At 69.4% G+C, this 115343-nt stretch carries 99 protein-coding genes and 9 pseudogenes (2 of these 108 cut by a window edge); 72 read left to right on the top strand and 36 right to left on the bottom strand.

The genetic code is table 11. The features are described 5' to 3' along the window. From OG505_RS14445 to OG505_RS14435, 3 genes are all read left to right on the top strand, one after another. On the top strand, nucleotides 1–33 hold the final stretch of the coding sequence (locus tag OG505_RS14445; RefSeq protein ID WP_405433823.1) for an alpha/beta fold hydrolase. Its footprint begins 1317 nt before the window's first position; 33 of the gene's 1350 nt are visible here — the last part of the coding sequence; its start codon lies beyond the left edge, outside the window; the stop codon is at nucleotides 31–33. A gap of 523 nt (nucleotides 34–556) precedes the next feature. Beyond that, nucleotides 557–1000 (top strand): GNAT family N-acetyltransferase, encoded by a 444-nt coding sequence (locus OG505_RS14440; protein WP_405433822.1) that lies wholly within the window; start codon nucleotides 557–559, stop codon nucleotides 998–1000. Nucleotides 1001–1034: 34 nt separating this feature from the next. Then, nucleotides 1035–1508: a GNAT family N-acetyltransferase gene (locus OG505_RS14435; protein WP_405433820.1), complete on the top strand. Its 474-nt coding sequence runs from the start codon at nucleotides 1035–1037 to the stop codon at nucleotides 1506–1508. Between the two features lie 312 nt (nucleotides 1509–1820). Here the strand turns inward: OG505_RS14435 and OG505_RS14430 are convergent, their stop codons facing one another. The 4 genes from OG505_RS14430 to OG505_RS14415 all read right to left on the bottom strand — a co-directional run bounded on the left by OG505_RS14430 (nucleotide 1821) and on the right by OG505_RS14415 (nucleotide 5818). Further along, complete coding sequence (locus tag OG505_RS14430) at nucleotides 1821–3599, bottom strand: reverse transcriptase domain-containing protein (protein WP_405433819.1); 1779 nt, start codon at nucleotides 3597–3599, stop codon at nucleotides 1821–1823. Nucleotides 3600–3987: 388 nt separating this feature from the next. After that, entirely contained in the window at nucleotides 3988–5133 is a 1146-nt protein-coding gene (locus OG505_RS14425) for an ISAs1 family transposase (RefSeq protein ID WP_405433817.1), read from the bottom strand. 134 nt (nucleotides 5134–5267) lie between these two features. Further along, a complete protein-coding gene (locus tag OG505_RS14420) occupies nucleotides 5268–5540 on the bottom strand; it encodes a tyrosine-type recombinase/integrase (RefSeq protein WP_405434499.1) in 273 nt (90 codons plus the stop codon). Then, entirely contained in the window at nucleotides 5537–5818 is a 282-nt protein-coding gene (locus OG505_RS14415) for a hypothetical protein (protein WP_405433816.1), read from the bottom strand. Before OG505_RS14415 ends, OG505_RS14420 begins: the two co-directional genes overlap by 4 nt. Nucleotides 5819–6165: 347 nt before the next feature. On the opposite strand from OG505_RS14415, the gene OG505_RS14410 reads away from it, so the two are divergent. From OG505_RS14410 to OG505_RS14340, 15 genes are all read left to right on the top strand, one after another. Then, the gene (locus OG505_RS14410) at nucleotides 6166–6741 is read left to right on the top strand and encodes a TerD family protein (protein WP_405433815.1); all 576 of its coding nucleotides are present in this window, start codon (nucleotides 6166–6168) and stop codon (nucleotides 6739–6741) included. Between the two features lie 63 nt (nucleotides 6742–6804). Continuing rightward, nucleotides 6805–7383, top strand: coding sequence for a TerD family protein (locus tag OG505_RS14405; RefSeq protein ID WP_405433813.1), 579 nt, complete (start codon nucleotides 6805–6807; stop codon nucleotides 7381–7383). Nucleotides 7384–7496: 113 nt separating this feature from the next. Then, complete coding sequence (locus tag OG505_RS14400) at nucleotides 7497–8678, top strand: DUF475 domain-containing protein (RefSeq protein ID WP_405433812.1); 1182 nt, start codon at nucleotides 7497–7499, stop codon at nucleotides 8676–8678. Nucleotides 8679–8740: 62 nt separating this feature from the next. Beyond that, nucleotides 8741–9430, top strand: a complete 690-nt coding sequence (locus tag OG505_RS14395) for a hypothetical protein (protein WP_405433810.1) — start codon at nucleotides 8741–8743, stop codon at nucleotides 9428–9430. A 36-nt stretch (nucleotides 9431–9466) separates the two neighbouring features. Continuing rightward, a complete protein-coding gene (locus tag OG505_RS14390; protein ID WP_405433809.1) occupies nucleotides 9467–10042 on the top strand; it encodes a TerD family protein in 576 nt (191 codons plus the stop codon). A 56-nt stretch (nucleotides 10043–10098) separates the two neighbouring features. Next, the gene (locus tag OG505_RS14385; RefSeq protein WP_405433807.1) at nucleotides 10099–11328 is read left to right on the top strand and encodes a toxic anion resistance protein; all 1230 of its coding nucleotides are present in this window, start codon (nucleotides 10099–10101) and stop codon (nucleotides 11326–11328) included. Nucleotides 11329–11369: 41 nt separating this feature from the next. Further along, entirely contained in the window at nucleotides 11370–11855 is a 486-nt protein-coding gene (locus OG505_RS14380; RefSeq protein WP_405433806.1) for a hypothetical protein, read from the top strand. Beyond that, the gene (locus OG505_RS14375) at nucleotides 11855–12418 is read left to right on the top strand and encodes a TerD family protein (RefSeq protein WP_405433804.1); all 564 of its coding nucleotides are present in this window, start codon (nucleotides 11855–11857) and stop codon (nucleotides 12416–12418) included. The genes OG505_RS14380 and OG505_RS14375 overlap by 1 nt, the downstream gene beginning before the upstream one ends. A 68-nt stretch (nucleotides 12419–12486) precedes the next feature. Further along, nucleotides 12487–13212, top strand: a complete 726-nt coding sequence (locus OG505_RS14370; RefSeq protein ID WP_405433802.1) for a hypothetical protein — start codon at nucleotides 12487–12489, stop codon at nucleotides 13210–13212. Nucleotides 13213–13277: 65 nt separating this feature from the next. Continuing rightward, a complete protein-coding gene (locus OG505_RS14365; RefSeq protein ID WP_405433800.1) occupies nucleotides 13278–14438 on the top strand; it encodes an HpcH/HpaI aldolase/citrate lyase family protein in 1161 nt (386 codons plus the stop codon). Further along, the gene (locus tag OG505_RS14360) at nucleotides 14435–15952 is read left to right on the top strand and encodes a phosphoribosyltransferase family protein (protein WP_405433799.1); all 1518 of its coding nucleotides are present in this window, start codon (nucleotides 14435–14437) and stop codon (nucleotides 15950–15952) included. The genes OG505_RS14365 and OG505_RS14360 overlap by 4 nt, the downstream gene beginning before the upstream one ends. After that, nucleotides 15937–17013 carry a cysteine protease StiP family protein gene (locus OG505_RS14355; RefSeq protein WP_405433798.1) on the top strand — a complete coding sequence of 359 codons (1077 nt, stop codon included), beginning with the start codon at nucleotides 15937–15939 and terminating at the stop codon, nucleotides 17011–17013. Before OG505_RS14360 ends, OG505_RS14355 begins: the two co-directional genes overlap by 16 nt. Nucleotides 17014–17156: 143 nt before the next feature. Further along, complete coding sequence (locus OG505_RS14350) at nucleotides 17157–17882, top strand: hypothetical protein (RefSeq protein WP_405433796.1); 726 nt, start codon at nucleotides 17157–17159, stop codon at nucleotides 17880–17882. Between the two features lie 226 nt (nucleotides 17883–18108). Further along, nucleotides 18109–19134 carry an ISAs1 family transposase gene (locus OG505_RS14345; RefSeq protein ID WP_405433794.1) on the top strand — a complete coding sequence of 342 codons (1026 nt, stop codon included), beginning with the start codon at nucleotides 18109–18111 and terminating at the stop codon, nucleotides 19132–19134. Beyond that, nucleotides 19131–20138 carry an IS3 family transposase gene (locus OG505_RS14340; RefSeq protein WP_405434498.1) on the top strand — a complete coding sequence of 336 codons (1008 nt, stop codon included), beginning with the start codon at nucleotides 19131–19133 and terminating at the stop codon, nucleotides 20136–20138. Before OG505_RS14345 ends, OG505_RS14340 begins: the two co-directional genes overlap by 4 nt. On the opposite strand, the gene OG505_RS14335 is transcribed toward OG505_RS14340, so the two are convergent. Then, on the bottom strand, nucleotides 20098–20766 hold the full coding sequence (locus OG505_RS14335; protein WP_405433793.1) for a transglutaminase domain-containing protein: 669 nt from the start codon (nucleotides 20764–20766) through the stop codon (nucleotides 20098–20100). The genes OG505_RS14340 and OG505_RS14335 overlap by 41 nt on opposite strands. Here OG505_RS14335 and OG505_RS14330 point away from each other — a divergent pair. Next, on the top strand, nucleotides 20765–20947 hold the full coding sequence (locus OG505_RS14330; protein ID WP_405433792.1) for a hypothetical protein: 183 nt from the start codon (nucleotides 20765–20767) through the stop codon (nucleotides 20945–20947). The two genes, OG505_RS14335 and OG505_RS14330, sit on opposite strands and share 2 nt — an antisense overlap. A gap of 261 nt (nucleotides 20948–21208) precedes the next feature. Here OG505_RS14330 and OG505_RS14325 read toward each other — a convergent pair whose 3' ends face one another. The 4 genes from OG505_RS14325 to OG505_RS14310 all read right to left on the bottom strand — a co-directional run bounded on the left by OG505_RS14325 (nucleotide 21209) and on the right by OG505_RS14310 (nucleotide 26196). Then, complete coding sequence (locus OG505_RS14325) at nucleotides 21209–21853, bottom strand: response regulator (RefSeq protein ID WP_405433791.1); 645 nt, start codon at nucleotides 21851–21853, stop codon at nucleotides 21209–21211. Further along, nucleotides 21844–22944 carry a sensor histidine kinase gene (locus OG505_RS14320; RefSeq protein ID WP_405433790.1) on the bottom strand — a complete coding sequence of 367 codons (1101 nt, stop codon included), beginning with the start codon at nucleotides 22942–22944 and terminating at the stop codon, nucleotides 21844–21846. The genes OG505_RS14325 and OG505_RS14320 overlap by 10 nt, the downstream gene beginning before the upstream one ends. 160 nt (nucleotides 22945–23104) lie before the next feature. Beyond that, complete coding sequence (locus tag OG505_RS14315; RefSeq protein ID WP_405433789.1) at nucleotides 23105–25237, bottom strand: MMPL family transporter; 2133 nt, start codon at nucleotides 25235–25237, stop codon at nucleotides 23105–23107. A 131-nt stretch (nucleotides 25238–25368) separates the two neighbouring features. After that, nucleotides 25369–26196 (bottom strand): DedA family protein, encoded by an 828-nt coding sequence (locus OG505_RS14310; RefSeq protein ID WP_405433787.1) that lies wholly within the window; start codon nucleotides 26194–26196, stop codon nucleotides 25369–25371. 35 nt (nucleotides 26197–26231) lie between these two features. On the opposite strand from OG505_RS14310, the gene OG505_RS14305 reads away from it, so the two are divergent. Continuing rightward, complete coding sequence (locus OG505_RS14305; protein ID WP_405433785.1) at nucleotides 26232–27278, top strand: SDR family NAD(P)-dependent oxidoreductase; 1047 nt, start codon at nucleotides 26232–26234, stop codon at nucleotides 27276–27278. Here the strand turns inward: OG505_RS14305 and OG505_RS14300 are convergent. Continuing rightward, nucleotides 27214–28089, bottom strand: coding sequence for a BTAD domain-containing putative transcriptional regulator (locus tag OG505_RS14300; protein ID WP_405433783.1), 876 nt, complete (start codon nucleotides 28087–28089; stop codon nucleotides 27214–27216). The two genes, OG505_RS14305 and OG505_RS14300, sit on opposite strands and share 65 nt — an antisense overlap. A 586-nt stretch (nucleotides 28090–28675) precedes the next feature. Between OG505_RS14300 and OG505_RS14295 the strand changes: the two genes are divergently transcribed. Next, nucleotides 28676–29362: a hemerythrin domain-containing protein gene (locus tag OG505_RS14295; protein ID WP_405433781.1), complete on the top strand. Its 687-nt coding sequence runs from the start codon at nucleotides 28676–28678 to the stop codon at nucleotides 29360–29362. Nucleotides 29363–29387: 25 nt separating this feature from the next. On the opposite strand, the gene OG505_RS14290 is transcribed toward OG505_RS14295, so the two are convergent. Continuing rightward, nucleotides 29388–32729: a BTAD domain-containing putative transcriptional regulator gene (locus tag OG505_RS14290; RefSeq protein ID WP_405433780.1), complete on the bottom strand. Its 3342-nt coding sequence runs from the start codon at nucleotides 32727–32729 to the stop codon at nucleotides 29388–29390. A gap of 246 nt (nucleotides 32730–32975) precedes the next feature. Here OG505_RS14290 and OG505_RS14285 point away from each other — a divergent pair, with 246 nt between their 5' ends. Both OG505_RS14285 and OG505_RS14280 read left to right on the top strand, forming a co-directional pair. Next, complete coding sequence (locus OG505_RS14285; RefSeq protein WP_405433779.1) at nucleotides 32976–36110, top strand: hypothetical protein; 3135 nt, start codon at nucleotides 32976–32978, stop codon at nucleotides 36108–36110. 604 nt (nucleotides 36111–36714) lie between these two features. After that, nucleotides 36715–37809 (top strand): glycoside hydrolase family 19 protein, encoded by a 1095-nt coding sequence (locus OG505_RS14280; protein ID WP_405433778.1) that lies wholly within the window; start codon nucleotides 36715–36717, stop codon nucleotides 37807–37809. On the opposite strand, the gene OG505_RS14275 is transcribed toward OG505_RS14280, so the two are convergent. Next, a complete protein-coding gene (locus tag OG505_RS14275) occupies nucleotides 37752–38423 on the bottom strand; it encodes a transposase (RefSeq protein ID WP_405434496.1) in 672 nt (223 codons plus the stop codon). The two genes, OG505_RS14280 and OG505_RS14275, sit on opposite strands and share 58 nt — an antisense overlap. 26 nt (nucleotides 38424–38449) lie before the next feature. Between OG505_RS14275 and OG505_RS14270 the strand changes: the two are divergent. Continuing rightward, nucleotides 38450–38635 (top strand): annotated as a pseudogene (locus OG505_RS14270) (DUF4158 domain-containing protein); the annotation flags it as partial. Between the two features lie 42 nt (nucleotides 38636–38677). Here OG505_RS14270 and OG505_RS14265 read toward each other — a convergent pair. Beyond that, nucleotides 38678–39670 (bottom strand): MFS transporter, encoded by a 993-nt coding sequence (locus OG505_RS14265; RefSeq protein WP_405433776.1) that lies wholly within the window; start codon nucleotides 39668–39670, stop codon nucleotides 38678–38680. A gap of 288 nt (nucleotides 39671–39958) precedes the next feature. Then, nucleotides 39959–40741: a transposase family protein gene (locus OG505_RS14260; protein WP_405433774.1), complete on the bottom strand. Its 783-nt coding sequence runs from the start codon at nucleotides 40739–40741 to the stop codon at nucleotides 39959–39961. A 136-nt stretch (nucleotides 40742–40877) separates the two neighbouring features. On the opposite strand from OG505_RS14260, the pseudogene OG505_RS14255 reads away from it, so the two are divergent. Next, nucleotides 40878–41075: pseudogene (locus tag OG505_RS14255) on the top strand (hypothetical protein); the annotation flags it as partial. Nucleotides 41076–41873: 798 nt separating this feature from the next. Then, nucleotides 41874–45611: a glycoside hydrolase family 2 TIM barrel-domain containing protein gene (locus OG505_RS14250; protein WP_405433773.1), complete on the top strand. Its 3738-nt coding sequence runs from the start codon at nucleotides 41874–41876 to the stop codon at nucleotides 45609–45611. A 320-nt stretch (nucleotides 45612–45931) separates the two neighbouring features. Here OG505_RS14250 and OG505_RS14245 read toward each other — a convergent pair. Then, nucleotides 45932–46057, bottom strand: a pseudogene (locus OG505_RS14245) (alcohol dehydrogenase); the annotation flags it as partial. Nucleotides 46058–46867: 810 nt separating this feature from the next. On the opposite strand from OG505_RS14245, the gene OG505_RS14240 reads away from it, so the two are divergent. The 6 genes and pseudogenes from OG505_RS14240 (at nucleotide 46868) to OG505_RS14215 (ending at nucleotide 52415) form a co-directional block, all read left to right on the top strand. Further along, complete coding sequence (locus OG505_RS14240) at nucleotides 46868–47125, top strand: hypothetical protein (protein WP_405433772.1); 258 nt, start codon at nucleotides 46868–46870, stop codon at nucleotides 47123–47125. Between the two features lie 161 nt (nucleotides 47126–47286). After that, complete coding sequence (locus OG505_RS14235; protein WP_405433771.1) at nucleotides 47287–47532, top strand: hypothetical protein; 246 nt, start codon at nucleotides 47287–47289, stop codon at nucleotides 47530–47532. A 139-nt stretch (nucleotides 47533–47671) separates the two neighbouring features. After that, nucleotides 47672–48700 (top strand): annotated as a pseudogene (locus tag OG505_RS14230) (ISAs1 family transposase); the annotation flags it as partial. Nucleotides 48701–49341: 641 nt separating this feature from the next. After that, on the top strand, nucleotides 49342–50883 hold the full coding sequence (locus OG505_RS14225; RefSeq protein WP_405433770.1) for a ricin-type beta-trefoil lectin domain protein: 1542 nt from the start codon (nucleotides 49342–49344) through the stop codon (nucleotides 50881–50883). 771 nt (nucleotides 50884–51654) lie between these two features. Next, on the top strand, nucleotides 51655–52077 hold the full coding sequence (locus tag OG505_RS14220; protein ID WP_405433768.1) for a hypothetical protein: 423 nt from the start codon (nucleotides 51655–51657) through the stop codon (nucleotides 52075–52077). Further along, nucleotides 52074–52415, top strand: coding sequence for a winged helix-turn-helix domain-containing protein (locus OG505_RS14215; RefSeq protein WP_405433767.1), 342 nt, complete (start codon nucleotides 52074–52076; stop codon nucleotides 52413–52415). Before OG505_RS14220 ends, OG505_RS14215 begins: the two co-directional genes overlap by 4 nt. A 289-nt stretch (nucleotides 52416–52704) precedes the next feature. Here OG505_RS14215 and OG505_RS14210 read toward each other — a convergent pair. From OG505_RS14210 to tnpC, 4 genes and pseudogenes are all read right to left on the bottom strand, one after another. Beyond that, nucleotides 52705–53274, bottom strand: a pseudogene (locus tag OG505_RS14210) (transposase); the annotation flags it as partial. 21 nt (nucleotides 53275–53295) lie between these two features. After that, on the bottom strand, nucleotides 53296–53670 hold the full coding sequence (locus tag OG505_RS14205) for a hypothetical protein (protein ID WP_405433766.1): 375 nt from the start codon (nucleotides 53668–53670) through the stop codon (nucleotides 53296–53298). 38 nt (nucleotides 53671–53708) lie between these two features. Further along, nucleotides 53709–54152: a hypothetical protein gene (locus tag OG505_RS14200; RefSeq protein WP_405433765.1), complete on the bottom strand. Its 444-nt coding sequence runs from the start codon at nucleotides 54150–54152 to the stop codon at nucleotides 53709–53711. Nucleotides 54153–54642: 490 nt separating this feature from the next. Next, complete coding sequence (tnpC, locus tag OG505_RS14195; RefSeq protein ID WP_405434428.1) at nucleotides 54643–56007, bottom strand: IS66 family transposase; 1365 nt, start codon at nucleotides 56005–56007, stop codon at nucleotides 54643–54645. Nucleotides 56008–56291: 284 nt separating this feature from the next. Here tnpC and OG505_RS14190 point away from each other — a divergent pair, with 284 nt between their 5' ends. Beyond that, nucleotides 56292–57416, top strand: coding sequence for a hypothetical protein (locus OG505_RS14190; RefSeq protein WP_405433763.1), 1125 nt, complete (start codon nucleotides 56292–56294; stop codon nucleotides 57414–57416). Between the two features lie 7 nt (nucleotides 57417–57423). Here the strand turns inward: OG505_RS14190 and OG505_RS14185 are convergent, their stop codons facing one another. Beyond that, the gene (locus OG505_RS14185; protein WP_405433762.1) at nucleotides 57424–57780 is read right to left on the bottom strand and encodes a hypothetical protein; all 357 of its coding nucleotides are present in this window, start codon (nucleotides 57778–57780) and stop codon (nucleotides 57424–57426) included. 59 nt (nucleotides 57781–57839) lie between these two features. Between OG505_RS14185 and OG505_RS14180 the strand changes: the two genes are divergently transcribed. The 3 genes from OG505_RS14180 (at nucleotide 57840) to OG505_RS14170 (ending at nucleotide 59930) form a co-directional block, all read left to right on the top strand. Continuing rightward, nucleotides 57840–59069: a DUF6880 family protein gene (locus OG505_RS14180; protein ID WP_405433761.1), complete on the top strand. Its 1230-nt coding sequence runs from the start codon at nucleotides 57840–57842 to the stop codon at nucleotides 59067–59069. Between the two features lie 97 nt (nucleotides 59070–59166). Beyond that, entirely contained in the window at nucleotides 59167–59622 is a 456-nt protein-coding gene (locus OG505_RS14175) for a hypothetical protein (protein ID WP_405433760.1), read from the top strand. After that, a complete protein-coding gene (locus OG505_RS14170) occupies nucleotides 59610–59930 on the top strand; it encodes a hypothetical protein (RefSeq protein WP_405433759.1) in 321 nt (106 codons plus the stop codon). Before OG505_RS14175 ends, OG505_RS14170 begins: the two co-directional genes overlap by 13 nt. 742 nt (nucleotides 59931–60672) lie before the next feature. Here OG505_RS14170 and OG505_RS14165 read toward each other — a convergent pair. From OG505_RS14165 to OG505_RS14150, 4 genes are read right to left on the bottom strand one after another with little or no spacing between them, the layout of a single operon-like run. Beyond that, a complete protein-coding gene (locus OG505_RS14165; RefSeq protein WP_405433758.1) occupies nucleotides 60673–61941 on the bottom strand; it encodes an FAD-dependent oxidoreductase in 1269 nt (422 codons plus the stop codon). Nucleotides 61942–61954: 13 nt separating this feature from the next. Beyond that, on the bottom strand, nucleotides 61955–62578 hold the full coding sequence (locus OG505_RS14160; protein ID WP_405433757.1) for a maleylpyruvate isomerase family mycothiol-dependent enzyme: 624 nt from the start codon (nucleotides 62576–62578) through the stop codon (nucleotides 61955–61957). Further along, on the bottom strand, nucleotides 62578–63408 hold the full coding sequence (locus OG505_RS14155) for a fumarylacetoacetate hydrolase family protein (protein WP_405433755.1): 831 nt from the start codon (nucleotides 63406–63408) through the stop codon (nucleotides 62578–62580). Before OG505_RS14155 ends, OG505_RS14160 begins: the two co-directional genes overlap by 1 nt. Then, nucleotides 63405–64562: a cupin domain-containing protein gene (locus OG505_RS14150; RefSeq protein ID WP_405433754.1), complete on the bottom strand. Its 1158-nt coding sequence runs from the start codon at nucleotides 64560–64562 to the stop codon at nucleotides 63405–63407. The genes OG505_RS14155 and OG505_RS14150 overlap by 4 nt, the downstream gene beginning before the upstream one ends. A 66-nt stretch (nucleotides 64563–64628) precedes the next feature. Here OG505_RS14150 and OG505_RS14145 point away from each other — a divergent pair, with 66 nt between their 5' ends. From OG505_RS14145 to OG505_RS14125, 5 genes are all read left to right on the top strand, one after another. Beyond that, on the top strand, nucleotides 64629–65399 hold the full coding sequence (locus OG505_RS14145; RefSeq protein WP_405433753.1) for an IclR family transcriptional regulator: 771 nt from the start codon (nucleotides 64629–64631) through the stop codon (nucleotides 65397–65399). A 109-nt stretch (nucleotides 65400–65508) separates the two neighbouring features. Further along, complete coding sequence (locus tag OG505_RS14140; RefSeq protein WP_405433751.1) at nucleotides 65509–66690, top strand: cytochrome P450; 1182 nt, start codon at nucleotides 65509–65511, stop codon at nucleotides 66688–66690. Next, nucleotides 66687–66875: a ferredoxin gene (locus OG505_RS14135; protein WP_405433750.1), complete on the top strand. Its 189-nt coding sequence runs from the start codon at nucleotides 66687–66689 to the stop codon at nucleotides 66873–66875. Before OG505_RS14140 ends, OG505_RS14135 begins: the two co-directional genes overlap by 4 nt. Continuing rightward, nucleotides 66872–68008: an NAD(P)/FAD-dependent oxidoreductase gene (locus OG505_RS14130; protein WP_405433748.1), complete on the top strand. Its 1137-nt coding sequence runs from the start codon at nucleotides 66872–66874 to the stop codon at nucleotides 68006–68008. The genes OG505_RS14135 and OG505_RS14130 overlap by 4 nt, the downstream gene beginning before the upstream one ends. An 11-nt stretch (nucleotides 68009–68019) precedes the next feature. Further along, nucleotides 68020–68940, top strand: coding sequence for a LysR family transcriptional regulator (locus tag OG505_RS14125; protein WP_405433747.1), 921 nt, complete (start codon nucleotides 68020–68022; stop codon nucleotides 68938–68940). Nucleotides 68941–68946: 6 nt separating this feature from the next. On the opposite strand, the gene OG505_RS14120 is transcribed toward OG505_RS14125, so the two are convergent. Beyond that, nucleotides 68947–69717, bottom strand: a complete 771-nt coding sequence (locus tag OG505_RS14120) for an IclR family transcriptional regulator (RefSeq protein ID WP_405433746.1) — start codon at nucleotides 69715–69717, stop codon at nucleotides 68947–68949. A gap of 71 nt (nucleotides 69718–69788) precedes the next feature. On the opposite strand from OG505_RS14120, the gene pcaH reads away from it, so the two are divergent. From pcaH to OG505_RS14095, 5 genes and pseudogenes are all read left to right on the top strand, one after another. Then, nucleotides 69789–70532 carry a protocatechuate 3,4-dioxygenase subunit beta gene (gene pcaH, locus OG505_RS14115; RefSeq protein ID WP_405433744.1) on the top strand — a complete coding sequence of 248 codons (744 nt, stop codon included), beginning with the start codon at nucleotides 69789–69791 and terminating at the stop codon, nucleotides 70530–70532. Between the two features lie 76 nt (nucleotides 70533–70608). Beyond that, nucleotides 70609–71166, top strand: a complete 558-nt coding sequence (gene pcaG / locus OG505_RS14110) for a protocatechuate 3,4-dioxygenase subunit alpha (RefSeq protein WP_405433742.1) — start codon at nucleotides 70609–70611, stop codon at nucleotides 71164–71166. Further along, nucleotides 71166–72401 carry a lyase family protein gene (locus tag OG505_RS14105; RefSeq protein ID WP_405433741.1) on the top strand — a complete coding sequence of 412 codons (1236 nt, stop codon included), beginning with the start codon at nucleotides 71166–71168 and terminating at the stop codon, nucleotides 72399–72401. The genes pcaG and OG505_RS14105 overlap by 1 nt, the downstream gene beginning before the upstream one ends. Next, nucleotides 72334–73065 (top strand): annotated as a pseudogene (locus OG505_RS14100) (alpha/beta fold hydrolase); the annotation flags it as partial. The gene OG505_RS14105 and the pseudogene OG505_RS14100, both read left to right, overlap by 68 nt. A gap of 141 nt (nucleotides 73066–73206) precedes the next feature. After that, nucleotides 73207–73554: a carboxymuconolactone decarboxylase family protein gene (locus tag OG505_RS14095; protein ID WP_405434495.1), complete on the top strand. Its 348-nt coding sequence runs from the start codon at nucleotides 73207–73209 to the stop codon at nucleotides 73552–73554. Nucleotides 73555–73820: 266 nt separating this feature from the next. On the opposite strand, the gene OG505_RS14090 is transcribed toward OG505_RS14095, so the two are convergent. Then, nucleotides 73821–74261: a hypothetical protein gene (locus tag OG505_RS14090; RefSeq protein ID WP_405433740.1), complete on the bottom strand. Its 441-nt coding sequence runs from the start codon at nucleotides 74259–74261 to the stop codon at nucleotides 73821–73823. 267 nt (nucleotides 74262–74528) lie between these two features. Further along, complete coding sequence (locus OG505_RS14085; RefSeq protein ID WP_405433738.1) at nucleotides 74529–75143, bottom strand: TetR/AcrR family transcriptional regulator; 615 nt, start codon at nucleotides 75141–75143, stop codon at nucleotides 74529–74531. Nucleotides 75144–75338: 195 nt separating this feature from the next. On the opposite strand from OG505_RS14085, the gene OG505_RS14080 reads away from it, so the two are divergent. From OG505_RS14080 to OG505_RS14035, 10 genes are all read left to right on the top strand, one after another. Next, complete coding sequence (locus OG505_RS14080) at nucleotides 75339–76949, top strand: MFS transporter (RefSeq protein WP_405433737.1); 1611 nt, start codon at nucleotides 75339–75341, stop codon at nucleotides 76947–76949. 177 nt (nucleotides 76950–77126) lie between these two features. Further along, a complete protein-coding gene (locus tag OG505_RS14075) occupies nucleotides 77127–78122 on the top strand; it encodes a hypothetical protein (protein WP_405433735.1) in 996 nt (331 codons plus the stop codon). A 49-nt stretch (nucleotides 78123–78171) separates the two neighbouring features. Further along, entirely contained in the window at nucleotides 78172–79122 is a 951-nt protein-coding gene (locus OG505_RS14070; RefSeq protein ID WP_405433733.1) for a hypothetical protein, read from the top strand. Nucleotides 79123–79137: 15 nt separating this feature from the next. Further along, a complete protein-coding gene (locus OG505_RS14065; RefSeq protein WP_405433731.1) occupies nucleotides 79138–80256 on the top strand; it encodes an FAD-dependent monooxygenase in 1119 nt (372 codons plus the stop codon). Nucleotides 80257–80260: 4 nt separating this feature from the next. After that, nucleotides 80261–81187, top strand: coding sequence for an alpha/beta hydrolase (locus OG505_RS14060; protein ID WP_405433729.1), 927 nt, complete (start codon nucleotides 80261–80263; stop codon nucleotides 81185–81187). Continuing rightward, nucleotides 81184–82122: an MBL fold metallo-hydrolase gene (locus tag OG505_RS14055; protein WP_405433727.1), complete on the top strand. Its 939-nt coding sequence runs from the start codon at nucleotides 81184–81186 to the stop codon at nucleotides 82120–82122. Before OG505_RS14060 ends, OG505_RS14055 begins: the two co-directional genes overlap by 4 nt. A gap of 24 nt (nucleotides 82123–82146) precedes the next feature. Next, nucleotides 82147–83877, top strand: coding sequence for a CocE/NonD family hydrolase (locus tag OG505_RS14050; protein WP_405433726.1), 1731 nt, complete (start codon nucleotides 82147–82149; stop codon nucleotides 83875–83877). 6 nt (nucleotides 83878–83883) lie between these two features. Beyond that, nucleotides 83884–85071, top strand: a complete 1188-nt coding sequence (locus tag OG505_RS14045) for a thiolase family protein (protein WP_405433724.1) — start codon at nucleotides 83884–83886, stop codon at nucleotides 85069–85071. After that, complete coding sequence (locus tag OG505_RS14040; RefSeq protein ID WP_405433723.1) at nucleotides 85068–85763, top strand: 3-oxoacid CoA-transferase subunit A; 696 nt, start codon at nucleotides 85068–85070, stop codon at nucleotides 85761–85763. The genes OG505_RS14045 and OG505_RS14040 overlap by 4 nt, the downstream gene beginning before the upstream one ends. Next, nucleotides 85763–86437 (top strand): 3-oxoacid CoA-transferase subunit B, encoded by a 675-nt coding sequence (locus OG505_RS14035; RefSeq protein ID WP_405433722.1) that lies wholly within the window; start codon nucleotides 85763–85765, stop codon nucleotides 86435–86437. The genes OG505_RS14040 and OG505_RS14035 overlap by 1 nt, the downstream gene beginning before the upstream one ends. Here the strand turns inward: OG505_RS14035 and OG505_RS14030 are convergent. The 3 genes and pseudogenes from OG505_RS14030 to OG505_RS14020 all read right to left on the bottom strand — a co-directional run. Continuing rightward, nucleotides 86380–86555, bottom strand: a pseudogene (locus tag OG505_RS14030) (IS3 family transposase); the annotation flags it as partial. The gene OG505_RS14035 and the pseudogene OG505_RS14030 overlap by 58 nt on opposite strands. 156 nt (nucleotides 86556–86711) lie before the next feature. Continuing rightward, nucleotides 86712–87830: a cellulose binding domain-containing protein gene (locus OG505_RS14025; RefSeq protein WP_405433720.1), complete on the bottom strand. Its 1119-nt coding sequence runs from the start codon at nucleotides 87828–87830 to the stop codon at nucleotides 86712–86714. A 10-nt stretch (nucleotides 87831–87840) separates the two neighbouring features. Beyond that, nucleotides 87841–89343 (bottom strand): cellulase family glycosylhydrolase, encoded by a 1503-nt coding sequence (locus OG505_RS14020; protein ID WP_405433719.1) that lies wholly within the window; start codon nucleotides 89341–89343, stop codon nucleotides 87841–87843. A 641-nt stretch (nucleotides 89344–89984) separates the two neighbouring features. Here OG505_RS14020 and OG505_RS14015 point away from each other — a divergent pair. Continuing rightward, nucleotides 89985–90833 (top strand): annotated as a pseudogene (locus OG505_RS14015) (molybdopterin-dependent oxidoreductase); the annotation flags it as partial. 35 nt (nucleotides 90834–90868) lie between these two features. Here OG505_RS14015 and OG505_RS14010 read toward each other — a convergent pair. Then, nucleotides 90869–91750, bottom strand: coding sequence for a LysR substrate-binding domain-containing protein (locus OG505_RS14010; protein WP_405433717.1), 882 nt, complete (start codon nucleotides 91748–91750; stop codon nucleotides 90869–90871). A gap of 116 nt (nucleotides 91751–91866) precedes the next feature. Here OG505_RS14010 and kdgD point away from each other — a divergent pair, with 116 nt between their 5' ends. The 8 genes from kdgD to OG505_RS13970 are packed head-to-tail and all read left to right on the top strand — an operon-like array spanning nucleotide 91867 to nucleotide 100333. After that, complete coding sequence (gene kdgD, locus OG505_RS14005) at nucleotides 91867–92781, top strand: 5-dehydro-4-deoxyglucarate dehydratase (RefSeq protein ID WP_405433715.1); 915 nt, start codon at nucleotides 91867–91869, stop codon at nucleotides 92779–92781. Between the two features lie 2 nt (nucleotides 92782–92783). Beyond that, nucleotides 92784–94397, top strand: a complete 1614-nt coding sequence (locus OG505_RS14000; protein WP_405433713.1) for an aldehyde dehydrogenase (NADP(+)) — start codon at nucleotides 92784–92786, stop codon at nucleotides 94395–94397. Between the two features lie 44 nt (nucleotides 94398–94441). Continuing rightward, a complete protein-coding gene (gudD, locus tag OG505_RS13995) occupies nucleotides 94442–95797 on the top strand; it encodes a glucarate dehydratase (RefSeq protein WP_405433711.1) in 1356 nt (451 codons plus the stop codon). Between the two features lie 39 nt (nucleotides 95798–95836). Next, entirely contained in the window at nucleotides 95837–96853 is a 1017-nt protein-coding gene (locus tag OG505_RS13990; RefSeq protein ID WP_405433710.1) for a tripartite tricarboxylate transporter substrate binding protein, read from the top strand. Next, nucleotides 96850–97386, top strand: coding sequence for a tripartite tricarboxylate transporter TctB family protein (locus tag OG505_RS13985; RefSeq protein ID WP_405433708.1), 537 nt, complete (start codon nucleotides 96850–96852; stop codon nucleotides 97384–97386). The genes OG505_RS13990 and OG505_RS13985 overlap by 4 nt, the downstream gene beginning before the upstream one ends. Before the next feature lie 45 nt (nucleotides 97387–97431). Then, a complete protein-coding gene (locus OG505_RS13980; protein WP_405433707.1) occupies nucleotides 97432–98946 on the top strand; it encodes a tripartite tricarboxylate transporter permease in 1515 nt (504 codons plus the stop codon). A gap of 34 nt (nucleotides 98947–98980) precedes the next feature. Continuing rightward, the gene (locus OG505_RS13975) at nucleotides 98981–99373 is read left to right on the top strand and encodes a universal stress protein (RefSeq protein ID WP_405433705.1); all 393 of its coding nucleotides are present in this window, start codon (nucleotides 98981–98983) and stop codon (nucleotides 99371–99373) included. A gap of 36 nt (nucleotides 99374–99409) precedes the next feature. Continuing rightward, on the top strand, nucleotides 99410–100333 hold the full coding sequence (locus OG505_RS13970; protein ID WP_405433703.1) for an AEC family transporter: 924 nt from the start codon (nucleotides 99410–99412) through the stop codon (nucleotides 100331–100333). 37 nt (nucleotides 100334–100370) lie between these two features. Here OG505_RS13970 and OG505_RS13965 read toward each other — a convergent pair whose 3' ends face one another. Both OG505_RS13965 and OG505_RS13960 read right to left on the bottom strand, forming a co-directional pair. After that, nucleotides 100371–100730: an ATP-binding protein gene (locus OG505_RS13965; RefSeq protein ID WP_405433701.1), complete on the bottom strand. Its 360-nt coding sequence runs from the start codon at nucleotides 100728–100730 to the stop codon at nucleotides 100371–100373. A gap of 18 nt (nucleotides 100731–100748) precedes the next feature. Continuing rightward, a complete protein-coding gene (locus tag OG505_RS13960; RefSeq protein ID WP_405433700.1) occupies nucleotides 100749–101042 on the bottom strand; it encodes a low temperature requirement protein A in 294 nt (97 codons plus the stop codon). 107 nt (nucleotides 101043–101149) lie between these two features. Here OG505_RS13960 and OG505_RS13955 point away from each other — a divergent pair, with 107 nt between their 5' ends. The 3 genes and pseudogenes from OG505_RS13955 to OG505_RS13945 all read left to right on the top strand — a co-directional run. Then, entirely contained in the window at nucleotides 101150–101473 is a 324-nt protein-coding gene (locus tag OG505_RS13955) for a hypothetical protein (protein ID WP_405433699.1), read from the top strand. A gap of 447 nt (nucleotides 101474–101920) precedes the next feature. After that, nucleotides 101921–102724, top strand: a complete 804-nt coding sequence (locus tag OG505_RS13950; protein ID WP_405433697.1) for a CPBP family intramembrane glutamic endopeptidase — start codon at nucleotides 101921–101923, stop codon at nucleotides 102722–102724. 233 nt (nucleotides 102725–102957) lie between these two features. Beyond that, nucleotides 102958–104101 (top strand): annotated as a pseudogene (locus OG505_RS13945) (AMP-binding protein); the annotation flags it as partial. 110 nt (nucleotides 104102–104211) lie between these two features. On the opposite strand, the gene OG505_RS13940 reads toward OG505_RS13945, so the two are convergent. Beyond that, complete coding sequence (locus OG505_RS13940) at nucleotides 104212–106551, bottom strand: lysylphosphatidylglycerol synthase domain-containing protein (RefSeq protein WP_405433696.1); 2340 nt, start codon at nucleotides 106549–106551, stop codon at nucleotides 104212–104214. 120 nt (nucleotides 106552–106671) lie between these two features. Between OG505_RS13940 and OG505_RS13935 the strand changes: the two genes are divergently transcribed. Both OG505_RS13935 and mgtA read left to right on the top strand, forming a co-directional pair. Next, nucleotides 106672–107283, top strand: a complete 612-nt coding sequence (locus tag OG505_RS13935) for a DedA family protein (RefSeq protein ID WP_405433694.1) — start codon at nucleotides 106672–106674, stop codon at nucleotides 107281–107283. 82 nt (nucleotides 107284–107365) lie between these two features. Continuing rightward, nucleotides 107366–109924, top strand: coding sequence for a magnesium-translocating P-type ATPase (gene mgtA, locus OG505_RS13930; protein ID WP_405433693.1), 2559 nt, complete (start codon nucleotides 107366–107368; stop codon nucleotides 109922–109924). Nucleotides 109925–110784: 860 nt separating this feature from the next. On the opposite strand, the gene OG505_RS13925 is transcribed toward mgtA, so the two are convergent. Next, nucleotides 110785–111441 carry a response regulator gene (locus tag OG505_RS13925; protein WP_405433692.1) on the bottom strand — a complete coding sequence of 219 codons (657 nt, stop codon included), beginning with the start codon at nucleotides 111439–111441 and terminating at the stop codon, nucleotides 110785–110787. 29 nt (nucleotides 111442–111470) lie between these two features. Continuing rightward, a complete protein-coding gene (locus OG505_RS13920; protein WP_405433690.1) occupies nucleotides 111471–112661 on the bottom strand; it encodes a sensor histidine kinase in 1191 nt (396 codons plus the stop codon). A gap of 206 nt (nucleotides 112662–112867) precedes the next feature. Here OG505_RS13920 and OG505_RS13915 point away from each other — a divergent pair, with 206 nt between their 5' ends. Together OG505_RS13915 and OG505_RS13910 are read left to right on the top strand one after the other, a co-directional pair. Beyond that, a complete protein-coding gene (locus OG505_RS13915) occupies nucleotides 112868–115012 on the top strand; it encodes an MMPL family transporter (protein ID WP_405433689.1) in 2145 nt (714 codons plus the stop codon). Further along, nucleotides 115009–115343: the 5' portion of an ABC transporter ATP-binding protein gene (locus OG505_RS13910; RefSeq protein ID WP_405433687.1), read on the top strand. Its footprint extends 595 nt past the window's final position; the window shows 335 of its 930 coding nt (coding positions 1–335); the start codon lies at nucleotides 115009–115011; its stop codon lies off the right edge, out of view. The genes OG505_RS13915 and OG505_RS13910 overlap by 4 nt, the downstream gene beginning before the upstream one ends.

Raw genomic sequence — 115343 nt, 5'->3', positions numbered from 1 at the left:
GAGGTCCGCGCGGCCTTCAGGTCGCTGCGTTAGGTCAGGTGCCTGGAGCAGCGAAAGCGCCGCTCCAGGCACCACCCCGGCGCAGACCGTGGCCAATCCCGGTGTCGGCCACTGGGTTGGCGAGACGGCTCCCGCACAGATGCTCGCGGCGCTGACCGCGTTCTTGACCCCGTACCGGAACTGGCGGCCGCAGGTGTACGTGCCCCCGCTGCGCGGGGCCGAGTGGCTCGACCTCGGGCCGCAGGGCTGCGGGGCCGTGATCGTCGTGGGCCTCGTCAACTGTGGCCTGCGGTTATCGGAGATCGACCAGCGAAGGATCTGCGTCCATCACCACCTCCGTATGTAGCCACTTCGACCTGAAAAAGTGAGTTTGGCGGGGTGGGCGACGCGTGCGCTACTCGCCTTGGCCAGCCGGGCACGAGAACCTCCCCGCGGGAGCGAGAAGCACGCCGGTGGCTGGCCCTTCACCTTCCGTCGACGACATGCGGCTGGGCAATTACGACCACCGCCACGAACCGGAACTGATCTGATGACTGTCAACGAAGGCGCAATCCCCATGACCGACCCGACCGAGACGACCCGCTACGCCTTCAAGCACCCCGACGAGAAAGGCACGCTCAGCCAGGACCAGGCTGTCCTCGTCGACGAGGTAATCGACGATCCCCACGCCCCTGGCTTCGACTTCCAGGTCGTCAACGACGAGAAACTCGCTATCTACAACGCCGTCGCCGCGGGCCGAGAGGTGGCCGGGCTGACCTACAACGTCGCTCGAGACGACCGGCTCGTGCTGCTAGCCACCTCGGTGATCCCAGAGTTCCGCAAACGGGGCATCGCCACTGCGCTGATCCGACGCGTCCTGGACGACGTACGCATGCAAGGCAAGACGGTCACCATCATGTGCCCGATCGTGTACACCTTCATCGAGCACAACCCCGAGTATGCCGACCTCATCGACCCCGAGCACCCGGGAGTGGCCCAGAGTCGCACCCATCCGTCCTGAACCACCTGTTAGCTCCTCGGCAGAAAGCGTGACAATGACGATCAATCTCGAGGCCGAGGCGGCCACCCGGGAAGAGAACAACGCGGCGCTGATCGCTGCTCTGAACGCGGCAAGTCTCAGCGAGGTGGAATCTAGCTGGGAGCTCGATGTCATCAACGACGCGGAGCGCGGTCGCTGGATCGCCGTCCTCGGTGCCGAAGCGATCGCCGAACTTCCGTACCGGTTCGTGGGCGGCCGTGTCGTGCTGCTAACGACCTGGGTCGACCCCGCCTACCGACACAATCGGGTGGCCACGGAGCTCATCGCGCGCGTGCTGAACGAGATCCGCGAGAGCGGGAAGAAGATCACCGTCATCTGCCCGGTCGTGGGTGAGTTCATTGCCCGCAACCCCGTATACCTCGATCTCATCGACAAGGTCCATCCCGGCGTCGGCGCCTACCCCCAGCACGCACCCGCGGAAGGCGACCACGACGACGAGCTCGCCGCGTTCGAGAAGGACATGACATAGCCGTCCGTCGCTCGAGTCGTCCAGCAGGTCAGGGATGGGCGACTGCCTCCGTTACGTCGTAACGGGGGTAGGCGAGGACTGGTCGCGCCGGTGGTGCGGTGCCAGCCGATCGCGGTGTTACGTAGCGTTGCGATGATGGCGGGTCCGTTGCCTGTCCGGGCTTGGTGGAGGTCTTCACGGAACGTCACGTCGCGTACGTGATGGGTAGGGTCGGCCGCATGGCGAGGTGCCTGTTGGGCAGGTCCTTTTCCGAGCGGCCTCCCTCCGAACCGGACATGATAGTTTCCTGATCATCCGGCTCTCCAGTGACTACTACGTGAGCGTTCGGGTCGACTGCCAGCCCTGGATGCGGTCGTAGCATGAGCCGCAGAGCACGAGGGACTTGCGGCGTCGTCGTGCCATGAGCTGCATCCAGTCGGGCTGTGCGTCTCCGGTTCTGGCGAGGTCAGCGAGTTTTCGGACGTGGTGAACCTGAATGTTGTCCGTCTGCTTGCAGATCTCGCACGTGTCCGCGAGGAGCCTGCTGATCAGCTCCTTGTGCGGGTAACTCACCCGGAGTGGCCGGCGGTCGGAGATGACCGCCGTTTTCTGTCGCTTGAGTGGAATTCCCCCGAACCGTGCTACCAGTGGTTGCCTGCCGTCGCGTTCGATGCGTGCCTCGAAGCAGGTGCGCAACCCGTGCGGTGTCTCGATCTTGGCTTTGTGTCGTGCCGCCATCTTCGACACCGTCGAGTGGTGCTTGCCTGCGAGGGTCTTGAGCATGGAGGTCTTCATGACCCATTCGAGGCGGTGCAGCCGGTGAACATCCCCGGCCAGCAGGTAGTACTGGACGATGCCCCGATACTCGGCCCCGAACGTGGCGATGATCGTGTGATCATCGTCGTGGATCAGGGCACCTCGGTGGGCGGGTTTGTCGCTCGCGAGGTAACGGGAGCACTTGGCGTTGATCACGTCCTTGGGCACACGCAACCCGATCGCCGCGTTCGCCGCACGGCGACCGCGGATGATCCTGCGGCTGTCGTGCTGGACGGTGATGTCGTAGCCGAGGAACCGCGCCGCGTTGGAGCGGGCGTGGGTGATCAGCGTCTTCTCGTGCGACAGTTCCAGCTTGAGTTCGTCTCGCAGGAACGCCGCGAGTCGCTGCTTGACCTCCTCGGCTTCGGCCTTCGGTCCGGTGAACCCGAGTAGGTGATCATCTGCATAGCGGCAGTAGCGCAGCCGCCGGTACTCCGGATCGTCAGGATCGGAGCTGGGCAGGGTGCGCATCCGTTTGAGCAGCGTCCGGGCCTCGGCTCGGTCGCCGCGTCGTCGGGCCTTCGCCAGCAGGCTGGCCACCTCAAGGTAGGCCGGGTTACGCGCCCGGCGTCCCCCTCGGGTGTACTCGGGAATCAGAACCTTCTCGACGAAGACGTCCAGCTTGTGCAGGTAGAGGTTGGACAGGATCGGGCTGGCGACCCCACCCTGCGGCGCGCCGGACAGCGTGGCGCCCCGTCTCCAGTCCTCCAGGTATCCGGCGGTGAGCATGTTGCGCACCAGCCGCAGGAACCGGTTATCGTGGATCTTCTCCGCCAGTATCGAGACCAAGATTTCGTGATCAAGGCTCCCGAAACAGTCGGCGATGTCTCCCTCGATGAACCAGGCCGTCCCGGTCCAAGTGTTGGCCACCTCCCGCAACGCGGTGTGGCAGCCCCGGCCGGGACGAAATCCGTGGGACCGGTCGGAGAACTGGGGCTCGTAGTAGGCCTCCAACAGCAGGCGCACCACTTCGCCGACCAGCTTGTCCGACCAGGTAGGCAGGCCGAGGGGCCTGAGCTTGCCGCCCTTCTTCGAGATCATGACCCGGCGCACCGGATGGAACCGGTAACGCTCATGGCGCATCGCCTCGATGATGCGGCCGATCTTGCCCAGCGACATGCCGTCCACGGTCTCCTGGGTGACCCCGGGCGTCATCGCACCCTTGTTGGCGTAGATACGCCCGTAGGCCAGCAGATACAACTGCGGGTTGAACATCTGTCGATACAGTTCTTCCAGCGGCAGGCCACGCCTGCCGCGCTCACGCAGGACACCCAGCACCGTTTCGGCGCTCTGCATTACGCATACCTCCCAGTTCTGTGGTGTCCGATCACCTGGCCCCCTTCGCCCGTGCAGACGGCTTTCCCGTCCTCCCTGGCCGGTCGTGACTCCGGCGACTACTACGGGGCCTCCGTCGCCATAGGGCTCGCGCCCGTTAGGCGATCCCACGTTCGTCCTCGTCGTACGTGACAGCGTGACGTAGGCGTCCCACTCATCTCCTTAAATGCCCTCGTTGGGCATCGCCCAGCGCCCGGAGGTTGCACCAGCCCATAGATTCATGCCGGTGCAGAGCGCGGCGTCGGCTTCGAGCGTGGTGCCGACGGAGTCGAAATCTGCCTCGCTGGAGATTGGGCTTCAGGCAATCCAGCTTTCGCCATATCACGCGGGTCTCCCACCGCACCGCTCCTCACGCTTGGACACGGCCGATGGTTTGCTGGCATGCTCTGGTCCCCTTCGCCTTTCGGCATCCGGGTAAGCCATCAGACCCAGAGATGTCCCTCCAATCTCTCCCGGCTGAGCCGGGAATACAGACGAGGCGTTGCGTGGCGCACATCTTGTTCTCGGTGTGCCAGTGTCGGCGGATCCAGGTTTGCAGGTCGCGGGGCACGGCTTGGCCTGCGGGTAGTGACACGGTCAGGTAGGCGGTCTCGTGGCTGGTCTTGCCTGTGACGATGCGGGTGCGGGTGATCCGCACGGCTTGCTGGGCGTGTGGGAAGGCGATGCCGCCGGGGGTGGCGAGGGTGACGGCTTTGACGGTGCGGGTTTCGCGGCGGCCGTGGCCGCGGTCGCGGGTCCGGTCACCGACCGGGATCTGTGCCCAGGGCAGCTGTTTGAGCTGCTTGAACAGGGTCGGCTGGTTGGCCTTCACCTGTACGAGCAGGTGCGCTCGGCGGGCGGTGACCTCGTCGGTGTGACCGGTCTGGGTGTGCAGGGCATTGGCGATGAATAGCACCCCGGCCAGGGTGCCGAGCACCTGTTCGACGGCGTCGAGCAGCGGCGCGAACGACGTGATCTCGTTGCTTTTGGTGTCCACGGTGACCTGGGCGAGCACGATCCCGGTGGTGGTGTCCAGGGCGGAGAGCAGATGCACTTGGCGGCCGTCGCCGGTGCGGGCGCCCCGCAGTGTCTTGCCGTCGATGGCGATCACCGTGCGGTACCGCCTCGGCCTGCTCACCTCGACAGGAGTGCGGGTACGCAGCCAGCCGGCCAGAACGGTGCCGAGTAGCGTGTCGTCCAGGCGCGTCAGCAGCCGCCAGACAGTGCTGCCGACCGGCACTCCTGCGGTGAACCCGAGCTGGTCCTGGGCTTGTTTGTCCAGGTCGTGCAGCCAATGCGTGATCGCGGCGAACGACGATGCCCCGGCCATGACGGCGCAGACCGCCACCGCCAGTAGCGCGGTCAGCGGGTAACGCACGCCTCGTGGGTCGCGTGGATCAGGAACAGCGGCGAGCGCGTGCAGCAGCCCACCGTGTTCACCGTCGGTGACTGGCACGGCCTCGGCGATGGAGGCGGGTGCTGCTACGGCCAGTGCGGGGATGAGAGATGATGCCATCGGCGGGTGAGGTCTTCCTCGGAGTCGTGAAGCGTCGCAACTCCATGATCACCGATGCGGCCTCACCCGCTTCTTACGCCTCCATAGACGCCCGAACTCGTCTCGAAACTCCTGGTCAACGGCGCGCCGGCCGACTACGCAATCGCCCTGGGGTGGACGTAGACCCGTTTGGCGAGCGTGCCGCCATCGGCGTGGCCGGCCCAGGCCGCCAGGACGACGTCGGGCACTCTGGCGCCGGCGAGGTAGGTCAGGCAGGCGTGCCGCGCGTCGTAGGGCTGGACCTTGCGGACTCCGACCTTGGCCATCAGCTCGTAGACCCGGCGGCGGAGCCAGTCGGTGCGCTGCGGCTGGCCGAGTTCGTTGACCAGGACGTAGCCGCTGTCGACGTAGGCGTTACCGGCCTTCAGGCGTTCCTTCTTCTGCAGGGTGTGGAACGCCTTGAGCGCCTTGTTGCCGTCGCGGGCATCGGCAGACCGCGTTTGCCAGCCGCCGACTTGGCTTCCTTCTCTTCGATCTCTCCGTCGACGAGCGCCCGGGTGTTATCACCGGCCGCGATCGTGCCGGCCTCGAAGTCGACATCGGACCACCGCAGCCCGCACACCTCGGCCGGTCGAAGGCCCATCAGTGACAGTAGGCAGGCGGCGTAGAGGCGTTCGCCCGTGATGCCGGTCAGGAATGCCTTCACCTCCTCTTGGGTCCAGGGCTTGCGCTCGGCCTGTGCCTCGGCTGCAGCCTTCGCTGACCGACCAGCGTCTGCGCTGACAGAACGGGTAGTTGCCCGAGGCGAAGTATCGACGTTATGGACGATTGATCTTCCAGACGGGGGAGCGGTGATCACCTGATCGGGGGGCCTTGTGTCGGGGACTCCGGGCGGTAGGGTCCAGGGACCGCTGGCGGGGTGCTGGCGGCGGCCGTTGGTCCGGCGGCCTCGGCGTGTTGCGCCCGCCGAATAGCATCGGGCCCGCCACAGACCTTGCGGCGATGGCCGCGTGACGCAGCCGTGTACGCCGGTGAAGAAGATGGGGAGAGTCCATGGGAGTCAGCCTTATCAAGGGCGGGAACGTCTCGCTGACCAAGCAGGCTCCTGGCCTGACCGCTGTGACGATCGGCCTCGGATGGGATGCCCGTACGACGGATGGCCAGGCCTTCGACCTGGACGCCAGCGCCATCGTCTGCGACGGTGGGGGCAAGGTCCTCTCCGACAAGCACTTCGTCTTCTTCAACAACCTCGTGACTCCGGACGGCTCCATCGAGCACACCGGCGACAACCTCACAGGCGAGGGCGTCGGCGACGACGAGCAGATCAAGGTGAACCTTGCCGCTGTGCCGGCCGAGGTCGCGAGGATCGTGTTCCCGGTTTCCATCTACAACGCGGACGCCGCTGGCCAGAGCTTCGGCCAGGTCCGAAATGCCTTCATTCGGGTCGTGAACCAGGCTGACAACTCGGAGATCGCACGCTTCGACCTGTCCGAGGACGCCTCGACGGAGACCGCGATGCTCTTCGGGGAGCTGTACCGGCACGGTGAGGAGTGGAAGTTCCGTGCCGTAGGCCAGGGTTACGCCTCCGGGCTGGCCGGCATCGCGCGCGATTTCGGCGTCAACGTCTGATTCATGTTTCACCGGGGCGACGCGGATCGCCGGCCCAGTAGAGCGAGTTCGGGGAGGATCCACATGGGTGTCAGCCTGACCAAGGGCGGAAATGTCTCTCTCACCAAGCAGGCTCCGGGCTTGACGGCCGTGGTAGCCGGGTTGGGTTGGGACGCCCGTACAACGAGCGGCGCTCCCTTCGATTTGGACGCGAGTGCGCTGATGCTCAACGCCTCCGGCAAGGTTCTTTCGGACCAGCACTTCGTGTTCTTCAACAACCTGGTCAGCCCCGACGGTTGTGTGGAGCACACCGGGGACAACCTGACCGGTGACGGCGACGGCGACGACGAGGCCATCAACGTCGACCTTGCCGGGCTGTCGGCAGATGTCGACAAGGTCGTGATCACGGTGTCGATCTATGACGCCGATAGCCGTGGGCAGTCCTTCGGTCAGGTCCGCAACGCCTACATCCGGATTCTGAACCAGACCGATGGCGTCGAGCTCGCGCGCTACGACCTGTCCGAAGACGCGTCGACGGAGACCGCGATGATCTTCGGCGAGCTCTACCAGCACGGTGGCGACTGGAAGTTCCGGGCGGTCGGTCAGGGCTATGCCTCCGGTCTGGCCGGTATCGCCCGGGACTTCGGCGTCAACGTCGGCTGATCTGACCTGCGGCGGGCAGCGCCACCACGAGAGCTGAATACGCTGCGCCACGTCCGGCGGCGATGCCGGACGTGGCGCAGCCACAAACCCTCAGTCTGGGCAGGGTTTCCTGCGTGCCCGCAATTGTTAGCAACCAATTAAGGAAAGACGTGCTACTGAGAAACTTCGGGGGGTCGTTCGCCCTCACCGCCGTGGGCCTCGCCGTGGCCCTGCTCTACGGTGGTCCCGCCGCCCTGGCGATCGCGGCGATCCTGGCCATCCTGGAGGTCTCGCTGTCCTTCGACAACGCCGTGGTGAACGCGACGGTGCTGGAGAAGATGAGCCCCTTCTGGCAGAAGCTCTTCCTGACCGTCGGCATCGCGATCGCCGTCATCGGCATGCGGATGCTGTTTCCGCTCATCGTCGTCGGCGTCACCGCGAAGCTGGCACCCAACGAGGCGATCAGGCTTGCACTCGAGAAAGGCGATCCGCATACGCCCGGGACGTACGGGTACCTTCTGCACGAGGCCCACCCGGCGATCGCCGCCTTCGGCGGGGTGTTCCTGCTGATGCTGTTCCTCGACTTCGTGTTCGAGGAGCGCGAGATCAAGTGGCTGACCTGGCTGGAGCGCCCGCTTGCCCGCATCGGCAAGCTCGACCAGCTTTCGGTCGTCGTGGCGATGGTCGTGGTCGTGGTGGTCGCATACGCCTTCGCGCCGGCCGGCAAGACGGACACGGTCCTGGTGTCGGGAATCCTCGGCATGGTTACGTACGTCCTCGTCAACGGGCTAGGCGAGCTGTTCGAGGCCGACGAGGACAGCGACGAGGTGCAGAACCTGCCCGGCATTCATGGCGGAGCGGAGCGGATCGAGCAGGCGGCCAAGCGCCGCAGCGTCGGTCAACTCGCCACAAAGGTCGGCAAGGCAGCCTTCTTCTCCTTCCTGTACCTGGAACTGCTCGACGCATCCTTCAGCTTCGACGGTGTCATTGGCGCCTTCGCCATCACGTCCGATCCGATCATCATGGCGATCGGCCTGGGTATCGGCGCGCTCTTCGTCCGTTCACTGACGGTCTACCTGGTACGCCAGGGCACGTTGCGTGAGTACGTTTACCTCGAGCACGGGGCTCAGTGGGCCATCGGCGCACTGGCGGTGATGCTGCTGTGCACGATCAAGCTGGAGGTCCCCGAGGTCGTCACGGGTCTCGTCGGCGTTGCCCTCATCGCCTCGGCCTTCGGATCGTCGATCGTGCGCAACCGCCGTGGCCTGGGCAGTGACGGCGAGGACGCCGAATCGCATGAGCTCACTCCGGCCTGACAGGCCCTTCCTTACCACCCCTCCTTGCCAATGCGCCGGCCCTGAGGAAAGAGTTACCAGTCATGGCGATCGATTACACCAAGCGGCCGAAGAGCGCCTCCACACCCCCGGCGGCAGGCCAGGGGGCACCTGTTTCGCTGCAGAAGGTGACCCTGACCAAGGCCGCCCCGGTGGTCTCCCTGACCAAGCAGGGATCCACCAGCGGCGTATTGAGGATCAACCTGAACTGGAACGCCCGTCCGGGCGGGCAGGGCGGCGGAATCTTCGGGCATCGCAGGGCCGGGATCGATCTGGATCTCGGCTGCCTGTACGAGTTCACCGACGGCTCCAAGGGGGTCGTCCAGGCGCTAGGGAACGCTTTCGCTGCTGGGCCACACGGCGTTCGAGAGCCGGTCATCTGGCTCGACGGCGACGACCGCTCCGGCGCGAACACCGCCGGCGAGAACATGTTCATCAACCTGGCCTACACCGCCCAGATCCGGCGGGTGCTGGTGTTCGCCCTCATCTACGCGGGGGTCCCGAACTGGGCCGCCGCGGACGGTGTGGTGACGCTGTACCCGGCCAACGGCCCGCAGGTCGAGGTGCGCCTGGACGAAACCCGCGACGGGGCCCGGATCTGCGGTATCGCCATGCTCGAGGCGGCCAACGGTGACCTGTCGGTACGCCGGGAGGTCAGGTACGTCGACGGCAACCAGAGCCACCTCGACCGTGCGTACGGGTGGGGCATGAACTGGCGCCTGGGCCGCAAGTAGCGGCCGGGGCTAGCAGCGAGAGGAAGGGGTACGAGCATGACGGTGAGCTTGACCAAGGGGCAGAAGGTTTCCCTGTCCAAGGCCGGTGGTGGCACCCTGACCCGGGTCCGCATGGGCCTGGGTTGGGATGCCGCCCCCAAGAAGGGCCTGTTCGGCATGCGGAAACAGACGATCGATCTCGACGCGTCGTGCCTGCTGTTCAGCGCCGGGGGCGACCTGGTCGACCAGGTCTGGTTCCGGCAGTTGAAGAGCCGCGACGGCGCGGTGCGGCACACGGGAGACAACCTGACCGGCGACGGCGACGGCGACGACGAGTCCATCGAGGTGGACCTCACTCGCCTCTCCGCCGGTGTCAAGACGCTGGTCTTCACCGTGAACTCGTTCACCGGCCAGGACTTCTCCCAGATCGAGAACGCCTTCTGCCGCCTGATCGACGAGTCGACCGGGCGCGAGGTCGCTCGCTACGACCTGACCGGTTCCGGCCGGCACACCGCGCAGATCATGGCGAAGCTGGTTCGCGAAGAACAGGGCTGGTCGATGACGGCGATCGGAGCGCCGGCCTCCGGACGGACCTTCCGTGACCTCCTCCCGGCGATGGCCGCGCATCTCTGAGACATCCATCCAGCACGCTGATCAACTTCCCCACGTACGTCAAAGGAGCATCGGCGATGTCCGAACTCGACCTCGGCACGTCTGCCACGCCGGCCGTTCCAGCTTCTCCGGGTGGCGGCGCCCTGGTCCTCACCCCGCCCGAGCCCGTGGTGGTGGTGCAGAAGGAGCAGGCCGCCGGCGCGGTCGCGGTGGACGACGCCAAGCAGCGGGAGCTGCGCAGCCGGGCGGAGGCGTTCGCCGCGGAGCTGGCCGCCCTGGACACGCGCTCGCCTGCCTTCAGCGACAAGGTGAGCGCCATCACCTCGATGGGCGAGCGGGAGATCCGCGCGTCGGCGAGCGTCTCCAGCCGGATGCTGGAGCGCCCCGCCGCAGCCGTGCGGTCCGGGCGGGGTGGGGGTGGATCGGACGCGCAGACCCGCGTCGCGAACACCCTGGCCGACCTCCGGTCCACGGTCACCGAACTGGACCCGGCCCGGGCCGACCTGACCGGGTCGAAGCGGGTCCTCAAGTTCCTGCCCGGCGGCGACCGCCTCCAGCGATACTTCGCCCGGTACCAGTCCGCGCAGAGTCACCTCAACGCGATCATCAAGGCGCTCGACTCCGGTCAGGACGAGCTGCGCAAGGACAACGCCAGCATCGAGACCGAGAAGGCGAACATGTGGGCCATGATGGCCAAGCTCGCCGAGTACAACGAGCTGGCAACGGCCCTCGACACGGCCGTCGAAGCCAAGGTGGCCGCGCTGGAGGCGGCGGGCAGGAGCGAGGACGCCAACGGCCTGCGATCCGACGCGCTGTTCCCGATCCGGCAGCGCCGGCAGGACATCATGACCCAGATGGCGGTCGCGGTGCAGGGCTACATGGCGCTCGACCTGGTCCGGAAGAACAACATCGAGTTGATCAAGGGGGTTGACCGCGCGCAGACCACCACCGTCGCGGCACTGCGTACCGCGGTCATCGTGGCGCAGGCGCTGGCCCGGCAGAAGCTCGTGCTCGACCAGATCACGGCCCTGAACACGGTGACCTCCGACCTGATCGAGTCCACCTCGGTCCAGCTGCGGACGCAGGGTGCCCAGATCAGCCAGCAGGCGGCGAGCACGACGATCGATATCGGAAAGCTCCAGGCCGCCTTCGACAACATCTTCCAGACGATGGACGCGCTCGACACGTTCCGGAGCCAGGCGCTGGACAGCATGGCCCAGACGGTGAACGCGCTGGAGGGGCAGATCGAGCGCGCCAAGCCGTACCTTGAGCGGACCCGGCGCGGCGAGGGCAACGCGTCCGCCTAGGCGGGCTATCTGAAGAGGCAATTCGGAAGAGTGGGACACGGATGATGAGCTGGTTCCGCCGAGGGCGGGAGGAGGCTCGGACGCCACTGGAAGCGCCGCCGGAGGACAATCCGGCGGCGCTTCGCGAGCAGGTACGCGGGCTCGTCCGCTTCATCAACGAAAGCTCCGGCCGGCTGCCCGGGGAGTCCGTGGTCACCGCCCGCCGGATCACGGACGTGCTGCGGGAGATCATCGACAGCTCCGAGGTACGTGCCCTCGACGTGTACGCGGTCATCTCGGTCAAGGCCACCGTGGCGGACTACCTGCCGACGACGCTGACGCGGTTCCTGGCCATTGACCCCGGTCAGCTCAACTTGCCCCGCGCCGCGGGTACCACCCCGGTCGAATCCCTTCAGGTCCAGCTCGATTCGCTGCTCGATTCCGTCGCGGACCTGCTGACCGCGACGCAAGCGCAGGACGCGGACGCCCTCGAGGCGCAGGGCAGGTTCCTGCACACGAAGTTCTCCCGATCGGACCTGGAAATCTGATGGCAGTGATGAAGCGCGGGGCCAACGTGGCCCTCACCCGCGAGATACCCGACCTGACCGGGATCGTGCTCGGGATCTCCTGGGATGCCGGGTCCGAGGCCGTCCTCGCGGAGAATCTGGTGGCCGCGACCATCCTGTGCGACTCGGCCAGCCGGGCCGTCTCCGACGAGCATTTCGTGTTCTTCAACCAGCTGAGTTCGCCGGACCTGTCCGTCCGCCAGCTGGAGGAGGCGCTCGGCGCGGACGACGAACAGATCGAGCTGGACCTCGACCGGGTCCCGGCAGAGATCAGCCGGATCGTGCTGGTGGCGTACGTCAACGACGGCCCGGTTCGCCGCCGCGCACTGGGCCAGTTGAAGCACTGCGGAATCCGGGTGATGAACCTGGCCGACAACCGGGAACTCGTCCGGTCGGAGAACCTGGCCCAGTGGCTGACCAACGAGACCGCTGTCGCCCTCGGTGAGGTCTATCGGCGGGGCACCGAGTGGAAGTTCAAGGTCATCGGTGAGGGCTACACCAGCGGCATCGCCGGCATCGCCGCCGACTACGGGGTGAACCTGTGAGCATTCCGGACCCCCGGAACGCCGTGCGCCGGCACGACCTGCCGTTCCTGCGGCGCCGGGTCCGACCGGTGCCCGCTCCGGTGCCGGCTCCGGTGCCCGCGCCGGTGCCCGCCCGGGTGCCCGCGCCGGCGACGGGCGGAGCATCGCTGGACCTTTCTTCCCCGGCAACACCCGCACAGCCGGCGGTGGCACCGCGGCGCGCTGCCACGGCCGCCCGCAGACGTCCGGTCAACCGGGCGCAGGCCGGCACCAACGTGCTCACCTCGACCGCGCCGACGTTGACCCTGACCCGGCTCCAGTCCGGCATCGGTGCGCTCACCATGGAGGCACGATGCGCGGCTGACATCGGCGATCTCCGGCTTGGCTGCGCGTACCAGCTGCGCTCTGGTGAGACCTCGACGGTGCAGCCGACCGACGGCCGGGAGTTCGCCCCCCGCGGGTCGACGCGCCCCGTGATCGTCGCCGGCCGGGACCGGTACGACCAGATCAGCCTCGACCTGCGGCAGTGCCGGGAGATCGAACGCCTGATCGTCTACGGCTCTTCCGAACGGGGCCTGACGTTGCGCTGGGGCGGGGCCCTCGTCGTCACGACCTTCGGTGGTGCCCGGATCGAGTTGCCCCTCGACGGCCCTCCGTCGCCCGGCGTGCGCGTGATCCTTTCGCTCTACAACATTCGCGGAGAGTTCGTCCTTCGCTCCGAGATGGAAACGGTCAATGGCTCGGTGCGCGAGGCCTGTCGCGCCTTCGGCTTCGACCGCATCACCTGGTTGGACGGGCAAACGCCCCTTGACTGAGAGCCGGCAGGGGGCCAGCAGGCAACTCCCGACCCCGGTGCCGGCAGCAACGAACGGAACCAACGATGCGGCACTACGACTTCCTCTCCGACTCGGAACGACAACGGCTGTTCCTCCGGGCTCCAGAGCACTTCACCCCCGATGACCAGCTCGACGTGCTCGGCGTCGCGCTCGGCGCGACCCTGTACTGCCCGGCGACTCGGCCACAGCTGGCCGACGACCTGGCCAGGCGCGTCTCGCGGGGCCTGATGAGCGTGGTGGTGTGCCTGGAGGACGCCATCGCCGACGCGGACGTCCCGATGGCCGAAACCAATGTCGTGGCGCAGCTGCGCGCGTACGCCGAGACCGGCGCGGACGCGCCGATGGTCTTCGTCCGGGTCCGGTCGGCACACCAGATCCCGCTGATCGTGAAGGGCCTCGGGGAGCACGTCCGCGTGCTGTGCGGGTTCGTGCTGCCGAAGTTCACCGAGGAGGCCGGGCCCGCCTTCCTCGACGCGGTCACCGAGGCCAGTTCGACGGTCGGCCGTCGACTCCTCGCGATGCCGGTCCTCGAGTCGCCGGACGTCATCTTCGCCGAGTCGCGGACCAGCGCGCTCCTCGGAGTGCGCCGGCTGCTGACGAAGTATCGGGAGCACATCCTCGCGGTCCGGATCGGGGCCACCGACCTGTCCGCCGCGTACGGGCTGCGCCGTTCCCGCGACCTCACGGTCTACGACGTGCGGGTGATCGCCGACATCATCGCTGACGTGGTCAACGTGCTGGCCCGCGCGGACGACAGCAAGTTCGTGGTCACCGGCCCGGTATGGGAGTACTTCTCCCGCACGGAGCGCATCTTCAAGCCCCAACTGCGGGAGTCACCCTTCGTGGAGTCGGCCGAGCGGGCGCTGCGGGCCGAACTGATCGCCCAGGATCTCGACGGCCTCATCCGCGAGGTCGCGCTCGACAAGGCCAACGGGCTGACCGGCAAGACCGTCATCCATCCGAGTCACGTCGCCGTCGTGCACGCGCTGTCCGTGGTGACGCACGAGGAGTACTGCGACGCGGTCGACATCCTCGGCACCCGGGCGCAAGGCGGGGTCTGCGCGTCGACGTATCGGAACAAGATGAACGAGAGCAAGCCGCACACCGCGTGGGCCGAGCGGATCGCGCAGCGCGCGCAGGTGTTCGGCGTCGCCAACGAGGACATCTCGTTCGTCGACCTGCTGGGTGCGGGACTTCAGCGGTGAGCAACGTCTGGGGCGGCCAGTGGGTCGCCGACCGGCTACGGCTGCGCCTCGCCGCCGGCTCGCCCGCCTCCCCGCTGGCGCTGGCCGACCTGGTAGGGCTGGCCCTCCGGCGCAACCCGCGCCGCGCCCACCTGCTCGTGTCGACCGTGCTCGGCAAACACGTACCGACCGACCCGGCAATCGTCTACGGCGCGGGACGCCTCCTCGGCGCCCTGGCCGCCGACCGCGTCGCCGGACGAGACAGCGGCGTGGCGGCGGCAGGCACACTGCTGCTCAGGTCGGCACTTCAGGGCTCACCCGACGCCGCCGCCAAACTGTTGGCCACGTGCGCCGAGCACGCGGACAATCCGCCTGCCGACTGGGCGGCCGTCATCGAGTCGGTCACGGTGCTCGGCTACGCGGAGACCGCCACGGCCCTCGGGCACGCCGTCGCCGACGCCCTGGGCGCCGACTACCTGCACTCCACCCGCCGCCATCCGCCCGGCGTGCCCGAGGCCGGCCGCTTCGAGGAAGAACACAGTCACGCCACCCGTCACCTGCTGCTGCCCGAGGACGCGACGATGCTGGCGCGCAGCGGCCCACTGCTGCTCGTCGACGACGAACTCTCCACGGGACAGACGGCCTTGAACACGATCGTCGCCCTGCACTCCCGGGCCCCCCGGCCCCGGTACGTGATCGCCACCCTCGTCGACCTCCGCTCAGCAGCCGACCGGGCCCGGATGGCATCGGTGGCGGCCTCGCTCGGGGCGGAGATCAGCGTCGTCGCGCTGGCCGAGGGACACCTTGAGCTTCCTCCCGACGCCGCGTCGATCGGCAAGCAGCTTGTCGCCGATCACGATCACGATCGGCCCACCGACCCGCCCGCTGGTCGCACCACGCCGCGACGCCTGCCACTGACCGGGTGGCACGGCGTCCGCGAGGGTGGCCGGCACGGGTTCAACCACCACGACCGGGCAGCTCTCCGGGCCGCCACCGGCCGGGTCGCCGCGCAGGCCGCCGGCCTTCTCACGGGCGATCGGGTCCTCGTGCTCGGGTTCGAAGAGCTGATGTACGCGCCGTTGCTCATCGCGCAGCGGCTCAAGGACCTGCTACCCGACACCGTCGACATCCGCTTCTCCAGCACCACCCGCTCCCCGGTGGTCGCGGTCGACGAACCCGGATACGCCATCCGCACCCGGCTCACCTTCCGCAGTCACGACGACCCGGCCGACGGGCCTGGACCCCGGTTCGCCTACAACGTGGCACCCGGGTCGGACCCGGGCCGCCGCTTCACCGACATCCTCGTCATCGTCGACGACGCCGGGGACACCGCCTCACTACATGCCCCGGGCGGCCTGCTCGACCAGCTCACCGGCTGCTGCGACCAGGTCCACCTGCTGGCCTTGCCGTCCCACCTACCCCTGCCGGAGCCCACGCCGTGTCCACCCGTAACCCCGTCGATCCCGGCCTGCCAGAACCGCTCCGCGGACCAACCTTTGGCAGCTACCACCCCGATGAGGTGGCCTGGCTCCTGACGGACCTGTCGAACGCAGAGCTCGAGGCCCCTGTCGAGGAGCGGGAGGAGGCGGTCCAGTCCGGCCGGGCGCACTACGCGGCATCGCTACCGGTCGAGTACCAGCCGAGCCCCGAATACCAGCAGCTGTTCCAACGGGAACTCGCCTCGTCGGCGGCCCAGCTCGCCGGCGCGGTCGGCGTCGTCACGGAGCTGGTTCTCGCCGCCCGCGGTGGGAACGTCGTGCTGGTGTCGCTGGCCCGTGCCGGCACGCCTGTGGGCGTGCTCATGCGACGGTGGGCCAGGTTCGCACACCAGCTCGACATGCCGCACTACTCGTGCAGCATCGTCCGCGGGCGCGGGATCGACACGGTCGCACTGGCGTACCTCGCCGCGCACCACCGGCCGGCGGACGTCATGTTCGTCGACGGCTGGACCGGCAAGGGCGCCATCGCGCGCGAACTCGCAGATGCCATCACGAAGGCAAACGCCTCACTCGGCCTCGTCGGCGAAGGCCGATTCGCGTCGGACCTGGCGGTGCTGGCCGATACCGGACGCTGCGTGGACCTCTACGGCACCAGGGAGGACGTCCTAGTGCCGTCCGCGTGCCTCAACTCCACGGTGTCGGGCCTGGTTTCGCGGACCGTGCTCAACGACGACCTCATCGGGCCGGGCCAGTTCCACGGCGCGAAGTTCTACTCGCAACTGGCCGGAGTCGACGTGTCCAACCAGTTCCTCGACGCCGTCACCGCCGAGTTCAGCACCGTAGCGGACGAGGTCGCCCGCGCCTGGCCGGTGCTCCGTGCCGCGGACCGGTCCCCGAGCTGGTCGGGATGGCGGGTGGCCGAGGCGATCAGCCAGGCGTACGGCATCGGCGACGTCAACCTCGTCAAGCCTGGCGTGGGCGAAACGACTCGCGTGCTGCTCCGCCGCATTCCGTGGAAGATCCTGGTCCGGGCCGACGCGGCCGAAGACCTCCGGCACATCCGAATGCTGGCGGAACAACGGGGAGTCGGCATCGAGATGGTGGACAGCCTGCCCTACCGCTGCGTCGGCCTCATCCAGCCAAGAGGGCGGGAGTGAACACCTGGCAGCCGGGCGGGCCACTCGTAGCCAGTGACCTGGATCGCACCCTGATCTACTCGCGGCGTGCCCTCGCCCTGACGGCCGGTGAGCAGCCGGAACTCATCTGCGTCGAACACCACCGCGGGGAGGACGCCTCGTTCATGACCGCGCGGGCCGGCGAGCTCATGCGCGCCCTGTCCGCCGTGGCGACCGTGATGCCGGTGACCACACGTACGCCTGACCAGTTGGATCGGGTACGACTGCCCGGACGCCCACACCGGTTTGCGGTGGCGGCCAACGGTGGCCTGTTGTTCATCGACGGACATGTCGACGTGGTGTGGAGCAGGCAGGTCCGCAGGCGCCTGGCCGAAGTCGCGTCGCTGAATGAGGTGTGGACGTATGCCGGCCGGGCGACGCACCGGCCATGGGTGCTCAGGCTCCGCAGCGTGCCGGACCTGTTCTGCTACGCGGAGGTCGACCGTTCTCAACTGCCGACCGACTGGCTCAAGCAGGCGACCGAGTGGGCTGCCGAGCGCGGCTGGCGGGTAGCGCTGCAGGGGCGGAAGCTCTACTGGTTGCCCAGGACGCTCACGAAGTCGGCTGCGGTTCGCGAGGTTGCCGACCGGATCGACGCCGGCAAGGTGCTGGCTGCCGGCGACTCCGTGCTAGACGTGGACCTGCTGGAAAATGCCGCTTTCGGCATGCATCCCCGGCACGGTGACCTGTTCGCGTCGGGTTGGTCCGCACCGCACGTGGCTCCCACGGCCGAGATTGGTGTGCTCGCCGGGCAGGCCATTCTCGAATGGTTTCTCACCACAGCGCAGGAGCACGCCGAGACAGAGCACGACCCGAGGTTGCTGCCCGACTTCCCAGGGACGTGTAAATAGATGGCACGCCAGCCGGGGTGAGCAGATCTTGCGGATGCCGACAAGGGGCGCTCCGCGTAGTACGGCAGCCGAGACGTCCGGGGCTTGGGCCCACGGCCCCGGCGTTGTTCCGGGTTGATACGTTCTGTCCGTGTTGAGAGCCGGGCGGGGTGAGTTGCAGGACGAGCGCGACTCCTGATGATCTTTCGGGTGTCTAGTCCTGAAGATCATCGCTGGAGTCGCGCTCGTGACGTCATCTTCCCTGATCGACCCTGTTGTTGACCACCTCGCCGATCTGGCGTTGTGGGAGGCCGAACTCGCCGCGGATCTGGGTGTGGCCGACCCGTTGTCGATGGTGTCGCCGCTGGTGGCGCGGCTGCGGCAGGTGCCGGACCCGCGCCGGCTGCGAGGGCTTCGCCATCCGCTTCTGGTGATCCTGGTGCTGACCGCGTGCGCCACGCTGGTGACCGGCAACGACGCACTGACAGCGATCCGGCAGTGGGCGGCGCGGACCCCGCAGGATGTCCTGCACCGTCTCGGAGCCCGACGAAACCCGCTGACCGGCCGCTACCTGGTGCCCAGCGAGCGTACGTTCCGGCGGGTCCTGCAAGCGGTTGACGGCGACGCCCTCGACGTGGCGACCTGCGGTTACGCCACCGACGTCGTGCGTGGAGACGCCCCGGCCCCGCAGGTCGCCGCAGCCGAGGACGAACCCGCCGAACGCGAGCAGCGCCGCACCGCGACGCGGGCGATGACCCACCCGGCGCCGGCCGGGCTGCTGCCCGCGGTCGCGATCGACGGCAAGCTGTTGCATGGCACCCGCACCGAGGTCGGGCAGGTGTTCCTGGTCGCCGCGGTCACCCACGACCGGGCGGTGATCCTGGGCCAGCGTCAGGTCGGCGACAAGCGCGGCGAGACCACCGTGACCGGCGACCTGCTCGCGCCCCTGGACGTGGCCGGCATGTTGCTCACCCTCGACGCACTGCACACCACGAAGAAGGCCTCCCGGCTGATCACCGGGCCCCTGAACGCCCACTACATGCTGATCCTCAAAGGGAACCAGCCGCTCGCACTGCAGGCCGCCCAAGCGCTGATGTCCGGCGCCGACACCGAGTTCGTCGACAACACCGACATCACCGGCGACCGGGGGCACGGACGCACCGAACGCCGCACGATCCGCGTCGCCGCCTGCGACGACACCCTGTTCCCGGGCGCCCGGCAAGCGGAACTGTCCGAGAGCGCGGACGAGCAGGAACCGCCGAAGAAGTCCTGACCGCCACGTTCGAACAATTACGAGCCGCTGAGATTGCGGTGCAAAGAGCGTGCACCCTGACCGGGATCTCGCGGGCGACCTACTACCGCAAGGCGAAACCGATCGGGCCGATGCATGGCCCGTGGCTGCCGCGGACCCCGCCACCACAGACGCTCAGCCTGGCCGAGCGGGAACAGGTCCTGGCGGTGCTGAACGCGCCCGGGTATGCGGATCTGGCGATCCCGCAGGTATGGGCGCGGGAGCTCGACGAGGGCCGGTACTGGTGTTCGATGTCCACGATGTATCGGATCGCGCGGGCAGCGGGGCAGAGCCGGGAACGACGCCGGCAGGCCACCCATCCGCCCCGGGTGCGTCCGGAGCTGGTCGCGACCGGCCCGTCGCAGGTGTGGTCCTGGGACATCACCGCGTTGAAAGGACCCGTCAAAGGCGTCTGGTTCAAATGCTACGTCATCATTGATATTTACTCCCGGTATGTGACCGGCTGGCTCGTCGCGGCCGCCGAGGACGCGATCGTGGCCCGCGATTTCCTGGCTGAGGCGGTCACCGCCAACGGGATCGAGCCGCACACCATCCACGCCGATCGCGGCGGCGCCATGACCTCGAAACCGGTGTCGGAAATGCTCGTCGACCTCGGTGTCCTGCGCTCGCATTCCCGGCCACGCACGTCAAACGACAACCCGTACTCCGAAGCCCAGTTCAAAACGATGAAGTACATGCCCGACTTCCCCGCCCGGTTCGGATCCCTCACCGACGCCCGCACCTTCTGCGACGCATTCTTCACCGCCTACAATCACGAGCACCGCCACTCCGGGATCGGCTGGCACACGCCCGCGTCGGTGCACTACGGCACCGCCGACCAGATCCGCCGGCACCGCCAGACCACCCTGAACGCCGCCTACACGCAGCACCCTGACCGGTTCACCCGCCGGCCCCGCGCACCCCAGCTCCCCGAGAAAGCCTGGATCAACCAGCCAACAACCGAGGCACAAACCGTCTCAGTTTGACTTGACAAATTCCGAGGTCCTTGACGGCGTTTCCTCGAATCTCTGCAGGTCCCCACTTCTCGGTGCCGTATACGCCGAACTGCGCGGCGTCGATACGGCCGTGGTGGAAGGCAGTCCACGCCTCACCGCCGGTGAGGAACTCGCCGGTGGCGAGGTCTTCGGGCTTGGCCACGAGGGAGTAACCCAAAATCTCGGAATCGATCCGCACCCAGCGGCCGCCATGCCGGTACTCGGTGATCCAGTGGTCCACGCCCTGCCGCGGGTATGTGGCGAAGCCACAGCGTGCGCGGGCCGCGATCCCGCGGTAGCGCGGCAAGGTGCAGCTGAGCACGGCGAAGTGGCGGCAGGTGCCGATCACCCGCCGGTCAGGGGCGCGTGCGGCAGTCAGCGGGGCTGGGTCGAGGGCGAGCAAGGCACTGATGATGCCGTCGACAGGACGCAGTTGGTTCTCGGCGAACCGCTGCTCGGAGACGCCGAGCGCCTTTGCATCTGTGGGCTGAATGACGAGCTCGTGAACGAGGTGGCAGATGTCGACCGGCTCAGTCGGAAGGTCGTCGAGCGCCGGCTTGTGGACGGTGCCGATTGTCGTCAGCGGGCCCGCCATGGCGTAATCGATCATTTCCGTCATGCCGGCCATCGTGGGCACTGCTACCAAGAACCCGCTGCCCCTGGCCACGATGGTGGCCGGAGCTACCACAGCCGAGCGCCCGCTCTGCGACATCGCTGAGCGCGCCGAGCGGCTCACAACGCCGCAGGCCGCCGACGTGATCAACAATCGGCGGAGACCGCCGTTGTTCGATGCTGATTGAGCATGCGTACGACGGCGAATGCTTCATCTGATGAAACTCGCCGTGATTGACTGGCAGGAGCGCGTATTCGTTCGACGCGAGTCCTTCCTCAGTAGGCCGGCCGCTGTCGGGGCACGTCACGCACCGTAGCCAGAGCGGGCTAGCGTCGTATCCGGATCTAGCCGAGAAGCGGACGTCGGCTCGGAGGCCGTTCCGCTGCCACAGGCAGGCTACGACCTCTCTCTACTTCCGGCCCTTGCGTGGGTCGGCGATCCTGAGCGGCTAGGAGCCGAGGTAGTGCAGGATCGCGAGGACTGGGCGGCTGTAGCCGGTCGTGTGGGACAGGTTGAGCTTGTCGAAGATGGTGTTGATGTGTTTCTCGACCGCGCTCTGTGACACGTGTAGGCGATCGGCGATGGCGGCGTTGGTGTGTCCCTGGGCCATGTGGTGCAGCACGTCGCGCTCGCGAGGGATGAGGCGGTTGAGCGGGTCGCTGTGGCTCGTGGCGGACATGAGCTGCCGGACGACCTCGGGGTCGAGCGCCGTGGCACCGGCGGCGACGCGGTCGAGCGCGTCGAGGAAGTCTTCGACTTGGGCGACGCGGTCCTTCAGGACGTAGCCGACGCCTTCGGATCGGGCGGCGAGGAGTTTGGCGGCATAGCGCTTCTCGACGTACTGGGACAGAACGAGCACGGCGATGTGGGGCCAGCGGCGGCGGATCTCCAGCGCCGCCCGTAGGCCGTCGTCGGTGTTGGTGGGCGGCATGCGGACGTCGGTGATGACGACGTCGGGGTGGTGCTGTTCGACGGCGGTGATGAGCTGGTCGGCGTCCGCAACGGCGGCGACCAGAGGGTGTCCCTCGTCGGCCAGGAGGCGGGCCAGTCCTTCGCGGAGCAGGGTGGAGTCTTCGGCGAGGACTATGCGCATGGCAGTTCCGCTCGGATCGTCGTGGGGCCACCGGGTGGGCTGTGCACGGCGAACTGGCCGTCGAGCGCGGTGACCCGGCGGGCGAGCCCTTGTAGGCCGCTGCCGTGTGGGTCGGCGCCGCCGAGGCCGTCGTCGCGCACGCGCATCTCGATTCTTGTGTCCCGCGCCTCGATCTCGATGGTGATCAGGTTGGCTCGGGCGTGTTTGGTGGCGTTGGTGATCGCTTCGCAGGCGACGAAGTACAGCACGGTCTCGATCGGTTGGGCGGGCCGGACGGGCACGTCGTAGCTGATTTTGACGGAGGTCGCCGATCGTTGCGCCACCATGTTCAGCACCTCGTCCAGGGTGGTGTGGTCGAGTGCGGAGGGGTAGAGCCGCCAGGCCACGTCCCGCAGTTCGTCGACGGCACGCTGGGCGTCCTCGTGCGCCTGGGCGAGAAGCTCGCGCGCCTTGTCGGGGTCGCGGCTGCGCCGCGCCCGGCCTAGCAGGATGCCGAGTGCGACGAGGTGTTGTTGTATCCCGTCGTGGAGATCGCGTTCGATGCGTTGGCGCTCGGCGTCGACTGCGGCGATCACGCCGGCTCGGCTGACAGCCAGTTCGCTGATCCGCTGTTGCAGCGCCTGGCGTGTGCTGGGTTCGAGCAGACTGCGGGCCAGCCGCCGGTCCAGGGTGGCCACGCTGGCTGTCGCCTGCAGGTTCACCGCCAGCAGGGCTGCCCCGATGAGCAGTTGTAGCAGGAACCCGGCCATGGTCATGGCTCCCGCGACGAAGGAGCGCACGACGATAGCGGCGAGTACGGCACCGACCACGAGCAGGCCAGCAGTGAGCACGCCGAGCGCCGCGGGTAGGAGCCGGGCGGCGAGATAGCCGAGCACACGCGGTCCGCTCGCGCGGACCGGTGATGGGATTGGTTCCGCGGCGACGAGGGCCAGGCGGCACCGCTCCCACTCGGCGACGCGTCGGGCGTACCGGATGGTGGTGGTGGTGATGCGGCGGCGAGCCGCCGGCACCGGCGAGACGGCGACCACGGCGAGCCCGGCGAGGAGCAGGAACAGCGCCTCGGCCGCAGCGGTGAGGATGCCGACCGCCACGCCCGCCACAGTTCGGCTCCACCGGGCCATGGGGCGGATCCACGACCGCCGACCGTGCGCCGCGCGCTCCGCCACCAGGGCCTCCCTCCGTAGCTCATATGTCTCGGGTCGATGGCGGGCGGCCACGAGAGCACCCCGCGTGCCCGACCGCCCACCCAACCTAACTACTGCTCGGCGACCCTGATGACACCTGCGTGTCGGCCTCGCCGTTACGTTGCATGACATCGTTCCTACTGCGGCCGGCGAGGAATCGTGGGGCCCACCAGTTCGCTTCGCCGAGCAGCCGCATGAGTGACGGCAGGACGACCGCGCGGATGACGGTGGCGTCGATCAGAATCGCGGCGGCCAGTCCCACGCCGAGTTGTTTGAACTCGACGATCGACAGCGTGGCGAAGATGCAGAATACGGCGACCATGATGATCGCGGCGCTGCTGACCGTGGACGCTGACGAGACGATGCCCTGCTCGATCGCCTGCCGGGTTGATACGCCGCGCTGGACCGCCTCGCGGATGCGGCTCACGACGAACACGTGGTAGTCCATCGAGAGTCCGAAGAGGATGACGAACAGCATCAGCGGTAGCCAGGACACGACCGCGCCGTTGGAGGTGAACCCGAGCAGTTCTTCCGCCCAGGTGTGCTGGAACACCAGCACCAGCAGTCCGTACGAGGCGGCTACGGAGATCGTGTTGAGCAGGATCGAGGTCAACGCCACCACCACTGACCGGAACGTGACGAGCATGACCAGGAACGTCATGCCGAACACGAACGCGACAACCGGCGGCAGTGCCGCCGCCATTCGGTCGCGGAAGTCGGCATCGCTCGCGGTACGGCCGCCCACCGCCCACTCCGTGTCCGGGATCGTGCCGACCGTCTGCGGCAGCAGTACGGTGCGCAGCCGGCGCAGCGACTGGGTCGCCTCGCTGCTGTCGCTGGCGCCCGCCACGCGGACGGTGGCCAGGAAGACGGTGCCGTCGGCGGACCTGCGCACGGTCGGGGGGCGGTCTTGGGCGAACCGGCTGTCCCCCGTGATCCGCGCGGCCAGCGCCGCGATCTCGCGCTTGACAGTTGGCCCGCCGGCGGCGTCGGTGCGGATCGCGATGACGTGGCTGGTGCCCAGGTCGTTGCTCGGGAACGCCTGCGCCAGGCGGTCGTAGGTGCGCAGGATCGGGATCGAGCGGGGCAGGTCGGTTGCGGTCGGCCGCTTCAGGTTCATGTCCAGTGCCGGGATGGCAACGATAACCAGGGCGCCGACGGAAAGTACGAACGTCGCCAGCGGCGCGCGGAGTGCTGGTCGCAGGACCGCCGCCCAGAAGCGGCTGTGCTCTGCCCTCTGGATCCGGCGGCCGAGGAAGGGCACTCGTGGCCGGTCCACCCAGCGTCCGAGGGTGACCAGGATTGCGGGTAGGACGGTGAGGGATCCGGTCACGGCCACCCCGACGACCAGGATCGAGCCGGTGGCCATCGAGCTGAAGGTGTTGTCGCCGACCAGGAACAGGCTGGCCATGGCGACCATGACGACGACGCCGGAGACCAGTACCGCGTGCCCTGAGGTGGCGGCGGCGATCTCGACCGCGCTGCGATGGTCGCGTCCTCGTGCTCGTTCCTCTCGCTCGCGGCGTAGGTAGAACAGCGAGTAGTCGACGCCAACCGCCATGCCGATGAGCAGGATGATGCTGCTGACCAGTTCCCCGGCCGGGAGAATGTGTGAGGCGAATTGTGCCAGCCCCATGGCACCGGCCACCGCCGACAACGCCAGCACGACGGGCACTCCGGCGGCGATCAACGCGCCGAAGCTGAATAGCAGGATCACCAGCGCGATCGGCACGCTGATCAGCTCCGCCTTGACGAAATCCGCCGCCAGCGTCTCGGTGAGCGCCTTCGCCAGGGACGCCGACCCCACCTGCTCCACCCACAGGTCGGGATACGGCTGCTGCGCCTGCGCGGTGGCCGCCAGCAGTGGTCCGACCCGCGCGTCAGCGTCGTTCGCCGAACCGGTCATCTCAACCTCGACCAGCACGGCGTCGCGGTTTAGGGAGGTAACCGGGTCAGCCACCTTCGCCACTTCGGGCAGCGCACGCATCTGCGCCGACAGGTCGGCCGCCACGGCCTGAGCACGTTGGACATCGAGATCGCCGGCCCGCGCCGTGATCAGGACGCTCTCCGCTGCCGGGGCTTCCGGGAACGCGCCGGCCTGCTCGATGCGGTCCGCGCGGGCCAGTTCCCCGTGCAGGCTGTCCTGCGTGGTGGCCTTTACCGTGCCGGCCAGGCTGCCACCGACTACGCTGGCCACCACGAAACACAGCCAGGCCGTGATCGCGAGCCAGGGATGATTGGCGCTCCACCTGCCGACCCGCGTCGTGAATGGCGGGCGTACGGCATGCCGTCGGCGGCGCCCCGCAGGTGCGAGGTTCTCAACAGGCGGCGTCATCGGCCATCCTCCGACCGTCGCGGAGTCCCGTACACAGTGCCGCGTACGGCTTGGGCTCGGTTGTCGGCCCCGGAGTACCCGTACGGCTCGACATGTGTGCCCGACCTGTACGGGTCGGGCTTGGTCGGTGCCAGTTCATCGTCCGGCGCCATCCGGCGGCGGCGCGTCTTGATCACGCGGGAGACGACGAAGTACCCGACGGCGAGCGCGCAGACCACGATGACGATCCTCTGGAACGTCCCGACGTACGACTCGACGGAGTGCCAGTTTTCCCCGAGCAGGTAGCCGGCCATCACGAACACGGTGTTCCAGATCAGGCTGCCCAGGGTGGTGTAGAGCAGGAACGTGGCGATCGGCATTCGCTCCACCCCGGCCGGAATGGAGATCAGGCTCCGGAAAATCGGGATCATCCGGCCGAAGAAGACGGTCTTCACCCCGTGCCGGGCGAACCACGCCTCCGTCCGGTCGATGTCGCTCAACTTCACCAGCGGCAGCCGCGCCGCGATCGCGCGGACTCGGTCCCGTCCGAATACGACGCCGACGTAGTACAGCGCCACCGCACCCACCACCGAACCAATCGTGGTCCAAACGATCGCGGCGAACAGGTTCATCTTGCCCTGGCTGGCGGTGAACCCCGCCAGGGGCAGGATCACCTCGCTCGGGATCGGCGGGAATAGATTCTCCAACGCGACCGCCAAGCCGGCGCCGGGGGAGCCGAGCCGCTCCATCAGATCGGTCATCAACCCGACCAGGCCGCCCTGCGACGGGTCAGACTCCTTGACCAACAGACCAGCGTGCATCGACGCGTGCCACAAACGGATCATGCTGAAGACGTTATGAACCCACCACTTCCCGGACCATGAGGTCGACCGCCGACCTCAGCCGGCCGACCTCAACCGCCGGAGTGCGGAAAACCGCACCCCCTACCGAAGGAGGTGTCTCGCTAACGGCACCTCTCTGTGTCAAGGCGTTGGCAACAGAGAGGTCTCCGTTAGATCCGCAGTCCCTGGCGTGGCGGGCGGTCGCCAACGAGGTTCCAATCGATTCCCAACCGTCGTGCCAGGGTCAAGCCGAAAACGACGGAAGGAACGGCATGCGCAACATTCTTGTCACCGGCTCGGTGGACGGCATTGGCCTGCGAACCGCGGCCCAACTCGTCGCCGGGGGGCATCAGGTGGTCCTGCACGCCCGCAACGAGGAGCGGGCGGCGGTCGCCAAGACGGCGCTCCCGGCGGCGGCCGGGATTGCGGTCGGCGATCTGCGCTCGATCGAGGAAACCGTCGCGCTCGCCAGGTCACTGGCCGCGCACGGACGCTTCGACACCATCGTGCACAACGCTGGGATCGCCCGGCTGGACGCCTTGGAGTGGGAGCTGACCGGGGATGGGCTGGAGTCCACCTTTCAGGTCAACGTTCTCGCGCCGTACCTGCTGACGGCGTTGCTTCCCCAGCCGGAGCGTCTCGTGTTCGTGTCGTCGGCGATGGCCGCGGACGGTGTGGTTGACCTCGCCGACCTGCAGTACGACACCCGCCCGTGGAATGGGGTCGAGGTGTACTCCAGTTCGAAGCTGCTGGACCTGATGCTCGCGTTCGCCGTCGCCCGTCGATGGCCCGGAACCTTGAGCAACGCGGTCGACCCCGGCTGGGTGCGCACCAAGATGGGCGGCGACGCTGCGCCGACGAGCCCCGACGACGCCGCGCGGGCCCAGGTGCGCCTTGCCGTAGGCACCGAAGCCGACGTCCTGGTCAGTGGACACTATTTCAGTCAACGCGACTGGCGGCCGTCCCTCTCCAGCATGGACCCGGGACTGCTGGACGAGCTGCTCACGCGCTGCGGTGAGCTCACCGGCGTCCAACTGCCTGAGGAGGCGTCCGCTTCGCGTTCGCGCCAGCACCTTGACCGTTGATCTTCGCTGCTGGCCGCGGAGCGAGCGTCTGGTCCAAGATGTCGCGGTGCAGCTCGGCGAGCTCCGGTCCGGGCTCGACACCGAGTTCGTCTATCAGTCGGTTCCGCACCTCGCGCAGCATTGCCAGCGCGTCCCCTCGACGGCCCGCCCGGTACAACGCCTGCGCTAACAGCGCCCAACCCCGCTCCCGCAGCGGGTGTTCGATGAGGAACGCCCGGAGCTGCGCAATGGCCGTATCGTTGGCGCCCAACTCGACCAGGGCGGCCAGGCGGTGTTCCAGCGCACCGGTCCGCAGCTCCTGGAGCCGATGCGACTCCGCGACTACGAACTCGTGGTCCGCGCAGTCGGCGTACGCCCATCCCCGCCAGAGTGCGAGCGCCACGTCGAACTGGACCAGCGCGGATCGCGCCGCACCGGTGGTCAGCAGGTCCCGGCCCTGGGCCGCCGCCCTGCTGAACTGGTCGACGTCGAGCGTGCGTGACCCCAACCGCAACGCGTACCCGGCGCCATCCCGAACGAGCACCCGCCCGGGCTGACGTGGCGCCCGGTCGGGCTCAAGCGTCCGACGCAGCACGGACAAGTAGCCCTGCGCGGTGATCCGGGCACTCGGTGGCGGGTCGTGCGGCCACAGGCAATCGACCAGTGCATCGATCGACACGAACCGGCCGTTGGCGATGACCAATCGGCACAACACCGTACGCGGCGACGGGCCGCCGACGGCGACGGCCCGGCCGTAGTGCCGCACGACTGTCGGCCCGAGCACCCCAACTGTCAGGCCCGCCGGGACAACGGAGTCACCGAGAACGCTCACGACAGCGGCCCGTCGTGCCTGCTTTTCATAGATGGTCCTTTCTCGGGCGCGCTGCGGCTGCGGGACGAGTTGCGACATTCATGAGGCCGGGCCGGAGTTGGCGGACCCTTAACGCCGGCCTGGCGGGCTGGTGGGGGCGGTCCGACAGGTCGACCGGGAAGGGCCGGATAGTGGACCTTCGAGCCGGCGGCGGCCCACTGGGGGTCGTAGCGTGACGACGACCGGTAAACCGTTCCAGCGTTCCAGTTCGGCGTCGGCGGCCAGATGCGCGTCGATGCTGCGTCGCAGTTCGGCAAGGTTGGTCTCCAGACCGATATTGGGCAGGTTTCGGACTGGGCAGTCACAGTGTGGCCAGGTGGAAGATCTCCTCGCCAGCCAGTGCCCTTGATCAAGTCTCGGACCCGACTGCCGGGGGCCCATTCCGCCAGGCGCGCCCGCCAAGTCGGCACCAAGTGCTCGCCAGGCGCCGTGCCCGAGAGTGGAGAAGCACGAGAGCGAGTCGGCCGTCCGTAGCCGGCACCGGCGCGGCCCGCCAATGGCCGGCCCCATCCCGAACAGGCCGCCAGCGGGGCGGCCGGAGGAAACCATGGTCACCACAACCCCCCACCTCGAGCCGAACCTCATCGGCTTCCGGATCAACCACCGCACCATGCGATCCGACACTCGCCGGCTGGCCGAGTTGCTCGACCGCGTGGCTGCTGGGCAGCTCGCGTACGACCGTCGCCGGGCGACGGCCCTGCGGACGTATCTGCGGCTGCTCTGTGACGGCATCCATCACCACCACAAGATGGAGGACGAGGTCCTCTGGCCGGTGCTGCAGCGTTCGGCGGGTGCGGAGATCGACCTGCGGGAGCTCAGTGACGACCACGCCGCACTCGAACCGGTCCTGGACGAGGTACGGGTGGCGGCGGACGAGCTGGTGGCCGCGTTCGCCTCGGGCTCGTCAGAAGCGGGCCGGGCACGCACCGTCGCGGGGCGTCTCGCCGGGGCCCTGGCTCAGCTGCGCGATGTCCTCGACGAGCACATCGAGGAGGAGGAGCGGTTGATCTTCCCGGTAATCCGGCGCTACGTCAGCGTGGCCGACTGGAACACCGTGGAGCGAGCGGTCCGCAAAGGCGGTGCGCTGCGCTTCGAACTGCCCAGGATCGAGCGGTACGCCCTCCCGGAGGAGCTGGAGGAGCTGAGAAAGATCGCCGGACCGGTGCTGCGCCTGATGCTCGTGGCGCTGCGACCGGGTTTCCGCCGCCGGGAGGCGACGGTCTTCGGCGGGTGACACCGGCCGAGCGGCGGTGACGGGGTCAACGCACCGTCGCAGGCACGTACGCCGACTCGTCGCTCCACGGCACGGCGCCGACCCTCCGGGCCAGCCGGAGCCCGGCGTCGCGGTGCGCGGCGACGGCCGGGTCGCCCAGCGCGGCGGCGAGCTCGGCGAGGGTTTGGTCCACCGGGCCGAGCGAGATCGATCCGCACTCCAGGCCGGCAAACCGCCCCGCCCACGGCAGCAGCTCGCGGTAGCAGCGCTGCGCAACCGGGCGGTCGCCGAGCCGCGCGGCGACCTGCCCGCGCAGCGTCATCCAGTACAGCCACAGGTAGTCGGGGCGGATCGGGGTCTGTGGCCGCCAGACGGCCCGGGCCGCCTCCCGGTCGCCTGAGGAGAGCAGCGCGTGGGCCAGCACGTCGTGCGTGTCGTCCGGTACACGTGCATGCACCTGCCGGATGTCCTCGACCAGCTCGTGCCCGCGCCCGACGGTGCTCAGCACGGTGAATCGGCCCATCAGTCCCATCGCCGCCGCGTTGGGACCACCGATGCGGCTCATCCGATCGCTGATCTCCGCGTACCGGCGCGACGCCTCACCGAGATCACCGGCGAAGAGCGCGCGCAGGCCGGTGAACCACCCCATGACGGCGAGGATCAGGCCGAGCTGACCGGTCGTGGCCTTTTCGATCGCCCGGTCGACGTGGTGGCGTGCCCGGTCGAAGTCAGCGTCGGTGAGCGCGGCCTGGTAGAGGATGTGGTGGGCCTCGCACTGGTACGCGGTAAGCCCCGCGGCCTCGGCGACCGCCAGCAGCTCCCGCCCGACGTCGGGCAGTTCGGCCCGGTGCGCCGGGGCGACGGTGACGAAGTAGCGGGCGTTGAGCGCACGGCAGAGCACCGCCGGATCGTCCTGCCGACGGGCTAGCGCGAGAGCTTCCCGGGTGACCTCGTCGGCGCGCTGCAGATCGGCGCCCTCGATCTCGAAGGCGAGAGTGCTCAACAGCCGGGACCGCAGCGCCAAGCCGTCGTCGCCCACGCGGGACAGCTCCCGCTCCAGCAGCCGGACCAGCGGTTCGTCGACGGCGCGGTCGGGCCGGATGGTCCAGGTCACCGGGGCGTCGAAGCAGGTCAGTGCGGAGTGGACGGCCTGCGGGTCGCCGATCCCGGTGGCCAGCCGCACCGCCTCGGCGCGTGCGGCGCGGGCGCTCAGCACGTCACCGGCGAGTGCGCCCGCGGTGGCCAGATCGCAGAGCAGGTCGAGACGTGCGCGGGCGGGTACCGCTGGCGCGAGGTCGGCCGCGCGCAGCGCGCCGGTCCAGTACGCGGCAGCTTCCCGAGGCGCGCCGAGGTCACCGGCCCGGCGGGCGGCGGCGGCCAGGTACCCGATGGCGTCCTGCGCGGTGGCCGGGGTGAGGGCGGCGAGTGCGTGCCTCCCCAGCAGCGCCACGTCGTCGACGCGCTGCTCTCGCAGCACAGTGAGGATTCGGCTGTGCATCCGGGTGCGTCGTAGCAGCGGAACGCTGTGGTAGAGCGCGTCCCGCATCAGGGCATGCGCGAACCGGATCCGCCCCGGCTCGGGCTCGACGAGTAGACCCGCGGTCACGCCGGCCTCCAGGCCGTCGAGGACCGGCTCCTCGGGGCCGCCGTCGACGGCGATCAGGATGTCGACCTCGGCGTCCGAGCCCAAGACGGCGGCGTGCCGTAGCACCGTCTGGGTGCTGGCCGGCAGCCGTGCCAGCCGCCGGGTCAGCACGTGACCCAGCGCGGCGGGGATGCCGTCGAGCGCTGACCCGGGGCCTTCGGCCGCGATCAGTTTGGCCAGCTCGATCGTGAACAGGGGGTTGCCCGCCGAGCGTTCCCGTACGGTGCGCAGCAGTTCGGAGTCGGTGGTGTCGACGCTATGGCGACTCAGCAGTTCGGTGACGGCCGCGTCGTCGAGGCCGCCGAGGTCCAGTTCTACCGCCGGTACGCCGGTGAGCGCGGCCCGGGCCACCACGAAGTCGTCGGTCACCTCGTCGGGGCGGAAGGTCGCCACCACCAGGACGGGCGCCTCAGCCAGGGCGGCCGCGACGTGGCGCAGGATGCGTAGGGTCTCACCGTCGGCCCGGTGGAGGTCCTCGATCACGACGAGCAGCGGGCCGTGGCCGGCCAGCCGGGACAGGTAGGCACCCAGCGCCTCGCGTAGGTGGAACTCGTCGTACTGCCCGCGGGTGCCGGCAGGCGTTGCGGTGCCGGTGCCCAGAAGTAGCTGTAGGCCGCGGGCCTCCGGCTCGTCGAGCGGGAGCCGTCGGCACGCGGCGGTGACGACCTCGTGCCACGCCCAGGCCGGCGGTGCGCCATCCACCTGCGGGCAGGTGCCGATCGCCGTCGTCCAGCCGTCGCCGGTCAGGGACCCGGCGAGGTGCCGGGCCAGCGTCGACTTCCCCCCACCCGCTTCGGCACCGACCCAGCAGATGCCGATTCCGGCTGCGGTGGCGCGGGCGGCCGCCGAGCGCATCCGGGCCAGCTCGGTCGCGCGGCCGAGAATTGGCTGCGCCGCGGGCGGTCGATCGGGTACGACAGCCGGCGGGTCGGCCGGCCCGACCACGGCCGAGGATCGGGCGACCTGGGAGGCGGGCGACCCCAGGCGAGGGTGCTGCCGAAGCAGATCCGTCTCCAGGCTCCGCAGCTCGGGGCCGGGTTCGATGCCTAACTGTTCGAGCAGCGCGGCGCGCACCGATCGCAGCACGTCGAGGGCATCGGCCTGCCTTCCGAGGCGATACAGCGCGACCGCGAGCAGCATCGCGGCCTGCTCCCGCAGCGGATGGTCCCGGACGTGCGGATCGAGGTCGAGGACCACCTCGTTCGCGCGGTCCAAGTCGAGCAGCAGCTTCGCGCGCTGTTCGACGGCGGTCAGTCGTAGCCGGGCCAACCGTTCGCTCTCCCGGTCCGCCCACAGCTCCCCGACGAACTCGGCGTACGGCGTGGCCGCGCCCCAACAGGCGAGGACTTCGTCCAGCCCGGCGAGCGCCGCCCGCGGCTGCGTCTCGGTGACCCGCGTCGCCGTCCGCAGCGCCGCCTCGAACCGCCAGGCGTCCACGTCCGGCGCCGATAGTCGCAGGGCGTACCCCGGGGCCGCGGTGACGAGGATCCGGGCGGGACGGCGGGGCGGACGGTCCGGCTCCAGCGCCCGGCGCAGGTTCGACACGTACACCTGCAGGGCGGCCTGGGCGCGCGGCGGCGGGTCTCCCGACCAGAGGTCCTCGATGAGCCGGTCGACCGAAACCACATGACCGCCTCCGGCGACAAGCCGGGCCAGCACCGCGCGCTGTCGCGGTGCCCCGAGTTCGATCGGGGTGCCGTTCCGCATCGCCCACATGGGACCGAGCACACCGACCGTCGTCACGCTGCCACCGTAGTAAGCCGACGCCGCCGTGGAGATCCGGTATCCGACTGTTCGTTGATCAACCGTTCGGACCGCACCCGGGCTCCGGCGTCCCCGCGCGAACCGGTCGTGGTCGGACGCCCGCCGCCCCTGCAGCCGGCGCCCACCAGCCCGCCAAGACGACGTTAAGGGCACGCCAACTCCACTGCGGCCTCATGGAGGCCGCACCTCGTCCCGTACCAGAGGAACCCGGAGGAAGGACATCCATTGAGAACCACGAAGGGCCTCAGCCACCCACGCCGGTGGCTCGCGGCCGTGACCGGCGCGAGCCTGGTCGTCGCGTTGGCGGGGCCGGCGGTCGCCGCCGACCCCGTCCCGTACGACGAGCAGGCCGTGCACCACAGCCTGTTCGCGGCGGTCGTCCAAGTTCGTGACGGCGGCACCCGCGGCCTGGTGGACGCCGTGCTCGCCGCCGAGCTGAGCGACTGGCGCGGCGCGCACCCGACGGCCGACACCGCGGCGCTCAACGCCCACCTGAACGCCGTCACCACCCTCGTCGGACAGGCCGTCCCGGCGTCCGACGAGTCACCCGGGAAGCTGCACCTGCTGGGCGCGGCGATGGAGAAGCTCGCGGGCAGCGGCGAGGCCCAGCTCGGCGGCCCGGCGGTCAAGGGGCTGCTGCGCAGCACCACCGGCGAGGAGCTGGCCGGCATCGTGCCGCCGATCGAACAGGTCCGCGGCGGCACCCAGGAGTACCTGTGGGAGATGATCTCCCGAGGCGCGCTCACCGAGGTGTGGGGCACGCTGCACGCCCGGGCCGCCACCGATCCGGCCCTCGCCGAGGTGTGGAACACGGCGGTCGGCGCCCGGCTCGGCGTACGCCTGGACACCCCGGCGGACGAGCTCGCGCAGCTGCCCGACCTGAGCGGCAACCTCAACCTGTCGGCGATCACCGCGAAGCGCTACGACAGGGACGCCTATCGGGCGGAGATCCAGTCGCAGCTCGACGTGGCGCTCGCCGCGCTCCGCGAGCGGACCGCGACCGCGGTGACCGACGTGGTCGCTGCGTCCGACCGGTTCCCGATCGACGGGCCGAACAAGCCGACCAGCGCGGAGGAGGCGGCGGCCAAGGCGAAGGCGGAGGCCGACCGCAAGCTCAACGAGAAGCTCGGCCAGGCCGTCACCGTCCTCGGCAAGCTCGCCGGGATGGTGGACAAGCAGTTCGGCAAGCAGATCGAGACCATCGCCAAGGCCGTGGTGGGGGCGATCTCGGCGATCACCACTTACACCGCGGCGATCTCGGCGGCCGGCATCACCACGGCGGCGCTGGCGATGTCGACCTTCACCCTGGTCGGTGGCCTGGTCGGCGCGGCGATGATCCTGCTTCCGCTGTTCACCTCCGGCGGCGGCGCCGACGAGACCACCGGCGCCCAGATCGCGGCGCTGCGTGACCAGATCAACCGGCTGGCCGCCGGGATGGACAGGCGGTTCGACCGGATCGAGAAGATGCTCGGCACGATGTACGACGGGTTGAGCGCCCAACTGACCGCGCTGTCCCGGGACCTCACCGAGGTGCGTGCCCAACTCACCGTGATCGCCGGCCAGTTGATCGTCCTCGACCAGCGCGTGGACACCCTCGCGCTGGCGAGCCAGGCGGCCTTCGAGCAGATCGCCCAGCAGCCGCTGAAGACCAGCGTCGACCGGTACGTGCACCGTGAGGCACGCACCGGCACGAAGATCGAGTCACTCGCCACCTACTTCGACCAGGCCGACTCGCCGACGCGTACCTTCGCGGCCGACAGCGCCCGGCAGGCGCCGTACGTCGTCCCGACCGGCACGTCGTTGTCCGACCCGGTGGGTACGGTCGGCCTCTACCTGCCGGCCGGCGCGATCGACTACCTCGCCCAGTGGGCGGGTGCCCGGGGCATCGCGCTCACCCCCGCCCCCGGCGACCAGCCGGCCTCCGGGGTGGCCAACCCGTCGGCGTGGCTGCTCGGCGCTCGGGCGAACCTGATCCTGCAACTACAGAACCCGCAGTACGCCGCCCAGGTCGCCGCAGCCGAGACGGAGAGCACGATCGCCGCGGGCGACGCGGTCAACCGTCGGGTGCGGCAGTTCAGCGCGCCGGCTGCGGACGGTGCCACCAATGCCCTGTTCCAGCGGCTGATCGCCGACTACCGGGCGGCGATGGGCCAGTGGAAGTTCGCCCTCGACGAGGTCGGCCGGGCGGTGCGCTGGGCGGAGGGCGACCGCGACTACAACATGTGGGGGAGCGTCGACCAGGACATCCCGGCCGCCGGCCGGATCGCGGACGTGCCCCACATCGCGTTCTGCGAGGGGCCGACGGGGGCGACCCTCGACATGCCGAGCCGGGTCAACCGTTCGGCCCTGCCGAGCGTCTACCACCTCGCCAACTACGCGATGGCGCCGGCCTACCGGCCGGAGCTGCGTTCCTGCCTCGACGCGGAGTTCGTCAACGTGGTGGTGAACGACCTCCCGCGCTACCAGCAGACCAACGCGGATCTGCGGCTGGTCGTCCGGCAGCAGGTGAAGTGGTTCGGGGGTGACTGGCAGGACGTGCGGACGGTGACCTGGAAGACGCGCCTGACCGACGTCTGCCTGTGGGACCAGCGGGCCAATCCGCCGACCGGGTACTGCCGGGAACCCGACTACTACATCAACAGCAAGTGGAACTCGACGTACCGACCGGCGCTGGACAGCAGCGGCGTCGTGGTGGACAACGCCGCCGCGCTGGCGCTGGCGCGTACGAAGGCCCAGGCCATGCTGACCGGCAAGCAGCGCTACTTCTACCGGGCGGCGGCGCTCGGCACCGGCGTGGACCGGCCGCCGGCGGGCACCTGGTCGAGCTCCCAGCAGCTCTGGGACGCCGGCAAGAAGGTCTCCGACGCGGTACGGATGCTGCAGATCTTCTCGGACCTGGGCTGGTCGTCGGCGCTGGAACGGGACGACGTGCTGCGCGGCCAGCTCTTCGGCGACCGGGCGCTGCCGGCGGACTACCGCTTACCGCGCAGCCAGGACAGTTACAACAGCGGCTCGCTGCACCTGTTCAACGCCTACCAACGGGCGTTGTCGAACTACGACAGCTGCAAGCAGCAACTGGAATGGGACCCGTGCCAGGGTGACGTTTCCGGGCTGAATCCGCTGGTGCAGCAGGAGCGGTTCGGTGTGGGATGCGCCCCGGCCCCGGCCCCGCAGGCGCCGCACGATCCGCTCGGCTCGTGCGTCGTCCAGGCCGGGTCGGCCGGCATCGGCGTCCTCGCCGACCGGTACGGCTACTGGTCCGGCCGGATCAAAGCCGGCGCACACCAGGAGGGCCTGGCGGCAGTGAAGGGCGTCGTCGGGCTGCTACGGGCGACGAACATCGCAGTGCACCCGGCCTGACCGCCTCCAGGTCGGGGGCTCGCCGCTGTGGTGAGCCCCCGACCCATCGGCGCAGCGCGAGCAGGTGTCGAACCTGCGGTGCTGATCGCTGAGCAGGGCCAGCGGTGCAGTAGCGTGCGCGACATCGGGGGAAGCCCTCGAGCGCGACACGGCGGCAATCACGGCGCGGATGGCGAGAACACCGTCCACGCTCACGGGGCCAGAGGGCGTGCCAGCTCGTCGACTACCTCTCGTCGCGCTACTTGCGCTGTCGAGCCACAGCGGTTCCCTCCTCCTCGGCAGGGAGTGTGCCGATTTCCGTGTTCGGGCCTGTGGTGTGTTCAGCCGATGGGCCAACCGGGCACATCCCTTAAAGGCTGCCGAGGTGGCCAAAAGCGCCCTGACACCCCACCCCTGGGTCGCTGCCGTAACGCTATGGCGGGACGGAACCTCCCGTCAACAACCGTGTCGTCGGATGTCGAGGTCACCACCGTGCGGCCACCCCAGGCCACGCGAGGTTGATTATGGAACTTTATTTACAGTAAGGTCCGCCTGCGGTATATCCAAGAGACTCGATGCTCTGCTTGCGTCGTGTCCGCGAACCTGCCGAAAGGTGGCCCCCACCATGTTCAAAAGACGCCTGATGGCGATCATCGCGACGGTCAGCGTGGCCATCGCGAGTGCTGCTGCGGCGCTGCTGCCGACCACGCCGTCGGCTGCGGCCGAAGCCTGCGCGGCGCCGTACAACAACAGTGCGGTCTACACCGCTTCCATGCGCGTCTCGCACCAGGGCCGGAACTGGACCGCGAAGTGGTGGACGCAGTACGAGACGCCCAGCACCGGTGGCTCCGGAGTGTGGCAGGACAACGGTCCCTGCGGTGAAGGCGGTGGTGGCGGAGGCGGCGGCACCTGCAACTACCCGAACTGGGCGGCGGGCACCTTCTACCCGGCCGGCTCGATCGTGCGCTACACCGACGGCAACCACTACCGGGCAAAGCACGAGAATCCCGGGTACGACCCGGTCATCAGCACCTGGTACTGGGAGCCGTACACCTGCTCCGGCGGGGGCGGCACCACCCCGCCTCCGGGTGACGGCACCAACGGGTTCCCCGTCAGCGAGGCCCAGTACAACCAGATGTTCCCGCTGCGCATCCCGTTCTACTCGTACGCCGGGCTGATCGACGCGGCCCGCAAGTATCCGGCGTTCACCGGCACCGGCGACGCCACCGCGCGCAAGCGTGAGGCGGCGGCGTTTCTGGCCAACATCGACCATGAGTCGGGCCAGCTGCGCTACGTCGAGGAGCAGAACCAGGCGAACTGGCCGCTGTACTGCGACCGCTCCCAGTCCTACGGCTGCCCGGCGGGCCAGTCGGCCTATCACGGACGGGGCCCGATCCAGCTGAGCTGGAACTTCAACTACAAGGCCGCCGGTGACGCGCTGGGGATCGACCTGCTGAACAACCCGGACCGGGTCAAGAACGAGTCGTCGGTGGCGTGGCAGACCGGTGTCTGGTACTGGATGACCCAGAACGGCCCGAACAGCCAGCCCGCGCACTCGGCGATTCTCGGCTCCCAGGGCTTCGGCGGCACCATCCGCAGCATCAACGGCGCCCTGGAGTGCGACGGCCGCAACCCAGTCACCGTGCAGAACCGGGTCACCACCTACCAGCGGTTCTCGCAGATCCTGGGCGTGGACCCAGGCACCAATCTGTACTGCTGACACCCAGCGAGGGTGCGGCCCCGGGCCGCACCCTCGCCGTCGCGGACCGCCGGTAACCCCGCGCGCCCCCAACCGCCAGGTCTCCAGCACCCACTCCCGTTACCCGCTGGCGGCCGCCCCGAAGACCGAGTTGCCGCGACGACCCTCCCTGTGACGGAGCCACCGTCGTTCAACTGGGCGTAGCGACCACCGTCGGCGTGCCAGTCGGACTGGCCGGCGCGACGGCGGTTGGGGCCACGGTGGTTGGGACGACGGTTGGCGACGTTGTTGGCGCAGGAGAGGTCTGCACAACCTTCTTCCACACCGCGGTTATGCCAGCCGTTGCGCCGGTCATCGACGATCAGCACCCCGTCGTCATGGCCGAGGTGCTCGGACACGTAGGCGAACAGATCATCGCGGACCGCGTCCGGGTCCCACGTAGACCGGTTGAGCAGCCGCTGCATCCGGTCCGGCGTCGCATCGCCTGCGGCCTCGGCCAAGGTCCAGCCGTTCTTGCTCGCCAGGGGTGACAGCAACCCGACCAGATAACTCAGCGCCTGCCGGCGCGGCTCCGCCCGCCCGAAACGGTGCGCGAACCGCGCCAGCAGATCATCCAGACCCGCCCGCCAGCACACGTGGATGTGCCGCACGTTGACCGGTCGTGCCGAGCAGATTCTGGACGGATGAGCAGATCGCGCAGTTCGGCCGGTTTGCGGCTGTGCCTCCGGACCAGGTGACGTTGGAGCGGTTCTTCTTCCTGGACGATGCGGACCGGGAGCTGGTCGCGAAGCGGCGTGGTGATCACAACCGGCTCGGGTTCGCGCTGCAGCTGGTGACGGTTCGGTGGTGGTCACCACGTGGGCAACGCGATTTCTCCTGTCGTCGCGGGTCAGCTCCGCTGCCGCCTGGGCAACAGCACGCTGACCAACGCGATCGCCAGGGCGACTCCGACCGCCAGGCCGAAGACCAGTTCGTACCCGGAGGCCAGAGCCTCGGGGGATGAACTGTTACTGCTGTGCGAGGCGGCACGGGCGGCGGCCGCGGTCGCGAATACCGCCAGCGCCATCGAACCGCCGACCTGGCTGGCCGTGTTGGCCAGACCACCGATGATGCCGGCGTCGCGCGGCTCGACGTCGGCGGTCGCCGACGCCATCAGCGTCGGGAAGACCAGGCCGATGCCGATCGCCACGAGCAGTGTCGGGCCCAGGACGCTCGCCACATAGTGGCTGCCGACGCCCGCCTGCGAGAGCCAGCCGAACCCGGCTACGAAGCACGCACACCCGGCCAGCATCAGCAGGCGCACGCCGGTCTTCGGCAGCCAGCCGGCGGCGAACCGCGCGACCACCACGAACATGACTGCGGCGGGCGTCTGCCCCAGCCCGGCGTCGAGCGCGCTGTAGCCCAGCACGTTCTGCATGAAGAGCGAGGTGAAGAACCACATCGCGATGGCGATGCCACCGAACAGGAAGAGCATCGCGTTGCTGACCGCCACGCTGCGGTTGCTGAACAGCCGCAGCGGCATCATCGGTGCCGTGGCGAACCGCTTCTCCACCACCAGGAAGATCGCCAGCAGGAGAACGCCGGCCACGACCGGGACGAGCACCCGCGCGGATCCCCACGCATGGTCGGCGGTCCGCATGACGCCGTAGATCAGTGCCGCCAGCCCGGCCGTACCGGTGATCGCACCGGCCAGATCCAGCGCTTCGCGGCGGCCGGGCCGCGCGGTCAGCGATGTCACCGCCACCGCGATCAGCGACGCCCCGATCGGCACATTGATCAGGAACACCCACCGCCAGGACAGCCCGGTCGTCAGCACACCGCCGGCAACCGCACCGACCATGCCGCCGACGCCACGACACGCACACGCACCTCGGGGGATCACCCCCGCGTGCGCGGGGAGCAGATCGCGCCGCCGACGATGAACACGGTCGGCTCCGGATCACCCCCGCGTGCGCGGGGAGCAGATGACGGTGTCGACGATGAACTTGACGGGCACCGGATCACCCCCGCGTGCGCGGGGAGCAGACTTCTTGACCTGCGGCGTTAGAGATCGACTTCCTGGTTTTTGTTCACTAGGTTCCGCAAGTTCATCTCACTCGGTCTCGGTCTCGTTCCGGTTGGTGTCACGAGGTATTGGAGGGCAAACGAGTTCGGCTACAGCGAGCCTTTTTCATCCTCGGTGGGTCGGGTTCTCGACGTGATGTAGGACGAGGATGGCCTGCAGGATCGGGGTCGCCCGGTGTGGGCTGCAGCGCAGCCTGGTCAGGACTTTCCAGGTCTTGAGGGTGGCGTTGGCGCGTTCGCCGATGGCGCGGATTCGGGCGTGAGCGCGGTTGGCCTGCTTCTGCCAGCGGGAGAGTTTCGGCCGGTAGCGGTGGCGTTTGAACGGGGTTCGGATGCTGCCGCGGGCGCCCTGGTATGCCTTGTCGGCGAGGGTCATCACGTTCATGTTGGTCAGTGCGTCGATGATGGCGTGGGTGCGGGCTGCGGTCAGGTCATGGACTGAGCCGGGCAGGGCGGCCGAGGCCCAGATCAGCCGGCCTGCCGGATCAGCGATGACCTGCACGTTCACGCCGTGACGGCGATGCTTGCCGGAGTAGTAGGGCTTCTGGTCGCTGACTCGGTCGATCGGGATCAGGGTGCCGTCGAGGATCGCGTAGGCCAGCAGGCGGATCCTGGTCATCGCTGTGGTCAGGTCGTCGGCGGTGCCGGCGAGCAGGTCGATGGCCTCTCGGACGTAGCGCCAGGCCGTCGTGACACCGATCTCGAACCCGGCGGCCAGGCGGGTCAGGGTGTCACCGTTGCGCAGGTGGGCCAGGGCGAGCAGGGCTTGCCGGCCGGGGTCGAGGCGCCGCCATCGGGATCGCCGCTGGTCACGGCGGGCTCGGATGAGACCGGCGAGGTGGTTCAGGCTGCGGGTGGACAACGGAATCGCGGCAGGGTAAGACAGCACAGCGAGGCTCCCGGTTGGGGCATCTGATCTTGGTCGATTGCTGTCTTACCGGGAGCCTCGTCCTATGTCGACACCGGCCTCCCGCACTGCCCGTGACCTGCACCGTCACGATGAAAATGGCTCAGTAGACAGTTCCGTGACAAATCGGCCAACCGGCTGCCACGGTCGGCCGCCGAGCCGGTCGTCTGGGGATGATGCCGGGTACGACCGCCGTGCTAATGATCGAAAACGACGACCAAATCGGTTCGGCGTTGTTGCTCGCACTCGAGGTCGGGGCCTACGACGCTCTCGGCGTGGCCACGGCCGAGGGGGCCTGCGCGTGCAGCGCCGCGAACAGACATCGACCGGCAGCCGGTATCGGGCCTGCCCGCTTGTCCGCCCTCGGGGTCGATGGTTGGGACTGCCCTCGGGGGTATACCAGCGACAACCACTCCTCCAGTCCGGAGCCTTCGAATCGTCGCCGCAGTCGTTCGCTGCGGACCGTCAACGTACCGCTGCGTCCCGTCCAGGCACTCCACTGTCCGGGCGCCGGCGCCTTACCGTCGGTACGGGTTGATGATTTCCTTTGGGCGCAGCGCAGCGCGGGGCGGCGAGCTTGCGCAGCGTCGGCGAGGTGAGGTGAGGTAGAACCTGTCCCGCGGCCAGCTGCGCGACGTCCACGCTGCGCGGCGTCGGAGGGCTTTCCGGTATGACGTTCTACCTCGTCGGTGGAGCCGGCGCATCCACCACAGCTTCCGTGGATATTGATCCTGCCCAGCAGTCGAGTCCGCCGCTACCCGTCGGACACCACGGAAGCGGAATGGCAGGTCATCGCGCGGCGGAGCACCCGGTTGCGGCCTGGAAATCTCCCGGCTTTGCGCTCTTCATTCGTCGCAAGCCATGGACAAGCTTCGCTTGACACTACGAATCGACCCTGCTTATCGTTCTGTCGAATCGGTTCGCGAACAGGATTGCTCACCGATCAAGGTCCTGCTTCGCAGGCATGACGCCGGCGAATGAGTCCATGTCGGACATCTCCGCTTTGGCGGGCCCGGCGGATAGTGACGAGGGGTCCGGTGATCGGCGTATTCCCGTAGACGCGACGCCGCGAAAACGCCGCCACCACACTTCCACGCACTCACGGGAGACGCTCATGACCGACCCGCAGGACCAAGGACGATCTATCCGCCGGCGTACCGTTCTCGGCGGGGGGCTCGCCGCTCTGGGGGCCGTGGCCCTGCCGGGCGGGATCGCGTCGGGCGCGCCCGGCGCGGCACCCGAAGTCGCGGCCGCGTGGGTGGACCCGCCCAATGGTTACCCGGAGTGGAACAACAACATCGGGATCTTCGAGGTCAACTCGGAGCCACCGCACTCGACCTCCATGCCGTACGCCGACCTCCAGCAGGCGCTGGACGCCGACCGCACCACGTCGCCGTACCGGCTCGACCTCACCGGGACGTGGCGGTTCAAGCACGTCGCCAAGCCCGCCGACCGTGACCTGAACTTCTACCGCACCGACGTCAACGACACCGCCTGGCAGACCATCCCGGTGCCCGCCAACTGGCAGCAGCACGGCTACGACTTCCCGATCTACACCAACTACACCTACCCCTGGTGGGGCGCCAACGGGCAGAACGAGAACGCCCAGCCGCCGTTCGCGCCGACGCGGTTCAATCCGGTCGGCCAGTACCGCCGGCAGTTCGACCTCCCGGCCGCCTGGCAGGGGCGGCGGGTCCACCTGCACTTCGAGGGCGTCAAGTCCGGGTTCTACCTGTGGGTCAACGGGACGAAGGTCGGGTACCGCGAGGGCTCGTACACGCCGGCCGAGTTCGACGTCACCGACTACGTCCGGGCCGGCTCCAACCTGGTCGCGGTCGAGGTCTACCGGTTCCCGGACGGGGACTGGATGGAGGACCAGGACATGATCCGGCTGTCCGGGATCTTCCGGCCGGTCTTCCTGTACTCGGCGCCCGCGGTGCACCTGCGCGACTTCACGCTCACCACCCCGTTGCGGAACAACTACACCAACGCCGACCTGGCGGTGAAGGTCGCGGTGCGCAACCGCGGCGCGCAGCAGTCGGGGACGTACTCGGTGGAGGTCCAGCTCTACGACGCCAACCGGCAGGCCGTCTGGCCATCGCCCCTGCGGGTACCGGTGAACGTGGGCGCGGTGCCGGTCGGGCAGGACGCGACGGCGCAGGGTTCCCAGGCCGTCCAGGGCCCGAAGCTCTGGTCGGCCGAGCACCCGAACCTCTACACCGCCGTGCTGCAACTGCGCGACCCGTCCGGCGCGGTCACCCAGACCGCGTCGGCACGGGTCGGCTTCCGCGAGTTCACGATCTCGGGCGGCCTGATGCGGATCAACGGTCAGCCCGTGTCGTTGCGCGGCACCAACCGGCACGAGACGAACCCCGACCGCGGGCAGGCGTTGACCCGCGAGGACATGGTCACCGACATCAAGCTGATGAAGCGGCTCAACATCAACGCCGTCCGGACCTCGCACTACCCCAACAACGCGGTGTGGTACGACCTCGCTGACGAGTACGGCCTCTACGTCATGGACGAGGCCAACCTGGAGACCCACGGCGTGTCGGGCAGCTACCCCGGCTCCAACTCGGCCTGGACCGCGGCCGTCGTGGACCGGGCCGTCCAGATGGTGCACCGCGACAAGAACCACCCATCGGTCGTCATCTGGTCGCTCGGCAACGAGGCGGGCGGCGGCAGCAACTTCGTGGCGATGCGCAACGCGATCCGCTCGGCCGACCCGACCCGGATCATCCAGTACGAGGGCGACAACCGGCGCGAGGTCAGCGACATCCGGTCCCGGATGTACGAGAGCCCGTCGACGGTCGAGAGCCGCGGCAGGGACACCTCCGACACCCGCCCGTACGTGATGATCGAGTACGCGCACTCGATGGGCAACTCCACCGGCAACTTCAAGGAGTACTGGGACATCGTCCGGCGCTATCCGGTCCTGCAAGGCGGGTACATCTGGGACTTCGTCGACCAGGGCCTGCGCCGGCCGATCCCGTCGGGCGGCAGCGGGACCTACCTCGCGTACGGCGGCGACTGGGGCGACAACCCCAACGACGGCAACTTCTGTGCCAACGGCATCGTCACCGCGGACCGGCGGCCGTCCGGCAAGGCGGCCGAGGTCAAGCGGATCTACCAGGCGGTCAACGTCTCGGCGGGCGCGGACGTCACCAGCGGGGTCATCAAGATCACCAACGAGTACCTGTTCACCAACGTCAACGAGTTCACCGGCCGGTGGGCGCTGGTCGCCGACGGCACGGTCGTCCAAAGTGGAGCCCTCACCGCCGCGCAGCTCGACATCGCCCCGTTGACGAGCAAGACCGTGCAGCTGCCCGTGCAGCGGCCGACCGCCCCGGCGCCGGGGGAGGAGTACTTCCTCGAACTGTCGTTCACACTTACGACCACCACGGCCTGGGCCGACGCGGGGTACGAGGTGGCGCGGCAACAGCTCCCGGTGAACTTCTCCAGCCCGCCCGTCGTGCCGACGCCGATGGCGGACGTGCCGGCGTTGACGGTCACCGAGGCCAGTGACCGCGTCACCGTCGCGGGCACGGACTTCACCGTCGTCTTCGCCAAGGCGACCGGCACGATCAGCTCGTTCGACGCGATGGGCGTGCGGCTGGTCAACTCCGGCCCGGTGCCGAACTTCTGGCGCGCGCCCACCGACAACGACCGGGGCAACGGCCAGCCCAGTCGCAACGGCACCTGGCGGCGTGCCGGCCTGGACCGGAAAGTGACCGGGTTCTCCGTCAGCAAGCCGTCGGACCGCGCCGTCCGGATCGCGGTCACCGGCACCCTGCCGACCAGCACCACGTCGACGTACACCACGACGTACACGGTGTACGGCAACGGGGAGATCAAGGTGGACAACACCCTGCACCCGGGGGCGACCAGCCTGCCGTACATCCCAGAGGTGGGCACGATCCTGTTCCTGCCCGCGGACCTGGAGCAGGTGCGCTACTACGGCCGTGGGCCGGAGGAGAACCACTGGGACCGCAACAGCGGGTCCGACGTCGGTGTGTACTCCTCGACCGTCTCGGGGCAGTGGACCGGTTACATCCGGCCGCAGGAGAACGGCAACAAGACCGACGTGCGGTGGGTAGCGCTGGTCAACGGCAGCGGCCGTGGCCTGCTCGCGTTCGGCGAACCGCTGCTGGAGGTGAACGCGTCGCACTACACCCCGGAGGACCTGTCGACCGGTGCCCGGCACGACTACCAGTTGACGCGGCGGTCGGAGGTCGTGCTGCGGCTCAACCACCGCCAGATGGGTGTCGGCGGCAACGACAGCTGGGGCGCGCAGACTCTGGACCAGTACAAGCTGTTCGCCAACCGGGACTACTCCTACACCTACCGGCTGCGGCCCCTGCCGGATGTCGGCCAGGCCCTGGCGCTGTCCCGGCGACCGGTGGAGACGGCGGGCGGCGGCAGCGGTCCGCAGACCGGCGTGTACTACCGGCTGGTGGCCCAGCACAGCGGCAAGGCCGCGGACATCAACGGCGCGTCCACCGCGTCCGGCGCGCTGCTGATCCAGTGGTCGGTGTCCAGCGGGCTCAACCAGCAGTTCGACTTCGTCGACTCGGGTAGCGGCTACTACCGGATTCGGGCGCGGCACAGCGGCCTGGTGTTGCAGGTCGCGAGTTCGAGCACCAGCGCCGACATCAGCCAGCAACCCGATTCCAACGCCGCGAGCCAGCAGTGGCGCGTGGTGGACCAGGGCGGCGGCACGGTGAGCCTGGTCAACCGCCAGAGCGGCCTGGCGATGGACGTGTTCAACGCGTCGACCGCCGACGGCGCCCGCATCTCGCAGTGGACCCCGGGCGGCGGTGCCAACCAGCGCTTCACCCTCCAGCGCGTGTGAGCCGGTAGTCCGGGTGCGGACCAACCTGGCGCAGGTACCGAGGTACCTGCGCCAGGTCGGTCCCCGTTGACCCACCACCCTATTCCGAACAATCGCTCAACCCGCGTCGTCAGGTGAGGGTTTGAAGCCCTTGACGATCAGCCACACCCAGTGAGAGCTCCCGAGCGATGCTCGAACATCTCGGCCTTACCGCCGCCGACCTCACCGACAGTAACCGGCCCACCGTGCCGACAGTCGCCGAGTACCTTCCTGTTGTGTCGCCGCGGCCTGACTCCGCCAGGGCCCGCCGTTCGGCGGACCCTGGCGGACAACGCCACAGATCAGCGCAGGGTGTCGATGTCGATGACGAACCGGTAGCGCACGTCCGAGGCGAGGACCCGCTCGTACGCGTCGTTGACGGCCTCGGCGCCGATGACTTCGACCTCGGGAGCTGAGCGGTGGTCGGCTTGATCCAACCGTGGGTGGCGCCGTTCGCGGTGCAGTTGGTGGGCGAATACGTGGACGAGATTCTGCTGATCATTCGGCGAGTTCTCGCACCGGAGTGGTCGTTCCACATAGCCCCACGGGTGCCGTTTACGGGTGATTTGCCACCGACGCCAGGCGTTTGTAGCGCTTACCGGCCAGAGGGTTGCCAGCTACTGGGACTGTTACCACCGTCGGCGCTACCCCACGCTAATCGACTACCCAGGGCACGGCGAACCCAAAGGCGTCAGCCTCCGTGGGGCGCGCTGTCAGCCGGTGATGTCCTCACTTGCCGATGAGAGGTCATCCAGGTTTCAGCGCTCACAGATGTCGCTGGTATGGCGGGTCGCGGTGTCGACTCTTCCGTCACCTGGCATCAAGTGCCGCCCGGCCTATCTTCAGATAATCAGGTCCTCGGACGAAGGACAAGACTTGATCTTGTAGCGCGGTGGCTCCACGCTGTGACACATGAGATGGGACCCCGTCACCACGCTCCAACGCGCCCTGTGGATCGGCGGCGGCCAGTGGGCCGGCAAATCCACTGTCGCTGGCATTCTCGCTGACCGGTACGGCCTCACCCATTACCACTACGACTACCACGACGCTCGCGGCCATGATGATCGGCGGATAGCACAGCGGGTCCGTCGCGGCGAGTCCCCAAACGGACCGGACTGGGAGGCAGTCTGGATCCAAGCAACGCCAGAGGAGATGGCCGGCCCATCCTTGCTGAGGGCTGGGGGCTACGCCCAGAACTGGTCGCGCCGGTCGCCGGCTCTATCGGCCGGATGGTGGTCATGGTCGCGGCCGAGGATTTCCGGCAACGCCAGGTCGCTCGGCTACCCCGTGCCTGCGCCATCGGTCATCAGGTCAGCGACCCGCAACTCGCTCAACGCAACCGCGTCGAGCGTGATCGGTTGATCGCCGCAGACGCGGTCCGCAACGCGCACCGATTGGGGGTCCGCGTCATCGAGGTCGACGGATCACGGGACGCCGAAGCCGTGGCCGACCTAGTGGCCGAGCACTTCGCGCCGTTCCTGCCCGAGCAGCCTTGAACGTATAACTCATCTGCCGCCGACCGCGCGCGGCGGCCGGCCGGGCCACCTTCGTCGAAGTGTTCGGCAAGCTCGCGGACGCCATCAACGTCCCCGGCTCGCAGCCGTCCGGCGGGCGCTCGGAGGCTGATCGTCCGTTGTCCTGATGTGACAATGCGTCGGTGGCTGTCCCAGAGCAGGATTCGTATGCCGTCGGCATCGCCGATGCCTCCTACCGGTGGTATGTGATCGCCTCGAAACGGTCGCGGCGGGCGCACCGGATCGCCGACGTCGGCGCCGTGGTGATCTCGGCGTCCATCCCGGTCGTCGCCGTGATCGCGCCCGGTCTGCCGGCGATTACCGCGGTCCTTGGCAGCGTGCTCGTGGTCATCGCCGGTGTCCAGGGCTCAGGCAAGGTAGCGATATGACCGTTGCGGGTGTTTCGGGGAGACACTCCTGATCATGGTGGTATGAGGCCGGGCGCGGCCTTTCGATGATCATCCAGGTGTCGAAGCTAGAAAGATCAATCGAGGACCGCGCCCGTTGGGATCATCATCGCTGATCGGTGTGCTTGCCCTGCACGCGGATCAGGTCGCAGTGTCGTTGCCCGCCTCGCGGCGGGCGAGTCTGGTCGAGGCGTTGACGGCGGTGCCGGACCGGCGTGACCCGCGAGGCGTGGTGCATCCGCTCGCGGGAGTCCTGGCGACCGCGGTCGCGGCGGTGCTGGCCGGCGCCCGCTCGGCGGCGGCGGTCGCGGAGTGGGCCGACGATGCCCCACAGCCGGTGCTGGCAGGCCTGGGTGTGTGGCGGGATCCGTTCACCGGGGTGTACCGGGCGCCGGACGAGTCCACGTTCCGCAGGATTCTGGCCGGCGTCGACGCCGATGCCCTGGACGACACCGTCGGCCGATGGATCATCGCGTCGCGGCCGCAGGCGGACACGGGCCGGCGGGCGTACAGCGTGGACGGCAAGACGCTGCGGGGCAGCGGCCCGGCCGGTGGGCAGGTGCATCTCCTCGCAGTGCTGGACCAGCACACCGGGACCGTCCTCGGCCAGGTCGACGTCGCGGGCAAGACGAACGAACTCACCCGTTTCCAGCCGCTGCTGGCCCCGCTCGATCTGACCGCGACGGTCGTCACCGCCGACGCGTTACACACCCAACGCGAGCATGCCCGCTGGCTGGTCGAGGAGAAGCAGGCCGGGTACGTCTTCACCGTCAAGCGCAACCAGCCGTGTCTGTACCGGCAGCTCAAAGCCCTGCCCTGGGCGAAGATCCCGGTCCAGGACGAGACCAGCACACGCGGCCACGGCCGCTACGACATCCGCCGCCTGCAAGCAGTCACCTGCACCGCAGCGCTCGCCCTCGATTTCCCGCACGCCGTGCAAGCGCTGCAGATCCGGCGCCGTCGGCTGAACCTGACCACCGGCCGCTGGTCCACCATCACCGTCTACGCGATCACCAACCTGACCGCCGCACAAGCCAGCCCCGCTGACCTGGCCGACTGGCTCCGCGGGCACTGGGCCATCGAAACCCTGCACCACATCCGCGACACCACCTACACCGAAGACGCCAGCCGCCTGCGCACCGGCAACGCACCCCGAGTCATGGCCACCCTGCGCAACACCGCGATCAGCCTGCTACGCCTGACCGGCACCACCGCCATCGCCAAAGCCCTACGCCATAACAGCCGAAACCCCTACCGACCACTACAACTGCTCGGAATAAACCTGAAACGGGCATAGGCTTACCTTGCCTGAGCCCTGCACCGCTGCTCATGGTTACCCAGGCGGCTTCGGCCGGACTCTCGCATCGGACACCGGCGCCGACTACCTCCGCTACGAACAGCCGGAAACACCTTTTGATCCACAGACCCCGTTGCGGTCGTGCCTGATTGCTGTCGCCGCGACGATCACGTCACTGACGACCAGGCTGCCGTATCCGGCGCAGGGCTGGGCGAGCGGTGGTGCGGCGGCCCTGGTTGATCTGGCCCTGCGGCCAGCGCATCAGCTCTTCATTGCGGGGCGCCTTTGCGGGTGCCGGACGTACCCCGATGAACTGCACAGGGCTGGGCCCGTCGCATGCTGACCGGGGAGTTCTTTAAGGAACCTTGACAGTACTGCCAGCGATGGACAGGATTCAATGAAGAGAGCGCTCTCTTGAGCTGGCGTGGATCAACGGGCCAGCAGCGCCGCTCCTCGTCCCGGGAGCGGCTTCGTCAATCTGGGAGAGAAATCCGATGGCTCGTACAGCCAAAGCGCTCGCCGTCACCGCGGTGGCACTCGCCGCGGTCGGCGCGACGCCGCTCGTCAGCTCCGCTGGCGAAAGTCCGGCACCGACCACGTCTGCTGCCGCCCCCTCGTACGACATGGCGCCCGGCATGGTCGCGGCGCTGCGCCGTGACCTCAAGCTCGACGACGACCAGGTTGCCGCGCGCCTACGCGCGGAGGCGGCCGCCGGCGTGGTGGAACGTCGGCTGCGCGGCGAGCTCGGCGCGGCCTTCGCCGGCGCCTGGATCCCGCCCGGCGCCAGCCGGCTCACGGTCGCGGTGACCGACCCGGCCGCGGCCGCCAAGGTGCGGGCCGAGGGCGCGGACGCCACGGTGGTCAAGCGCAGCGGGCCCGACCTGACCAGGTCGCGCCGGGCGCTCGACGCGCACGCCGCCGAGGCCGGGCGCCACTCGGTCCGTGGCTGGTACGTCGACGTCGCCACCAACAGCCTCGTCGTGCTCGCCAAGCCGGGCGCGCAGGCGGCCGCCAAGGCATTCGCCAGGGACGCTGGCGCGGGGACGGTCTCCGTGGTCGCCAGCGCCGAAGCGCCCAGACCGATGTACGACATCCGCGGCGGCGACCAGTACGTGATCAACGGCAACACGCTTTGCTCGGTCGGCTTCGCGGTCTCGGGTGGCTTCGTCAGCGCAGGCCACTGCGGCGGCACCGGCAGTCCGACTCTCGGCTACAACAACGTCGCGCAGGGCACCTTCGCCGGTTCGTCGTTTCCCGGCAACGACTACTCGTGGATCCGGACCAATGCCAGTTGGACGCCGCAGCCGTGGGTCAACAACTACGCGGGCGGCAATGTCCTCGTGGCCGGCGCCCAGGACGCCCCGGTGGGCAGCTCGATCTGCCGCTCCGGCCGGACCACCGGCTGGCGCTGCGGCACGCTGCTGGGCCGCGAAGAAACCATCGTGTACGCGCAGGGCGTGGTTTCCGGCCTGTCCCGCAGCAACGCGTGCGCCGAGCCCGGCGACTCGGGCGGTTCCTGGATCTCTGGCAACCAGGCCCAGGGCGTGACATCGGGCGGCACCGGTAACTGCTCCTCCGGCGGCACCATGTGGTTCCAGCCCGTCAACGAAATCCTCGCCACATACGGACTGACGCTCACCACCTCAGGTGGCGGTGGCGGCGCGGTGATCAGCAACTGGAACAACAAGTGCATCGACGTGCCCGGCGGCGACTTCTCCGACGGCAAGCAGCTGCAGATGTACAGCTGCAACCAGAGCCCGGCCCAGCGCTGGAGCTTCGTCAACGGCACCCTGCAAACGTCCAACAACAAATGCATGGACGTGGCCTGGGGGTCCACCGCGAACGGCGCCGCCATCCAGATCGCCAACTGCTCCGGCAACCCGGCACAGCAATTCGTGCTGAGCGCCGCTGGCGACCTCGTGAACCCGCAGGCCAACAAGTGCGTCGACATCAAGGCTTGGAACGGCGACGACGGGGCGGCCCTGAATCTGTGGGACTGTACCGGCGGCGCCAACCAGAAATGGCGGCGCGGCTGAACTACTCCGCCGTGCCCCAAGCGGCTCGCCCGCCGGCAGCGCACGCGCCGGCGGGCGAACCGATGCCGCAGGTCGTCCGTCAGCGCCGGTCGCTGCCCTCTCGTCGCGGAGCGTGTCGAACTGCCTTTCTCGATGCCGATGTTGATGATGCCTGGCGTGGACAAATCGAAGAAGGCCTCTAGCGCTTTCAGCATTGCCGACCGGAGTCCAAGACCAGCTTCTCCCGGTCGCAGTCAAGGGTTTTCGGCGCCGGAGTTTCCGGATGTCTTTGAGGTCGGCGCCGGCGGCTTTGAGGTAGGTGACGGCGCAGTGCCGCAGGTCGTGTAGCCGGATCGGGGGTAGGCCGTCGGCATCGCGGACGAGTGCTTCGAAGCGATCGGTGACATCGTTGGGGTACCAGGGTTGCCCGTCGGGTTGGACGAAGAGCAGCCCGGTGTCGGGCCAGGTGTGGCCGGCGGCGAGCTTCCATTGGGCGCGGCGGGCGTGGTGGGAGCGCAGGATGACGCGGGCCTCGGCGTGGTCGAGGAGCGCACCGGCCTGTTGCGGGGTCCACACCATGACCGGTAGCTCGAAAGCCAAAAAACCGCAGCCATCGGCGTCCGTATCTGCCGCGATCCGCGCGTCACCGACTGGTACGGCCACCGGGTTGAGCCGATGCTCGGTCATGCCAATGAGTGCTTGCCCCTGCATCGGCTCACCGTGTCAGCTGGCGCAGCTTCCCAACCCGGCATCTACTTGCCAATACGGCAAGTAGATGCCAGAGTGGTATGCATGGATGACGAGATGACACCCGAAGCGGCCCGTGACGCGATACTCTCCGCCGCCAACGCGTCTCAACGGCTGCGGGCACGAGCGCGCTGGGCCAGCACAAAACTCACCGTCTTCGGGGTCGGCATCGGTCTGGTCACGGCTGCCGTCGGTCTCACCGAGTCGAAGCTGTTGAAGAGCGCCGTCTTCGTGGCGTGGGGGGCCCTGGCCGTAGCCATGACAATGTGGGAACGCCGCCGCCTCGCCCACCTTGCCAGCACACGCCAGCGCATCAGCCCGTACTGGGCTGGCAGCTTTGCCTTCTACGGCGTAGCGCTGGCAGTAGGCACCGACAAGACATTGGGAGACTTGACATACTGGCTGCCCGCCAGCGCAATAGTCGCACTGCCCATGCTCATCGGAGCGTTGCGGGAGCGGCGCGCATGAGCCACGGACGCGACAGCGACGCCGGGTGTGCGGGAGGCCTCACCCATCCGCGCCGCGATCTGGACGAGCTGCTGACCCACGCGGTCCGGTTCTCGATCGTCGCCGCGCTCGCTGGCGTTCAGCGCGCTGAGTTCGCCGCGGTACGCGACAGCGTGGAGATCAGCGACGCGATGCTCTCCAAGCAGGTGGCACTGCTGGAGAAGGCGAGCTACGTCCACGTCGAGAAGGGGCGCGTCGGCCGGCGACCGCGTACCTGGCTGTCACTGACCGGCGAAGGGATAGCGGCGTACGAGAAGCATGTCGCGGCGCTGCGAGCCATCGCCGGGCTCGCCGACTGACGCCAGACCGACCACATTGCCGCGACCGGTGCGCGAACACGTTCTTGCTGAACATCGGCTGATCGATCCGGTGCTCGATGTCGCACAACATCCGCGATCTGAGGTCGGTTGAGGGCGGCGATTGGCTCACCGACAGTGTGCGGATCTGCCGCCGACCGCGCGCTACCGAGTGTCACGGCCAGTGGATCGTGCCGGCATCCGGTCGTGCCGAGTTGAGGTGCGACACGAGGTCGCACGTGTTGAGCGAGTACGTCGATTGGAGGTCGGGTGTAGATCGGAATTTGTCAAGTCAAACTGAGACGGTTTGTGCCTCGGTTGTTGGCTGGTTGATCCAGGCTTTCTCGGGGAGCTGGGGTGCGCGGGGCCGGCGGGTGAACCGGTCAGGGTGCTGCGTGTAGGCGGCGTTCAGGGTGGTCTGGCGGTGCCGGCGGATCTGGTCGGCGGTGCCGTAGTGCACCGACGCGGGCGTGTGCCAGCCGATCCCGGAGTGGCGGTGCTCGTGATTGTAGGCGGTGAAGAATGCGTCGCAGAAGGTGCGGGCGTCGGTGAGGGATCCGAACCGGGCGGGGAAGTCGGGCATGTACTTCATCGTTTTGAACTGGGCTTCGGAGTACGGGTTGTCGTTTGACGTGCGTGGCCGGGAATGCGAGCGCAGGACACCGAGGTCGACGAGCATTTCCGACACCGGTTTCGAGGTCATGGCGCCGCCGCGATCGGCGTGGATGGTGTGCGGCTCGATCCCGTTGGCGGTGACCGCCTCAGCCAGGAAATCGCGGGCCACGATCGCGTCCTCGGCGGCCGCGACGAGCCAGCCGGTCACATACCGGGAGTAAATATCAATGATGACGTAGCATTTGAACCAGACGCCTTTGACGGGTCCTTATAACGCGGTGATGTCCCAGGACCACACCTGCGACGGGCCGGTCGCGACCAGCTCCGGACGCACCCGGGGCGGATGGGTGGCCTGCCGGCGTCGTTCCCGGCTCTGCCCCGCTGCCCGCGCGATCCGATACATCGTGGACATCGAACACCAGTACCGGCCCTCGTCGAGCTCCCGCGCCCATACCTGCGGGATCGCCAGATCCGCATACCCGGGCGCGTTCAGCACCGCCAGGACCTGTTCCCGCTCGGCCAGGCTGAGCGTCTGTGGTGGCGGGGTCCGCGGCAGCCACGGGCCATGCATCGGCCCGATCGGTTTCGCCTTGCGGTAGTAGGTCGCCCGCGAGATCCCGGTCAGGGTGCACGCTCTTTGCACCGCAATCTCAGCGGCTCGTAATTGTTCGAACGTGGCGGTCAGGACTTCTTCGGCGGTATCTGCTCGTCCGCGCTCTCGGACGGTTCCGCCAAGAGCGCGTGTGCTTTTCCCATGATATCTAGTGCCATCCGGGTTTTCTTCAGATCGGCCTGCAGTTTCTCGTTCTGCCGGCGTAGTTTCTCCAGCTCGAGTTGTTCACTGTTCTTCCTCTTCGGCCGTTCCGTTCCCGCCGTTCCGGAATCGGTCTCCCGGCCTGGTCTGCCGAGCAGGCCCGCGTCACGAGCCCGTGTCCATTCGATGATGTGCGACGAATACAAGCCTTCCCGGCGCAGCAGAGCGCCTTTTTCTCCATTCGGGGCGCTCTCGTACGCGGCGACCATCGCGAGCTTGTACGCCGGGCTGAACGCCCGACGCGACGGCTTCGGCGCCGGATCGACCCCGTCACCGGCCGACGCCGGCTGCTTGTCAGATGAAGTGGACACGCTCACAAGGATCTCCGATCCCCGCCCTCAGGTCATCACCCCACAGTCACACGGGGTGTCTCACACGATCTTGACCGAGAGGGGATGCCCGAGACGTAGCTCCCGGTCAGTATCCAAGACCGGTTCCCGCCCTGACGTGCGTGGCGAGTAATTGCCGGGTGCGAAGCTCAGGGAAAAGCCCAAGGGCACCCATGCCGACTGGGTGTTACAGGTGAGGGGAAGGCCGAAAGGGTGAATATGGTGAACCCTCGTTGATGCCTCGTCACGGCAACTCTCCGGGTCGGATAAGCAGTGCTGGGGAGACAAAGAGGCTGGCCGTTGGAAGTCGGTAGACGGCGACCGAGGACTCATCGACGGTCGTGTGGATACCGTCGCCTCCGGGGTTAAGAGGGCACCCGACCCGGCCGGGTCTCACGCGTGTGGAACGTGGAAACCCCGTTACGGTCCGCAGCGCCTTTCGGGGCGTTTGCGGTAGGCCGCCCGTACGTATTCAGCTTGAGAGAGCAGCGGGGATCCACGGGCCGGTGGTGAACAGCTGTTTGAGTACGTCGAGGGCGTCTTGGCCGTGTTTCGCGGCGGTGGACAGGTAGGACCGGACGGCGGCGAAGTCGGCGAGTCCTTGCAGCGTGCGCCAGGTGCCGGAGATCTTCTGTTGAAGCTTGACCGGACGAAGATCACGTTCGGCCTGGTTGTTCGTGAACGGCACGGCCAGGTCGACGACGAACCGCAGAATCATGCCGCGATGGGTGTGGAAGCGCTCGACCAGCTTGCCGGCCTTCGACACCTCGCCCTGACGATCGGGTGGGTTCTGCTGACGGCCGTAGGCGATCGCGCCGGCGTAGCAGGCCCGGACGTGGCTGATCTCCGCGTCGGTCAACGCTTCCCGGCCAGCCGCGACGGCCTGCTCGGTCATCGTCTTGGCCATCAGCAGCGTGTCGGCCATTACCTCCGCCCATGCCTGCCCGGCCGGGTCCTGCTCGTGGACGCCGCGTAGGTCACGGATCAGGTGGGCGCCGCACCAGGCGTGCTCGGCGTCGCTCAGATGCTGGTAGGCGGCGTAGCCGTCGCGCACGATGGTGCCGTCGAAGCCGGGTAGTACCCCACCGGCGTCGATGTCGGCCTTGCCGCGGCCGCCGACGTGAAACGACGTCAGCATCGGGGTGCAGGCCACGTGCACGTACTTGAACCCGCCATCGACCCGGGCCGGGGTCTCATCAACGTGCAACACCCGCTCCACGTGCAGCAACGCGGCCAGGTGGGAGGTGAACGGGCCCAACCGGCGGGCCGCTTCGGTGACCACCGCGTGCACGAAACCGGTCGACACCGACGCGCCGCACAGGTCACCCAGCAGCCCCGCGACCCGCGCGAACGAAAGGAACTGCGCACCACGCCCATACACCGCCGCGGCCTTCACACCCGGCCCGTACTGCGCGCGGCCGGTCACCCCCGCCGGCACCTCGCCCTGGCTGACCTGCCCACAGGTGCACAACACCGCCACGAACTGATGCTCGGTGACCACCAGCTTCGGCTCCGGCAGGTCGAACACCTGCCGCCGCTGACGCCCGTACTCCACACCGCCACCAAGATCCGCGCCGCAAACAGGGTTCACACACCGGTCCGGTCGATGCACCACCGTGTGATCCGGGTCCGCCACCAACGCAAGCGTCGAACCCGGCGAACCCGGCTCCTTACCTGCCCGCCGACCAGAACCCTTCCCGGAACGCGGTTTCGGTTTGCCCAACCCATCCGAGGACGGCGGCTTGGAAGAGTTCGTCGAGTTCAACCCCAACCGACGCCGCAACTCGGCGTTCTCCGCCTCGAGCCGCTCAACCCTGACCCGCAGCTCAACAAGCATCCCCACCAGGTCCTCATACGAAGGCTGCTGCGGCTGGGAGGACACCCAAGGATCATGCCACCCAACACAACCACAGTGGACATCGAGACCCGATCAGCGACTCACCTCAAGCTGAACACGTACGTCGGCTGGACCCATTCGTGGTCTCGGTGAGGTGACGGATGGGCCAGCAGTGGGTTCTTGCCGCCCAGTTCCAGCGACGCGGGGACCAGCCAGGGCCGGATCCCGCGTGGATCGCGTCGTGGTATGAACAGCGCGTGTCGGTCACCGTTGATGATGATCTGTTGAATCGTGCGGGCGAGCTGAAGCAGCAGCTGGTGGCGTTCTCGCAGCAGCGACGTTATGAGCGGGCGTTCGACGATGTGCTGGCGGATCAGCATGACGAGCGGGTTCCGCTCGACGAGCACACCTTGATGATTTTGTGGGACTACTTCGTCCTGGAGCATCGGTTACCTGACGGCCGGACGGTGGTGGGGCAGTTCGTCGCCGATCACCCGGAGTTGTCCGAGCCGGAGCGTCAGATGCTGCTCGGGTGGCGGGACGTGGTGCAGGGGCCCTTCGAGGTGCAGGGGCGCGACGGGTCGGCGCTGGTCGTGGTGAGCCTCGTGGATGAGTTGACCTACCGGGTGCGTTCCAACCTGGGTCCGTCGGTGTTCCGGCGGTCACCGCGTCGGTCGTTCCTGCTCGCTCGGCTGGTGGCGGTGGGCGAGGAGTGGATGATCAGCGGCCCGATGAGCGTGTGGCGGGCGCAGGAGCGGGACGTCGCGTACCAGATGGCGTTGGAGATGTCGCTGCGCGCGCCGGAGGCGGTGTACCGGAACCCGGAGAAGCTGGCTCAAGCGTGGGAGCTGCAACGTCAGGATCGGGAACGGTTCGTGCGATTCTTCGGCAGCGACCTGGTGGTGGTGAGTGGTGATCAGGTCGCCGACCGGATGGTCGACTACCACGCGTTCTGCCGTGCGGAGGTGTCGGCCACGTCGCCGGCTTCCGAGCGGGTCGTGCAGCAGAAGGCACCGGTGTTCGAGTTGCCGCCGGATGTCGTGGACGCGGAGACGGTGGCGATGATCTACGACGAGATCGACGGGTTGGGCTTCTACGGCGAGTTCGGTCTGGTGGAGGCGGTGTTCGCGGATCCGGACCTGCTGCGCCGCCGCCGCTACCGGGAGCACACGATGGCGTACCTGCAGGATGACAGCGTCGACCCGCTGGTGCTGCGTCGGCTGGCCGCGCGTGATCCCGAGCGGGCCAGTGTGGTGTTCCGGCGGTTGCTGAAGAAGCCCCGTTTCGACTGGACCCGCGACGGTGAGGAACTTCTCCGCGCGTACAAGCCAGAGCACTTCCGACGGGCGCCGCGACCGCGGGTCAGCCCGGTCAGCGAGCGGCTGGCCGCCTACGCCCGCCGACGCTGAGGCGCCGTCAGGTGCTGGGCCAGGTCCATTCGGGCCTGGGCTGGGCCGGGAACGGCGTGAGGCCGAGGTAATGCCGGTAGGCGGCGTGGATCCAGGCGGTGACGATGTCCGGCGGGAACGCCAGGTCGGCGAGGGTGACCTCGCCCGCGCCATCCGGGCCTTGGCAGGTGGCGACGAGGCCGCGTGTCTCGTTCGTGTAGTCGATCGAGGTGACGGTGACCGGGGTGCCCAGCAGGGTGGCCGCGGTGGGCAGGGGTGTTTCGTCCTCGATCACGGCGAGGAACGCGCTGTGTTGCTCGTCGGCGGTGTAGGCGTCGACGACGATCGCCTCGATCGCGTTGTCCAGATCCTGGTCATTCGGCACGCCTGACACGATAGGTGGCGCGTTCCCGAGGCCGAGTCGCGGTCTGCTGAGATGGACGGATGACCGGGGAAGATCTGACGGTGTTGGTGGACCGCCTGCGCTGGGATCGCCGGCGGGATCCCTACCGGGGTCGACGGGAGTACTCGCAGACCGCCCGCCAGGTGGCCGAGGAGTGCGATCGGCTGGTCGCCGAGGGCCGGGCGGATCTCGCGGTGCCAGTGTTGCGCAAGGCCGTCGACCGGATTACGCGAGCCCTGATGTATCTGGATGACTCCTCCGGAATCATCGGGGACGACCTGCAGGAGCTCATGGACCGGTACGCGAAGGCGTGCGTGGCGGCACTGCCGAACCCGCTCAGCCTGGCGGGCTGGCTGGTGAAGCTGGAGTGCGACGGTCCCGGCTGGCCTCGGGTCCGGTTGGCCGACTTCGCTCCGTCGCTCGGGAAGCGGGGGATCGCGGAGGTGGAGCGGCTGGTCGCCGAGCGGGCGCGGGTGGCCGACCCGGAGTCGTGGACCGGCGCGTTCGCGGTGCGTGACCTGCGCGAGCAGCTCGCTGAGGTGTCGGGAGATGTCGACCGGTACGTCGCGGTGCTGGCCGAGCACCTGACCAACGCGCCGCAGTACCAACGGATCGCCGAGGTGCTACATGCCGCCGGACGCCGGGACGAGGCGATCGATTGGGCTCGGCGAGGTGTGGTCGCCAACGTGGGTTCGCCCCACACGGGTCGGCTCCGTGACGTTCTGGTCGACATGCTCGCCGCCGCCGGTAACACGCCGGGTGCCGTGCGGGTCCGGCGGGAGGAGTTCGCACGGCATCCCACCGCTGCCGGGTACCGATCCTTGATCGCCACCGTGGAGACGGCCGGCGGCGACGATCCGACGACGTGGGTTCTGGGGGTGCTGCGCGACCGGATCAGTCAGCAGCCGGCGTACGCCTCCGAGTTGGTCGACGTGTTGCTGGCGGTGGGCCGTGACGACCAGGCCTGGCAGGAGGCCCAGCACCACCGGCGGTGGCTCGGCGGGCCGCAGTGGCAGACCCTGCTCGAGAAGCGGGCCGTAACACATCCGAAGGAGGTGATCCAGCCGTACCGGGACCTTGTCGAGCAGGCGATCCTCAACTCGGCCGACAAGCGGCGCTACCGGCGGGCCGTCGCGTTGCTCGCCGCCGTGCGAGCGGCGTACCAGGCCACCGGAGAACATGCGGCGTTCGGGCAGTACCTCGCCGAGCTGCGGGTTGAGCACAAGCGCCGGCCAACGTTCCTCAAAACCCTCGACGCCGCTGGGCTGTAGCTGACCGGTTTCCCGATTCCAGGCTGCTGGAACAGCAGTCGAGAGGGAAGCGGACCTACTGTGGTTCCGGGCGGCCACGACAACGGGAGTGGAGATCATGCTCGACGTACGTCACCTCGATCTCGAGGAGATCGCCACTGCGCTGCAGGACCAGAGCGCGTACGAGTACCGCTGGCTCATCGACCCGGCCAGCGGGGAGATCATGATGTGGACGGCTGACGGCGGCATTGACGGGAAGACGCCGGTGGACCTCGACGAACTCGATCTGTTCCCGATCGACGCGCTACCATCCTTCGTCTGGCACCGCGACATGGCCGACTTCGCCGAGCAGGTCAGCGACGAGCGGACCGGCCGCAGGCTCCAGCGAGCCATCCAGGGCAGGGGCGCCTTCCGCCGGTTCAAGGACGAACTGCACGAGGAGCATCCACCTCCAAGGAGCAGGCGGCCCTGCCCGGCCAGCGCCGCCTGCTCCGGGCGATCCACACGCTCCAGGTCCCGGACGACGCCTCCTCCGCCGCGCTGCGGATCGTCGAGGCCGCCATGGAGGCCGTGATGGGCCCGGAGAACGACCCCGAACTGGAGGAGCACCGTCGCGTCGCGCGGCTGCTCACGCGGGAGCCCGAACTCCAGGCGCTCGCGGCGTCCCAGGAGCGGGTCCTGACCACACACCTGCGCGCCCGCCTCACGGAGCAACTTCCCAGCCACGACCCGATGGCGGTCCTACTGATCGCCGAGGTCGCCGTCGCCGTGTGGCGCACCTGCTGGGAACGCTGGGGCGAACTGGCGGTCGAGGGCGAAATGGAAGATCCAGTGCAGTCCTACCGCCGCTGCCGCGAGCAGCTGCGCGCCGTCGTCAGCTGAGCGCTGCTGATCGTCCTGTCGGATGGCTGCGGCAGCCCCAGCATCAGCTGACGGACTTCCCAGGCTGCTCGGGTTGTGGGTCTACGGAGCCTCCACCGCCAACATCGACGAACTCGCGGAACCCGGCCCCCGCCTCGCGCCGGTGCCGGGGCCAGCGCGAATTCTCAATGATCGGCGCCGCCCGCGAGAGCACCCGCGATAGCGCGAGGTTGGCGGTGCGCACCGGCGGGGTGAGCAGTCGGGGCTCGGTCAGGCCTAGGGCCTCCTCAGACGGGCGGAACGCGCGCAGCAGCTGGACACCCCGATCGCGCACGTTTGCCGCGCGGAGGTGGGGTGCTCTTCGTCGGTATCGACCCGGACTCCGACGGGTTGGCGCGGGCGGCGCGACTGGGCGTGCCGGTGGTCTCGACCGGGGTGCGGGGGCTCATGGATCCCCGGACGTCCGCGACATCCGGATCGTGTTCGACGCGACGTCGGCGCATGCACACCTGGCGAACGAAGCCGCCCTGCGGGAGGCCGACGTGACGCTCGTCGACCTGACGCCGGCGGTCACCGGCCCGTACGTAGACCCGGCGGTCAACCTCGACGAGCATCTCGGCGAGCGGAACCTCAACAGGGTGACCCTGCGGCGGGCACGCGACCATCCCGATCGTCCCCGGGATCTCGGACACGGTGACCGGCGGAAGCGAGCTCCCGCCAGCTTCGCGCGCCTCGCGCAGCGACCCGGCGGTCCTGCGGGAGATCACTGTGCGAGAGAGCCCGCCAGGTTGCTGGCCAACCGGTCCGCCGATGCCAGTGGGATCGGTTCGAACATCGCCGGTTCGTCCTCGGCGACGAGCGCGGTCGGGCCGTAGATCCAATCCGTGAAGGAGTGGTCGTCGACCTCCCGGGCGCGGAGCAGGACGTTGCGCTGCTCGCGTTCGACGCCGTCGAGGTGCCACAGTTCGCCCCACGCGCGAGCCGTCAGCACCACGCGCCGGCAGTGCTCCGATCGGACCGCCTCGTAGGCCGCGAGTGCGCCCGTCCAGTCGACGGTGCCGTCGTCGCCCCGGAGTCGCTTGGCGTGCTCGGCGAGGACCCAGCCGTCCTCGATCGCCATGATCGCGCCCTGCGCCATGTACTGCAGCGGCGGGTGGGCGGCGTCGCCCAGGAGGGCGATCCGGCCGTCGACCCAGGTGGTGATCGGGTCGCGGTCGTACATCCGCCACCACTTGTCGCGCCACATGTGCGGCAGTCCCTGCTGAACCGCGTCGCAGGTTCCGGCGAAGGCGTTGTCGAGCTCGTCGGGTGTTCCCCAGTCCTCGAGCCCGGCGAGCGCCTTGGGGGACTCGAATACGGCGACCTGGTTGAGGAGGTCACCACCGCGCAGCCCGTAGTGGACGAAGTGGCAGCGGGGGCCGACGTACACGACGACCTCGGAGAGGTCCACCGGGCGGTCCACCGCCGCGACCGGCACGGTGCCGCGGTAGGCGACGTAGGCGGAGGAGACGGGTCGGTCGTCGACGACGAGCTTCCGGGCGACGGAGTGCAGACCATCGGCCGCGATCACCACCGCCGCCTCGTGGACGGCGCCGGCTCCGATCGTCGCGGTGGCCTTCTCTCCGTCCTGCGAGTACGCCACGACCCGCTGCTCGGTGAGCAGCTCGACGCCGGCCTCGCGACAAGCCCGGAGAAACAGTCCGTGCAGGTCGCTGCGGTGGATGACCAGGTACGGGAAGCCGTACTTCCGTTCGAGGTCACGAAGGTCGAGCGAGGTGAGTTCGGTCCCGTCGACCGCGTCGCGCATCACCATCGTGTCGGGTACGACGCCGCGGGCCTTGGCCTCCTCGAGTAGCCCGTAGTCGTGCAGGATCCGCGTGCAGTTCGGGGCGAGCTGGATGCCTGCGCCGACCTCGCCGAATTCCTTCGCCTGCTCGAGGACCCGCACCTTCAGCCCGCTGCGGGACAGCGCGAAGGCGCTGCTCAGGCCGCCGATTCCGCCACCGACGACGACGACGTCAGGAGTGCTCATGGTGTCTGCCCTCTCAGAGCCAGGGGCCGAGGTCGGGAACCCCGGTGAGCGAGTGGGGACGGCCGGCCAGGTAGGCGGCCACGTCGGGCAGTGGTCCGTCGGGTACCGCGACGAGACCACGCTTGGCCTGGATGTCCACCACGAGGGCGGAGAGGAAGCCGTCGGGAAGGTCGGCGAAGGTCAACCCGGTACCGAGGTCGACGGCGTGCACGCAGACCTCGCGGGCCCGGAGCCACGGGATCTCCGTGGCGGGCACGGTGCGGCCCTGCGCGGTGACGACCTCGGCGCGCCACTGGTCCGTGGTGAGGGCGTCCATCGCGACCGCGAGGCTGCGCGCGGATCCGTTCACCCACGCCGCCAGTCGGGTCGCGGGAAGCGTCGCGCCGGACTCGATGTCGGCGTTCCGCTGATCCATCGAGGAGTACATCGGCGTCGGCTCACCGGTCCTGGCCCAGTGCACGAGGTTGCCGAGCGCGTCGGCGTTGGCCGCGACGTGCGCCAGGAGGTGCTTGCGGGTCCAGCCGGGCAGCGCGCTGGGGTCGGTCATCGCCTGCTCGTCGAGCGCGGCGACCTGCGCGGCGAGCAGCTGCGTGCAGTGCTCGACCCACGTCAGCGCGTCGGTGTGCGTGCGCGGCATCAGGACTCCTCGACGACCTGGTTGACGCAGGCGCCGATGCCGGCGATCTCGGTCACGACGGTCTCGCCGCCGGCGAGGTAGACCTTCGGGTCACGCGCGTGGCCGACACCTGCGGGCGTGCCGGTCGCGATCAGGTCGCCCGGATTGAGCCGGATGACCGTGGACACGTACCGCACCAGGTGCACCGGGTCGAACAGCAGCGTGCCGGTGTCGTCCTGCTGCATGACCTGGCCGTCGACGATCGTCGTCACCTCGAGCGCCGGGCGGACGCCGCCGACCTCGTCGGGCGTCACGACGTACGGGCCGACCGGGGTGGAGGAGTCCCAGATCTTGCCCTGGGTCCACTCGATGGTCCGGAACTGCCAGTCGCGGACCGAGATGTCGTTCATGACGGTGAAGCCGGCGATGGCGGCCTCGGCCTCCGCCTCGGTGGCACGCCGCACGGGTTTGCCGATGACGACCACCAGCTCAACCTCCCAGTCGAGGGCGTCGGTCTCGGCGGGCATGGCGATCGGATCGTTGGGCCCGATGAGGGTGTCGGCGAACTTGGTGAAGAGGGTCGGATGCGCCGGCAGCTCGCGACCCATCTCCTTGATGTGGTTGGTGTAGTTGTGGCCGACGCAGACCACCTTCGACGGGTGGGGCACCACCGGAGCCAGGTCTGCGCCCTCGGCCGGCCAGGTCGCACCGGTCGCGCAGGCCGCGATCGTGGCCCAGTCGTCCTGCGCGAACAGGACGCCGAGGTCGGAGTAGCCGAGGTCGACGAGGACGTCCCCGTCGAGGCGGACGGCACGGGTGCCGCCGTTGACGCGGAGGGTGGCGAGCTTCATCGCAGGGTCTCCTGACGGTCGAGGTGAAGCGCCTCGAAGATGGGCGCGTCCGAGAAACGGAAGAGGTCGAGGGCGCCGGAATCGGAGTCGGTGGTGCCGGCCTCGGACCGGGCGGAGAACGGCTCCCAGGACGGGACCACGAACAGGTCGCCCCGGGTGACCGACCAGCTCCTGTCGCCGACGGTCACCGTTCCGGAGCCGTCGAAGACCTGGTAGACCGACGACCCGGTAGCGCGGACCGGTGCGGTCTGCGCGCCGCGGACGATCCGGTGGAACTCCGCGCGGATCGTCGGGAGCACATCCGTGCCGTTGTGGGGGTTGCTGAACCGGACGGCCGCGTGGCCGGGCTCGACGGTGCCGCCGTACCCCTCCTTCTCCAACAGCAGTTGGTCGTCGAGGGCGGCGTCGGTGTGCTGCCACTTGTAGGCCAGCAGCGGCGATCCGGGGGCGAGGTCGCCCACCGAGAGCGGCCGCAGGCCCGGGTGGCCCCACAGCCGCTCGGAGCGCGAGCGTTCCGGCGTGATCCGCTCAGCCTCGCTGAGCTCCTCGCGGCCGAACTGGAAGAACTGCGACTCGGTGACGTACTGGAACGGGATGTCGAGCCCGTCGATCCAGGCCATCGGCTCGGCGGTCGCGTTGTGGTGCGCGTGCCAGTTCCAGCCGGCCTGCGGCAGGAAGTCGCCGCGGCGCATCGGAACCGCGTCGCCGACCGCCGTCTCGCCGCTGCCGCCGACCACGGTCCACACGCCGGAGCCCTCGACGACGAACCGGAAGGCGTGCTGGGTGTGCCGGTGCGCGGGAGCGTCCTCGCCGGGCATCAGGTACTGGATCGCCGCCCACAGCGTCGGCGTCGCGAACGGCCGACCGCCGAGCGTCGGGTTCGCCAGGGCGATCGCACGACGTTCACCACCGCGGCCCACCGGGACGAGGTCGCCGGCTTCCGCGGCCAGGCGGAGCAGGCTCTCCCAACGCCACAGGTGCGGCACCGCGCGCGACCGCGGGTGCGCGGGCATCAGGTCGCCGATCTCGGTCCACAGCGGCACCAGCAGCTCCTGCTCGAAGCCGCGGTACAGCTCCTCGAGCGCAGGCGTCACGTCCGGCTGGCCCGGTGCCGAGACGGCCTTCAGGCGGACGGGGGTGTCAGTCGTGCTCATGTCGCCTACCATGGCCCTTGTCGCGTCAGCGGAACGTCTGATTCTGGAGAGCGGAACGAGCAGGACATGGGCAGTGCCGAACCGAAGACCCCGCCGGCGTACGTCGTGACCAGTGCCGACCATGCGCTCCGGATCGCGGTCATGCTGCAGCTGGAGGGCGGGCTCACGGTGAGCCAGGTCGCCCAGCGGCTCGACGTGGCGCGGTCGACGGCCCATCGATTGCTGCAGACGCTCGTCTACCGCGACTTCGCGGTCCAGGACGACCAGCGTGTCTACCATCCGGGGCCGGTCCTCGAGCTCGCCGCGCACTCGCAGTCGCGCACATCGCAGCTGCGAGCCGCTGCACTGCCGCATCTGCAGCGGCTCGTCGACCTGGTGGGGGAGTCGGCGAACCTGGCCATCCGCACCGGCGACACGACGCGGTTCATCGCGAGCGTGGAGTGCCGGCAGGCGCTCCGGGTGGGCTCGCGTGAGGGGATGGTGTTCCCGGCCCACCGCACCACGGCCGGGCTCGTGCTGCTCGCGGAGCTCCAGCCGGCCGAGGTGGACGAGCTCTACGCCGCTGAGCGGTACGTCCAGCGCCCTGACGAACGACCGGACCTGGCGACCCTTCGGGGCCGGCTCACCCGCGTCCGCCGGGCCGGGTTCGCGCTCAACAACGGGCTGTCGGAGCGGGGGGTCGTCGCGATCGGCGTCCCGGTCCGCGACGCGGACAGTACGGCGCTCGCCGGGCTCTCCATCTCGATGCCGGCGGTCCGCCACGACCGTCATCAGCTTCCGGCGCTCGTCGCCACCCTCCACCGGGCAGCCGGGGCCATCGAAGCAGGCGACCACTGAAAGGTGCACATGCACGGCGTGCATGTCGCTGCATGCACAACATGTGTTTGCCTGATGTGAATGCGGTCACTTAAATGGGTTCACCGAACCACCGACCCGAGGTGAACCGATGACCGATTCAGCCCCTCCCATCTCCCATCTCGACCTGTTCGGCGACACGGTCCTCGTCGACCCGTACCCCTCGTACGCAGCACTGCGCGATCTTGGAGGCGTCGTCCACATCCCGGCAAACGACGTCTATGTGCTCACGAGGTACGACGTCATCCGCAACGCCCTGGGTGACTGGGAGAGCTTCTCCTCCGAAGGGGCGATCGGGTTCAACCCGATGGTCAACGAAGCGCTCACGGGCACCTCCCTCGCCTCGGACCCGCCGGTCCACACCCAGCTGCGGGCGACCCTGACCGCGAACCTGTCGCCGCGTGCGCTTCGCGGCCTGAAGCAGAGCATCGACGCCAAGGCCGACGCCCTCGTCGAGGAACTGGTCGACAAGGGCTCGTTCGAGGCCATCGACGGGTTGGCTCGCGCACTGCCGCTCGATGTCGTCGCGGATCTCATCGGGTTCACCGGCCAGGTCCGCGACAACATGCTGCGCTGGGGTCAGGCCGCGATGCAGGTCATCGGACCGATGAACCAGCGCACCGCGGAGAGCTTCCCGATCGCCGGCGAGTTGTACGACTGGTGCTCGACCGTCACCGCCGAGGAGTTGGCGCCCGGCTCGGTCGGCCGGGGAATCTTCGAGGCCGAGGCGCGCGGCGACATCCCGCCCCACACGGCGGGCCACATCATCCACCAGTACCTCGGTGCCGGCGTCGACACCACGATCGCCTCGATCGGCAACATCGTGGCCCTGTTCGCGGCCCACCCCGAGCAGCTCGCGCTGGTCCGGGAGAACCCGTCGCTGGTGCCGGCCGCGTTCAACGAGGTGCTCCGCTACTGGGCGCCGATCCACGCCTGGGGACGACGCACGACCCGGGACGTGGTGGTCGACGGTGTCCCGGTCCCGCAAGGCGCGAAGGTCGCGATCCTGTTCGGCGCCGGCAACCGGGACCCCCGCCACTACGCGAACCCCGACGCGTTCCGCATCGAGCGCAACCCGATCGACCACCTGTCCTTCGGGTACGGCCCGCACGGCTGCGCCGGACAGGGGCTGGCCCGACTCGAGGCGCACGCCGTCATCGAGGCGCTGGCCCGCCGGGTCGGTCGCCTGGTCGTCGGCCCGGAGGTCCGGGTCCCCAGCAACGTCACCCGCAGCATCGAGGAGCTGCCCGTCCTGGAAGTGGTACCGGCATGAGGATCGTCCTGGACCGTCCGCGCTGCGAGGGACACGGGCTGTGTGAGGAGGCCGCGCCCGCCCTGATGCACCTCGACGAGGACGGCGAGCTGGTGCTCGACCGCGAGGAGCTCAGCGACGCCGACGTCGCGCTGGCCAACGCCGCCATCCGGGTCTGCCCGGTCGCGGCCCTGCGCCTGGCGTGAGTACGCCGATCCAGCGGGTCGTCGTCGTCGGAAACGGCATCGCGGGCCGCACGGCGGCCGAGACGCTCCGGGAGGCCGGCTTCGACGGGGAGCTGACCATCGTCGGCGACGAGACCCACGCGGCATACAGCCGTCCGGCTCTGTCGAAGGCGTTGCTGCTCGACGGCGACGACCTGCCGTCCCATGAGCTTCCGCCGGCCACCCACGGGGCGACCGAACTCCTGGGCGTACGCGCGACCGGCCTCGATGTCGACCGTCGGCTCGTCACGCTCCACGACGGCGCGGCACTTCCGTACGACCGCGTCGTCCTCGCCACTGGCTCCCGTGCGCGACGGTTGTCCGACCTTCCCGAGGAGCTCAACCTGCGCGGCCTCGACGATGCACTCGCTCTGCGCAAGCGCCTCGCTGGACGACCGTCGGTCGTCGTGGTCGGCGGCGGCCCGCTCGGCATGGAGATCGCGTCGGGCTGCCTGACCGCGGGTTGTCAGGTCACCCTTGTCTCCCAAGGCGTGCCGTTGATCCTGCAACTCGGCACCTACCTGGCCGAGGTCTTCGTCAAGGCAGCGCTGGAGCGCGGGCTCACCATCGTCGAGACCGGATCGGCGCGACTCGATCGGTGTGACGGCGACGCACGTGTCGTACTCGACGACGGCGCCGTCCTCGAGGCCGAGCTGGTGGTGACCGCCGTCGGCGACGTCCCGAACACGGAGTGGCTCGCGGACACCGGCCTGGCCAACCAGGGCGTCGTGCAGGTCAACCCCCGCGGACTGGTCCGGCCCGAGATCGCTGCCGTCGGCGACCTGGCAGCGTTCCCGACGCCTCACGGCCTGCGACGCATCCCGCTGTGGAGCAGCGCCATCGAGCAGGCGAAGGTGGCTGCGGCTGCCCTCGTCCGTGGCGACGACACGCCACCGCTTCAGTTCCAGCCGTACTTCTGGACCGAGCAGTTCGGGCTCAGCCTCAAGGCCGTCGGCCATCTCCCGCTGGACGGAGAGCCGGCGTACGTCGAGGGAGGGCCCGGCGGTCCGGCGCTGATGCGCTGGTCGCACGACGACGGCTCCGGTGCGGCTGCGGCGCTGAACTACCGGATACCGATCCCACGACTGCGTCGCGTGAGCCAGGAAACCGGGTAGGTTTCGTCGCGATGAGCGATGACGGAGAGGGCACCACGAGTTCCGGGTTGTATCGACTGACATCGGTCAACCTCAACCTGCTGGTGCCCCTCCTGGCGCTCCTGGAGGAGCGCTCGGTGACGAAGGCGGCTGAACGCGTCGGTCTGACGCAGCCGGCGATGAGCCACGCGTTGGGTCGCATGCGGCGTCTCCTCGGCGACGACCTGCTCGTCCGGCAAGGGAGCAGTACCGCGCTGACCCCGCGCGCGCTTGAGCTGATCGGGCCGTTGCGGACGACGCTCCAGCAGGTCGCGGACGTGGTCAATTTCCCGGGCTTCGATCCAGCGACGGATCGTCGGGTCATCACCATCGCGATGACCACCAGCACGGCCTTCGTCCTCGGGGCGCGGCTGGTTCGACTCGTGGCGGAACGAGCCCCGAACGCGACCCTGCGCGTGCGCACCATCACCGTGCCGACCGACGCCACTTTCACGGAGCACGGTGTCGACGTCGTGCTGCTCTCCGAGGGGTTCACGTCGCCGTACCCGCGGGAGCGCCTGTACGACGACCGCATCGTGGTGGTGGCCTCGGCAGACACCCCACCGGAAGCAAGCGCGCTCGACCTGCTGACCACCCAGCCGCACATCGTTGTCGACACCGAGCGGCGGGTCTTCCCGTACTCGGTGCTCGACGAGAAGGGGGTCACCTACCGCGTCGGCCAGTTGATCTCCGACTTCCTGCTCGTCCCGTACCTGGTCGGACGTGCCGGCGGTGTCGCCCTCCTTCGCCACCGGGTTGCCGCTGAGATGCGGACGCTCGTCGACCTGCGGATCGAGGAGTTCCCGTTTCCACTCCCAGGGCTGGGCATCGACATGGTGTGGAACCCGCATCTGGGCGACCACTACTTCATCTCCTGGCTGCGCCAGCTCCTGTTCGACGCGGCGAGGCCCTGACGCGCATCAGCGTTCTGGATCGTGCACAGTCGCCGCCAGTGCGCGGCCGATGCCGTGGGCGGCGACGCGCATCGCGGGTAGCAGTCGAGCCTTGCCCCTGAGGTGGGGAACCACCACGCCGAGCGCAGCGACGGGGCGATCGTCGGCCGCCACGGGCACGGCGATGGAGCATGCGCCGAGGGTCATCTCCTCGCCGGTGGTCGCGAACCCGTCGCTGAGCACCCGGTCCAGCTGCTGCTGGAGACGTGCCGGTGAGATCACTGTGTACGGCGTGACTCGGGGGAGCGGCCTGCCGAGCACCTCGGCGCGAACCGTGGCCGGCGCGTGCGCGAGCAGCACCTTCCCCACGCCCGTGGTGTGGATCGGCAACCGGGAGCCCATCGTGCTGATGATCGGGAGCGAGGCGTTGCCGGAGAGGCGGTCGAGGTACAGCACCTGGTCGCCCTCGCGGACGGCGAGGTGCACGGTCACGCGCGTTGCAGCGTACAGGTCCTGGAGGAACGGCGAGGCGACCTCGCGCAGCGTCGTCTCCGCGGGTGCGAGCAGGCCGAGATCCCACAGTCGCCTGCCGATCGCGTAGCCACCGGACGACGTACGGCGAAGCGCGCCCCACACCACCAGCTCGCCGACCAGTCGGTGAGCGGTCGGCAGGGTGAGGTCCGCGCGCCGCGCGAGCTCGCTGAGTGTGAGCACACGGTGCTCGGGGTTGAAGGAACCCAGGATGCCGAGAAGGCGCGATGCGACCGTGACGCCGGGGGCGGCCGTCGTACGCGGCATCTTTTCCTTCCTTCCATTCAACGGAAGCCGCTGTTCGGCGATTGTAGGTCGCGGAACCTACGTTGAGCGACGTGACAACGCAAGCAGAGATCAGCGCGGAGATCGCGCGGATCGCAGCGGCGCGGCGCGATGTCGGCCCGGCCGACCAGCCGGCTCTCGACTACCTGCCGTACCGCTCCAGCCTCCTGCGGCACCCGACCAGGGACCGCCAGCTCGCCGACCCCGAGGGAGTCGAGCTCTGGGCACCCTGCTTCGGGCATTCCGACGTCGACCCGCTCGAGGCGGACCTGACCATCCAGCACCGCGGCGAGCCCCTCGGCGAGCGCATCACCGTCAGCGGTCGCGTCCTCGACGGCGAGGGACGGCCGGTCGTCGGTCAGCTGGTCGAGATCTGGCAGGCGAACGCCGCGGGCCGCTACATCCACCAGCGTGACCAGCACACCGCGCCGCTCGACCCGAACTTCACGGGTGCCGGCCGGTGCATCACCGGGCCCGACGGCTCCTACCGCTTCCGCACGATCAAGCCGGGCGCCTACCCGTGGCGCAACCACGACAACGCCTGGCGCCCGGCGCACATCCACTTCTCGCTGTTCGGGACCGAATTCACCGAGCGACTCGTCACCCAGATGTACTTCCCCGGCGACCCGCTCTTCGACCTCGACCCGATCTACCAGTCGATCACCGACCCTGCCGCACGTGAGGCGCTCGTGGCCCGCTACGACCACAACGAGACCGAGCCGGAGTTCAGCCTCGGCTATCGCTGGGACATCGTGCTGACCGGTAGCCGGCGGACCGGGATGGAGCAGGCGGCATGAGCGAGCGTCAGCGAGCGAATCATCAGCACAGTCTTGTGGTGCCTCATGACGGCACGGAGCGCAGCGGAGTGCCGGCATGAGCGACCTCGTGCCGACCCCCGGCCAGACCGTGGGCCCGTTCTTCGGCTACGGCCTCCCGTACGCCAGTGGACCCGAGCTGGTGCCGGCGAGCAGGGCGGGCGCCGTCCGGCTACACGGTGTGGTGTACGACGGCGCGGGCGATCCCGTCCCGGACGCGCTCATCGAGGTCTGGCAGGCCGATCCGGAGGGCAGCGTCGTCCAGCGGGAGGGCTCGCTGCGCCGGGACGGGTTCACCTTCACCGGCTGGGGCCGGGCCGCGACGGATGTGCGCGGCCACTACGAGTTCTTCACGATGCGGCCCGGTGCCCGGACGGCCGAGCGGCCCGCGTTCTTCGCGCTGACCGTCTTCGCCCGCGGGCTGCTCGACCGGCTGTTCACCCGCGTCTACCTGCCCGAGGACCAAGCGGTACTGGACGCCGATCCCTTCCTCAGCGCGGTGCCGCCCGTTCGACGTCGGACGCTGCTCGCCGTCGCCGAGCCCGCGGGGTACCACTTCGACCTGCGACTCCAGGGCGACGGCGAGACGGTCTTCCTCCGGCATGTGCGGTCCTGATGGCCGACCTGTTCTGGCCCGGTGACGAGCGCGCGGGTGCGTTGTTCAGCCAGCAGCGCTTCCTCGCCGCGATGCTCGAGGTCGAGCAGCAGTGGCTGCGCGCGTTGTCGGCCTGCGGCCTCGCGCCGGCGGGGGCTGCGCGGTCCATCGACGACGTCGTGGACGCAGTGGATGTGGAGGAGCTGGCGACGGCAGCAGAGGGGAGTGGCAATCCGGTCGTCCCGCTGGTCCAGCTGGTGCGCCGCCGGCTCGGCGACGGCCCCGCAGCGGCCTGGCTGCACCGTGGCCTGACCAGCCAGGACGTCGTCGACACCGCGCTCGTCCTGTGCCTGCGCGAGGCGATGGTCGCCGTCCTCGCCGACCTCCGCGCCCAGTCGACGACGCTGGCCGCTCTGGCCCAGCGCCATCGCGCCACCCCGATGGCCGCCCGGACCGTGACCCAGCCGGCCGTGCCCCTGACCTTCGGGCTGAAGGCCGCAACCTGGCTCGATTCCGTGATCGAGGCCGCGCGGGCGGTTCGCGGCGCGAAGAAGCGCCTGGCCGTGCAGGTCGGTGGCGCGGCCGGAACCCTCGCCGCCAGCACCGAGCTCTTTCGCCGGGTCGGCAGCTCCGATCCTGCCGCCGCGTCGCTCGCACTCGTTGCCGATCTCGCCGACCGGGTCGGCCTGCCGGCCACGACGCCGTGGCACACGGTGCGGGGCCGGCTGACCGGCGCCGCGGACGCGCTCGTCACCGCTGGTGACGCGTGGGGCCGGATCTCGTCCGACGTCGCGCTCCTGGGGCGGCCGGAGGTCGGTGAACTCGCCGAGCCCGCGGTGCCCGGCCGTGGCGGCTCGTCGACGATGCCGCACAAGGCGAACCCGGTCCTCTCGGTGCTGCTGCGACGGCATGCGCTCGCCGCGCCGACGTTGGCCTCCGCGCTGCACGTCGCCGCGGCGTCGTACGTCGATGAACGGCCCGACGGTGCGTGGCACGTCGAGTGGGACACCCTGCGCGTGCTGGGGCGCCGTAGCGTCGTCGCCGCCTCCCAGGCCACCGAACTGCTCGCGGGACTCACGGTCCACGTGGACCGGATGGCCGAGGCCGCGCGCAGGGACGAGCTGCTCGCTGAGCGGCGCAGTCTCGACGCCGTCGTCGACGACCGGCCCGGCGGGCCTCCCTACCTCGGTGCGGCCGACCGCATCATCGACAAGTCGTTGTCTCGCTGCGCCGAGACGTGGAAGGACGGTGGATGAGCACTCCGGAACTGGCGACGGTCCACCTGGCGGGGCCGGCGGAGCGGCCGCTCCTGGTGGTCGGGCCCTCGCTGGGTACCTCCGTCGAGAGGCTGTGGGGGTGGTCGCCACGCTGCTGGCCGACGACTTCCACGTCGTCGGGTGGGAGCTGCCCGGTCACGGCGGCGCGCCGCTGGGCGAGCCGTTCACGATCGCCGAGCTGGCGCGCGGCGTCCGCGCGGCGGTCGACCGTGTCCTGGCCCACCGCGGTGAGCCGGATGGTCGGTTCGCCTACGCCGGTGACTCGGTCGGTGGTGCCGTCGGGCTGCAGCTCGTCCTCGACCACGCCGACCGGATCGACCGGCTCGCCCTCATCGCGACCGGCGCCCGCATCGGCGACGCCGACCTCTGGCGCGGCCGCGCCGCACTCGTGCGGGCGTCGGGGACGACCGCGTTGCTCGAGACCGCTTCCCAGCGGTGGTGGGCTCCGGGCTTCGCCGAGTGCGCCCCCGACGTCACCACAGCGCTGCTCGACGACCTCTGCGCGGTCGACGACGAGGGGTACGCGCAGGTTTGCGACGCCCTGGGGGACTTCGATCTGCGAGACCGCCTCCGCGAGGTCCGACGGCCGCTGCTCGCCGTCGCCGGTTCTGCCGACCGGGCAACCCCGGTTGCATCCCTGCGGGAGCTTGCCGACGGCGTCCCTGGCGCGCGGCTGGTCGAGCTCGACGGCATCGCGCACCTGCCGCCGGTAGAGGCGCCCCGCGCGACCGCGAGTCTGGTTCGCGACTTCCTCGCCAACGCCAGTGCTCGTCACACGGCAGGCATGGCCAACCGCCGAGCGGTCCTCGGCGATGCCCACGTCGACCGCGCGATCGCTGCTACCAGCTCGCTCACGCTCGACTTCCAGGACCTCATCACCCGATACGCCTGGGGCGAGATCTGGGACCGTCCCGGCCTGTCGCGACGCGACCGTTCCATCGCAGTACTGACCGCGCTCGTGGCCGGCCGCCACTTCGAGGAGTTGGAGTTCCACCTCCGCGCCGCGCTGCGCAACGGGCTCACCCGCGACGAGATCGTCGAGGTGCTGCTGCAGGCCGCCATCTACGTCGGCGTGCCGGCTGCCAACACCGCGTTCGGGGTCGCCGCACGAGTTCTGGAGACCGAGGTCTGACGTGACCAGTGCGCTTAGCGCTCAAGAATCGATCTCAGCCAGGGTAGATGATCGTCGGCGGTGGCCGGCTTGGCGGGTGCGGCAACGTCGGCGACAATCACGCGGACAGGGGGTTGGGCTTCGCGTGCTGGTCGCCGCACGATGCGTGCCGCTCTGAAGCGGAGGTGCCATCGCCGGTTCTGGCCATGCCGCCGCGGCGTCGCAGGGCGGGGCCCGACCCGTTCGGTCGTCGGGCCCCGCAGCGCTCTACGGTCGGTGCGCTCGGCTCAACAACCCTGCTGCCGGCTGTAGATCCAGTGACGTTCGCCGGCCCATCCGATGTAGCCGGCCGCCTCGACGCAGTAGTTCGCGACGCCGGTGACGCCGACGGGGCCGGCGTAGTAGCTGAAGTCGCCGGAGTTCGTGTCCCGCGTGCCCGTGGGGGTGCAGTGCGCCCCCTCATTCCTCGGCAACTCGCAGCGGTAGATCTGCACGAACGTGGGCGCTGATCGTCCGTACGCCGCGCCGCGGTGGTAGAAGCACGCGCTGTTGGTGCCACCGTTGCTGCTGTTGTAGTAGATGACCAGCTCGCCGAGGCCTGACGAGTGCACCCCGCTGTAGGTGATCGTCCCCGAGCAGGAACCGGCGGCCTGGGCCGCCGGCGCGCTGACCGTCATGACCGAAACGCCGGTCACCAGCGCCAGCAGTACCGCGAATACTCTTCTCACGTCCGAGCACGTCCAATCCCTAGTGGACTAATAGACCGTCGTTTGTCCACGCCGGCGTCGCGTGGATCACGGCGGTCCGTCGTTCGTCGCTGGCCACCCGCGTCTGTGGTGCACGACCGCGACGCGTCAGGTTCCGGCGCCGCGTCGAAACCATAGGCGCTCCGTCCAATTAGGACAACTTGCTGTCCCGCCCTCGTGGTGACGAACACGTCGATCACCCCGGTCTGCCACCGCCAGGGACCGGCGGCCGGCCGGAGGAACAGCCACTCAGCGGCGCCCGATCGAGCCGACCCAGCTCTCGGTGAGGACGTCCAGCATCTCGTCGTGCCCGACACCCCAGGTTCCCGGTGTCCAGTGGCGCGCGACGTAGTCGAGCTCGGTGATGGCGATGACGCTGCGGAAGTGGCGGGTGCCGGCTGGGAACCGGTCGGCGCGGTCGAGCCCGTCCTTGATGTCACCGATGGCCTCGTTCAGCCACTCGTCGAGGAGCGCGCGGATCTCGGGGTCGACGGCTGCGGCCGCGAAGGCGGTCGTGGTGTAGGGGCGAATCGCATCCCATCGTTCCGAGGTCGACGCGAGCCACGCGCGGATCCGCTCGCGCGAGCCGTCCTCGACCACGGCAACCAGCTCACGCTCGGTCGACCCGTGCTCGGCGGAGGGGACCCGGTCGAGCGCGGCGTTGAGCCGTTCCGAGATGAGGGCCTTCATCAGATCGACCTTGGAGGGGAAGTACGCATAGAAGGTCACCCGCGTTGTTCCCGCCGCCGATGCGATGTCGTCGATCGTCGTCGTCGCATAGCCCTTGGACACGAACAGGTCCAGGCCGGCGTCGAGCAGGAGCTTTCGGGTCATCTCCTTCTGTGCCTCGCGAAGCGTCGCCATGCCCGACAGCATAGGGCACGACGGCTGCGTTCTGTGCTTTCCGATCGTTCTGAGTACGTGTTGCTCAGACTCTTGACGTCATGTCAAGCCACGTGACACCTTGCACATCCCACAGGTGATCGCGCTCACTTCGGGGTGGCCGATCCCGAGCGGCGGAACCGATCGCCCGGCCTATCGACAAGGAAGAGTTCCGCAATGACGCAGACCGCTGCGCGCAAGCAGGGCTACACCGCCACGGTGGTCGCCGGCTGCTTCGCCGTACTCCTCGCGCAGGTGGCGTACTCGCTGCCCGGCGCGCTCAATGGCACCTTTCAGCGGGAGTTCCAGACCACCGGTGCCGAACTGACCTGGATCACGGCCGCCTTCGCCATCCCCATGGTCGTCTTCGAGTTGACCACCGGTGTGATCGGTGACCTGTTCGGTCGCAAGCGACTGCTGCAGGTGGGTGCGCTGCTGACCGTCGCCGGCTCGCTCGTCAGCTACGTCGCCGAGTCGGTCCAGATCCTGTGGGTCGGGCAGATCGTCGCGGGTCTCGGAGCCGCGATCCTCTACCCGATCTCGCTCGCCATGCTGGCCGCGGTCAGCCCGTCGCAGGAGGCACGTTCCAAGGCCATCGCCGTCTGGGCCGGCTTCCTCTCGATCGGTGCGGCGATCTCCCCGCTGATGGGTGGGTGGCTCGCCGCGGACGGCGACTGGCGAACGTCGTACCTCGTGGTGGTCGCGGCGGCGGTCATCTCGATCGGCATCACCCAGGTCGCCACCGACTCCTCGGCGCCCCAGGGGCGCAGGCTGGACGTGCCGGGCCAGGTCACGCTGGCCCTTGGTCTGATCGCCATCCTCTTCGCCGCCACGCAGGGCTCCGAGGCCGGCTTCGCCCGCCCCGAGATCATCGGCGCCTTCGTCGCGGGCCTCGTGCTCCTCGGTGCCTTCGTCGTCATCGAGCTGCGGACCGACGTCCCGCTGCTGCGCCTGAACATCTTCGCCAACCGTTCCTACTCGGTCGTCGCGATCGCCACGGTGGTCGGCATGTTCGCGTTCCTCGCGACCTGCTACTCGATGAGCATCTGGCTCGGGGCGATCCAGCACCAGAGCGCTCTGAAGATCGGCGTGCTGTTCCTGTTCATCCAGGGGCCGGCCTTCGTGCTGGTGCCGCTCGTCTCCCACCTGATCCGGAACTTTTCGCCTCGTTGGGTGCTCACCGTCGGCTTCGCCCTCATCGCCGTCAGCGGCATCTGGTGCTCGACCTTCGACGTCCACGACGTGAGTTGGACCCGGTTCATCGGTCCGATGCTGGTCCTCGGTGTCGGCTTCGCGCTCACCGTCGGCTCGGTCACGGCCGTCGCGATCAACACCGTTCCGATGCGGCTCGCCGGTATGGCCAGTGCCACCACCAACCTGCTCCGCGACTTCGGCTTCGCTCTCGGTCCGGTGCTCATCGCCGCGTTCGCGGTCAGCCGGGCGAACAGCGACCTGAGCACCGGCGTCGGCGGGGCGATCGGCGAGTCCGGGCTCACGCCGCCGTACACCGAGATCGCCGGAGGCATCGCACACGGGGGTGGCGCCATGGCGATCAACTCGATGCCGGTCGTGCCCGGCGCCGGTCCGGACCTGCCGCCGGTGCCGATGCCGGAGAGCCTGCACGTGCTGGCGTTCGAGTCGCTCGGCAACGCCTACAGCCTCGCGTTCCTGGTCGCCGGCCTCTGTGCCGCCGCTGCCGCGGCTCTGACGCTGTTCGGACTCTTCGGCTCGAAGCGCGCCGACGTCGAGGAGCCGCTGACTGACGAGGAGCTCGTCGCCGCTGGGTGACCGGAGAGCCGCCGAACCGGATCGAGGTCCCCGCTTGGCGAGGGGGGGACCTCGACCCGTACGGAGAGATAATCTAACTATCCTGCTGGTTGCACTCTTGACATCGCGTAAACCGAGGTGACACCGTTCACACCGGCCGCGTGACTGCAGTCACTGGCCGAACCGAGAGGAGTGCCAGTGCTGGCCGCCCAGACTGCCGAGAAGACCACCGGCAACACCGTCAACACCGTCCTTGGGCCCGTTCCCGCGCAGCAGTTGGGGGTCGTCGCGGTTCACGAGGCTCTGCTGTCGGTCGTACCCGGGGCGGAGTACGCGTTCGACGTCACCATCGACCGTGCCGAGATCTTCGAGACCCTGGCCGAGAAGCTGAAGGACTTCCGCAGGCACGGCGGCGGGACGATCGTCGACAGCACCGGCATGTTCCACGGGCGCGATGTGCGGCTGTACGAGGCCCTTTCCCGCACGACCGGCGTGCACATCGTCGCGTCGACGGGTCAGGGCCCCGAGGCACTGCTCGGCGGCTACTTCCTGACGCCACAGACCAATCCGCCGACGCCCTGGCCGGCCGAGAAGTTCGCCGACCTCTTCGCCAGGGAGGTCACCGAGGGCATGGTGGTTCCCCGCGTCGAGCGGCGGGGTGCCGCGGGCCTGGTGGCCACCGCCGCGACCCTCGCGGGCATGACCGCGACCGACGAGAGCCTGTTCCGCGGTGCGGCCCGCGCCGCCCTGACCACCGGTGTCCCGGTATCCATGCGCTACGGCCACGACGCCGTGCGCGACCTCGAGGTCGTCCTGGACGAAAAGCTGCCGGCCGACCGCGTCGTCGTCGGCGGGCTCGACCGCAAGGACGCCGTCGCCGCTGGCGCGCCGCTCGAGGTCGCGACCCGCGGCGCCTACGTCGGCCTGGACCACGTGGGCACCGAGGACGACGCCCACAGCACCGACGCCGAGCGCGCGGCCCTGGTCGCCGAGCTGGTAGAGGCCGGCCACGGCAACCGGATCCTGCTGTCGAGCAACGCCACCGGCGTCGCCAAGGGGCACCCGGCCAACGACCTGCCCTACAGCTACGTCCTGACCACGTTCGTCCCTCTCCTCAAGGCGCGGGGCCTCAGCGACTCCGACGTCCAGCGGATCCTCGTCGACAACCCGCGCGACCTGCTGTCGGTGCGCTGAGCGCTCGACAGCCCAAGACATCAAGATTCTTTTCCAAAAGGTGAGTGTTGTGTCGAGAGTGAACACCGTCCTGGGGCCGATCCCGACCGAAGAACTGGGTCTCGTGGCCGTCCACGAGCACATCGGGTACGGCATGCCGGGCTCCGAGCTGGACACGAAGTGGTGGAAGAGCCCCGAGCAGCGGTACGAGGAGACCGTCCCGAAGCTGCGCCAGTTCCACGACCACGGCGGCGGCACGTTCGTCGATGCAACCGGCATCTGCAACGGCCGAGACGTCGACTACTACAAGTCGCTGTCCGCGAAGACCGGCGTGCACATCGTCGCCAGCACCGGTTTCGTCGGCGGCGACACCGCCCTGCCGTTCTTCGCCCGGGCGAGCGTGGAGTACCTGGCCGAGCACTTCATCCACGAGATCACCGTCGGCATCGGCAACACCGGCAGCCGCGCCGGCGTCATCAAGGTCGGCGTGAGTCGCGGTGGCCGCATGACCGACCTGGACAAGCGCATCTACCGCGCTGCGGCACGGGCCGCCCTGACCACCGGCGTGCCCGTCCTGACCCACCTCGCGATCGACGCCGAGACCGCGATCGCCATCTTCATCGCGGAGGGTCTCCCGCTCGACCGCGTCCTGTTCGGGCACGTCGACGACGGCGTCAACGCCGACAAGACCCGCGACACCTGGATCGCGGAGCAGGGCGGCCGGGTCGGGTTCGACACCTTTGGCTACGAGACCGAGCTCCCGGACCCGCCGTTCTGGGCCCGCCCCCGCAAGGAGCGGCTGGACCACTTCCTGCGCTTCATCGGCCAGCACCTGGACAAGGCGCTCGCCTCGGCCGATGCCAACTGCAGCCCGCTGGGCTGGGCGGGCGTGCAGGGCCACACCGTCAACTACATCTTCGAGGACCTGATCCCGGACCTCCGCGCCGCCGGTCTCGACGAGGCCGCGATCAAGACCATCTTCGTCGACAACCCCGCTGACTTCCTGACGATTCAGAACTGACAAGGACACCGAACCATGCAGACCTCAGACCTCAAGAACTTGAAGTTCGCCATCGTCGGCGCGGGGTACGCCGGTGCGGCGGCGGCGAAGGCTCTCTCGCTCCTCGGTGCCGACGTCAACGTGTACGAGCAGGCGAACCAGATCCGGGAGGTCGGCGCCGGCATCGGCCTGCGTCCCTCCACAATGGATCGGTTCCGCCAGTGGGGGATCTTCGACGCGATCGCCAAGGTGAGTTCGCCGAGCGACTACTTCGAGATCCTCACCGCCACCGGCGACCCGATCATGAAGGAGGCGTGGCCGGAGATCGACACCTTCGGCGCGAAGACCCACCTGATCCACCGCGGTGATTTCATCGATGCCCTGGTGGGGGTGCTCCCTGAAGGCATGGTGCACCTCGGTCACAAGCTGGAGACGATCGAGGATCGGGGCGACCGCTCAGTCCTCACCTTCGTCAACGGCAGGACCGTCGAGGCCGACCTGGTCGTCGGCGCGGACGGCATCAAGTCGGTGGTGCGCCAGCAGCTCTTCAGCGACAAGGGTCCGGTGTTCTCCGGTGAGCACGCCTACCGAGTGGTGATCTCCGCCGACGATGCCTACGGGTTGTGCGTCGACGACAACCTGCGGATGTACATCGGCCGGGGCACGAAGGTGTATTTCCTGCCGCTGCGCCACCGCAACCAGGTCTCGTTCGACATCACCGCCCTGTGCCCGGACAGCACCTGGGCGCCTCGGGTCACGAGGGACGACCTCCTGGCGACGGTGAAGGGCTTCGACGAGCGGATCGTGCGAATCTCCCGCGACCTCGACATGGACGCCGTGAGCGTTCGCGCGGTCTACGACATCGACCCGGTCGACACGTGGCACTCGGACTCCGTCGTCCTCGTCGGCGACGCGGCCCACTCGATGCTGCACCACCAGGGCCAGGGCGCGAACTCGGCGATCCTGGACGCTGGCGCGCTCGCGGACGCCCTTGCCCAGGCCGACTCCGTCACGGAAGCGCTCGCACGGTACCAGGCGACCCGCAAGCCGGTGACCGACGAGCTGCAGCGCATCTCGCGCCAGGGGTGGAGCGAGGACGAGGTCGACGACGTCTTCCCCGGGCAGCGGCCCGCGTCCCAGCAGCCGCAGGCCTGACGCCATGGCGCTGCACCCCGAGATCGCCAAGGTCCTGGCGAGCCTGCCGGCCCCGCCCGACGGCCCGCTCGACCCGGTCGCCATGCGCGCGGCCGAAGAGGCGCAGGTACCGCCGGCCGAGGAGCGCCTGCCGCTCCATTCCGTCGAGGACACGACCGCGCAGACCCCGATGGGGGCGGTGCCGGTGCGGATCTACACCCCGACCCAGGACACGTCGTACGGGCTGCTGGTCTACTTCCACGGCGGCGCGTTCTTCCTCGGCAGCCTGGACACCCACGACCACGTCGCCCGGTCGCTGGCGAAGGAGACCGGACTCAAGGTCGTGTCCGTCGGCTACCGCCGGGCGCCCGAGTCCGCCTTTCCGGCTGGCCTCGATGACTGCTACGCGGTGGTGCGATGGGCCGCCGAGAACGGCGAGCGCCTGTCCTGGGACGGCACCGGTCTCGCTATCGCCGGTGACAGCTCGGGCGGCACCTTCGTCGCGGCCGTCGCCGCGATGGCCCACGACGAGGGATTCGATCGCATCACGCATCAGGTCCTCTTCTACCCCTCGCTCGATCTCGACTTCGACGTCGACCGCTACCCCTCGCTACGCGAGAACGCCGTCGGCTACGGTCTGGAGACGGCAGGGCTGAAACCGTTCAACGCCTTCTACCTCGGCAGTGGCGCCGACCCCGCTGATCCGCTGGTCTCGCCGATCAAGCGCGGCGACCTCACCGGGCTGCCGCCCGCGCTGATCGTGACCGCCGAGCACGACCCGCTGCGCGATGAGGGCGAACTCTACGGCCAGCGCCTCAAGGAGGCCGGAGTCGACGCCACAGTGCGTCGCTACGCGGGCGCGGGCCACGGATTCGTGCAGCACTTCTCCTGGATCCCGGAATACCACCGGGTCTACGCGGAGACGGCCGCCTTTCTGCGGAGCGCGTCATGACCCACGTGAACGTGCATCCCCTGGTCTCGCCGTGGGGTCGGTTCGGCCTGTACAGCTTCTTCATCGACGCCCCCGAGCCAGCCGTCGTCGACACCGGGATCGCCTCCTCGCCCGCCGAGGGCATGGTCCCCGCGCTCGAGGCGATCGGACGCCGCATCGAGGATGTGCGCTGGATCCTGCTGACCCACGGTCACATCGACCACATCGGCGGCGCCCACGCCCTGTGGGAACTCACCGGCCGGCGCGCGCAGGTGGTCATCCACGAGGCCGACGGCCCGATGCTGCGCTCGCGCCGGGCGCACGTCGAGGAGTACCTCCACGGCCGGGGGCGGTACCTGAACGATCCGGAAGGCGAGGCGAAGGTGACGGCCGCGGCCAACGCGGTCATCTCCGGCGAGATGGAGCCGACCATGCTGCTGAAGGGCGGCGAGACCCTCTCGCTCGGCGGCGACGTCACCGTCTCCGTCCACTCGGTTCCGGGCCACACGCCCGGATCGGTGGCCTATGTGATCGACGGCCAGCGCTCCGTGTTCGTCGGCGACGCCGTCCAGGTCCACGGGGCCGCCAACGGCTTCCCCGGCTATGTGGATCCGGCCGCGTACCGCGCCAGCCTGCGGTACCTGCGCGACGAGATCCGTCCGCGGCACCTGTACCTCGGGCACCCGTACCGCCGGGCGGACGGCATACCGTACGGCGTCGAACTCGACGCCGACCAGGCTCGCGAGGCGCTCCAGGGCAGCCTGGACATCGAGGTTTGCGTCAGCGAGGCGGCCTGCCGCTGTCTTCAGGACGGCCTGCGGGAGACGGACTCGCCGTACTCCCCGTTTGCTCCGGTCGCCGAGCGGCTCGGCTACACCGGCGACCCCACGCTCGAACCGTCGCCGTTCTTCACGTCGATGCACGGCTACCGCACGCACGTCCACCAGAACCCGTGACCGAGGACAAGGAACTTCGCACTCATGGCTGACTTCCAGACGATCCAGGCGGGCGAGCAGATGATTGCCGTTCGCAAGGACCTGCAGGTGCCGATGCGCGACGGGGTCACCCTCGCCGTGGACGCCTACCACGGCACGGAGGACAAGCCGCGGCCGGCTCTGATCGCGATGAGCGCGTACGGCAAGGAACTGCAGGCCCTCGCCCTCACCATGCCGCCGCAGCGTCGTCCCAGCCCGATGTGGGACGGCTGCATCGAGGCCGGTGACATCGCGCGCGTCGTCAAGGAGGACTACGTCCACATCATCGGCGACATGCGTGGCACCGGTGATTCCGGCGGCGTGATGATCGGCAACTACAACTTCGGTGGTGTTCCCCAGGGTCAGGACCTGTACGACGTCGTCGAGTGGGTCGCGGAGCAGCCGTGGTGCGACGGTAACGTCGGCATGATCGGCATTTCCTACTTCGGGTCGATGCAGGTGCTCGCTGCGGCCGAGCGGCCGCCACACCTGAAGGCGATCTTCGTCAGCGGCGGCCATTTCGACTTCTACGAGACCACCTACCACGGCGGCATCATGTGGTTCATGCCGCGGGCCGCCCGCGAGGGACGCGGTGGCGACTCCGGCATCGCGCACACCAACGTCAGGTCCCGCATGCAGGAGGTCTACTCGCCGGAGGAGCTCAAGAAGCTCGTTGACGAGCGGCTCCAGGACCCGGACGTGGCCGCGTGGCCGAACCTCGTGCACGTGCTGAAGTACCCGAAGAACCGCGAGTTCTGGTTCGACATCGTGCTGAACAACCTCGACGGGCAGTGGTACGAGGAGCGCAACCCCATCACGCTGGCCGAGAACATCGACATCCCGGTCTACCTGCAGATCGACCAGGGACGCGGCTGGACCGTGGACGGCCACATCGAGCTGTTCAACGTGCTGAGGGGCCCCAAGAAGCTGGACATCGGCTCGTACCCGCCGATGCAGTCGCGCCCCTGGGTCGAGGAGCACGACAAGATGTTCCGCTGGTACGAGTACTGGCTCAAGGGCATCGACAACGGCATCATGGACGAGCCCGCCGTGAGCGTCTTCGTAGAGGGCTCGCGGGAGGTGGTCACCGCGGAGCAGTGGCCGCCGAAGGAGATCGAATACAAGCCGCTGTATCTGCGCCCGCGCCACAAGCTCTCCTCGCAGCCCGAGCTGATGGGCGCGGAGCACGCCGCCCCGGACGGCTTCTACCAGGCACCGCTGACGGTGACCGACAAGGTGGAGATAGTCAGCTGGAGCACCGAGCCGTTCGAGGAGCCCACGGAGCTCATCGGCACCGGTGCGGCGCACCTGTTCGCCGAGATCGACCAGGATGACACGAATTTCATCATGCGGCTGTGGGACGTCGCCCCGAACGGAAGCCGTCAGCTGATCACCACCGGCTTCCTCAAGGCGTCGCACCGCGAGTTGGACGACCGGACGACCGAGGGCAACCCGTACCACCCGCACACCCGCGCGGTGCCGGTGGAGCCCGGGAAGATCGAGGAGTACGTCCTGCGGCTCTATCCATTCGCGGCGACCTTCAACCCCGGCCACCGTCTGGTGGTGGAGCTGTCCAACGACGAACCGCTGGCCGACGCGCACAACGCGCTGCTGCCGCCGGACGCATTCCACCTGCCGGTGGGTCGTCCCGTCACCCACAAGATCTATCGCGACGCCGCCCACCGGTCCCGGCTCGTGCTGCCGTTCACGGCGCGCACCGCGGGGGAGAAGAGGTAGTCGAGCATGGCATTCGTCTACGCAGCGGCCCGCACTCCCTTCGGCCGGTTCAACGGAGCGCTGGCCGGTGTCCGCCCCGACGATCTCTCAGCGACCGCGATCACCGGTGTGCTCGCGAAGGCGCCGGCGCTGGACCCGACCGAGATCGGCGAGATCGTGTGGGGTTGCGCGAACCAGGCTGGCGAGGACAACCGCAACGTCGGCCGGATGGCCGGACTGCTCGCCGGGGTGCCGGTGTCAGTGCCCGCGACCACGGTCAACCGGCTGTGCGGCTCGTCGCTCGACGCGGCGATCATCGGGTCCCGCGCGATCGACACCGGTGACGCCGACATCGTCCTCGTCGGTGGCGCGGAGTCGATGACCCGGGCGCCGTGGGTGCTGCCGAAGCCGGATCGAGCATTTCCTGCCGCCAACGCAACCGCCGTCTCGACGACGCTCGGCTGGCGTCTGGTCAACTCGCGGATGCCGTCGGAGTGGACGGTGTCGTTGGGGGAGTGCAACGAGCAGCTTCAGGAGCGGTTCTCGATCTCCAGGAAGCGGCAGGACGAGTTCGCCGCGCGGTCCCACCGGCTCGCGGCGGCCGCCTGGGACGAGGGCTTCTACGACGACCTGGTGGTTCCGGTCGACGGCGTCGACCTAACCCGCGACGAAGGCATCCGCGCCGACTCCACGCCGGAGAAGCTCGCGGGTCTCAAGCCGAGCTTCCGGCCCGACGGCACGATCACCGCAGGCAACGCGTCCCCGCTCAACGACGGGTCGGCGGCGGTGCTGCTCGGCTCGGAAACCGCCGCCGCGAAGATCGGGCTCGACCCAGTTGCCCGGCTCGCGGGGCGTGGCGCGTTCGCGCTGGCGCCGCAGGCCTTCGGGTTCGCGCCGGTCGAGGCTGCCAACAGGGCGCTCAAGCGGGCCGGCGTCGGCTGGGATCAGGTGAGTGTTGTCGAGCTCAACGAGGCCTTCGCCGTCCAGTCGCTCGCGTGCGTGGACGCCTGGAAGATCGACCCCGCGATCGTCAACGTCAACGGTGGCGCGATCGCGATCGGCCATCCGCTCGGCGCCTCCGGCGCCCGCATCCTCGGCACCCTCGCCAAGGTTCTGGTCGCGAAGCGCGAGCGGTACGGCGTCGCCGCGATCTGCATCGGCGTGGGCCAGGCACTCGCCATCGTCCTCGAGAACGTCACCGGAGGAGCAGCGTGAGCAAAGCGCAGATCTTCGCAGCACCGGACGAGGCGGTGAGCGTCATCCGAGATGGCGACACCGTCCTGGTGGGCGGCTTCGGACTCGCCGGCATGCCATTCGACCTGATCGACGCCTTGATCCGGCACGGCGCAGGCGACCTCACCATCGTGTCCAACAACGCCGGCAACGGCGACGTCGGCCTGGCCGCCCTGCTCAAGGCCGGCCAGGTGCGGAAGGTCCTGTGCTCCTTCCCCCGGCAGGTCGACTCTTACGTCTTCGACGACCTCTACCGACGCGGGGAGATCGAGCTCGAGGTCGTCCCGCAGGGCAACCTCGCCGAGCGGATGCGGGCGGCCGGGGCGGGCATCGGGGCGTTCTACTGCCCGACGGGCGTCGGAACGCCGCTCGCCGAGGGCAAGGAGACCCGCGCCATCGACGGACGCGACTACGTCCTCGAGTACCCGATCAAGGGTGATGTCGCCCTGATCTCCGCGCACCTCGCCGACACGATGGGCAACCTCGTGTACCGCAAGACCGCCCGGAACTTCGGCCCGGTGATGGCCACGGCGGCCACGACGACAGTCGTCCAGGTCTCGTCGATCGTGGCCGCCGGGCATATCGACCCGGAGACCGTCGTCACCCCGAGCATCTACGTCGACCGTGTGGTCCAGGTCGAGCAGCGTCACTACACCGTGCAGGGAGCCAGCTGATGCCACTCAACCCCGACCAGCTCGCCGCCCGGGTTGCGCAGGACATCGAGCCGGGCAGCTTCGTCAACCTCGGCATCGGTCAGCCCACAAAGGTGGCCGACCACCTTCCGGCCGAGCTCGGCGTCGTCCTGCACACCGAGAACGGCATGCTGGGCATGGGGCCCGCGGCTGTCGGCGACCAGATCGACCCCGAACTCACCAACGCCGGCAAGGTGCCCGTCACCGAGCTGCCCGGAGCCGCGTACTTCCACCACGCGGACTCCTTCGCCATGATGCGGGGCGGTCACCTCGACGTGTGCGTCATGGGCGCCTTCCAGGTCTCGGCGAGCGGTGACCTCGCCAACTGGGACACCGGCGCGCCCGGCTCGATCCCCGCCGTCGGCGGCGCGATGGATCTGGCGATCGGCGCCAAGCGGGTCTACGTGATGATGAGCCTTTTTGCGAGGGACGGCAGCCCGAAGCTGGTGCCCACCTGCACCTACCCCCTCACGGGTGTCGGCTGCGTCAGTCGTGTCTACACCGACCACGCCCTGTTCGAGATCACCCTCCGTGGCGTACGCGTGATCGAGACGTTCGGGACCTCCGCGGCAGAGCTCCAGAAGCGACTCGACCTGCCCCGGCACGTCACCGCCACGGGGATCCCGTCAGCGGCCAGTTCGCTCACGAGCGGGTAGAGCCTTTTCCCGGCAGATGCGCCTGCGACAGATACGCCGCGGCCCGGCGCAGGACCTCGTTCTCCTGCTCCAACAACCGGATCCGCTTGCGGGCCTCACGCAGCTCGGCCGACTCGCTGCCGCTGACACCCGGCTTGACTCCCGCATCCACGTCGGCCTGCCGCAGCGTGGTTACTCGTACGGTGGACAGGTTCTGCGAGAACGAGGCTGGCGCCAGGAGTATGGCCGCTTTGTGGGTGCGGCGGTCGGCCGCCGCACCCACACCCACCGGCGGTCAACTCACCGCGCACCCGACCACCGGCGCCGGGTTGGTGCCGGTCGAGGACGCCAGGAAGCCGAAACTGGTCGAGCCGCCCGGCGTCAGGCCGCCGTTCCAACTCAGGTTCCGGGCGGTGACCGTCGTTCCGGTCTGCGTGGCTGTGGCGTTCCAGGCCTGCGAGATCTGCTGGCCGTTGCCGAGGTTCACCGTCGCGGTCCACGCCGTCGTCGCCGTCGTCGTGTCGTTACGCACGCTCATCTCGCCCTGGAAGCCGCCCGGCCACTGGGAGACCACCCGGTACGTTGCCGTGCACCAGCCGTTGCCGGGCGGAGGTGTCGACGGTGACGGGGTCGGGGTGGCCGAGGGGGTCGGGCTCGTCGACGGGCTGGGCGGAGCGGTACCGCCGAGCACCTGCGCGAGCGCGGGATAGAAGCGGTTGGCCATCTTCCGGAAGCCCGAGTCGTTCGGGTGTACTCCGTCGCCGGTGTCCGTGGCCGCGTTGAAGCCGGTCCACTGGTCCACGACGACGATCGGTGACTGGGCGGTGGTGAGACCAGCGGCCCAGCCGGGGATCCGGCTGTTGAGCGTGATGGTGTCGGTGGGGCAGGTGGCGCAGCCGTGGTGCGGGATGATCTGCGACACGATGATCTTCATGGTGGGGTTGTTCGCCCGCATCTGCCCGACGAGCTTGGTGAACGCGGCGAGGATGGTCTCCATGGACTGCCAGCCGCCCCAGAGGTCGTTTGTGCCGAGGTGCACCACGACGACGTCCGGTCGCGCCGCACTCAGCCAGGGCGGGAGCTGGTTGTTGTCGGCGATACCGACGGCGGAGAAGCCGCCGTGGCCCTCGTGGTCGCCGTCGTAGGAGAATCCGTAGTTGCAACCTCCTCCGTCGGAGGTGCTGCCGACAAAGTCGATGTTCGAGTATCCGGCGGTCTGCAACTGGTTCCAGAGCAGGGCACGCCAGCAGCCGGGGCCCGCGGTGATCGAGTCACCGAGCGGCATGATCCTGGTCGGAGCCGCCGCCGAACGGTTGGGAGCCGACTGCACGGGGGAGCCCGGGAGCGCCACCGCGAGCGCGAGGGCCGCGGTGATCGCGGCGATCACCGCGTACCGGAGGGATTGTCGCGACATTGGGGGCTCCCTACGGCGTCACGGTGAGCAGGTGGGCGCGGTAACCTTCGCCGTAGGACTTGGTCGGGGTGCCGTTGTAGTCCTCGATGAGCACGTTGCCGCCGCTGCAACCCCACGGGTTCCAGGTCCAGGCGGTGTAGCCCAGCCGGTTGCGGTCCAGCCAGGTCATCAGCCGGTCGATGTAGTCGTGGGCGCAGCTGTCCTGGCCGATCTCGCCGGCGTGCACCGGCACCTGCGCGGCCACCGGCGCGATCTGGGTATCCCAGCAGGTCTCGGTGACGCAGGCGTTGAAGTTGTACGAGTGCCACGAGGCGACGATGTTGTTGCGCGGGTCGGTCGGTTTGTAGGTCAGCCACTGGGTCAGGTCGTTGGTCCAGGTCAGGCCGGGGACCAGCAGCACGTTGGTTGCGCCGGTGGCCCGTACCGCGTCGATTAGGTTCTGCATGCCGGCTACCTGGTAGGCGATGCCGGTGCAGGTGCCGCCGTCGCGCAGGCACCGCCACGCGGCCGCCATGTCCGACCAGTTGTTGGCGGCGTCCGGATAGGGCTCGTTGAACAGGTCGAACAGCACCGCGTCGTTGCCCTTGAACGCGGTGGCCACCCCGGTCCAGAACTGTGGCGTGTACTGCCGGCTGGGCATCGGCTTCTGGCAGGTGGCGTTGACGTCGGAGCAGGCCGAGATATTGCCGGTGTACTGGCCGTGGGTCCAGTGCAGGTCGAGGATCGGGTTGATCCCGTTGGCGACCAGCAGGTTCGCGTAGTCCTTGACCGCCTGCTGGTAGACGGTGCCGCTGGGCGAGCCGGACAGGCCCAGCCAGCAGTCCTCGTTGAGCGGGATCCGGACCGCGCGGATGTTCCAGGCCTTCATCGCGTCGACCGAGGCCTGGTCGACCGGGCCGCGGTCCCACATGCCCTTGCCCTGTACGCAGGCGAACTCGCCGCTGGCCCGGTTGACGCCGAGCAGGCGGTAGGTCGCGCCGCTCGCCGTCACCAGCTTGTTGCCGGTGACCCGCAGGCTCGGCGCGGCGCCGCTTGGCGGCGGGGTGGTTGGTGGCGGGGTCGTCGGGGGAGTGCTCGGCGTCGTCGGGGGCGGGGTGACCGCACCCGTGCAGGTCGTGCCGTTGAGCGCGAACGAGGCCGGTACGGGATTGGCGCCGTTCCACGACCCGTTAAAGCCGATAGTGGTCGACCCGCCGGTGCCCAGCGAGCCGTTCCAGCTCAGGCTGGCCGCCGACACCCGTGCGCCGGACTGCGACCAGGTGGCGTTCCAGCCCTGGCTGACCCGTTGGTTGGCGTTGGGGAAGTCGAACGTCAGGGTCCAGCTCGTGAGCGCGGAGCCGAGATTGGTGATGGCGACGTTGCCGGTAAAACCGCCGGTCCACTGGCTCTGCACGGTGTAGGTGACCGCGCATCCGGTGGCCGCGGCCAAGGCCGGAAGGGTGACCGCTGTCAGGCCGGCGGTCGCCAGAGTGCCGGCGACCGCCGACGCCAACAAGGCGTGACGAGGTGCCATGAAGCTCTCCTAGAGATAGCGGGGAGCGTCGATGGGAGCGCGTCTGGGAGCTTTCTCTCTTGGCCGCACAACGTCAAGCTGATCGATGTGCTCGTCTCCCGGGCGACCACGGTCTCACAACGTCTAACTCTCGACGGGCGACCGGTAATGGGCGGGTTCGTCTCTACCGGTGGTCAAGTACGGCGACCTGCTGTTCGGATGAATCGACCCACCAGGGGTGCCACCGTGGGCAGGACAGGAATTCTCAGCCTGTACTGAGGTGAGCTCAGCAAGGATTCGGGACGACACGGGCGCGCGTCCATAGCGGACAGTGTTGCGCAGACCCCCACCCTGCACGACGCGCTGACCCGGGTCGCGGCCGGCGGCTGGTCACACGTGATCCTCGCCGGCAAGCTGTTCGACACCGACCGCCTCGCCGAGACCACCACCTGGACGTCACCGGCGCGCTCCACTGGGCGGCGTCGGCGCTGGATCTGCCGACCCTGGCTGACCCGGCTACGAAGGCGCCGGCCACATCAGGGCCTTCGGCCCGGCGCATCCGGCAAGACCGAAGTGTAGTGATCCAGGCCGTGTGTTCGAGTTGCATCGATGCGTAGGCGCCAACGTGGTCATCCAGGTCACGAGCGAAGGAGCGAGGGCAAATGGCGAGCGCCACCGAAAGCGCAGGACGGGCGTTACTGGCGGTCGGCGGGCTGGTGCGGCGGGCGGAGGTGTCCACCGACGGCCGTACGCTGCATCAGATCGGCGGCCGGGAAACCGGCCGGAGTACGAGCCGGTGCGGCTGCCCCCGCGGCGCGGCGTTCTCCTGGTACGCGTACTCACCGACCCGGGTGCGCTACCCGTACGCCCGGGCGTGCTGGTGGAGATGTTCCGGGAGGCCAAGGCCCGGCTGGGCGGTGACCCGGTCGCGGCGTGGGCCGACATCCAGGCCGACTCGGTGCGTCGGCGCCGGTACCAGCAGGCCTGCGGCAAGGGCGGCCGGTCCGGGTGTCGTGGGACGAGTCGCAGGAGATGGTAGCCGCGGCGCATGTGCACACGATCGGGGAGTACGGCCCGGATCGGGTGGCGGGTTTCTCGCCGATTCCGGCGATGTCGATGGTGTCGCACGCCGTTGGCGCCCGGTTCCTCTCCCTGATCGGCGGCTCCATGCTGTCGTTCTACGACTGGTATGCCGACCCGCCGGTCGCGTCGCCGCAGATGTTCGGCGACCAGACCGACGTACCCGAGTCCGGTGACTGGTGGGACGCCTCGTACCTGGTCATGTGGGGTTCCAACGTCCCGGTGACCCGGACCCCGGACGCGCACTGGAGGCCCGCTACCGCGGCCAGAGGGTCGTCGTGGTGTCGCCGGACTACGCCGACAACGTGAAGTTCGCCGACGAGTGGCTGCCCGCCCAGCCCGGCACTGACGGCGCTCTGGCGATGGCGATGGGTCACGTCGTGCTCAAGGAGTTCTTCGTCGACAAGGTCCCGCCGCGGTTCAAGCCCAGCTCTCGCGGCGGTTTGGTCTGCGGCCAGCCGGCCGGCTACGCCGTCACCTTGGCGAGCAGGGCGGCCAGCGCCGGGTTCTGCTGGGTGGTGCGCCACACGCAGTGCAGCTTCACCGTGCGCTCGGGCATGTCCCTGACGTCGAGGAAGGCGAGGTTCTCCAGGCGCAGCGCCGACGCCGACCGGGGTACCAGAGCCACCCCGAGATTGGCGTTGACCACGGACAGTAGGGTGTGCACCTGGCTGATGTGCTGGACGTACCGGGGGGCGACCCCCGCCCGCTGGAAGGCCGCGACCACCAGTTCGTAGAAGTACCAGGCCTCCGACGGTGAGTAGGTCACCACGTCGTGCTCGGCGATGTCGGCCAGTTCCGGCGGACGGCCGAGGCGGGTGAGCGGATGGTCGCTGGGTGCGGCGAGCACCAGCGACTCGGTGTGCACCAGACGGGACGCCAGTAGGTCGGAGCGGGGCACCTCGCGGACCAGCCCCACCTCGATCTCGTCGGCCAGGAGCGCGTCGAGTTGCGCCCGGGTCACCATCTCGGTGAGCACCAGGTCGACGCCGGGCAGGTGCTCGGCCGCCGCGGCGATCCAGCGCCCCAGCACTGTCAGGGCCGACACCGCGGTGAAGCCGATCCGGATGGATCCCGCCGTCCCGTCGGCGACCCGTCGGGCGGTCAACGGGGCGGTGGCGGCGAGGGTCAGCAGCCGCCGGGCCTCGTCGAGGAACACCCGACCGGCGGGGGTGAGCGCGACGCCGGTGGAGGTGCGCTCGAAGAGCACCAGGCCGATGCTGCGCTCCAGTCGCTGTATCTGGCGGCTGAGCGGGGGCTGCGTCATCCGTAGCCGCAACGCCGCCCGGCCGACGTGGCCCTCCTCGGCGACGGCCACGAAACCCCGCAGCTGATCAAGCGTGAACACCACACCTCCAGGGGAGATGTCGAAAAGGTATCAGGCTATGCCCAACATGTGTTGGACGGGTATAAGCAGAGGTGGTTAACCTCGCGCTCACCTACTCGAAACAGGAGTTGAGCGTAATGACGCGATACACCCCCACGGAGCTCCAGCGTGCGCTGGGGAGTGGGTTGCTGTCCTTCCCGGTGACCCACTTCACTGACGAGCTGCAGTTCGACGAGGCGGCGTACCGCGACAACCTGGCCTGGCTCTCCTCGCATCCGGCGGCGGGACTGTTCGCCGCCGGCGGCACCGGCGAATTCTTCTCCCTGACCTCCGAGGAGGTCGGGCGGGTGGTCCGTGCGGCGGTCGAGGCCAGCGGCGGTGCCATGCCGATCCTCGGACCGGCGGGCTACGGCACGGCACAGGCCGTCGAGATGGCCCGCGACGCCGAGCGGGCGGGCGCCGACGGGATCCTGCTGTTCCCGCCGTACCTGACCGAGGCGAGCCAGGACGGTCTCGCCGCCCACGTCCAGGCGGTCTGCGCGGCCACCTCGCTGGGCGTGATCGTCTACCACCGTGCCAACGGCGCGTTCCGCGTGCCGACCGTCGAGAAGCTCGTCCGCGAATGCCCGAACCTGATCGGCTTCAAGGACGGGGTCGGCGACATCGAACTGATGACCCTCCTGTACGCGACGGTGGGCGACCGCCTGCTCTACATCGGCGGCCTGCCCACCGCGGAGACGTTCGCCCTGCCCTACCTCGAGCTTGGCGTCACCACGTACTCCTCGGCGATCTTCAACTTCGCCCCCGAGTTCGCCCTGGACTTCTACGCCGCCGTGCGGGCGCAGGACCGTTCCGGCGTCTACACCCGGCTCAACGAGTTCGTACTGCCCTACCTGGAGATCAGGAACCGCAACGCCGGCTATGCGGTGTCGATCGTCAAGGCCGGCATGCGGGCCGTCGGCCGCTCGGCGGGCCCGGTCCGGCCGCCCCTGACCGACCTCACCGCCGACGAGCTGGCCACGCTCACCAGCCTCGTCGCGAAGGTGAGCTGACCGTGCCCAGCACCGATGCCACCCGGGTCGACACCGCCCTGACCGGCGCCATGCTGATCGGGGGCAGCTCCGTGCACGGCGGCGCAGGCGAGGTACGGGCGGTGGACCCGCGCACCGGGAACCAGCTCGAACCGTCGTACGGGCTCGGTGGCACCGCCGAGGTGGACCGCGCCGCGGAACTCGCCTGGACCGCATTCGACGGCTACCGCCACACCGACCTGGAGACCCGGGCCGCCTTCCTGGAGAGCATCGCCGCCAACATCGAGGCCCTCGGCGACGCCCTGATCGACCGGGTGCAGGCCGAAACGGGCATTCCGGCGGCCAGGGTGCTGGGCGAACGGGCCCGCACCTGCAACCAGCTCCGCCTGTTCGCCTCGGTCGTCCGCGAGGGCAGCTGGCTCGGCGTACGGATCGACCCGGCCCAGCCCGAGCGCACCCCGCTGCCGCGCCCGGATCTCCGCCAGCGCCGCATTCCGCTGGGTCCGGTGGCGGTCTTCGGCGCCAGCAACTTCCCGCTGGCGTTCTCGGTCGCCGGCGGCGACACGGCATCGGCGCTGGCCGCCGGCGCCCCCGTCGTGGTCAAGGCGCACGAGGCCCACCCCGGCACCTCCGAGCTGGTCGGACGGGCGATCCAGGCCGCGGTACGCCGGCACGGCCTGCCCGAGGGCACCTTCTCGCTCCTGTTCGGCGACGGTCCCGGACTCGGCGCCGCACTGGTCCGCCACCCCCGGATCAAGGCGGTGGGCTTCACCGGGTCCCGTACGGCCGGGTCGGCGCTCGTCGCGGCGGCCGCCGCCCGTCCCGAGCCGATTCCCGTCTACGCCGAGATGTCCAGCATCAACCCGGTGATCGTGCTGCCCGGCGCCCTCGCCGAGCAGGGCGCCGAGCTGGGCACCGCGCTGATCGCGTCGGTCACCACCGGTGTCGGCCAGCTGTGCACGAGTCCGGGGCTGGTCTTCCTGCCGGCCGGCGCCGGCTTCGACGAGTTCGTCACGGCGGCCGCCGACGCCGTCCGCAGCTCCCCGGCGGCACCCATGCTCACCGCGGGCATCTGCGCCGCCTTCACCGCCGGTGTGGACCGGCTGGCCGCGACCGAGGGTGTGACCGCCCTGGCCCGGGGCGCCGAGGACGCCGCGATCGCCTCGGCCGGACGGGCCGGGATCTTCGTCACCGACGCCGCCACCTTCCGGGCCGACCCGGCACTGCACGAGGAGATCTTCGGCGCGGTCACGGTGGTCGTCCGGATCACCGGCAGCGACCAGCTGCGGGAGATCGTCGAGCGGCTCGACGGGCAGCTGACCACCACCGTGCACGCCGCCCCCGGTGATTACGACGAAGCGCGGCGGCTGCTGCCCCTGCTCGAACTCAAGGCCGGCCGGGTGCTGTTCAACGGCTGGCCGACCGGAGTCGAGGTGGGCCACGCCGTGGTGCACGGCGGCCCCTTCCCGGCCACGTCCGACTCCCGCACCACCTCGGTCGGCACCCTGGCGATCGACCGGTTCCTCCGGCCGGTCAGCTACCAGAACATCCCCGCCGAGCTGCTGCCGGCCGATCTCGCCGACGACAACCCGCTCGACCTGCCGCGGCGCGTCGACGGACGACCGGGACGGCACTGACCCATGGCCCCCGCCGGACGAGCAACCACCAGGAGGTGTGAACCATGACAACCAGCACCCCGCCACCGCGCAGCGGCTCACCGGTCGTGACCGAGATGCGCGTCGTGCCGGTCGCCGGTCACGACTCCATGCTGCTGAACCTCAGCGGCGCACACGGCCCGTTCTTCACCCGCAACATCGTGATCCTCACCGACACCACGGGCCGCCTCGGCGTCGGCGAGGTGCCCGGCGGGCCGGCCATCACCCAGACCCTGCAGGACGCCCGCGACCTTGTGGTCGGCCGCCCGATCGCACACCACCACGCCGTCCTGGACGCCGTCCGGCGCCGCTTCGCCGACCGCGACGCCACCGGACGCGGCGCGCAGACGTTCGACCTGCGTACCACCATCCACGTGGTCACCGCGCTGGAGGCGGCGCTGCTGGACCTGCTCGGGCAGTACCTGGAGGTCCCGGTGGCCGCCCTGCTCGGCGACGGCCAACAGCGCACCAGCGTTCCGACCCTGGGCTACCTGTTCTTCATCGGTGACCGCAACCGCACCGACCTGGCGTACCGGGACGAGCCGGAAGCTGCCGACGACTGGCTGCGGCTGCGGCACGAGGAGGCGCTGACCCCCGACGCGATCGTCGCCCTGGCCGAGGCGGCCCAGGCCCGCTACGGCTTCCGGGACTTCAAGCTCAAGGGCGGCGTCCTGCCCGGTCCCGTGGAGGTCGAGGCGGTCACGGCGCTGGCCGCCCGGTTCCCGGACGCCCGGATCACCCTCGACCCGAACGGTGGCTGGCTGCTCAGCGAGGCCGTCGAGCTGTGCCGCGGCCTCGGTGACGTGCTCGCCTACGCCGAGGACCCGTGCGGCGCCGAGGGCGTCTTCTCGGCGCGCGAGGTGATGGCGGAGTTTCGCCGCGCCACCGGCCTGCGCACCGCCACCAACATGATCGCCACCGACTGGCGCGAGCTGGGCCACGCGATACGCGCCCACGCGGTGGACATTCCCCTGGCCGACCCCCACTTCTGGACCATGAACGGATCGGTGCGGGTCGCCCAGCTCTGCGAGGCGTGGGGACTGACCTGGGGTTCCCACTCCAACAACCACTTCGACGTGTCGTTGGCGATGTTCACCCACGTCGCCGCCGCCGCGCCGGGCGACATCACCGCCATCGACACCCACTGGATCTGGCAGGACGGCCAGCGACTCACGAAGAACCCGCTGACCATCACCGACGGCGCCATCGACGTTCCCACCGCACCCGGCCTCGGCGTCGAACTCGACCTCGACCGGGTCGAGGCGGCACACGAGCTGTACCTGAAGCACGGCCTCGGCGCCCGAGACGACGCCGCGGCCATGCAATACCTGATCCCGGGCTGGACCTTCCAACCCAAGCGTCCGTGCCTCGCCCGGGGCTGACCCCCACCACCCCCTTGAGAAGCTCACCGAGGAGCTGACATGAAATCTCCCGCCTGGTCCCGCACGACCTCCCGCCGGCGGCTGCTGGCCGGCTTCGCCGCGCTGGCCGTGCTGCCGGTCGCCGCCTGCAACGGAGTACAGGGCGGCAAGGACGCCGCGGGCGGCAACTACCCCAGCCGCGCCGTGCAGTTCACCGTCCCGTTCGCCCCCGGCGGCAGCAGCGACCTCATCAGCCGCGCCGCGGCCAAGGCCGCCGAGAAGCCGCTCGGCCAGTCGGTCGTCATCACCAACAAGGCCGGCGCGAACGGTGCGGTCGGCGACAAGGAGGTGCTCGCCTCCGCCGCCGACGGCTACACCGTCGGTCTGGCGGTCAAGTCGCTGTTCGCCATCACGCCGCTCGCCGTCAAGGACCCGAGCGCCATCCAGGTCGACAGCATGGAGATCGTGGCGACGCTGACCCAGGAGGACTACGTCCTCGTCGTCAACGCGGCCTCTCCGTACAAGACACTCGAGGACCTGTTGAAGGCCCCCAAGATCCGGTATGCCACCGCCGGGGTGGGCACCGGCGCCCAGCTGTCCCAGGCGCTGCTGTTCAAGGCCGCGAACGTGACGGCCACGGACGTGCCGTTCGACGGTGGTGCGCCGGCCACGACCGCCCTGCTCGGCAACCAGGTGGAGGCGCTGTCCGCCTCCCTGGCCGAGACCATGGAGCAGATCAAGGGCGGCAAGCTGCGCCCGCTGGCCGTCTTCTCCGAGAAGCGGAGCACGTACCTTCCCGAGGCGCCCACCGCCAAGGAGAAGGGCTTCGACGTCGTGGTGGACCAGCGGCGCTTCATCATCGCGCCGAAGGGCCTGCCCGCGGACGTCGCGAAGAAGCTCAACGACTCCTTCGCCGAGGCCCGCAAGGACGCGGCGTACGACAAGTTCCTCAAGGACAACTACATGGAGCGCTGGGAGGTCTCTGACAAGGAGGCCCGCCAGCACCTGAAGGACTCCGCCAAGCAGTACGCGGACCTGACGGCGAAGTTCCAGCTCACCTTCGGTTCGGGCAAGTGACCGCAGAAGACAGCGGGACACCCGGTGAGCGTGTCGTCGTCGTCGACGGCACGGCGCCGGGGGCCGGGCCGTCCGAGGGGGAGCTCCCCTCGGGCGGCCCGGGCCACGCGGCGCTGGCCGGTGCCATCCCCGTCCTGCTCGGCCTGGTCACCATGTGGCTGGCCCGGGACCTCGGCCTCGGCACGCTGACCGATCCCGGCCCGGGTCTGTGGCCGATGATCGTCGCGGTGCTGGTGCTGCTCACGGGTATCGGCATCCTGCTCAGGGCCCGTCAGGCGACGGACACCGAGGCGTTCACCCGGGGCGCCGTCGTGGTGGTCATCGCGGCCGCCAGCCTGGCGGCGTACGCGTTCCTGTTCGAGCTCGTCGGCTTCGAGATCCCCACCGTGCTCCTGCTGGTGCTGTGGCTGAAGTTCTTCGGCAACGAGAGCTGGCGCACCACGGCGGTCGTTTCGGTGATCGCGACGGCGGCTGCGTACGCGCTGTTCATCACCGCGCTCGGGGTGCCGCTGCCCCACCTGATCGCCATCTGACCGACCTGGCTCACCGACCCCTTCTGGGCCGAGAGGAGATCCGCCATGGACCTAGCCCCCGTGCTGTCCGGGTTCGCGGTGGTGTTCGAACCACAGAACCTGCTGTACTGCCTGATCGGCGTGACGCTCGGCATGCTGGTGGGCGTCCTGCCAGGTCTCGGCCCGGCCGCCACCATCGCCATCCTGCTGCCGATCACCTACGGCATCGAACCCGCTGCGGCGGTCATCCTCCTCGCCGGCATCTTCTACGGCGCCCAGTACGGCGGGACGATCACCTCGGTCCTGCTGCGGCTGCCCGGGGAAGCCTCATCCGTGGTCACCGCCATCGACGGTTACCAGATGGCCCGGCAGGGCAAAGCCGGCTCAGCCCTGGGCATCGCCGCGATCGGCTCCTTCATCGGCGGCACCGGGTCGATCATCCTGTTGACCCTCGTCGCGCCCTTCGTCGCCAACTTCGCACTGGAGTTCGGACCGGCCGAGTACACCGTCCTCGCCCTGATCGGCATCTTCCTGATCGCCACCCTGGGCAACGGCACCCTGATCAAGAGCATCGCCGCGGCCGGCGTGGGTCTCATCCTCGCCACCGTCGGGCTCGACCCGATCGTCGGCACCGCCCGGTTCACCTTCGGCAGCGACCAGCTGGCGGACGGGATCGACTTCGTCATCGTCGCGATGGGCCTGTTCGGCGTCGGTGAGATCCTCTACAACCTGGAGCACCGGCTCCGGCCACAGCCCGCCGTACTGGCGTTCGGGCGGGCCCTGCCGACCCGCCTCGAGTGGCTCGGGGCCCGGCTGGCCATCCTGCGCGGATCGGTGGTCGGTTTCGTCCTCGGCGTGCTGCCCGGCGGCGGCGCCACCATGTCCTCGCTCGTCGCCTACGCCGTGGAAAAGCGCTCGGCCAAGGATCCGTCCCGGTTCGGCAAGGGCGCGATCGAAGGGGTGGCGGGCCCGGAGAGCGCCAACAACGCCGCCGCGACGTCGTCGTTCATTCCGCTGCTGACCCTCGGCATCCCGGCGAACGCGACCATGGCCGTGCTCTTCGGCGCGCTGCTGCTGCAGGGCATCCCGCCGGGGCCACAGCTCATCGTCGACCACCCCGACGTGTTCTGGGGCGTGATCAACTCAATGTACGTCGGGAACATCCTGCTGCTGCTGCTCAGCATCCCGCTGATCGGGGTGTTCGTGCGGCTGCTCAAGGTCCGCGCGGCAATCCTCGCGCCGCTGACCGTGCTCATCACCATGATCGGCGTGTACAGCATCCGGAACAACGTCTTCGACATGTTCCTGGTCGTCGCGCTCGGCCTGGTCGGGTACGGGATGAAGAAGCTCGGCTTCGAGCCCGGCCCGTTCGTACTCGCCTTCGTCCTCGGCGAGTTGCTGGAATCGTCCTTCCGCCGGTCGATGCGACTCTTCGGAGGCGACCTCACCGGCTTCGTCGAACGCCCGGTGTCGGCCACGCTGGTCGCCGTCTTCGTGCTGACCGTGGTCATCGTGCCGGCGCTGCGCGCGGTCCGTGGCCGACAGGCGGCGCGCGCCGAGCGGGAAGTCGTCGGCGTCTGACCCCCGATCGCACCACCGTCCGGAAGGAAGAGAAATGGCAGTCCTGCTCGGCTACCTGCCGACTCCGCAAGGCGAGGCGGCCTTCGCCCGCGCCCTCCAGGAGGCCGCGCTGCGCTCCACCATGCTCGTGGTCGTCAACTCGGCCCGGACCGGCGCCCTCGTCGACCCGGCCCTGGCCGACGACGCCCAGCTGGTCCGGCTGCGCGCCGCCGCCGACGCCGCCGGGGTGCCGGTGGAGATCCGCCAGCCGGTCGCCGAGCACGGCGCCGCCGCGGACCAGCTCATCGACGCGTCGGCCGAGGAGGGCATGGACCTGCTCGTGATCGGTCTGCGCCGCCGCTCCGCGGTCGGCAAGTTCGTGCTGGGCAGCAGCGCGCAGCGGGTGCTCATGGAGGCTCACACCCCGGTGCTCGCCGTCAAGGCATAGGTTGGCCGCCGGACCGGCGAGCAGTAGAGAGTCGACGTGCAGGGCGTCCTGACGGGTTTCGCCGTCATCATCACCGTCATCGCCGTCGGCTACGCGCTCGGCCGTGGGGGAGTGCTGGGGCCGGAGGCGGCCACCGTGCTCTCCCGGGTCGCGTTCTTCGTGGCGACGCCCGCGCTGCTGTTCCAGACCGTGGCCCGGGCCGACGTCCACGCGGTCCTCTCGTCTGCCCTCGTCGTCACGGTGGCGAGCACCACCGCCGTGGCGACGCTGTTCGTGATTGTCGCGAAACTGTGCTGGCACCGCCCCGTGCCGGAGGCGACGATCGGCGCCCTGGCCTCCTCGTACGTCAACGCGGCGAACATCGGCATCCCGGTCGCGGTCTACGTCCTCGGTGACGCCTCGTTCGTCGCGCCGATCCTGATGTTCCAACTCGTCGTGATGGCGCCACTGGCATTCACCGTCCTCGAGCTGAACACGGCGCGGAGCCGGCCGTCGCTGTTCACGACGGTGACCCAGCCGTTGACCAACCCGGTAACCCTCGCATGCGCCCTGGGCCTCGTGGTCAGCCTGACCGGCTGGTCGCCGCCGGAACCGGTCCTGCGACCGATCGAGCTCGTCGCGGCGATGGCGGTGCCCGCCACACTGATCGCCTACGGCGTCTCCCTGCACGGTGCTCCGGCTCCGGGCTCCGGTGACACCGGACGCGACGTCCGACTCGCCGTCTTCCTCAAGACAGTGGCCCAGCCCGCCATCGCCTACCTCGTCGCCCGCTTCGCGATGGGCCTGCCGCAATCCCTCGTGCTGGCCTGTACGGTCACCGCGGCGCTACCGACCGCGCAGAACGTCTTCGTCTACGCGATCAGGTACGGCCGCGGCGCGGTCCTGGCACGCGACGCGGTGCTGCTGTCGACCGCGGCCGCGATACCCGTGCTGCTCGGCGTGGCGGTGCTCGGCAGCTGAAACGCTCCCCGCCGATCCTGGTGCCCAGCTCCAGCCGTCAGCACCCGTTACCTTTCGTGACGTTTGTGCAGTTCAACGCCCCACCGTGCCGGCAGGCAGGACGCGCGTCAGCTCCGCCGGCGCGGCGCAGGCCGAGATCGCGCTCGGCCTGCGCCCGGTCGCTGTTCACGTCACCGAGGCCCGGTGACGTGAACGCTGCCCCGATCATCCGTGCCGAGGCTCCCACCGGAAGTACCGGCGCGCCATCGGGGACACCGGGTCCGTCGTCGGTGACCTCCACGCACCCCCACCCGTCGCGCAGCGACACGCGCAGGGTCGCCTGGGTACGGGCGTGACGGGCGGCGTTGTCGGCCAGGTTCCGCAGCGCGCGGCCCAGGTCGTGGGCGTCCCCGGCCACCCGCGCCTCGCGCGACCGTCACGACTGCCTGCACCGCGAGGGAGTCGAGAGGGTAGCGGCTGGTGGTCCATGACGGCCCTGCCACAGGCCGAACAGCGCCAGCAGGAGCAGGAGTGTCTTGGCGGCCTGGGCGACGGCCGGCCGCCACGCGCTGTCGTGGGGATCGATCACCAGGTGGTCGAAGATCCGGGACACGATCCGGGTCAGCGCGAAGACGAGCACCAGGTCGAAGAACAGCTCGAGGAACGTCGCTTGGGCCTGCTGCACGATCGGCGTCGGCGGACCGGGTCCGAGAAGCGGGTCACCGGCCATCGTCGGATGGCACCGGTGCCGCCTCGTTCGGGTGCATGCGGGTGATGACGGCTTCGGTGTCGCGTGGGCGCCGATACCGTGGTGGCGGCGGGAGTGCCGGTCGCCGCGTGAATCAGGCCGCGTTCCAGCACGGTCACCTCACCGCTCCCCTGACAGCGCTCACGCTCACCGATCCCGTGGGGAGCATCCTCGTCACCATCACGGTCTTTCGGGAAACCTTCTCCGACGAGCCCATCCGGGTCGTCGGTCTCGTCCTGACGGCCGCCACGGTCGGCGGCGGGGTGTGGCTCGCCGTCCGCCTGCTCGACCGGAGCCGACGAACACCGTCGACGGTGACAGCCGTGCGGCGGGCGGAACGCAGAGCACCAGCCTCGACGCAGGCGCGCCAGCCCCCGGGTCGGTGGACCGTTCGACGCGGCCTCACGCCGTGATCTTTCCGTGGGATCTATCACCGGGCTGGCAGATGGTGGGGCGGTTCAACGAAAGCGACTTCTCGGCGGGCTGCGGGGTGGGCACGATGGGAATGTGCAGGGGTGAGGCTTCCCCGGGCCGATGGTGAGTTGGGATCGCTCGCCCAGCTCGACTCCGGCCTCGACGCGGGTTCCTCATCCCTGTCCGCGTGACCACCATGACCGGGCAACACCGGGCGTGGCAGCGAGCATCGCGGAGTGACCTACGACTACCCCGCCGATGCTCGCCCTGCCGGTGCGAGACGGCGGCAGGGCCGAAAAACCGGCAGTCTTCCGACACCCGGTGATCGGAGCGCCGCTTGTCTGCGACGAAGACGCCGGCATCCGGGCCGGCGTCGGGCAGCCCGGGTCGGAGAGGGCCCGGCGGCGGCCCGGCCGAGTAGCGACAGAACTCCCGGAGAGGGGACGATGGACGCGCCCAGGCACCGCGACTCCTCCTGCGCCCGGCGGCTGCCGGTGCGTGTGTATCTGCTTCTCGTCGTCATCTACCTCGCGATCGGGCAGGGGCTGGGCCACGTGCTCACCCGCGGATTGCACCTGAGCTACCCGACGCCGCCTGACGTCGGCGGGACGTGGCGGATGCTCACGGTGCCCGTCACCGCCACGCTGCTATTCACGGTGGCCGCGGTCACCGCCCTTTGTTGGTGGCGGCCCGTGTGGCGCGACGACCGGCCGGTGCAGTCGTGGGTGATCGTCGTGCCGATCGTGATGGTCGTGAGCGTCGTCCTGGTCACCGACTACGGCGGTCTGGCGGACAGGGGCGTGGTGTTCACCCTGCTCCTGCTGCTGTCCACGATGCTGATCGGCTTCAGCGAGGAACTCATGTTCCGAGGTGTCGGCGTGGTCACCTTCCGCAGCAACGGCTACCGCGAGGGCAGAGTCGCGCTGTGGTCGACGATCATCTTCGGCGTCGCGCACCTGGCGAACCTCTCCAGCGAGGGGCTCAAGACCCTGGTCCAGGTGATCGCCACGATCATCGCCGGCTACTTCCTCTACCTCATCCGTCGGCGCACGGGCGGGATCCTCGCCGCGGCGCTCGTGCACGCCGGCTGGGACTACTCACTCATCTCGAACGGCATCGCCGGAGGACAGACACGCGGCCTTCCGATCGTCGCCATCGGCGCGCTGATCGTGCTGGCCGTTGTGGTCCTGGTCGGACGCAAGAGAATCACGCCGGTCAGCACCCGGAGCGCCGCCGGCAGCCGGACATGACAGCCCGGCATCCGGTGATTGACGCCCACGTTCCCGGCGCGTGAGGCACGCCCAGCGCCAGCGCCGCGGCATTGGCGGAGAAACCAGCGATCGCGCTCTTCCTCCTTAGCACCTGCCGACCGGCCGTGAGGGCCATTCGGGAAAACGTCAGCCGCGGGGGTGCAGGCGTGAACACGATGGGCGTGCGAGCACAGGGCAGGAGCGTCGACGGACTCGGTAGCGGGGTGGACATCGTGCAGGACATGGCTGTCACAGTGCCCGACATCGACCCGGAAGCATCAGGTCTGGGGCAGCGGGTGTGGGACAACGCCGCGCAGAACCCGACCAAGGTGCAGTTCGTGCGCCCGGCGCCGGTGTCGAGGGCGTGGCCGGTACGCCGGTCGGTTCGCGGCGGTGACGTGCCGGTGACCTGTGCGCAGTTCCGCGATGACGTCACGACTCTCGCGCGGGGATTTGTCGCCGCGGGGATAGGACCGGCGACCGCGTCGCGCTGATGAGCCGAACCCGCTACGAGTGGACGCTTGTCGATTACGCCCTGTGGGCGGTCGGCGCGGTGAGCGTGCCGATCTATGACACCACCAGCGCCGAGCAGGTGACGTCGCGCTGCGTGACAGCCTGGGTGGGCGATGCCCCACCGTCATCGTCGGCGGCGCGCGCCGATGGACGAGTGGTTGAGCCACTTCTTCCGTGGTGCCGGCGTGCGCGTGCTGGAGGGCTACGGCCTGACCGAGACGTCACCGGCGTTGACCGTCAACCGACCCGACCGGCAGCGTATCGGCACCGTCGGGCCGCCGCTGCCCGACGCGCAGATCCGGGTGGCCGCCGACGGCGAGATCCAGGCTCACGGTGTTCGGCGGCTGCTGGGACAACCCGGACGCCACCCGCAACGCGTTCACCGACGACGGTTGGCTGCGCACCGGAGACCTCGGCCACCTCGACACCGACGGGTTCCCGCACGTCACCGGCCGCAAGAAGGACCTCATCGTGACGGCGGCCGGTAAGCACGTCGCTCCCGCCCCGATCGAGGAGGCCGTCCGCGCCCATCCGCTGGTCAGCCAGTGCGTGCTCGTCGGTGACGGCCGCCCCTACGTGGTCGCGTTGATGGCCGTCGATCTCACCGCCTGGCAGCGGTGGCGGGGCACCCGCGAGGGCACCGTGGACGAACCGCGTGATGATCCGCGTCTGCGCGCCGAGGTCCAGCTCGCGGTGGACCGTGTCAACCACGGCCTGTCCCGGGCCGAGCAGGTCAAGACGTTCCGCATCCTGCCCCGTGAGCTCACCGAGGTCGACGGTGAGCTGACCCCGACGCTCAAGGTGATACGCGCCGTGGTGACAGCGCATGTCGCCGCGGACATCGACGATCTGTACCGGGGGCACGCCGGCGCACGCCCGGCGGACCCCGTCGCGGGACCGGCTGCCACCGCGAACCCGTCCGATGGCCCCCGCTCCGGATCACGAACGCCGCAGCGACCGACACGCGCCGGTGTTCACAGCAGCCGGCGGTGGGTCAGGACCCGGAAGGCCAGGTAGCCCGGGGGTACCGGGAGCCAGAACGTCGCGAGACGGTAGATCAGGGTGCCCGCGACGGCGGTGTCCAGCGGCAGCCCGTAGAGCAGCAGGCCGGAGACGAGTGCGGCTTCGGTGGCGCCGAGCCCGCCGGGGGTGGGCGCGGCGGATGCGACGCCCTCGCCGACGAGGCAGACCAGGATCACCGGGGGCAGGTGCACCAGCGGGACCGGCCCGGTGGCGAGCAGCCCGAGGTAGAGACAGAGGCCGTAGGTGAGGGTGAGCGCCGTCGACGCGACGACGAGCCACCGCAGCCCGTGCTGGTGGCGCAGTTCGCGCAACGCGGTCACGACCTGGCCGGCCGCCGCGCGTCCGCGCCGGCGGATCCGGGGTACGGCGAGCACCGCGGCGAGGACCAGCAGCACGGCCAGGGCGCCCAGCAGTAGCGGCAACGCCCTGGTCGCATCGTGGGTGAGGATACGGGCCGGCTGTCGGGCGAACGGCAGCAGCACCGGCAGGAGCAGCACCACCGACAACACGCCGGCGGTGCGGGAGACGGCCACGGCGGTGCCCGCGTCGGCGGCGACCAGTCCCTTCTGGTGCAGGTACCGCAGGCTGAGGGCGGCGCCGCCGAGGCTGCCGGGAGCCAGCCGGTTGGCGAACGACGCGGCGACCTGCACCACGGTGGCCTCGCCCAGCGGGACCCGGCCGGCTGCGGCCAGCCGGAGCACGAGGCCGCTGAGCGGGTAGGTCAGGGCGGAGCCGAGCAGCGTCGCCGCGACCGCGACCGGGTTGGCGTGCACGATCAGACGCATGGCGGTGCGTATCTCGCCGAGCTGGGGGAGCAGCAGGTGCACGATCACCCCCAGGACCAGCAGCTCCAGGACCGCACGGCGGCTGATCCGGACCACCTTCGCCGCCGGGCGGTCACGGTCGGGGCTGCGTCGCAGGATCTCCTGGCGTAGGCAGGTCAGCATGCCGGGGTGGCCGCGCAGGGCGTCGCGGCTGGCGCGGGACAGCACCGCAGGTTGCAGGAACGGCACGCTGTCCGCGACCGCCTCGACGCCCAGGCGGTCGGCCGCGGCGGCGACCACGCCGGCCGGGTCGACCCGGGTGGACAGGGTGACCATCAGCTCGACGACGTCGCGGGCCTGCTGCTCGGCCGAGGCGTCGTCGGCGCCGAAGCCCAGGTCCACCAGGTGGGCACGGTCGCGGCCGACGAGCACGTTCGCGGCGCGCAGGTCGCGGTGCGCGATGCCCGCCCGGTGCAGGCGCGCCACCTGTTCCCAGGCGTCGCGCACGGCGGCGAGCGGGACCGGCCCGACGACGGCGTGCAGTGGGGCGGCGTCGATGAACTCCTGCACCAGCACGGCGTCGCCGCCGGGCATGGCGGCGGTCGTGACAACGGCCGGTATCCGGACGCCGGCGCGCTCGGCCAGCAGGGTCAGGCACGTCTCGTGTTCGCTCTGCTGGCGGGCGCTCAGGTAGGGCGGCGCGTCGGCCACGTGCCGGTAGCGCATCCGTCGGTAGAGCTTGTAGAACCAGTCCGCGTCGCGTTGCTCGCCGCCGGTCACCTTGACGAACAGTCGCCGCCCGTCGGTGGTGACCGCCTGCCACGGCTGCGACCCGCGGGCGTCGCCGTGGATCGGCGCCAACCGTGCCACGTCGATCCCGCGCCGCCGCAGCGCCGCCCGCAGGGCGGGCACCGACCGTTGCGGCCCGACCTCGCCGACCGCGAGCCGGGTCAGACACACCGCGAGCCAGCCGACGAGGACGCCGCCGACCACGTCGACCGGCAGGTGCGCCCCGACGTGGATCCGCGCGACGGCGACCAGCCCGATCACCACCCAGGCCGCGCGGCGCCACCGGGGGCCGCCGGCCCGCGCCGCGACGAGCGCCAGGGCGGTGGCGACCGCGACGTGTCCCGAGGGATACCCGAGGCGTCCGGTGATCGTCTCGCGCAGGACCACGTCGGTGAGCAGCGCCGCGGGTCGCTGCCGGGCGACCGCGGCCTTGACGGCGACCGCGAGCCAGTACGCCAGGTTGCCGGCCAGCAGGAGACTCCACGCGGCGCCGATCCGGCGTGCGACGACGGCTGCCGCGGCGGCGACGAACACCGCCGGGTACGAGCCGAGCTGCATGACCAGGACCAGGACCGGGGTGAGCCCGGCGGGGAGGTGGTTGAGCAGGGTGAACAGGTCCCGCTCCCAGGGCGGCACCTGGTGGCTGCGCACGCCCGCGCCGAGCGCCGCCAGCAGGCCGGTCGAGACGGTCAGGCTGACCAGCAACGCCGGCGACGGGCGATGCGTACGCGCTCCCACCGGTCCTCGGCCGCCCCTCATCCGGCACCGTCACTGCCGTCGACCCGAACCCTACGGTTCGCCCGCGCACCGGAGGTGCTTCTTCGGCACCGGCCACCCGTCGGGGGCGACAATCAGCGGGTGGACAGGGTCGTGGCGGTGCTCGTCGGGCTGCCGCCGCTGCTCGTCCTGACCCTGGTGATCGTCCTGCCGGCCCTGGAGTCGTCGACCCTGCTCGGGCTGGTCGTGCCCGGAGAGACGGCGATCCTGATCGGTGGTCTGGTGGCCCACGGCGGCGCGCTGCCGCTGTGGGCGGTGGTCGCCGGTGGCGCCTTCGGGGCGTGCCTCGGCGACCAGGTCGGGTATGCCCTGGGCCGACGGTACGGCCCGAGTGTGCTCGACCGCGCCCCGCGGGTGCTGCGCCGACGCGTCGACCTCCGGCGGGCCCGCCGCCTGGTCGCCCGTCGCGGAGCGTGGGTGGTGGTCACCGGACGCTGGGTGGCGGTGCTGCGGACCGTGGTTCCCCTGATCGCCGGCGCCGGTGGGATGCGCTGGCCGTTGTTCCTGCGGGCGAACCTGCTCGGCGGGCTGCTCTGGGCAACGGCGGTGGCGACGCTGGGCTACCTGGGCGCCGCCTCCTACCACTATCTGGAGCGGGAGCTGGGCATCGGCGAGTGGGCCCTGCTGGCCCTGGTCGGCGCCGTCGTGGCGCTGCGAATGTGGCGGGTCCGGCGGGAGCCGGCCAGCCGGTGAACGGCGTGGCCAATCGCCCGCGCGCGGTGGGCCGGATCGGTAGCGTCACTCGAGAGGGTGGCCAGGGACCGCGGAGTGCGCAGTGGGACGAGCAGAGGACGAGCGCGCGGCGTTCTGGACCGGGCCGCTGCCGGAGGCCATGGCCGCCGTCGGGGCGTCCACGGACGGGCTCACCGGCGAACGCGCCGCCGCCCTGCTGCGCGAGCACGGACCCAACCGGGTCGACGCGGGCGCCCGACGGGGCTGGCGGCTCCTGCTGTCGCAGTTCACCAGCCCGATCATCCTGATCCTGATCGCCGCGACCGTGCTGTCGATGGCCGTCGGGGACCTGATCGACGGCACGATCATCCTGGCCATCGTCGCCGCCAGCGGCGGCCTCGGCTTCTGGCAGGAACACGCCGCCGGGCGGGCCGTCGACGCGTTGCAGGCCCGGGTGCGGGTGGACACCGACGTGGTCCGTGACGGGCGTGAGGTGTCCGTACCGGTCGAGGACATTGTCGTCGGCGACCTCGTGGTGCTGCGCGCCGGGGACGTCGTTCCCGCGGACTGCCGGATCGTTCAGGCCGGGCGACTGCAGGTCGACCAGGCGGTGCTCACCGGAGAGTCGTTCCCGGCGGCGAAGTCGAGCGACCCGTCCCCGCCGGACGCGGAGCTGACCGCACGCGCCAACGCGCTGTGGATGGGCACGCACGTGGCCAGCGGCACCGCACGCGCGGTGGTGATGCGTACCGGCCGGGACAGCACCTTCGGAGCGGTGTCCCGCCGGGTCGCCTCCCGCCCCGCCAGCACCGGCTTCCAGCGCGGCCTGACCCGCTTCGGGCTGCTGCTGGTGCGGATCATGGTGGTCCTGCTGGTCGGCATCTTCGTCGCCAACCTGCTGTTGCGCCGCCCGGTCATCGACTCCCTGCTGTTCTCCCTCGCCCTGGCCGTCGGGTTGACCCCGCAGATGCTGCCGGCGATCGTCGCGGTCAGCCTCTCCGCCGGCGCCCGCGCGATGGCCGCGCACCGGGTCATCGTGAAACGCCTCGACGTCATCGAGGACTTCGGCGCCATGACCGTGCTCCTGACCGACAAGACCGGCACCCTGACCGCCGGAACGGTCACCCTCACCGGCTGCCTCTCGGTCGACGGCGAGCCGGACGCCGAGGTGACCCGGCTCGCCCGGCTCAACGCCGGCCTCCAGCACGGATTTCCCAACCCCATCGACACGGCGATCATGACGGGACAACCACCGGCCGACCTGGGCGCCCGCATCGCCGAAGCGCCCTACGACTTCACCCGCCAACGCCTGTCCCTGCTCGTGCGCGACAGCGGCGGGCCGCTCCTGGTCACCAAAGGTGCGCTACGCGCGGTGCTCGACGTCTGCGCCACCGCACGCACCGCCGCCGGCACGGTGCCGCTGGACGAGGTACGCGAGCGGATCCTGCGCCGGTTCACCGGGCTCAGCGACCAGGGCAGCCGGGTGCTCGGCCTCGCCGTGCGGCCCATGCCCGGCGCCACCGCCGTCACCATCACCGACGAACGGGAGATGACGCTGGTCGGGCTGCTCGCCTTCCAGGACCCGCCCCGCGCAGACGCCGCCGCCGCGATCCGCCGCCTCGCCGACATGGGCGTCACGGTCCGACTCGTGACCGGCGACAACCGGCACGCCGCCCGGCACGTCGCCGCCAGCGTCGGACTCGCTGGCGAACCGCTTGTCGGCGCCGACCTCGCCGCCTGCCCCGACGACCAGCTACCGGAACGGATCGCCGACGTCAACGTGTTCGCCGAGGTGGATCCGTTGCAGAAGGAGCGCATCCTGACCGCGCTGCGACACCGCGGCGATGTCGTCGGGTTCCTCGGCGACGGCATCAACGACGCCCCCGCGCTGCACGCCGCCGACGTCGGCATCTCCGTCGACACCGCCGTCGACGTCGCCAAACAGGCCGCGGCGATCGTGCTGCTCGACAAGAACCTCGACGTGATCGCCGACGGCGTGCGTCTCGGCCGGCGCACGTTCACCAACACCCTGAAGTACATCCGGGTCAACACCAGCGCATCCTTCGGCAACGTCGTCAGCATGAGCATCGCGACGCTCCTGCTGCCCTTCCTGCCGCTGCTGCCCCGTCAGGTCCTGCTGCTCAACTTCCTCTCCGACATCCCGTACATCACGCTGTCCAGCGACCACGCCGACCCCGAGCAGCTCCAGCACCCCCGCACCGTCGACGTCCGGACCATCCGCGGGTTCATGCTGGTGTACGGGTCGATCAGCATCGCCGTGGACCTCCTCGTACTGGTCGCCCTGCACTGGTGGTGGCACGTGCCCACCGACGTCTTCCGCGCCGCCTGGTTCGTCCAGTTCACCGCCACCGAGATCATCGTGCTGCTGGTGCTGCGTTCCAACCGCAGCGTCCTGCGCAGCCGCCCCTCCGCGGCGCTGGCCGGCACCGGTCTGCTGCTCATCGCGGTCACCGTCGCGCTGCCGTTCAGTCCACTCGCCGCGCCACTCGGACTCGCCCCGCTTCCACCTGTGGTGCTGGCGACCCTCGCCGCGCTCACGGTCGTCAACGTCGCCGCCAACGAGACCGCCAAGCACCTCGTCCCGCCCGACCAGACCGGCCCACGACGGGTGCCCCGCCGTCATCGGGTTGATGGTCCGTGAGATGAAACGGGCGCACCGCCGGACGCGGTACGTCCCGCGCGTGAATGAACGCTGTGCATCGCTATCGATAACTCGTCCCCCACGCCGGACTCCATGGGCCGGCCGAACGTGCTTCGGCAATCAATCGCGCTGCTCCAGCCTCACCCAACACGCCTTTCGCGGTTTTCGTCAGGTGCGTCCGGGAACGCTACATTCACGGCAGGACGCAGTCGATCCCGTTGACGCAGGAGCCGATGCACAGCGACGGCAGCCGTAATAGGAACGGCAGTCGCGCATAGCTGGCACCCGTCAGGTTGGGGAGAAGTCCGGTCACCCTGGGCACCTACGGGGTGAGACGGAGCTACCCACCGGGACATGACCAGAAACAGCCGACGACCGGAAGTAACCAAGCCTGGCTGCGCCGGTCGTGCATTCGACATCCGCCATGTCATCCAGAACGTTGGCCTGCTTCGGAGACACCTTGCGGCGCGGCAACCCGGCGCGCGGTGCGTCCGTCTCTTCCCGCACATCCAAAACGGCAGCCATGGCCAGGCCGGGTAGGTGCCTGCGCATCCGTGTCAACCGCACCTGGCGACTCCTCCTGCAACCCGCTCGCCAGCTTCTTAGCCTGGATCCGCTGGCCCCGCGCCATCGCCTGGCTCACCTTGTGGAAAGTCGTGTTCACCTGACACGACATCCACCGCCGCACACACCACACACAGCATCCACACCCGAACCGCCCCGACAAGCAGCGACCGAGCAGGCTGGACCAGGACCAGCGGACCAACCACGCCCTCAAACCCGCAAGATCAACCCGACCCCGCTCCGAAGACCACACCAATCCCGGTCCACGGATTCAGGCTAAAGCATCGATTGGGTGATCAACGCTGGCCCATCTCGAACGCCAGCATCGCCGCCTGGGTGCGGTTGGCACACTGCAGCTTGACCAGGATCCGCGACACGTACCCCTTGACGGTCGCCTCGGTCAGATGCAGCTCGGCCGCGATCTGGGAGTTGGACTGGCCGTCACCCAGGCAGGCGAGCACCTCGCGTTCCCGCTCGGTCAACGCGTCGACGAGGCTTAGTCGTCGGTCCCGTGGCGCCTGCTTGTCGGCCACCGGGGCGAGGAGTTTGCGGGTGGCCGCCGTGGAGAGCACGGTATGCCCGTCGGCGGCGACGCGGACCAGGTTGATCAGGTCGGTCGGCGGCGTCGACTTGAGCAAGAAGCCCGCGGCCCCGGCCGTCATGGCCCTGATCACGTACGTGTCGACGTCGAAGGTGGTGAGCGCCACGATGATCGGCGGCTGCCGGAGCGCGTTGATCCGGGTGATCGCGGTCAGACCGTCGACGCCGGGCATCCGCAGATCCATCAGGACCAGATCGGGCTGGTAGCGCAGGACCGACTCCACCGCCGCGGCACCGTCGTACGCCTCGTCCACCACCTCGATGTCGTCCGCGATGTTGAAGATCGTGCGCAGGTGGGCGCAGACCATCGGCTCGTCGTCGACGAGAACGACACGGATCTGCTTCGCTGGCATGAAACTCCTCGACCGCCGTCAGGCGGAGTTCAGCGATGGGCGGGGGCGTTTCCGGGCAGGGTAGCGTCGATGCGGAACCCGCCGTCGTCGGTTGGCTGGGCGTTCAGGGTCCCGCCGAGCAGCTCGACCCGCTGGCGCAGACCGAGCAGGCCGGCACCCGACCCGGATCCGGAGAGAGCGGTGTCGGTCGTGCCGGACGGCGGCCCGTTGTGGATGCTGAGCAGCACCTGGTCCTGGTCGGAGCGCACGTGGATGCGCGCCCGGGCACCGGGCGCGTGCTTGCGGATGTTGGTCAGCGCCTCCTGGACGACCCGGTAGGCCGTCCGGCCGACCACGGCCGAGGTGCAGGGCGACGGCCCCTCGCCGATCACCTCGACCGGCACCCCGACCGATTCCGACGCTTCGATCAGCGGGCTGAAGTCGGGCAGTGGCTCGTCGTCGGGCTCGGTGGTCTCCGGTTCGTCGTCGGCGAGGATCCGGACCATGTCCCGCAGCTCGTCCAGGGCCTGACAGCCGACCTCCCGGATGTTCTCGGCCGCCTCGCGGGCTCCGCGGTCGCCCGTCGTGATACTCAGCACACCCGCCTGAAGCACCATCAGGCTGACCCGATGGGTGATCACGTCGTGCATCTCGGCGGCCAGCCGGGTGCGTTCCTCGGCCCGCGCCCGCTCGGCCAGCAACTCTGCCTGGTCGGCCCGGTCGACCAACGCCTGAAGCAGCCGCCGGCGGGCGCCCAGGTAGAGCGCCAAGCAGACCGGGACGACCGCCAGCAGCAGAATGCTCTGCAGCGCCGTCCGGCCGGTGGTCGGCGGCCACGGACGTGCCACCAGCACCGCCATTGCGGCGACCGGTATCCACCGGGCGACCGGGCGATCGGCGAACCGGATGGCACTGTAGATCGCGAACGGCACCGCGTGCGGCGCCCAGACGAGGGTCGAACGGTCGGCTCCGGGGCGGACGAGCAGGTCCGGGGCAACCTGATCCACCAGGACCATCACGGCGGTCGCGATGGTGACCAGCCACGCCACGGTCAGCGGCAGGCGCCGTCGCCAGAGCAGGGTCGCGGAGACCGTCAGCAGGGCGACCAGGGACAGGCCGTGGTGAGCCTTCATCACCGGGGAGGGACCGACCGCCATGCTCATGTTGCCGATCACGGCGAACAGCACAACGGCGCCGTCGAAGATCGCGGTGCGAGGTGGCCCGGAGACGGCGAACTTCACCCTCCCACAGTAAACGCCGCGAACCTTCGCAATCACGCTCGGCGATCGAAGAACCTACGGAAGTTGCATCGCCGGTGAGAGCCGCCCGACTTTGGTAGGTCCACGATCCGCCTTTCCGCGCTCCCCCACCGTCCGCGGAAACGGTCAAATAAAACCGGGAGCTGGTCGTGCGTCGGTGTGCGGCCCGCCGCGAAGGGAGCCCGTTGATGTTGGTCCGGACCGTACGCCTGGTGATCGGGAAGCCATGGTTGGTCATCGCCTTCTGGCTGGTCGCCGCATTCGTGATCGCGGGACTCGCTCCGCCGCTGCCGACCAGTGCGTCGCAGTCCGACTTCCTGCCCGCCCATTACGGCGCGGTGAAGGCGCTGGACCTGCAGAAAAAGGCGTTCCCCAACCAGCAGAAGCCCTCCGCGGTCGGCGTGGTGCAGCGCACCGACGGGGCGCCGTTGACCAGCGAGGACGACAGCACCGTGGCTGCCATGGTCACCGCGCTGAAGGCCCGGCAACTGCACCTCGTCGAGGATGTCACCGCGGCCCCGCCGGCGCCGAACAAGCTGGTACAGCTGGTCCAGGTGCAGATGCCGGAGCGCACCAACGACAACGCCAAGGAGCTCCGGAAGGCGTTCAAGCCACTGCGGGACGCCGCCCAGACACAGTTGAACGGCACCGGCCTTAAGATCAACTTCACCGGATCCCTACCGGTCTCCGTCGACCTGGACGAGTCGTCCAGCAGAGCCGACGCCCTCGTCATGCTGGCCACCCTGAGCCTGATCTTCATCCTGCTGATTCTGATCTTCCGAAGCCCGGTCGTGGCCCTGCTGCCGGTGGTGCTGATCACCATCGTCTACCTCATCGCGAACGGCCTGACCGCGATGGCCGCGCAGGGACTGGGCCTGGTCACCGATCCCAGCCTGAGCCAGATCCTCATCGTGGTGCTCTTCGGCATCGGCACCGACTACATCCTCTTCCTGCTCTTCCGGTTCCGGGAAGGACTGCGAGCCGGGCTGGACCCGACGGCGGCGATCACCGCGGCGATCCAGCGGGTCGGCGTCGCGATCGCCTCGGCGGCCGGCGTGGTGATCGTCGCCATGCTCGCCATGGCCCTCTCCGACCTCGCCATGTTCCGGGCCATGGGTCCGGGGCTGGCCATCTCCGTCGCGATCACCGCGCTCGCCGGCCTGACTCTCGTGCCTGCCACCGTGTCGCTGCTCAAGACGCGGGTGTTCTGGCCGTCGAAGTCGTGGCGTCACGAATCCCCGACGGCCCGCTTCGGCACCCTGGGTGCGGCGGTCAGCCGGCGTCCGGCGCTGTTCGCCGCGCTCTCCGCTCTGGTTCTGATCGGGCTGGCGATTCCCGGCCTGAGCGCGAAGCACAGCTTCGATCTGACCGGCGCACTGCCGTCCGGCACCGACTCCCAGATCGCGTCCCGCGACCTGCAACGCAGCTACCCCCTGGGCACCACCGACCCGACCTTCGTCTTCGTGCGCAGCACGAGCGGACCGCTGCAGCAGGACCCGGTCCTCGCGTACGGCAAGACGCTGTCCGACATCGACGGCGTGGCGCAGGTCAACGGCCCTCAACTCAGTCCCGACAAGACGACAGCCCTGTTCGCCCTGGCGCTCGAGTGGGACCCGAACTCGATCGAGGCCGAACGCGCCGTCGCCGGCCCGATCCGGCAGGCCGTCGGCCGCTCGGCCCCGGCCGGCACCGAGATCCTGCTCGGAGGCACCACCCCGCAGAACGCCGACCTCGGCACCGCGTTGAAACGCGACTACAAGGTGGTGTTCACCGTGGCAGCGATCGTGATCATGCTGATTCTCGGCCTCATGCTGACCAGCGTCGTCGCCCCCGTCTACCTGATGATCGCGGTGGGTCTGGGTTTCCTGGCCACGCTCGGCGCCACGGTGGTCGGGGTGCAGCAGGTGCGCGGCGAGCCGGGGTTGCCGTTCATCCTGCCGATGCTCGTCTACATGTTCGTGGTGGCGGTCGGCACCGACTACAACATCCTGATGGTCGCCCGTCTGCGTGAGGAGATGAAGGCCGGTCGCACGCCGCGAGAGGCCGGCGCGATCGCGGTACACCGCGCCGGTCCGACGATCGGCGCGGCCGGCGTCATCCTGGCCGGCTCGTTCGCAGCGCTGATGCTGGCCAACAACGAGATGCTCGCCTCGATCGGTTTCGCCGTCGGGTTCGGGATCTTCCTGACCGCGTTCGTGATGGCGATGTTCCTGACCCCCAGCCTCACCGTCCTGCTCGGCCGGCGAGCCTGGTGGCCCGGGCACCGCGCCAGCGTGGACCAGCCCGGCTCTACGGTTCCGGACGACACCGAGCAGGTCGAGGTGGCCCGATGATCGAGCTTCGGTCCTTGACCAAGCGATTCGGCACGAAGGTCGCGGTCGACGGGCTCGACTTCACCGTGGAACCGGGCCGTGTCACCGGGTTTCTCGGGCCCAACGGCGCCGGGAAGTCCACCACGATGCGGATGGTCCTCGGCCTCGATCGTCCGACGAGCGGTTCGGCGCTTGTCCACGGACGCCCGTACCGTGAACTCAATGCCCCGATGCGCGAGGTCGGCGCGCTGCTCGACGCGCGTGCCGTGCACCCGAGCCGCACCGCCCGGCAGCACCTGCGTTGCCTGGCCGACAGCAACGGCCTGGCCAGACAACGGGTCGAGGAGGTGTT

The organism is Micromonospora sp. NBC_00617 (assembly GCF_045161355.1).
GTDB lineage: Bacteria > Actinomycetota > Actinomycetes > Mycobacteriales > Micromonosporaceae > Micromonospora.
This window is presented reverse-complemented; position numbering and strand designations above follow the sequence as displayed.

What these genes read in the sequence shown, in the direction of transcription:
- OG505_RS14025 (WP_405433720.1), bottom strand. Translation starts at nt 87,830, where the DNA reads ATGTCGCGACAATCCCTCCGGTACGCGGTGATCGCCGCGATCACCGCG.
- OG505_RS14035 (WP_405433722.1), top strand. Translation starts at nt 85,763, where the DNA reads ATGCCACTCAACCCCGACCAGCTCGCCGCCCGGGTTGCGCAGGACATC.
- OG505_RS14405 (WP_405433813.1), top strand. Translation starts at nt 6,805, where the DNA reads ATGGGTGTCAGCCTGACCAAGGGCGGAAATGTCTCTCTCACCAAGCAG.
- OG505_RS13925 (WP_405433692.1), bottom strand. Translation starts at nt 111,441, where the DNA reads ATGCCAGCGAAGCAGATCCGTGTCGTTCTCGTCGACGACGAGCCGATG.
- OG505_RS14135 (WP_405433750.1), top strand. Translation starts at nt 66,687, where the DNA reads ATGAGGATCGTCCTGGACCGTCCGCGCTGCGAGGGACACGGGCTGTGT.
- OG505_RS14220 (WP_405433768.1), top strand. Translation starts at nt 51,655, where the DNA reads ATGGATGACGAGATGACACCCGAAGCGGCCCGTGACGCGATACTCTCC.
- OG505_RS14380 (WP_405433806.1), top strand. Translation starts at nt 11,370, where the DNA reads ATGATGAGCTGGTTCCGCCGAGGGCGGGAGGAGGCTCGGACGCCACTG.
- OG505_RS14425 (WP_405433817.1), bottom strand. Translation starts at nt 5,133, where the DNA reads ATGGCATCATCTCTCATCCCCGCACTGGCCGTAGCAGCACCCGCCTCC.
- OG505_RS13915 (WP_405433689.1), top strand. Translation starts at nt 112,868, where the DNA reads ATGTTGGTCCGGACCGTACGCCTGGTGATCGGGAAGCCATGGTTGGTC.
- OG505_RS13980 (WP_405433707.1), top strand. Translation starts at nt 97,432, where the DNA reads ATGGACCTAGCCCCCGTGCTGTCCGGGTTCGCGGTGGTGTTCGAACCA.
- OG505_RS14060 (WP_405433729.1), top strand. Translation starts at nt 80,261, where the DNA reads ATGGCGCTGCACCCCGAGATCGCCAAGGTCCTGGCGAGCCTGCCGGCC.
- pcaG (WP_405433742.1), top strand. Translation starts at nt 70,609, where the DNA reads ATGAGCGACCTCGTGCCGACCCCCGGCCAGACCGTGGGCCCGTTCTTC.
- OG505_RS14430 (WP_405433819.1), bottom strand. Translation starts at nt 3,599, where the DNA reads ATGCAGAGCGCCGAAACGGTGCTGGGTGTCCTGCGTGAGCGCGGCAGG.
- OG505_RS14170 (WP_405433759.1), top strand. Translation starts at nt 59,610, where the DNA reads ATGGAGGCCGTGATGGGCCCGGAGAACGACCCCGAACTGGAGGAGCAC.
- OG505_RS14050 (WP_405433726.1), top strand. Translation starts at nt 82,147, where the DNA reads ATGGCTGACTTCCAGACGATCCAGGCGGGCGAGCAGATGATTGCCGTT.
- gudD (WP_405433711.1), top strand. Translation starts at nt 94,442, where the DNA reads ATGACAACCAGCACCCCGCCACCGCGCAGCGGCTCACCGGTCGTGACC.
- OG505_RS14375 (WP_405433804.1), top strand. Translation starts at nt 11,855, where the DNA reads ATGGCAGTGATGAAGCGCGGGGCCAACGTGGCCCTCACCCGCGAGATA.
- OG505_RS14155 (WP_405433755.1), bottom strand. Translation starts at nt 63,408, where the DNA reads ATGAAGCTCGCCACCCTCCGCGTCAACGGCGGCACCCGTGCCGTCCGC.
- OG505_RS14390 (WP_405433809.1), top strand. Translation starts at nt 9,467, where the DNA reads ATGACGGTGAGCTTGACCAAGGGGCAGAAGGTTTCCCTGTCCAAGGCC.
- OG505_RS13975 (WP_405433705.1), top strand. Translation starts at nt 98,981, where the DNA reads ATGGCAGTCCTGCTCGGCTACCTGCCGACTCCGCAAGGCGAGGCGGCC.
- OG505_RS14350 (WP_405433796.1), top strand. Translation starts at nt 17,157, where the DNA reads ATGACCGCGCGGGCCGGCGAGCTCATGCGCGCCCTGTCCGCCGTGGCG.
- OG505_RS14140 (WP_405433751.1), top strand. Translation starts at nt 65,509, where the DNA reads ATGACCGATTCAGCCCCTCCCATCTCCCATCTCGACCTGTTCGGCGAC.
- OG505_RS14145 (WP_405433753.1), top strand. Translation starts at nt 64,629, where the DNA reads ATGGGCAGTGCCGAACCGAAGACCCCGCCGGCGTACGTCGTGACCAGT.
- OG505_RS14150 (WP_405433754.1), bottom strand. Translation starts at nt 64,562, where the DNA reads ATGAGCACGACTGACACCCCCGTCCGCCTGAAGGCCGTCTCGGCACCG.
- OG505_RS14045 (WP_405433724.1), top strand. Translation starts at nt 83,884, where the DNA reads ATGGCATTCGTCTACGCAGCGGCCCGCACTCCCTTCGGCCGGTTCAAC.
- OG505_RS14410 (WP_405433815.1), top strand. Translation starts at nt 6,166, where the DNA reads ATGGGAGTCAGCCTTATCAAGGGCGGGAACGTCTCGCTGACCAAGCAG.
- OG505_RS13950 (WP_405433697.1), top strand. Translation starts at nt 101,921, where the DNA reads ATGGACGCGCCCAGGCACCGCGACTCCTCCTGCGCCCGGCGGCTGCCG.
- OG505_RS14085 (WP_405433738.1), bottom strand. Translation starts at nt 75,143, where the DNA reads ATGGCGACGCTTCGCGAGGCACAGAAGGAGATGACCCGAAAGCTCCTG.
- kdgD (WP_405433715.1), top strand. Translation starts at nt 91,867, where the DNA reads ATGACGCGATACACCCCCACGGAGCTCCAGCGTGCGCTGGGGAGTGGG.
- OG505_RS14175 (WP_405433760.1), top strand. Translation starts at nt 59,167, where the DNA reads ATGCTCGACGTACGTCACCTCGATCTCGAGGAGATCGCCACTGCGCTG.
- OG505_RS14295 (WP_405433781.1), top strand. Translation starts at nt 28,676, where the DNA reads ATGGTCACCACAACCCCCCACCTCGAGCCGAACCTCATCGGCTTCCGG.
- OG505_RS14065 (WP_405433731.1), top strand. Translation starts at nt 79,138, where the DNA reads ATGCAGACCTCAGACCTCAAGAACTTGAAGTTCGCCATCGTCGGCGCG.
- OG505_RS14365 (WP_405433800.1), top strand. Translation starts at nt 13,278, where the DNA reads ATGCGGCACTACGACTTCCTCTCCGACTCGGAACGACAACGGCTGTTC.
- OG505_RS14125 (WP_405433747.1), top strand. Translation starts at nt 68,020, where the DNA reads ATGAGCGATGACGGAGAGGGCACCACGAGTTCCGGGTTGTATCGACTG.
- OG505_RS14435 (WP_405433820.1), top strand. Translation starts at nt 1,035, where the DNA reads ATGACGATCAATCTCGAGGCCGAGGCGGCCACCCGGGAAGAGAACAAC.
- OG505_RS14020 (WP_405433719.1), bottom strand. Translation starts at nt 89,343, where the DNA reads ATGGCACCTCGTCACGCCTTGTTGGCGTCGGCGGTCGCCGGCACTCTG.
- OG505_RS14225 (WP_405433770.1), top strand. Translation starts at nt 49,342, where the DNA reads ATGGCTCGTACAGCCAAAGCGCTCGCCGTCACCGCGGTGGCACTCGCC.
- OG505_RS14215 (WP_405433767.1), top strand. Translation starts at nt 52,074, where the DNA reads ATGAGCCACGGACGCGACAGCGACGCCGGGTGTGCGGGAGGCCTCACC.
- OG505_RS14095 (WP_405434495.1), top strand. Translation starts at nt 73,207, where the DNA reads ATGGCCAACCGCCGAGCGGTCCTCGGCGATGCCCACGTCGACCGCGCG.
- OG505_RS14080 (WP_405433737.1), top strand. Translation starts at nt 75,339, where the DNA reads ATGACGCAGACCGCTGCGCGCAAGCAGGGCTACACCGCCACGGTGGTC.
- OG505_RS14165 (WP_405433758.1), bottom strand. Translation starts at nt 61,941, where the DNA reads ATGAGCACTCCTGACGTCGTCGTCGTCGGTGGCGGAATCGGCGGCCTG.
- OG505_RS14335 (WP_405433793.1), bottom strand. Translation starts at nt 20,766, where the DNA reads ATGACGGAAATGATCGATTACGCCATGGCGGGCCCGCTGACGACAATC.
- OG505_RS13990 (WP_405433710.1), top strand. Translation starts at nt 95,837, where the DNA reads ATGAAATCTCCCGCCTGGTCCCGCACGACCTCCCGCCGGCGGCTGCTG.
- OG505_RS14440 (WP_405433822.1), top strand. Translation starts at nt 557, where the DNA reads ATGACCGACCCGACCGAGACGACCCGCTACGCCTTCAAGCACCCCGAC.
- OG505_RS14385 (WP_405433807.1), top strand. Translation starts at nt 10,099, where the DNA reads ATGTCCGAACTCGACCTCGGCACGTCTGCCACGCCGGCCGTTCCAGCT.
- OG505_RS14280 (WP_405433778.1), top strand. Translation starts at nt 36,715, where the DNA reads ATGTTCAAAAGACGCCTGATGGCGATCATCGCGACGGTCAGCGTGGCC.
- OG505_RS14395 (WP_405433810.1), top strand. Translation starts at nt 8,741, where the DNA reads ATGGCGATCGATTACACCAAGCGGCCGAAGAGCGCCTCCACACCCCCG.
- OG505_RS14250 (WP_405433773.1), top strand. Translation starts at nt 41,874, where the DNA reads ATGACCGACCCGCAGGACCAAGGACGATCTATCCGCCGGCGTACCGTT.
- OG505_RS14120 (WP_405433746.1), bottom strand. Translation starts at nt 69,717, where the DNA reads ATGCCGCGTACGACGGCCGCCCCCGGCGTCACGGTCGCATCGCGCCTT.
- OG505_RS14055 (WP_405433727.1), top strand. Translation starts at nt 81,184, where the DNA reads ATGACCCACGTGAACGTGCATCCCCTGGTCTCGCCGTGGGGTCGGTTC.
- OG505_RS14240 (WP_405433772.1), top strand. Translation starts at nt 46,868, where the DNA reads ATGGTCGCGGCCGAGGATTTCCGGCAACGCCAGGTCGCTCGGCTACCC.
- OG505_RS14325 (WP_405433791.1), bottom strand. Translation starts at nt 21,853, where the DNA reads ATGCGCATAGTCCTCGCCGAAGACTCCACCCTGCTCCGCGAAGGACTG.
- OG505_RS13960 (WP_405433700.1), bottom strand. Translation starts at nt 101,042, where the DNA reads ATGGCCGGTGACCCGCTTCTCGGACCCGGTCCGCCGACGCCGATCGTG.
- OG505_RS14305 (WP_405433785.1), top strand. Translation starts at nt 26,232, where the DNA reads ATGAGGTCGACCGCCGACCTCAGCCGGCCGACCTCAACCGCCGGAGTG.
- OG505_RS14160 (WP_405433757.1), bottom strand. Translation starts at nt 62,578, where the DNA reads ATGCCGCGCACGCACACCGACGCGCTGACGTGGGTCGAGCACTGCACG.
- OG505_RS14105 (WP_405433741.1), top strand. Translation starts at nt 71,166, where the DNA reads ATGGCCGACCTGTTCTGGCCCGGTGACGAGCGCGCGGGTGCGTTGTTC.
- OG505_RS14330 (WP_405433792.1), top strand. Translation starts at nt 20,765, where the DNA reads ATGCCGGCCATCGTGGGCACTGCTACCAAGAACCCGCTGCCCCTGGCC.
- tnpC (WP_405434428.1), bottom strand. Translation starts at nt 56,007, where the DNA reads ATGCTTGTTGAGCTGCGGGTCAGGGTTGAGCGGCTCGAGGCGGAGAAC.
- OG505_RS14310 (WP_405433787.1), bottom strand. Translation starts at nt 26,196, where the DNA reads ATGATCCGTTTGTGGCACGCGTCGATGCACGCTGGTCTGTTGGTCAAG.
- OG505_RS14180 (WP_405433761.1), top strand. Translation starts at nt 57,840, where the DNA reads ATGACCGGGGAAGATCTGACGGTGTTGGTGGACCGCCTGCGCTGGGAT.